This is a genomic window from Dietzia sp. CH92 (genome assembly GCF_032248695.1).
GTDB lineage: Bacteria > Actinomycetota > Actinomycetes > Mycobacteriales > Mycobacteriaceae > Dietzia.
This window is the reverse complement of the sequence record NZ_JAVHXC010000004.1, coordinates 287,296-402,000: the sequence shown is the minus strand read 5'-3', so window position 1 is coordinate 402,000 and position 114,705 is coordinate 287,296. Positions and strand designations below refer to the sequence as shown.

Genomic DNA, 114,705 nt, shown 5'->3' with positions numbered 1-114,705 from the left:
GCTTGAGCCTGTTCGCCAGAACTGAGCCCATGCCGGGGAGCACCTGAGTCGGCCGTGAGGACCGACTCGGGTGCCCGGCGAGGCCGGAAGGCCGTCCGGGGCGGGCGACGCAGGGCCGGAGCGGTTCCGATCCGCACATCGGATGGGGGCGGGCCCCCCTGGGTAGGGCCGCGAGTTGCTTGCAGGGTGGCGGGCACAGGACGCCACCGGAACTCGATCATTCCAGTTTGCTGCGCCCGATCGGGCGCACGTGTCGAAGGCGGAACCAGATGAGATCACAGTTAACCAAGCGACGTGTCGGCCGGGGTGCTGCCGCCGCGATCGCACTCACCGTCCTGGGCGGGTGCGCCATCTCCGCCGGGTCGAGTGGTACAGGAGGCGGCAGCCTGGATGACGTTGACCCCATCGTCCTCAAGGTGGCCCTCCCCTACCCGGAGACCGCTTCCGTCCCGGCAGGAGTGAGGGCATTCACCGAAGCTGCGCGAAACGCGTCGAAGGGGAAGCTCGACTTCGAGTACTACTACAACTCGACGTTGATCCCGTCGGCTGAGTTGCTACCAGGGCTCTCCAGCGGCATCGCCGATATCGGCGTTGCGGTGTCGAGTTACGCTCCCGACAAATTGCCTGATGCGGCATGGATCGATCAGTGGGTGCCGTCCCAGACGGACTGGGGATTTCCCCAGGTCACCATCTCCCAGACATTGAAGACCCGGTTCCTGATCGAGGACGAGATAGTCCGAGAGGACATGGAGAGTCAGAATGTCGTCCCCCTGTGGTCTCTTGACTTCGGGCCGTACCTCATGCTGTGTGTAGACGCCGTCAACAAGCCGGAGGATCTGGCGGGCCGGTCTGTCCGGGTAGGCGGTGAGCCGTTCACCACCGAGGTGAAGAACCTGGGAATGGTGCCGAGTTTCATACCGGCACCGGAAACGTATGAAGCTCTGCAGCGGGAGGTGATCGATTGCGCCTACCAGCCCGCCAGTTCGATACTGACGCAGGGGCTGCTCGAGGTTGCAAAGAATCTCCTCTTGACTGACGGCACCTCATCCTCGGGGTCGGCGATATCGATAAACAAGACAACGTGGGACGGGCTTACTGACGAGGCGAAGCAGATACTTCGAGAATCGACCGTCTCGGCTCTGACCACTTATGCAAAAGAGACCATGGACGCTCATGCGGATCTCATCGCGCAGGCCAAGTCGCAAAAGGTCGCAATCCATTCCGATGAGGAACTCGATAACACGCTCCGCGAAAATCGACAAGCCCAGGGTGAAGCGGCCATCGCTGCTTACCCGCCCAGTATCGAAGATCCGGACGCAGTGGTCGACCGGTTCCGGGATCTGGCCGCGGAATGGGACGATCTCTGGCGGGCCCGCGTCGGTTTGAAGCCCGCTAACAGCGCGAAAACCGAAGACATAGTAAAGGCTCTCGAGATGGGGTCGGAAGGCGTTGATTGGGGCGCCTTCGAACAAGCGGTCTCGGCGTTCGTCGAGCCGGTGCGACAGCAGTAGTTTTTCCATGGCTGAAGGGCGTCCAGCGCGTCAGCGATTGAAGGACCGCATTCGCCCATTCGTCACAACGGAAAGAGGCCTAATGGCACAGGAAAGTAAGACGGTCAGCGCAGGACCTGATAGGCCCGACCCTCTGTGGGTGCGGGGCATTGACCGGTTGAGTATGTCGGCAGCCGCGATCGGAGGTCTGACCGCCGTGGGCCTCATGCTCAATGTCGTCCTGGATGTTGCTCTCAGGTTTCTCGCGGGCACGCCCATCGAGGGGACGCTCGACCTCACCCAATATGCGTGGATGCCGGTGTTGGTCTCCCTCGGGCTGGGATATGCGCTCCACAGGGGCGAACACATTCGGGTCTCACTTCTGACTGTCTCGGCCGGCCTGCGGGCCCAACGAATCGTGGAAGTGTGCAGCCTGATCGTGACTGTTGTCGCGGTCGTCGTGCTGATCTGGTTCTCCGCCGAGCGGGCCAACGAATCTACACACCTGGGCGAGAGCGCAGTCGGTACCGCGTGGCTGAACATCTGGCCGGTCCGGTGGGTCTTGGTAGTCGGGCTGGTTGTTCTCCTTCTTCAGACCGTGGTTGAGATCTGGAGGGGCTGGACCATGACGGCCACTCCGCCGGAAAACTTCGAACTCGGACTCGAGATTTCCGGAGAACTCCCCCAGGTGAGCGGGCAATCCGCACATCCCCGAAATACGGCTCAGGACGGCTGAAAAAGGTGAATGCGATGACAACGCTCAATAGGGAACCCGGGACTGTCGGCCAGGACTCGTCGAAAGATGCGTCGGCCAGGCGAGAAGGTAGATTTTCCGTCGCGCTCCTGGTCGCGGCGATTGCCTCCGCGATCCTGACAGTGGCGCTGCTCTCGACCCCGATGGATCGACTGCTGGTCGGGGTGGTGGCCCTCGCGCTGATGATAGCGCTGATGATGCTCAAGGTGCCCATCGGAATCGTCATGCTAAGCGTGGGGTCGTTGGGGCTACTGGTGCTGTCGAGCCCGGGTGCAGTGGGCGGAATTCTCAGCGAAGTGGTCTACGACACTTTTGCGTCATGGTCCCTGAGCGTGGTGCCGATGTTTGTGCTCATGGGTGTTGCACTGGGGAAAAGCGGAATCATGGCCAACGCCTACGACAGCGCTCGGAAGCTGGTCGGATGGCTCCCCGGTGGTTTGGCAGTCTCGACCAACTTCGCCGGTGCGGGCATGGCCGCCACTAGTGGCAGCACGGTGGGGATCGTGTATGCAGTCGGCCGGTCGGCTATCCCGGAGATGATCCGATCCGGATACAAGCCGGGCCTGGTAATGGGTTCCACGGCGATGGTCGGCGCGCTCGGGCAGATCATCCCCCCCAGCCTCATGCTGGTCATCTATGCGGGCGTGGCTGAGACCCCGGTCGGTCCTCAATTGCTAGCCGGCATGGTTCCGGGTCTCCTGCTCACGCTCGTGTTTGCAGCCGTGATCATCGGCTGGGCGGTGCTGTGGCCCGAAAGCGCTCCTCGGGGCCGGTCCTACCCCTGGAAGGAACGCGTCGCGTCGCTCGCCCATCTCCTTCCTGTGCTGGTCATCATGATCGTCGTGCTCGGCGGTATCTACGCCGGCGTCTTCACGGCCACGGAAGCCGGGGCGTACGGAGCGTTCGTTGTTCTGCTGATGGGCCTGGCCACGGTAATTGGCCGGGCAAACCGAGACCGAAAGAACGACCCCGCCGCGCCTACTGCCGGACGGTCTGTAGCTACGTACTTGTCGAGCACCTTCATGGACACCGTGGCGGCGGTGTCGGCGGTGTTCATGCTCCTGGTCGGGGTGCACGTTCTCACGCGATTGATGACGCTGAGTGGCGTTGCGCAGTGGGTGGCCGACACGGTGGTGGATCTGGGTTTGTCGAAGGTGGGATTCCTCTTCGTCCTGATCGGGATCTATCTCTTTCTCGGCCTGTTCTTAGACACTCTGGCCATGATGTTGTTGACCATTCCGGTGTTCATGGCTCCTTTGGTGGCGCTGGACGTGGACCTGATCTGGTTTGGCGTATTCCTAGTGATTCTGGCTGAAATCGGGATGGTGACCCCGCCGCTCGGAATATTGACTTTCGTGGTCCACTCGGTAGCGGAGGCATCCACGAAGGGGATGGGGGTCAAAATGTCGCTCTCGGACGCCTTCAAGGGAGTCGTACCGTTCATCATCGGTTGCCTTTTGGTCCTGGTGCTCATGATCTTTGTGCCGGACTTGGCGCTATGGCTGCCCGGGGTATCGCAGGCGGGTTAAGTAGGTGGCCGCCCGTCTGGCCGGCGGGGATAGCGGGCTGGCGATTCGTCAGGTTCGACCCGTATTTCTTCGAGCTTCTCGAGCCACGGTCGGTGATCGGTGGGTAGCGAGCATCCGCGGGAGCTCAACCGGTGGCCGAGTAATCCGATATTTCGCTAGAAGGAGTTCAGATGACAGGTTTCGATCTCGGTAGACGTGAGATTTCGATCGAGGAAATTGAAGAGCTGGCTCGGAAATACCGCACCTGGGGCAAGTGGGGCGCCGACGATGAGCTGGGATCAGCGAATTTCGTCACCTCGAAGACGATCGCGGCGGCAGCGGGACTGATCCGCCGAGGAGACTCTTTTGCTCTGGCGCTGCCCCTCGGGGCGTCGGGCCCGCAGCAGGGTACGGGTCGGGTCAACCCGCAACGAGTGACGCTCGTCGGCGCATCTGACCCGGTACCGGGTTACCCGCGTCAGGGCTTTACTGATGATGCTGTCTATATGCCGTTGCAGTGTGCCACGCAGTGGGACGGACTCTGCCACGCATTTTTCGACGGGGAAACGCACAACGGCCGAGGCGTCGACTCTGTGACGAGCCGGGGAGGCGCTCAGTTCAATAGCATCACGAATTTTGTAGGACGGGCCACTGGCAGGGGCGTTCTGCTCGATATCCCTCGATTCCTCGGACGAGACTCGCTTGCGCCGGGGGAGTGCATCCAAGCAGATCTGTTGCAGGCCTGCGCGTCAGCGCAAGAGGTGGAGGTCGGCCGGGCTGACTTCGTTTTGGTTCGAACCGGACACCTTGCCGACGTCCGTCGTTCCGGTTCATGGGGTGACTATGCGGGTGGGTCGGCACCGGGACTGGGGGTAAGCGCGGCATCGTTCTTCTGCCCCCGGGAGGTGACTGCGGTGGCCACCGACACCTGGGGGGTGGAAGTGCGTCCGTACGAGACCAGCAAAATGATCGCCCCTCTTCACGTGGTGATGCTGATGAACGCCGGCATCTACTTCGGCGAGATGTGGGACATGGAGTCACTCGCCGAGGACTGCGCAAGGGACGGCGTCTACGAGTTCTTCTTGACGGCGCAACCTCTCTCCGTCACCGGTGCCGTCGGCTCTCCGGTGACACCGATAGCTATCAAGTAGACGCGATGCGAGAGCGGTGGCCAGCCGGCCCGAAGATGTATACAATCATGTATACACAATTGGATGACGCGGACGCGCGACTGGATTCGGGCGGCCGCCTCCCCGTCAGCCATGTCTCACATTCGGTCTGTCAGCAAGGTTTCGATCTGGCCGACCACGCCCAACGAGGAATCGAGCATCAGCGGTGAACCGATCGACCATAACTTTCCCAAGCCATGCCGAACAGCAAGATCTCCGGGACGCGGTGCGGTCACTGTGTTCCCAGTTTCCGCTGGAGTACTGGGACGATTGCGACAGCGAGAGCAGGTTCCCCGAGGAGTTCTACCAGGCGTTCGCGCAGGCCGGCTTCTTGTCGGTGCTCATCCCCGAGGAGTACGGGGGCTCTGGGGGGACCATGACGCAGATGGCCGCGATACTCGAGGAAGTCGCCGCCGGCGGCGGGGCGTTGAATGCCAATAGCAGTGTCCACATCCCCCTCCTGACGGTCCCGACCTTGCTCAAGTTCGGCACGGAGGAGCAGAAGAAAGATCTTCTTTCGAAGATTGCGAACGGCGAGCTTTACGTCACCTTCGGGGTCACAGAGCCGGACGCGGGGACGGACACGACCTCCATCTCGACGCGGGCGACGAAGGTTGACGGGGGTTGGAAGGTAAACGGTCAGAAAGTCTGGAACAGCGGGGCGCTGCGGGGAGACAAGGTCCTCACCTTGGTCCGTACCGGGACTCCTGAGCCCGGAGGGAAGAAGGGTGAAGGCCTGACCCTGTTGCTGATCGATCTCAAGCAGGATGACGTGGAGATCCGTCCGATCAGAAAAATCGGACGCCATGCGGTGGCGAGTTGCGAGGTGGTCTTCACGGACGTCTTCGTTCCGGATTCTGATGTCGTGGGTTCGGTCGGCCAGGGGTTTTACCACCTTCTCTACAGTCTGAACGGCGAACGGTTGCTGCTGTCAGCAGGAGCGATCGGGATCGGGCGATGGGCCGTTCAGGCGGCAGTCGAGTACGGCAAGGAGCGGGTGGTCTTCGGCCACCAGATCGGGCGCCACCAGTCGGTTCAGCATCCGTTGTCGAAGGCTTACCTCGAACTCTTGGCCGCGTCGGAGGTCCTTTCTCGAGCGTTGGCGGAATACGAGGAGAAGGGCGGTAGGGCTATCGGGACGCTCGCGAACGGGGTGAAGTACCTCGCAACGGAAGCCGAGTTCGCGGCCACTGACGCTGCGATGCAGACATTCGGTGGATACTCATTCGCTCGCGAGTACCACGTCGGTCGCCACTGGATCGAGTCACGTCTTCAGCGGATCGCGCCGATCAACAACCAGATGGTGCTGAACTCGATCGCCGAAACGGCCCTGGGCCTGCCGCGGAGTTACTGAGATCAGCCATGGATAAATTGACTCCCCTGGACTCCAAGTGCCTTCTCTCCGACGTCAAGGTCGTCGAGCTCTCCACGCGTGTATCCGGCGCCTACTGTTCGCGCCTGCTCATGCTCATGGGCGCGACCGTGGTGCGTATCGACACACCTCTTGCAGTGGACTGTCCGCCGGAACTTTCGGAAGAAGTGCTCTTCGCGCTCAACGCCGGGAAGGAAAGCGTCGATAAGAGCGCGTCGAACCTCGACGAGATTCTCGGTTCGGCTGACGTGCTCGTACTGGATTGCCTACACGACGACCCGTTCGACGGCACATGGACCGAGTTCGCAAAACTACTGCGCAACCGCGCTTCTGCTTCACTGCCAGTGATCGATCTCTCGACTTTCAGACCCTCGACCGAGACTGAGAGTGCGGCGTCCACGCCGCTCACCGCCAACGCGATGAGCGGAATGATGTGGGCCCAGGGGCACCCCGGGAAGGAGCCGCTTGCCGAGCCGTACGATCTCGCGGACTATTTCGCGGGGACGCAGGCAGCCGGATCGGCCGCGCTGTCGATCGTGATGCGAGACCACGGATACGGGGAGCCACTTCAGTGGGATATCTCGTCGGCCGACGCCATGGCATACCACACGGGCCAGATCACATCCAACTTCCTGAGGTATGAACGACCGTGGATGCGAGATGGCGCTCGGGCGACGGAGTCGGGAGGCTTCTACCCATCCGCCATGTTCCCCACGAGCGACGGGTTCATCACCCTCGTCTGCCGATCGCCCCATGAGTGGGACGCGTTGCGGCAGGCGATGGGTAACCCTCCGTGGTCACAGAGACCTGAGTTTCAGGATGCCCGCATCGTAGCTCGCGATCACGCGGACGAAGCCGATAGCTATGTCTCAGCTTGGACTTCCCGGCACACCTCGGCGGAGATCGCGGAGATCGCCGAGAAGGTGAAGCTCCCTCACGCCGTGGTCCTCAGGCCCGATCAGGCGTTGTCGTACCCCCAGTTCGTCGAGCACGGGCTTTTCGTCGAGGACCAGCATGGCCGGCGTTCCATCCCGGACAGGTCATGGCGAGTGTTCGAGTCGGTTAACTCAGGGGCGGCCGGCCGGGCGTGGAGCCTGTCGCCGAGCGCAGAGAAACCGCTGGCGGGGCTACGTATCCTAGACCTGACATGGGTCTGGGCGGGGCCTATGGTCACCGCGGCGCTGGCCGACCTCGGCGCCGAAGTGATCAAGGTTGAATCGACGTCGCGACCCGACTCCGCGCGGCTTCGGGGCGCAGCTCGCGAAAACGGGAAACCGCTGCCGGGGCCCGACCATGAATTGAGCCCTTACTTCAACCAGATGAACAGGGGTAAGCGGAGCGTCACCATCAATATCGCCAGTCCGGAGGGAGCGGACCTGGTGCGGAAGCTCGCGGTCGAGTGCGATGTGGTCATCGAGAACATGCGGCCGGGGGCGCTTGATCGACGCGGTCTCGGATACGACGAACTGTCGAGGGCCAACCCTTCGATCGTCATGGTCTCGATGTCGATGATGGGGCAGTTCGGGCCGATGAGCGGATTGGGCGGATACGCTCCGGTCATGTCCGGCTTGGCTGGCCTGGATGCGATTACCGGCTATTCGAACGACGACCCGATCGGAAACTTCAATCCGTCCCTCGGTGATCCGAATGGAGCAGACCACGCCTTGGCTCTCCTGCTCGCTGGCCTCCATTACCGGTCCCGGACAGGTCACGGTGCCTGGTTGGACCTCGCACAGACCGAAGCGCTGACTTCAGTGATGCGAGTACCGTTCGCGATTGCGGCGACCGGGCGTGAAGTCCCGGCGCCGGCGAACTCGCACTCCAGCTTTGAGCCACACGGAGTGTATCGCTGTAGAGGCGATGACGACTGGGTGGCGATCGCGGTGCGAACCAATTCCGAGCGCGCTCGTCTGGCGGCAATCGTTGGAGCAGAGGGAGCCCATGCCGGCGATCTCGAGTCTCGTCTGATCGAGTGGGTCCGGAGTAGCCCGAAGGACGAGGTCGAGACAACACTCAGGTCCCGGGGACTCGCTGCGTCGGCGGTACTGGGGGTGGAAGCGATGATTGAGAGTGAATGGGCGAGAGCGCGGGGACTCTGGCGTGAATACGATCACCCATTCCTCGGGAATCAAAAACTCTTCGTGCTTCCGTGGAAGATGAACGGCGCCTCGTTTGCGGCGCCGCGGCAGACACCGCTGTTAGGTGCCGACAACAAAGAAGTCTTGATCGATATGTTCAACCTGGTTGACGCGTCGCAGTTTCAAGAACTGCAAGCGGCCGGCGCTATCAGTTAGCCCTGACCGACAAACGGAGGATGACAGATGCTCAAAACAGACACGAGTACGTTGCGGGTTGGCCAATTTTCGGCATATTACGGCGACCGCGCCGAGACTTTTCGGGAGTTGCTCGACAGTGACGTCGATATTCTGACCGGCGATTACCTTGCGGAACTCACAATGCTGGTGCTCCATAAGAACAGGAGCCGCGGTGGTAACGGATATGCCGAGGGGTTCGTGCGCCAGATCCGTCCCTTCCTGGCTGAGATCGCAGAGAAGGGCGTGAAGGTCATCACCAACGCCGGGGGCCTGGATCCGGTCGGTTGCGCGGAGGCAATCCGCTCGGCTGCAGCCGAGTTCGGTGTGAAGCTCACGGTTGCTGCGATTGACGGCGATGACGTGATCGACAAGATTCCGGACCTTTTGGCGCACGGTGAAGAACTCCGCAACCTTGATACCGGCGAGGTTCCGGATCTGGATGCTCAGCCCATCCTGACCGCGAACGCCTACCTGGGGGCATGGCCGATCGTGGCAGCGCTGGAATCCGGAGCGGATATCGTCATCACCCCCCGTGTGACCGACGCGTCGTTGATCATGGCTCCCGCGGCCTGGCATTTCGGTTGGAATGCTAATGACTTCGATTACCTTGCCGGGGCGCTATGGGCGGGCCACGCAATCGAGTGTGGCGGACAGGTCACGGGTGGAAACTATTCGTTCTTCACGGAGCACGAGGACTTGGGGCTGCCGGGTATGCCCATCGCCGAGATCGCCGCAGACGGCTCGTGCGTCATCACCAAGGCGACGGGGACCGGAGGCGTCGTCACCGTAGACACCGTTCGCGCTCAGATGATGTACGAGGTCGGCGGGCCGGAGTACCACAACCCGGACGTCGTGGCCCGGCTCGACACTGTGCAGGTCGAGCAGGCCGGGCCGGATGCGGTGAGGATCTACGGTGCGACAGGGACGCAGCCATCCGATGCGACCAAGCTGTCACTCACCTACGAGGGCGGATGGAAGAACAGCGCGATCATCGGCATGACCGGGCGGCACATGCAGGAGAAGCTGGCGTGGCTCAAGCGGCAGATCCGGCGCGCGGTGGGGGACGAGAGCAGCTTCGACCGCTTCCGCTACACGGTGGTGGGTCCGGAGTCAGTGTCAGACGGCAACCTCGAGCAATCAACTGCGTTGGTATTTGTCAGCGTCCTCGATCGCGACCCGGCCAAGGTCGGCCGTCGCAACTTTGCCGACCCGATCGTTCAGCTGGGAACCAACAACGAGCCGGGGCTGTTCTTCGCGGTTCCCCCTCAGCGGGAGAAGCTGGCCGGTGTGCAGTGGCCATGTCTGGTTCCGAAGTCTGTGCTGCACCCGCGGGTGCTCATCTCGGGTCTGGACCCGATCGAAGTGGAGTGGACGGCCGCAACTGGCGGCGCGCGCGCCGATGGAGCCGCCCTCAGTTCCACGGACGCCGATATCGCGGACCGCGACTGGTCCCAGAAGACGGTCAACGTCGCATTCGGCGACGTCTACGGCACCCGCTCCGGCGACAAGGCCGGTCTGGCTAACCTCGGTGTGTGGGCGCGGACGACGGAGCAGTTCGAGTGGTTGGTCAACTACCTCACGGTGGACGAGCTGACGTCCCTGCTACAGGAGCTCGAAGGTCTACGGGTGGTGCGCCACGTATACCCGAACCTCCAGGCGATGAACTTCGTCGTGTACGGGTACCTCGAAGATGGTGTGGGCGCGTGTACCCGGCTAGACAACCAGGCAAAGGGCCTCGGCGAATACCTCGGATCCAGAATCGTCGAAATCCCATCGGAGATTGTAGGAGCTATCGAGAACGGGGGCGCGCGATGAGCGAGCCAGTCATCTATGAGGTCCGTGACCGGGTGGCTTGGATCACCATCAACCGGCCCGAGCAGCGTAACGCGATGAACCTCGCTGTTCGGTCGGGGTTGTTCGAATCGTTCAAGAAGGCCGAAGAGGACGAACGCGTCCGGGTCATCGTGTTGACCGGCGCCGGCGACCGAGCATTCTCAGCCGGCGGCGATCTCAAGGAGATGAGTGGAAACTCCCTCGGCGTCCCGGCCGCCGATTTTGCTCCACGGCTTCGCAGGAATATCCATGTGACCAAGCCGACTATTGCGGCGGTGAATGGATTCGCTTACGCCGGGGGCTTTCTACTCGCTCAGATGTGCGACCTTTGCGTAGCGTCCGAGTCAGCGTCTTTCGCGATCACGGAAGCGAAGTGGAGTCGAGGCGCTCCGTGGTCCATCCCTGCGTTCCGTCAGCTTCCCCAACGGATCATGCTCGAGCTCCTGTTAACCGCCCAGCCGATAGGGGCCGCGCGAATGCACGAACTCGGGTTCGTGAACCGTCTGGCACCAGCGGATCAGCTGGTCGAGGCGACTACCGAGCTGGCGGGAGTTCTCGTCGAGAACGCGCCACTGACTATCAAGGGTCATATCCAGATGGCGTATCTGGGTCAGGAAATGGGTGTCACGGCCGCAGAGGAAGCCGCGGACGCGATATTTGTTCCGATTTACTCCAGCGAAGATGCCAAGGAGGGGCCCCGGGCTTTTGCAGAGAAGCGGAAGCCCGAGTGGCGCGGCCGATAAGTGTACTACGCTAATCGGGACTGGGCAGTCCTAATCCTGGTCCGAGCAGAGAAGGAACGGCATGGCCTCGAAAACGTCCAGTAACCGTGATTCGATCGCTACCGAGCTCTACCGCCTCATCCGGGCCGGTGAATTGGTTCCGGGCGAGCGGTTGGACCAGGTGGATCTGTGTCGTCGATTCGGAGTGAGCCGCACGCCCCTGAGAGAGGCTCTCCACTCGCTCACCACCGAAGGGGTGTTGCGGCACACGCCGAATCAGGGGTGGTACATATCCAGGCTGGAGCGTTCCGAGTTAGAGGAGTTGTACGCGATCCGTACCTACCTCGACTCGATGCTGCTCAAAACCGTGGAGTGGCCAGATGAAGAAGAGTTCGGGCGTCTAGTCGAAGCTCATAGAAAGTCAGTGTGCGCATCAGAGAAGCACGACATAGAGGGAATGAACGAGGGGAACGAGGAGTTCAGATTCACCCTCTACTCGTGGTCGCCGTTAAAGGCCTTCTACCGCGAGGCTTCCCGGTTATGGCGGGTGTCGATGCCGTACCGCTCGGTGTTGTTGTCCAAGCCGGAATATGTGCGGGAGATAATTGAGAGCCATGCCGCTATGGTCGACTGTGTTCGAGCGCAGGACCGTGTCGGTCTTCTGACTATTACGGATGCCGCCCGTGTACGCACTCGAGATCTCCTGACGGCGGCGTTACGAGATGATCTCACCGAAGCTCACAGAAGTTTGCCGCAGCGGTTTACGGAGTTGTCGATGAATGAGTGGGCTGTTGCTACCGGTACGAAATCGGAGATCGAGATTTCGTGGCTACCATGAGAGCGTTCCAGCTCGGACCGGACGGGCAGGCGTCACTCCGCGAGGTCGCCGTTCCCTCCGCGCGGGGCAAGGCGGTCCTGCTTCGTGTTGAAGCAGCCGGGCTTTGTCACTCCGATATCCACCTGATCGAGACTGGGTTCAGCAGGCCGGATCATAGGCCTTTCACTCTGGGGCATGAGATCGCCGGGAGAGTCGAATCGTGCGGCGACGACGTGAAAGGACTAGCGGTGGGAGATCGGGTGGCGGTCTATGCCCCACTGGGGTGCGGTAAGTGTGCCACCTGTGATAGCGGCTCGGCCAACTATTGTCCGATGGTAGTAGCCGGTGACTCTCTTGCTCTGGGTATCGGAGCCGACGGCGGGATGGCGGAGTTTGTTCTGGTTCCGGATTTTCGCCACCTGGTTCCGATCGGTGACATGAGCGCGGTTGCTGCTGCACCTCTGACCGATGCTGGGCTGACTCCGTTCCATGCGATATCGCGGAGCTCTCGCCTCAAGGCCGGCGGGGCGGTGACGGTGGTGATCGGGGTGGGTGGTCTCGGACACCTGGCGGTACAGGTTTTGACTGCTACTTCAGACGCGAATGTCATTGCAGTGGATCTCAGGCAGGAGGCTCTGGATCTGGCCGTGAGGGGTGGAGCCAGTGAGGCTGTACCGGCTGGGCCCGGTTTGGAGAAGGAGTTGACGAGACTCCTCGGTCGTCGACGATGCGATGTGGTTCTCGACTTCGTCGGCGCTCCCGAAACTATGGCATTGGCGCTTGCCGTGCTCGCCCCCGGCGGTGAGCTCTCCGTGGTAGGTAGCGCAGGAGGAAGCCTGGTTATGGCAAAGTCGCCTGGGCAGACGAAGGGTGTCCAGGTGACGTTCCCCTTTTGGGGAACGCTGCCCGAGTTGAACTCCGTGGTGTCTCTCGCCAAATCGGGATCTCTTCATGTGGAAACAGAGGTTTTGCCTCTTGATGCTGTATCAGAGGCGGTCATGCGGTTGAAAGATGGCTCAGTGACGGGGCGGATCGTCCTAGTGCCATAACCAGGCAGTCGATCCGGGCGTGTCTCAGATGGTGGGGGCCAGTGTAGGCCCGGGTCAGATGACCTCGCCGAGGGACATCATCGCCACGGATTCGAGTGCAGGGCGGTTCACGAACAACGGAACCGGACATCGCCCAGCAGATGTGCGGGGGCAAGCGGTGTTGTGGAGATAGATTCGAGAGATGACAGCGTCCGTCTTTCACCAATTCCCGCCTCTGCCGGGATCAGGTGGCCCTTCCGGACTCGGAAGGACCGAGTTGGGAGCGCGGTAGCGCTGCGGAGGTTACCGAGCGCGAGTGGCTGATGGCGGCCGCGCATGAGCCCTCGGGCTGCAAGCGTCGTTCGAAGGGTGCTGTCCGCGCAGCTGAGGGGGTGCTGCGTGCGAGCCTGGGGTCGACTGGGTCGACTCCAGGCTCGCTTGCTGCGAGCGGCTCTTGCGGGGATGTCAAGCGCCCAAGCGCAGTCGCTTCACGGGAATCGTGGGAGTGTGTATGGCTTCTCAGCGTGCAACATAACCCCCGTCTACGGTTACTACCGTTCCGGTGACGAACGAGGCCGCCGGCGAGGCGAGGAAGCCGACCACGGCTGCAACCTCCTGGGCCGTTCCGAGTCGGCCGAGAGGGTGGGCATCCATGAGTCTTTGGCGCGTTTCAGAATCCGGATCCCGGAGTAGCGGAGTGTCGATGTAGCCCGGTGCGACGGCGTTCACCCGAATGCCGGCCGGAGCGTAATCCAGAGCTGCGGCTTTCGTCAGGCCGATCAAGCCATGCTTCGACGAGATGTAAGGGCTCGAGCCGGCCGTCGCCACCAATCCCATGATGGAGCCGATGTTGATGATGCTCCCTCCAGACTTCATGGCGCCGAGCTCGGCGCGCATGCAATAGAACGCGCCGTCAAGGTTGACCGCCATGATCCTGCGCCAGCCCTCAGGGTCGATCTCGGCGGTGGGGGCCTTGCTGGGCATTCCGATCCCTGCGCAGTTCACGGCGATGTCGAGGTGGCCGTGGGCGCTGACGATCTCGGAAACCAACTTGTCCGCCTGGGCGGGATCTGACACGTCTACTGTCAGCCGTAGGGCGTCGGTGGGAGCGTCGAGTTCGGAGTTGTGCCGGATGTCGGCTAGGAAGACGACGGCCCCCATCGACGCTAGTTCTTCTGCGCAGGCGGCACCGATACCCGACCCGCTACCGGTAACTAGCGCAACCTTCCCGCTGAGATCTATGTCCACTGTCTTTCCTCCGATCAGGGTGAGGCCGACCGGAGCGGCCAGCCCGGAACTTTTTCGTAGATCCACTATGAGACCGCCACACAGAGCCGCCCTTTATGCGCGGTGCGCTCAGTGGCGTGCTCAAGAGCGACCTCTTCGAGGGGGGCTAGGCGCCAAGTTGGAGCAGCATTGCCTCACGGTGGTGTGTGGGTGTTCCGAGTAAGAGTTCGGTACTCTTCGCGCGCCGGAAGTAGAGGTGGGCTGAATGCTCCCAGGTGAAGCCGATACCGCCGAAAATCTGTACGCTCTCGGCCGCGATGCGGAAGAACGCCTCGGAGCAGAACGCCTTGGCCAGGTGGGCCATCATCGGAAAGTCGGGCGAGTGCGAGGCGGCGAGCTCGACCAGTTTCGTCTCGGCAGATTTCATACGCTCGAGGTCGAACACAAGGTCTGCGAGCTTGTGCTTGATGGCCTGGAAGCTGCCGATCGAGCGACCGAACTGGTACCTGTACTTCGCGTACTCGAGCGTCGAGCTGAGGATGTACTCAGCCGCGCCGACCTGCTCTGCACTCTGGGCCAGAAGCGCAAGGCGTAGTGCTCGCTCGAGAGGCTTCTCCGCAGCGCCCTCGGCGCCGAGGATCTGGGCAGGAGCGGAGTCGAACTCGATGTGAGCCTGCGGCCGGGTCAGATCCAGGGTCCTGAGTTCTGTGCGAGTCACGGACGGATCGATGCCGGGTACGGAGAAGACGGCTAGTCCGGCTTCAGTCCGAGCGGGAACCAAGACGACGTCTGCAGTTGGCCCATCGATGACAAACGACCGCTTGCCGGTGATCCGCCACGCGCCGTCATCGTTGCTCGCGTCGGCGGGAACGTCAGAGAGGTCCCAGGCACCTTCACCACCGCAGTAGGCGACGGTGGCCGTGGTGTCTCCTGATGCGATGTGTCGCAGCAGGTCATCTCGCTCGGCGGACGGGGGTAGCTGGAGGAGTAGCGTTGAGGCCAGCCCAACCGTTCCGAAATACGGGGTGGGAGCGAGAGCGCGTCCGAGTTCTTCGAGGACCACGACAATCTCTTCGATCCCACCGCCGGAGCCGCCCAGCTCCTCGTCGATGCCGAGGCCTGCCAGGCCCAGCTCGCCGCCGAAGGCGGTCCACAGGGCTCTGTCGTAGGTGTGCCCGTCCTCCGGAGGCGGTCCGGAATCCACGGTGGGGAACTTCCTCGCCAGGAAATCGGCGACCAACTCGCGCAGCTGGCTCAGATCTTCGTTCGGTGTATCGGGGATAAACATGTGCTCAGTCCTCCTGCCGTGTCACTTGACCGGCGGCGTGGTCGGGGATTGCGGAAGGGGCTCCCTGGGAAGGCCGAGTAGCCGTTCGGCAATGGTGTTCTTCTGTATCTCGGTAGTTCCCCCAGCAATCCCGGCCGACGGGAAGTGGAGGAGGGTCCGCGCGAGCTCGGCGCTGGTCTCGTCATCAGCGGCCCAGGCTTGGGTGTCGTTCCCACCGATCGCGATTCCCGCTTCGGCAACGAGTCGGGCAGCCTTGGCGGCGCCGACCTTTCCGATCGAACCCACCGGCCCCATCGACAGTCCGAATTCCGACGCAGTGCGCATCCGAGAGCCGAGTAGGTCCAACAGCTTCTGTTGAATGAAGACCTCACTCAGAAGCCCGCGAACCTCCCCCGAGTTCACGTTGCCACGAGCCTTGGCCAGCTCGAGAAGTCGGGGGAACGCCTCGAGGTCCATGCGGCGGCCTGTGGTGCCGGCGCTCAGCGCAAGACGCTCATGAGTGAGCATGCGCAGAAGGATGGGCCAGCCTTCTCCGGGGCTTCCCAGGATGCTGTCGCCGGCGAGGGAGACGTCGTTGAGGAACACCTCGTTGAAGGCGGCACGACCAGTCATCTCCCGGAGGGGGCGAATCTCGACGCCGGGTGCGGAGAGGTCAACGATCATCATGCTCACGCCCCTGCGGGCAGGCGCCGTCGGATCGGTCCGGACCAGGGCCAGGGCGTAGTGCGATTCGACCGCACTGGACGTCCACACCTTCTGGCCATTGACGATCCACCGATCGCCTTCGCGAACCGCGCGGGTCGACACGCTGGCCAGGTCCGAGCCCGCACCGGGTTCGGAGAGGAGCTGTGTCCAGCGTTCGTCGCCGCGGAGCATCCGCGGCAAGTGCCTGAGCTTTTGTTCCTCGGTCCCGAAGTCGGAAAGCGTCGCGCCGCAGATGCCGATGGTGACTGTCGTAGCGAGCATGGCCCAGTCGTACTGGGCCACTGCTTCGTTGTAGACCGTCTGGAAATCGCCGGGAAGACCCCGTCCCCCGTACTGCTCAGGCCAGGTGAGTGCGGTGAGGCCTTCGTCGTACATCTGCTGGGCGATCTCACGCTTCTCGGCCTCGTCGAGGACCCGAGAAGTGCGGCCGGCGAGGTTGGCCTCTAGCCACCTGGTGAGCCGATCTCGGTACTCCGAGGGGGTCTCCACAATCTCTGAACGGGTCGACGTCACGGCTTGTCCTTCTCTGCGATGCGTACCGGGGGCGCGTCCTTCCACGGGGCGGAGGGGTCCATGAAGACCTCCCCGCCGGATACCAGCCCCCAATGAGCGTGGTTCAACTCATGGAGGGTGAATGCGGCATTGAGGGCGTTGAAGAACCCCTGGTTGTCCTGCGTCTGGTTGACGGCTTCCTTGATCATGAGGGCGGCAGCGCTGGGCCTCGCGGCGATGCGGCGTGCGAATTCGATGGTGTCCTCTTCGAGCCGGCCCTCGGGGAAGACCTTGCTGACCATGCCGATGCGGTGGGCCTCGTCGGCGTCGATGGCGTCCCCGGTCAGGAGTAGCTCCTTGGCGCGGCGCGGCCCTAGTTCCCACGGGTGGGCGAAGTACTCGACGCCGCACATACCGAGGCGGGCACCAACGACATCGGCGAAGGAGGCGGTCGTGTCAGAGACGATGAGATCGCAGGCCCACATGAGCATGAGTCCGGCGGAATAGACGGGCCCCTGCACCGACGCGATGGTGATCTTGCGTAGATCTCGCCACCGCCGTGTGTTCTGGAAGTAGTGGTGCCATTCCTGCCTCCAGAATTTTTCTGCTCCGAGCTTGGTGCCGCCGTTGTTCCGGAACGATTCGAGCTGGTCCGGGCCTTCGGTTCGCTCACGACGTGCATCAGCCGAGCCCAGGTCGTGGCCCGCGGAGAAGGAGGGGCCGTTCGCGCGGAGGATCACGACCCTGACGTCGTCGTCGAGCTCGGCGATCTCGAACGCTCGGCCCAGCTCTTCCAGGAGACCTCGGTTCTGTGCATTTCGCTGGCGGGGGCGGTTCAACGAGATGATCGCGATGCTGTTGTCGTCGATCGTTTCGTACTCGATGTACGAATAGGCGGGGGTGTTCACATTGTTCCTCTCGGCTGAGTGGCTCACGACGTGGCTCAACTGCGGGAGTCGGGATATCGGGGCCGGTAGGGCCCTTGATGACCGGCTGTCAGCCGGGTCGACCGGGGGCCGAGCCTCTCGACGTCATCCACGATAGCGCATATACGTACGGACGCGGTTCGAAATGGCTTCGGAGCTGTCCGCGTCCCGGCGCGGTGGCGTGCGATGCCCTCCGTGCCGGGTGGGGTCCCGGCGGAGTATCCGATAACAATTGCAGCTCAGGCGCGGTGCGATGCCGGTTGGTGGTGTGGGCTGCGCGGGGCTCCCAACGGGGCTGTACTAGTTGGTGCCCGAGGTGATAATCCGGAGGAGTCGGTCGACATGGGCCGGGAAATCGGCGTGAAGCCGGTCGCGATGTGCGTCGTTCGCATAGGTCCAGTGCGCAGCGATCGCGCCCAGTAGTAGCTCTACGGCCGCGTGTGCATCGCGTACGTCGCTGATGTCGCCGTTTGAGACCGCGCGATGAGCGAGGTCTCTCGCCGAGTCCTGCCGCGGGTGCAGGAACTGCCGATTGAACACCGCTGCGAGGTCGGGGTCCTTCCGGCGATCCAGCTCCAGTTGGCGGACCAGCAGGGCCTGGCCCGGCGAGGAGTAGTACTGGAGGAATTGCAGAGCGTAATCCCGGAGGTCGGCTTCGAATGAGCCGCATGCTCTCGCTCGGGGCGTTCTCAGGGTTTCGCATGCCGAGACCAGGAGGTGAGCGGGGCTTTCCCATCGTCGGTAGATCGCCGGTTTGCCAACCCCGGCCTCCCGGGCCACCGCGTCGAAGGTGAAGCCGCGCCATCCCTCCCGCGCGTACAGGTCGATTGCCGCCTGGATCACCTTCGGTTCGATGTCGGGGCTGCGGCGACGCCCCCTCGGTCGAGCAGGCGTTGTGGCGGGCGGTTGGATTGAGTGGTCCGATCGCGTTCCGTCGAGCTCGGCGTCGCTGTTCATGTCTCGCTTCTTGTCGCCTTCTTATCCGTGACTTGCAGCCGTGCGCGTCGACGGGCGGCTGGGCACCTCATTTGATACTGAAACTGTACGCAATACTGCGATCTGTGGCACAGTCTCGCAGAACTTCAACGAAAGGATAAGGCGTGACTGTCATTGCATATGTCGACCTCGTCGTCGGTGCCGAGGCTGCCGAGGCGGCGCCCACCGTTCTGGCCGACTTCCTTGAGGGGACTCGGAGCTTCGAGGGGTGCGAGTCTGTTCAGGTCCTGGTGGGCGCTGAGGATGGCAACCGCTACCGCGTAGTCGCGACGTGGCGAGACGAGGCCTCGGAGCAGGTCTATCGGGAGTGGCGCCGGGGCCCCGGTCGGTCGGAGGAGTTCGTCGCGCTGTTCGCGGAACCACCGGTTCTATCCCGGTTCCAGCCGACCGATATCTGATTGTGGGGTGGTGGCCCGCCCGTCGTGGGGTCACCTGTCGGTGACGCCGAGGGGTCCCGCGGCGCGCTTCGGGCTGGCCGGCCCGGCTGTCGGCGGGCCAATGAAGGTGCCCGGTCGTCCGTGGCGGTCCTGCAGGGTGGGGGCGGCGTCGAGCCTTCCGCCGGGGCCGGCGGGCCTAGACATGCGGCGGGATCTAGTGCAGAGTTGCATTACGGACGGATTTCGACCGTAATGGAGAGGGTCGTCCCCCTCCCTGCAGCTTCACGACGCTCCGTTGCGTCAGAATGGATTTCAACGCCGTGGGTTACATCGAAGACATTGCGAATAGCGGGCTGGCCGACCTGTGCGGTCAGACCCCTTTCCCGGATCGTTGCGAGGTTGGCGCGGTCGAAGCGGCGGGAACGCTTCGATGAGCGCCGATACAGTCCGTGCCCTGCTCAATCCGACGTCCATCGCATTGGTCGGAGCCAGCGAGGATTCGATGTGGGCCACATCGTTCTTCAGCAACTTGACCAAATGGAATTATCCTGGCCGGTTGCACATGGTGAACCCGCGTCGGGACCAGGTGTACGGGCAGAAGGCGTATGCGTCAGTCGAGGCCATCCCGGAGCCGGTGGATCACGCACTGATCGTTGTGAGAGCCGCGCTGGTGCCAGCTGTCCTGGAGGATTGCGGTCGGGCAGGGGTGCGCGGTGCCACCATCGTTGCGTCCGGTTTCAACGAGGAGGGCGCGGAGGGGAGCAAGCTAGCGGACCAGGTGCTCACCGTCGCTCGCAGGTATGGAATCGAGGCGACGGGTCCCAACTGCTACGGGTTTGTCAACTTTGAAGCGTCGATAGTGCTGTCCCGGAACTATCTGGAGAGTATGCCGACCAAGCCGGGGCGTATCAGTATGGTGTTCCAGTCTGGTCAGCTCAACCAGTCGGCCTGCAGTTCCGCTGAGCAGCGGGATATCGGGCTGCGTTATTCGGTGTCGTCGGGCAATGAGCTGGTCACCGATGCAAACGACTACTTCGAGTTCTTCCTCGAGGACGAGGGCACGTCGGTCATCGGCGGAGCGTTGGAGCAGATTCCCGACCCCCGACGCTTCGAGCGGGTCGCACACAGGGCCCTGGAACTCGGCAAGCCGATCGTGCTCCTCAAGCTGGGTACGTCCGAAGCCGCCAGCAAGGTCGCGGCATCGCACACCGGGGCGGTTACCGGAGATGCTGCAGTGGTCGAGGCGTACCTGCGCGAGCTCGGGGTGATCGTGGTCTCCGACATCGATCGTCTGGTGGAGACGGCGGGGCTGCTCGATCGTCAGGGGTGGCCGGAGGGCGGTCGAACTGTCTTCGCCGGAACCTCCGGAGGAGCCGGGGAGTACTTCGCGGATCTCGCGGACGGCACGTCCATCGAGTTCACGGACTATCGCCCGGAGACCCGTACCGAGCTGGCGGAGATCATCCGCACCACTGAGGACCGTGTCCTCAATCCCCTCGACATGACCGCGACTGGTGGCGGAGAGTTGGTCGCAGTCACCTCCGCACTGACCAAACGGGACGACTTCGATGTATTGATCCTCATGGCGGAAGAGTTGCGCTCGGTCGATGTTCAAGGTGAACGTGCGGTCAAGGTGATCACGCACTTCAACTCTGTAGCCGACGACCTGCGGAAGCGCGGCGTCTACGCTCTGCTGGCCAGCCCCATCGACCGGACGGTGACCCCGCTCGGTCGGGAGGTCAGGGCGAAGCACCCGGTGACCTATCTTCACGGATCGGTGGGGGTGGAGGCGCTCCATCACGCCATCTCGTACGGGACCGATCGGCAGCAGAAGCTGGAGCGGGTCGCGGCGATCATCGAGTCGCGAGGCGTGTCAGTGACTCAGACGTCCGCTCGTGGGGGAGCGTGGTCGGAGGTCGAGTCGAAGGCCTTCCTCCGTGCCAACGGTATCGCCGTGACGCGAGATATCCAGGCTTCGTCTGAGGATGAGGCCCTCGCGGCGGCGAATGAACTGGGGTACCCGGTAGTTCTCAAGCTGGAGTCCCCGCATGTGGCTCACAAGTCGGAAATCGGCGGCGTCGTCGTCGGGATTCGCACCGGTGCGGAGCTCATCGAAGCGCGCCGGGGGATCCTGGCACGGGCTGCTGAGGCGTACCCCGGCCAGTCGTTCGACTCGGTCCTGGTGTGTGAGCAGATCACGGGCGCGACCGAGCTGATCGTGGGCGCTATCGTCGATCCCGATCTGGGCCCGGTCATCATGGTCGGCGCAGGCGGCATCTACGTCGAGGTGATGAAGGACGCGGCGCTGTCCTTGCCCCCGGTCGACCCGGAGATTGCCGAGCGAATGGTCCGTTCACTCAAGACGTGGCCGATCCTCGCGGGTGCCCGCGGGAAGAAGCCGGCGGATCTCGAGGCGCTGAAGAAGTTGCTCGTGGCCACGAGCGACATGGTGGTATCTCTCGGAGACCAGCTGTCGGAGCTCGACATCAACCCGGTCTTCGTCTCCCCTGATCGCGTCGTGGCCGGCGATGCGCTCATCGTCACCAAGTAGGAGCGCACGACGTAGGTAGCATCTCACCACCTATAGACCGCCGCTCGAGCGCTGTGGGGCGGGACCTCGCTGAGGGTCGTTGGCGCCTGAGGCGCCAACAACTTTCAGCGGGGCCTACGCGTTCCGGCGTGGATGCGCCCGTTGCCCACCAGGCGAGGGGGCTGGAGTGGAGGTCCCCGCGCTCTCCCGCTTACCAGGCAGCCCGCAGTACGTCGAGGGCATCAGCCTGGGTAATCGTCCGAGGGCTCGACGTGACCGCGAAGTCTGTCATGGCATCCCGCGCTGCGTCCCCGAGCGCCGATTCGGGGAGATGCAGATCTCGCAGCCTTCTCGGGAGACCGAGGCGGCAGAAGAATGAGTCCAGGCGTTGGCGAATGTCTCCGGTGGGACAGTTCAGCGAGCGCGCCAGCACGTCCTTGCGATCGTCGCTGACCGGGTCCAGGTAGTCGAGGACGTGGGGGAGGATCAGCGAGTCGATCACGCCGTTGCTCGCGCGGATTCGGTGGGCGAGGGTGTGGGAGATGGCGGCGGAGAGACCCGCGCCCGAGGTTTCGGCGGCGTCGCCGACGCTGGTCGCAGCCAGGGCCAAGTGAAGCACCTGCTCGGGTGTGCCTCCGCTCGACGGCACGTCAGGGAGGATGTCCAGCAGCGTTCCCAGGGCGTGGCCGAGTTGACTGTCGGTGAAGAAGGTCGCAGAGCGGGAGAGGATGCCCTCGACCGCCATGGCGATCGCATTCAGACTGGAGGAGACGGTGACTGATGTCGGTGCCGTTATCAGCAACCTCGGCTCCAGAACGATAGCCTGAGCCCTGGCAGCGGGATCATAGATGGCCAGCCTGGCGCCGCCCTCATCGGTGGTCAGCGCACAGCCGGCTGTGCTCACCGCGGTCGTGGGACTGGTCGGCAGGGCTATGACCGGCGTCTTGGGTGCCCTCAGCCGCGGGCTGACGAAAGTACCTTCCGGGCTGCGTCGAGTGCACAGGTCCTCGAGATTAGCTGTTCCGGATGCTTGCTTCTCGCCGTGGAGGATCGAGGCGGCGCGGGTGGTGACGAGGGCTGAACCTCCGCCCAGGGCGATCAAGGCATCTGGAGAGAACTCCTCGATCGCATCCACCGTAGCCTCCACGGCGGTAACCGGGCTCTGGGGAGTTGCGCCCGGAAAGAACTCCGTGATTCGCGTGGAGTTAGCGGTCGTTCGCGTCGCCGAGTGCACCAGGGTTCGTACGTCCCGGTTCTCGCCCAGCGTGCGACCGGTGATGACCATGACACGAGCGGCCTCGAGCCGGTCCAATTCTCGGCCGAGTCGGCTCAGCGACCCTCTGCCCCAGAAGACTCGCTGAGTGCGACGCACGTACCTCATCGACACAGCACGGTCCTCTCGGAGACGGATGAAGTTATGGACGAGACTAGTACGGAATGGTAATCGGTCGCCGTACTGTGCTCGCGTCGAGCAGTATCCGATTCCGACACTTCGGGACTCCCGCCCCTCGCCCCGGCCGGAGGTCGGGGCGAGGGGCGGGTGACTGCGGGGTGGAGCGTCGACGATCTGGTTAGTTCCGGGGGGCACCACCGCCGTTCGTGGCGGCGACCGCACTGGTCGCGCCGGGGGCGGAATCCGCACCGGCGGACCCGTCGGCCTGGGTGATGATGGTTTCGGTAGCGGTCGCCTTGCCGTCGTCCCACACGGCCTCGCCGCGCGCCACCATGCCGGCCTCGTCGCTGAGCTCGACCTGGGGGAGGAAGAACGCGAAGAGCAGAGCGACGGCGAGGACCGGCACCACGTACCAGAGCGCGGGTGCGAGGGCGTTCGCGTAGGAGTCCACGATCCCCTGGTGCAGCGGCTCGGGCAGGTTCGCCACGAAGGCCGGCGTGACGGCGCTCGGGTTGAGCCCCGACGCCATGGCCTGCTCCGGGTTCGCCGCCACCGTCTCGGTGAGATTGGTGATCAGCCGGTCGGTGAACAGGGAGCCGAACCACGCCGTGCCGATCGCGGCACCGATCTCGCGGAAGTAGTTGTTCGAGCTGGTGGCCACGCCCACCTCGCGCGGATCGACAGCGTTCTGCACCGCGAGCACGATGACCTGCATGACCAGGCCCAGGCCGGCGCCGAAGAACAGCAGCATGCCCATGATCTGCCAGATGGGCGTCGAGCCGGTCATCTGCGTCATCACCATGACCGTGAGCACCGTGATCGCCATACCGACGATCGGGTAGACGCGGTAGCGACCGGTCTTGGCGATCGCCAGGCCCGAGCCGATCGAGGTGGCCATGAGGCCGACCATCATCGGGATCATGAGCAGCCCGGAGCCCGCCGGCGAGGTGCCCGTGGCCATCTGCAGGAACGTGGGGATGAAGCCGATCGCGGCGAACATCGCCACACCCAGCACGAACGCGATGATCGTGGCGATCACGAACACCCGGCCGGTGAACAGGTGCAGCGGCAGGATCGGCTCCTCGGCGCGACTCTCCACCACGATGAGCGCGATGATGCTCAGCACCGTGCCGACGATCATGGCGATCATGCCGGCCGAATCCCACGCGAGCTGGTCGCCCCCGAGGTCCGTGACCAGGACCAGGCCCGACGTGCCCAGGACCATGAACAGGATGCCCGCCCAGTCGACCTTCGCCGAACTCGTGCGGGGCGGCAGCTTCATGTACTTCCAGGCCAGGACGAAGGCGATGACACCGACCGGCACGTTGATCCAGAAGCACCACCGCCAGTGGGCGGAGTCGGTGAAGAAGCCGCCCAGCAGCGGACCGGCCACCGCCGAAATGCCGAAGACGGCGCCCATCGGGCCCATGTACTTGCCGCGCTCGGAGGCGGGCACGATGTCGGCGATGATCGCCTGCGACAGGATCATGAGCCCACCGCCGCCCAGGCCCTGGACCCCGCGCCACGCGACGAGCTCCCAGAAGCCCGCCTCGGTGGCGGGATCGGTGAAGAACCCGGCCGAGCCGGACCCGACCGAGCCCAGGGTGAAGATCGCGATGGCCAGCAGGAAGAGGTTGCGGCGGCCCACGAGATCGCCGAACTTGCCGTACAACGGCATCGTCACAGCCACGGCGAGGATGTAGATCGTGATGATCCACGCCTGGGACTCGACGCCGTTGAGCTCGCCGACGATGGTCGGCAGCGCGGGGCCGAGGATGGACTGGTCGAGCGAGGCGAGGAACATGCTCGCCATCAGGGCTCCGAAGATGATCCAGACCGTGCGCGGGGTCAGCGTGATCGGATCACTCTCGGACGACGCCGGTGGCGTCGACGAGGTACTGGTCATGCGGTGGGGCCTTCCTGGAGGGCGGATTCGAGGAGTTCGAAGTAGTGAGCGACGCTCTCGGCGAGCGGGGTGACCGGTGCCCCCGCGCAGGCCTCGACCATCGCGGTCTGGACGAGGCCGAGCGCCACGCTCAGGCCGACCTTCGCGAGGTCGCGGTCGCGGGTGGTGTCGTAGCGCGAGGCGATGGCGGCCTCGAACTCCGCGCCGACGACGGTCATCGAGGCATTGAGCGCCCCGAACAGGGTGGGGTCGCGCTCGAGCGCCGAACGCATCAGCTCGTCGTCCGTGGCGGAGTCGGGGTCGGTGTCCTCGAGGAAACGCAGCATGAGGTCGCGGATCTGCAGGACAGGGTTGGCGGCGGGCTCGACGCCGTCGCCGAAGAGCGTGCCCATGAGGCGGCGGAAGCGGTCCGTGCTCAGGTGCACGACCGCCTCGTCCTTGGAGTCGAAGTAGTTGAAGAAGGTGCGGGGCGAGACGTCGGCGCGCGCGGCGATGGCCTCGACCGTCGTCGCCTGCAGGCCGTCCTCGGCCACGAGGTGCAGGGCGGCGCGCGCGATCGCGGCGCGGGTGCGGGCCTTCTTGGCCTCGCGGAGGCCGGCGGGGGCGTCAGATGATCCGGCGGTGGTCACCGGACGATGATGCGCCCGTTCTGCAGTCTGTGCAAGTTTGCATGTACTGCAACGGGTGGGGTCGGGGGTCAGACCCGGGCCGAGCGCTCCCGGACCTTGAACCAGATCGAGAAGTCCTCCGCCGCCTGTCGCACCACGCCCTCGTCCTCGCCGGCGGTGAGATCGATGAAGCTGTCCCGGACCCCGTCGGTCCCCGTCGACCGGGTCGAGCGCGGCGTGCCGAAGCCCATCCGCCAGTCGGCGAAGCTGCGTTCGGTCGTGGTCTCCGTCAGCAGCACGCGGAGGCGTTCGTGTCGGTCATCGCCGGCGATGTCGTCCAGCAGTGCGTCGATCTCGGCCGGCGGGCCCTCGAGGAACTGGATGAAGCAGTCGTCCCGGAAGAGCAGGACGCCGGTGATCCCCACCCGGCGGTTCCGCTCGCGGGCCGTGCGGAGGATGGACTCGAAGTCCTCCGGCCGCATCTCCCGGGAGGCCGTACTGGTGTAGACGAGGTACTTGAGGGCGCCGTCGCGCGGCGCCCCGTTGCGCTCAGCGACCGACGACATCGGAGACCCCGTTCTCCCGGTCGGTGAAGTACAGGGCTGACAGGCTGGACATGGCCTCCTCGAGTGACCCGGCCGTCTCGAGCCGTCGCGACACGTGGTCGTGGGGCTCGAAGGTGGTCGGGGACGTCTGGTCGATGTAGCCGACGAAGTTCCCCCGGATGCTCCCCACGACGAACGTGTCCTCCACCCGGGACCAGCGGATCGCGCCTTCGGCCTCGTCCACCGGGTCCATACGTTCTCCTTCGGTCGCGCGTCGGCGCGCCCGCGTCGGAGCGAACCGGGGCCCACGCATCGGCCGACCCCACCGGAGACTGTACGGAGATCCCGCGCTCGGGCGGTGGGCGCCTCTACAGCGGGATCGCCTCCACCTCCGCCCCGGCCGCCAGGGAGGTGACGTCGGCCGGGATCTCGATCAGGACGTCCGCCCGGGCCATCGAGGCGACGAGGTGGGAGCCCGGACCGGAGACGGGGTCAACGGCGGGGAGGTCGGAGCCGGGGCCCGCGGCCCGCCCGTGGTCCAGGGCCGCCCGCAGGAACTGCACGCGCCCCTCGGGCGAGCGCACGTCGCGGGCCAGGCGCGCGCGGACCGGGCGGATCGGCGCCCGACCCACGGCCTCGAGGATCACCGGCCGCAGGAGCACGACGAACGACACCAGCGCGCTGACCGGGTTGCCCGGCAGACACACGACCGGGGTGCCGCGCCAGGTCGACAGACCCTGGGGGCCGCCGGGCTGCATGGCGATCGGCGCGAACCTCGCCCCGTCGCGGTCGGCGAGGACCTGACGCACCACCTCGGCGTCCCCCATCGACACCGCCCCGGCCGTCACCACGAGGTCCGCACCGCCCGCAGCCGCGTCCAGTGCGGACGTGAACTCGTGGCGGTCGTCGCCGGCAACGATCGTGGTGGTGACCTCGCATCCGCACGCCTTGAGCGCAGCCGTGAGGGTGATGGAGTTGGACTCCCAGATCTGCCCCGGTCCGAGCGGCCGGCCGGGCGCCACGAGCTCCGAGCCCGTGGCCACCACGCCGACGCGGGGCCGCGGCCGCACGTCGAGACCGGACATCCCGAGCGACGCGGCGGCCGCGAGGTGCCGCGCCTCGAGCCGCACCCCGGCCTCGATCACCACGTCGCCGGCGCGGACGTCGTCCCCCGGGCGACGGAGGAACTCGCCCGGCGACCGCGGCGCCGCCACCAGCACCACCGCGGGGTCGGAGTCGCTCACCCACGTGTCCTCGACCGGCACCACACAATCCGCCCCCTCGGGGACGGGCGCACCGGTCATCACCTTGCAGGCCTCGTCGTCGTCGACCCCCGGACCAGGGCCGTCACCGGCGTGCACGGCCCCCACCACCCGGAGCCGCGCCGGCGAGTCGGGCCCCGCCCCCGCCACGTCCGCCGACCGCACCGCGTAACCGTCCATCTGCGAGTTCACGAACAACGGCAGATCCACCGACGCCCGCAGGTCGCGCGAGAGCACCGACTCCGCGCACGCCGACAGCGGCAGGTGCGTACTGCGCGCGGCGCGCTCCAACACCGGCGTGAGGTGCGCGCGCAGGAGCTCGCGGTACTCGGCGGGGGAGGGGCGGGTCGACGCGTCGGGAAGGGGAGTCATGTCCCCACGGTAATCGCGTTGTACTGTGCCTACGGCCCGCTCGGGTGAGGCCGGACGGTAGCGAGAATGGGGAAGACGTGGCTCTCTGGTCGGTACACGGCGACGGCAGGAACATCAGGCCGGGCGAGGTGGTGGCCCCGATGGAGCGGCTGAGCTGGCCGCGGACCGTCGGGATCGGCGCGCAGCACGTCGTCTCCATGTTCGGTGCGACGTTCGTGTTCCCCCTCATCATGGGGCTCAACCCGCAGCTGGCGATCCTCTTCTCCGGCGTGTGCACCCTGCTCTTCCTCGCCGTGGTCAAGGGGCAGGTGCCCAGCTACCTCGGCACGTCCGTGGCGTTCGTCGGCGCGGTCGCCGCGATCCGCGCGCAGGGCGGCACGAGCGCCGAGGTCACCGGCGCGATGCTCGTCGCCGGCGCCACCCTGCTGGTCGTGGGCCTGATCGTGCACTTCGTGGGCGGCCGCGTGGTCACCGCGATCCTGCCGCCCGTGGTCACCGGCGCCGTGGTGATGCTGCTCGGCTTCAACCTCGCGCCCGTCGTGGCCGACACCTACTGGCCCCAGGACCAGTGGGTCGCGCTGGCGGTGATGGTGGTGCTCATCGGCATGACCGTCGGCCTCAAGGGCTTCGCCGGACGCATCGCGATCTTCCTCGCCCTGATCTTCGGCTACGTCCTGTCCTGGGTGCTCGACGTGCTCACCGGGCCCATCACCTCCTTCAGCGCCACCGCCGGCGAGGTCACCGAGCACCTGCGCGTCGACTGGTCCGGGGTGTGGGACGCGCCGTGGATCGGCCTGCCGCCGATGACCGACGAGGCCGCCGGCGTGGTGGGCATCCACGCCCCCGACTTCTCCCTGGCGTTCGTCCTGCTCGTGGTGCCCGGTGTGATCGCCCTGATCGCCGAGAACGCCGGGCACGTCAAGGCGATCGGCGAGATCACGCGGACCGAGACCGACGGCCTGATGGGCCGCGCGCTGGCCGCCGACGGCGCGGGGACCGTGCTGGCGACGAGCTTCGGTGGATCGGCGACGACGACGTACGCCGAGAACATCGGCGTGATGGCCGCGACCAAGGTGTACTCGACCGCCGCCTACGTGGTGGCCGCGGTGACCGCGATCGTGCTGGGATGTTCGCCCAAGCTGGGCGCGGTGATCTCCGCGACCCCGGGTGGTGTGCTCGGCGGCATCACCGTGGTGCTCTACGGCATGATCGGCCTGCTCGGCGCCAAGATCTGGAAGGAGAACCGGGTCGACTTCGGCAACCCCCTCAACCTGGTGCCCGTCGCGGCGGGCGTGGTGATCGCGATCGGCGACACCACCCTGACCATCACCGACGACTTCCAGCTCGGCGGCATCGCCCTGGGCACGCTCGTGGTGATCCTGGGCTACCACCTCGGCCGGGCCATCGCGCCGCACCTGCGCGCGCAGGCCGCCCGCGACGAGGCGCACGAACTCACCCTGCTCGGCCCCACCCCGGACATCACGGCCCTGGAGCGCCGACCCGACGACGAGTGAGCGGGGCGCGGCCCCGACCCCTACACTCGGGTCCACCGACACCGCGGAGGGGAGGTGGGCGACGTGACCGGCCCGGACGCACGCCCCGCGACGCCGTTGCTCGTGGACTCCTTCGGCCGGGTCGCCCGCGACCTGCGGGTCTCGCTCACCGAGAAGTGCTCCCTGCGCTGCACGTACTGCATGCCCGAGGAGGGCCTGCCGCCGATCCCCGACGCCGCGCGGATGACCGCCGACGAGGTGATCCGGCTGGTGGCGATTGCCCACCGGGAGCTCGGCGTGCACGAGGTCCGCTTCACCGGCGGCGAACCGCTCATGCGGGCCGACCTCGAACAGATCATCGCCGGAACGCGCGCCGCGTGCCCGGAGATGCCCATCGCGATGACCTCCAACGGCGTGGGGCTCGAGCACCGCGTGGGGCGGCTCGTCGAGGCCGGCCTCGACCGCATCAACATCTCCCTGGACACGGTCGACCGCGCTGAGTTCGCGCAGCTCACCCGCCGTGACCGGCTGCCCTCGGTGCTGCGCGGCGTGCGTGCCGCCGTCGAGGCCGGGTTGTCACCGGTGAAGGTCAACGCCGTGCCCCTGCGCGCGACGCTGCACGGGGCGCCCGACCTTCTGGAGTGGGCGCTGGCCGAGGGCGTGCAGTTGCGCTTCATCGAGGAGATGCCGCTCGACGCCGAGGCCACCTGGTCGCGCGACATCATGGTCACCGCCGCGGACGTCCTGGCCTCGCTACGGACCCGCTTCGAGCTGATCCCCGCGGGACGCGACGACCCGTCGGCGCCGGCCGAACTGTGGCGCGTCGCCGGACACTCCGTCGGGGGCGCACCCGCGACGGTCGGGGTGATCGCCACCGTGACCCGCAATTTCTGCGCGGCCTGCGACCGGACCCGCCTCACCGCCGAGGGGACGGTCCGGTCGTGTCTGTTCAGCGACGACGAGACCGACGTGCTGGGCGTGCTGCGCTCGGGCGCACCGGACCGGGAGGTCGCACGGGCGTGGCGAGACGCGATGTGGGGCAAGCAGGCCGGGCACGGGATCGGCGGCACGGCCTTCCACCGGCCCCGGCGATCGATGGGAGCCATTGGTGGTTGACGTGTCAGGGGCGGGGGATACAGTTGGCATCGTGAGCAGGACACCGAGAGTCATCACCGTGGGCTACTACGCCGCGGCCGAGGACGCCGCCGGCACCGCCCGCGAACGCCTGCACACCCACGCGACGACCGTCGGGGAGCTGGCGCGCGAGGTGTGCGAACGGCACGGTGAGCCCCTGGCCAGCATCGTCACGGTGTCCTCGTTCCTCGTGGGTGACGAGACGACCCGCGATCCAGAGGCCTCGATCGACGGCGTGGCGGCCGTCGACGTCCTGCCCCCGTTCGCCGGCGGCTGAGCGATGCGCCGGAGCCGGGCCCTCGGCGTGGTGTCGCTCGCCCTGGCGTGCACGGTCCTCGGCGCGTGCGCGGACCCGGAGACCGGGGATTCGACCCTGACCCTTGGCATCGCCGCCGCGCCGTCACTGGCCGGGGCGTTCACAGAGATGATCACCGTGTTCGAGGCCGAACACCCGGGGGTCCGCGTCAGCCTCGAGCTGGGCCGGTCGGACGCGATCGCCGACGGCCTGACCGAGCGGACCGACATCAACCTCTTCGCCTCCGCGAGCGAGGAGGCCATGCAGCGGCTCGTGGACGCCGGGGCGGCGGTCGATCCCCGCGTCTTCGCCCGCAACCACGTCGTGATGGCCGTCCCGTCGGGCAATCCGCGAGGGGTCACCGGCCTGCGCGACCTCGAGCGTCCGGACCTGCGGGTCGGGATCTGCGAGATGGACGTGCCCTGCGGTCTGGCCGCGGAGACGCTGCTGGCGGCGGCGGGCGTCGAACCCCCGGTGATCGAGCGGGAACCCGGGTCGCGGGCCCTCGCCGCGCGGCTGGCGGACAACGAGGTCGACGTGGGCATCGTCTACCGCACGGATGTCGCCGCCTCCCACGGCTGGGTCGCTCTGGTGGAGGTCGACCAGCGGGACCGCGAACTCGCGCAGGCCGCCGGGACCACGCGGTACACCGTGGCCCGGATCCCGGGGGGCGAGGACGGGGACGACGCCGAAGCCGAGCGGGCCGCGACGGGCGACTTCCTCGAGCTGATCACCTCCGACCGCGGCCGCCGCGCGCTCGAGGGTTCCGGCCTGGCGCCGTTGCCGCAGTAGGCCGATCCCGCGCCGCCCGCGTTGGCGCCCGGCTGCGCCCGCGTTCGCTCGGCCCGCGCTCCCGCTGGCCTCAACGCAGTGCGTGATACGTCACGGAATAGTCCGGAGGCTGCCCGGATTGCCTATAGTGACATATCAATTACGTCACTTCCCGGAGGAACCGTGCCCGTCTACGTCCAGAACCCCCACCCCCGCAGCCTCGTCCGTCGGCCCGCCGACGATCTGATCGCCGCCGACACCCGCATGGGTGCGGTCGAACTGCTGGTCCGTGACCTCGACGCGATGATCGGCTTCTACTCGCAGGGCATGACGCTCGACGTGCTCGAGCAGACCGGCGACACGGCGGTCCTCGGCCGGCCCGGCCTGCCGATCGTCCGGATGCGTCGGATGGCCGACCTGCCACCGCGCCGCCAGGGCGAGGCCGGCCTGTTCCACACCGCCGTGCTCTTCGAGGACAAGCCCTCGCTGGCCGCGGCGGTCGCGTCGGTCGCCCGGTATGCGCCCCGGTCGTTCACCGGCAGCTCGGATCACCTCTACAGCGAGGCGTTCTACTTCGACGACCCCGAGGGCAACGGCGTCGAGATGTACGTCGACCGTCCCCGGGAGACCTGGGCCACCGAGCCGCACGGGCTGCTCAAGGTGGCCACCAACCCGCTCGACCCCAACGAGTTCCTCCGCACGCACCTGCCGAACGCGCCCATCACGCCTGCGGCGGGCCCGGCCGCGACGCTCGGCCACGTGCACCTGCAGGTCGGCGACATCGGGGTGGCGCGTGACTTCTACGTCGACGCCCTCGGATTCGAGGTGATGAGCGATGTGGGCTCCGCGCTGTTCATCGCCGCCGGCGGGTACCACCACCACATCGCGGTCAACACGTGGGGCACCGCCGGGGCCGGCCCCCGCGCCGCGGCTCTCGGGCTCGGGCAGGTGAACATCGACCTGCCCACCGCCGACGACGTCGACGCGCTCCGGCAGCGCCTGGGTGATCACGGGTTCGCGACCCGCCACGACGGCGCCGTGCTCCGGGTGGACGACCCGTGGGGCACGCTCATCCAGGTCGGCGTGGAGGGCGCGGCTGACGGGCGCTGACGCGGGCGGGCCCCCGTGTACCCGGCGCGGACGGCTGACGATCCGCTCCCGCGCCTGCGTCGCCAAGGCTCGACATCCGCTCCCGCGTCTGGCGCCTCGCTCCCGGGCGTGCGTCGCCGAGCCCCGGTGTCCGCTCCCGCGCCTGGCTTCTCGCTCCCGGGCCTGACCGCTCGATCTACAGCCGCCCCTCGGCATGGCGTCTGGCCCGCCCCGCGGTGCGCGCGAGACGCCATGCCGAGGGGCGGCTGTGGGCGCTACCCCGCGGAGCCGACGGCCCGGCTCCCGCCGACGGAGTCTTCACGGGTCCGGCCCGGACCGAGCGGTCAGACCAGCCAGTCGTTGGGGGCGAACAGTTCGGCGTGAATCCGGTCCTCGGGAACCCCGGCGTCGAGGAACTGCGGGCGCATCGACTGGAGGAATCCGGTGGACCCGCAGAGGAAGACGTGGGCGTCCTCGGGGAGGGCGATCGACGACAGATCCATGTAACCGTGGTGGACCGAGCCCGGGCCGGTGACGGTCTCGGGGGCTTGCTCGTACCAGGTGTGGACGTCGACGTCGGCGAGCATGGCGGTCTCGCCGGCGACCTCGTCGGCGAGGACGTGGTCGGAGGGGCTGCGGTCGGCATGCAGGACGAGTACACGCCGCGGGTCGTCGGTCGCCGCCAGGTGGGCGATCATTCCCAGCATCGGGGTGATGCCGATCCCCGCCGAGCAGAGGACGACCGGTGCGGTCTGTCCTGCCGCCCCGGTGCCGGCGGCATCCAGGACGAGATCGCCGAACGGGAGGGTCACCTCGAGGGTGGTGCCGACGGTCGCGTGGGCGTGCAGCCAGCCGGAGACCTCGCCGGCGGGGCAGGCCCGGCCGTCGGCGGTGGCCGGCTCGACCCGGCGGACGCCGATCCGCCACGTGCCGTCGCCTGGCGCACTGGACAGGGAGTACTGGCGCAGCTGGCGGGCGCCGTCGGGCAGGACCACGCCGACGGAGGTGTACTGGCCGGGGCGGAAGTCGGGCAGCGGCCGGCCGTCGGGTCCGCGGAGCGTGAACACGGCGACGCTGTCCGTGACGTCCTCCCGTGCGGTTACGGTCGCGGTGCGGAACACGTCGCCGGGCTCGACCTCCGCGCGGTCGTAGAGGGCCTTCTCGAAGTCCACCAGGACGGCGGCCATGATCCAGTAGACCTCGTCCCACGCCGCGGCGACCTCCGGGGTGACCGCCTCTCCGAGAACCTCGACGATCGCGCCGAAGAGGTAGTCGTGGACCAGCTGGTACTGGTCGGGGGTGATGCCGAGGCTGGCGTGCTTGTGGCCGATCCGGGAGAGCATCTCGACCGGGCTGCGCCCGTCCACGAGCAGGGTGGCGAACGTGGCGATCGACGCGGCGAGTGCCCGCTGCTGCGCGCCGAGCTTCTGGTTGCCGCGGTTGAACGTGTCGCGGAGAAGGTCCGGGTTGTCGGCGAACATCGTCCGGTAGAACACCGGGGTGATCTCGTCGATGTGGGCGCCGATGACGGGCAGGGTCGCTCGGACCACGGCGGCGTGCTCGGCGGACAGCTCGCGGGGGTGCGCGAGGATCGACTCCAGGGTGGTGATCGAGGTGGTCACGGGTACTCCTTCGGGGCAGGCGCCGGGACAGCGGCACTCGTGTCAGGGCGCGACGGGGCGGTCCGAGCACCGGGTGGGTCGGACGTGAGTGGGTGGGGGACGAAAAGGGTGGCTAGGGGCCCGGGCCGGCCGTCGGCCGGGTGCCGAGGCTGAGCGGGACCCGGCGGGTGGGCGTGCGGACGATCGAGTCGACCGTCAGCGGGTCGAGGGTGGCGAAGAACGCCTCGCGGGCGTCGACGAGGGCCCGGCGCAGTCCGCAATTGCCCGCGAGCGGGCAGGGCGTGGGGCCCTCGCACTGGACGACCTCGCCCGGGCCCTCCAGTCGGCGCAGTAGGCGACCGACCGATTCGTGCCGGCCAGCCTCGGTGATGACCAGTCCGCCGCCGCGGCCGCGTCGCGATCGCACCAGGCCCATCTCGACCAGGCGGGAGACGATCTTGGCCACGTGGCTGACGGAGGCCTCGACCGATTCGGCGATCGCCGCGGCGGTCATCCGCTCCTCGCGCTCGTCGGCGACGGCGAGACGCATGAGGGCGCGGAGCGCGAGATCGGAGGACCGGGACAACTGCACGACGCCGAGCGTGCCATATTCCGAGACGGGTGGGGGCATTTGTTCCCGGTGATCTCAAATACCTATTGAGCTGGTCATTTACTGTGCCGTCTCACCTGCGGGAACGCTCCGGATGAGGCCGCCCACCGCCCGCCCCGCGGCGCGGGTGCCCGCCCCCGCCGCGGCTCCGCCCCGCGCATGCCGGCGCTCCCGCGTCCGCCGCCGCTGCACCCGCCTGCGCGCCCGGCATCCGCTCCCGCCCCTGGCGTCTCGCCCCTGCTCCTGTCCGCCAGATTCGCAGCCGCCCCTCGCGATGGCGTCTCGCGCGCACCGCGGGGCAGGCGAGACGCCATCGCCAGGAGCGGCTGTGCCGGTGTCCGCCGGGCCCGCGTCCGGAGGCCGGGACCGCTGTGCGGCGGTAGACTGGCGCGCCCCGCCGCCGGCGGGAAACGTCATGGAGGTGGACACGATGGGATTTCTTCGCAACGCGGTGAAGAGCGGGGTCGCGCTCAAGGCCGTCCAGGTGGTCAGGCGTGAGGCCGCGAAACCGGAGAACCAGCGCAAGGCGCGCGAGTTCGCCGAGAAGCTGCGCAACCGTCGCCGCTGAGCCTGGAGTCCGCCCGCCCGTCCCCGTGTGACGCGGCGGGCGGGGCGGGTCAGATCCAGTCGAGGAGCTCGACCCGGTCGCCCGGGGCCCCGGCATGGCTGCTGACCCCGGCACCGGCGCTGCCCTCGGCGCTGTCCCCGGCACCGGCGCTGCCCTCGGCACCGCCCTCGGCGCCGGCCCCCTCGGGCACGAGCGCGAGTGCGGGGGCGCCCGCGAGGTCCGCGAGGTGCGCGGTGCGGACGCGGCCGGCGAGCTGCCAGCCCCCGGCGCCGTCCGGGCGGGCGGGCAGGATCCGCGCGCGCTCCGGGTTGGCCAGCTGCGCGAGCCCCGGCACGAGCGCGGTGACGGGTGTGCGCTGACGGCCGGTGAGGGCGTCGACCAGCGCCCGGCCCGTCGTGGCGGCCGCGCACACCGCCGCCAGCGGGTTCCCCGGCAGGGCCAGCAGGACACGACCGTCGGGCAGCGCCGCGACGAGTTGGGAGCCGCCGGGGCGGACGCGGACCCCGTCGATCACGATGCGCGCACCGACCCGCTCGAGTGCGGGCCGGAGGTGGTCGGCGACGCCGCGCCCGGTGGCGCCCACCAGCACGAGGACATCGACCCCCGCTGGGCCCACGTCGCTCCCGGCGCCCCCGAGGTCCGGGTCCGCCCCCGCCAGCAGCGCGTCGACCGCCTCGGCCGTGTCCGGGAGGTGCCGCGGCGGACCCATCGCGCCGAAACCGGCGCGCGCCAGGACCCCGGCGGGACCGCCGAGCAGGGGGCCCACGGTGTCGCGGATCCGTCCCGGCGGCAGCGGCGGGGGAGTGTCGGCGGGCAGCACCTCGTCCCCCGTGGTCACCAGCTCCGCCCGCACCGGCCCGCGCACGAGGACCTCGACGACGCCGCCGGACAGGGCCGCCGAGGCGAGCGCCGCGTCGAGCACCGCGCCCTCGGGGGCGAGCTCGTGTCCGGTGGGCCAGTCCTCGCCGACCGGGCGCAGGTCGTCCACCCCGTCGGCGCCGGTCAGCGCGGCCAGGACCGTGCCGCCCACGCGGTCGGCGCCCACACTGCCGCCGCCCACACCGCCGCCCACGCGGCCGGCGCCCACACCGCCGCCCACACGGTCGTCGCCGGGGTCCGCGCCGGGATCACTGTGCGCCTCGACCAGCTCGTGACGCAGGACGCGGTCGGTGCCGGACGGGATGAGGGCGCCGGTCGCGATGGGCGCGGCCGTCCCCGGGTCCAACGACGCGGGCGAGTCGTCCCCCGCGCGGCGGGCGGCCCCCGTCAGCCGCCACGGCCCGGGCCCGGCCAGCGCGTAGCCGTCCATCGCCGAGACCGGCCCCCGGGGCATCGGGTCGGCCGCGGTCAGTGGAGCCGCGAGGACCGCCCCCACCGCGTCGAGGGGCGCGCGCCCGACCGCCGGCAGCGGTGCCAGCCCCGCCCGCAGGACCGCCCCCACGTGCGCGAGGCCCACCGGCCCGCGTCCGGCCAGGTCGGCCCACGTGTCGACGTCCCGGGCGGGGTCGCCGACGGGGACGCGGACGACCACCTCGTCGTCGTTCCCCCGGTCGTCGTACCCGTGGTCGTCGATCCCCCCGTCGTACAGGGACCGCACGGCCCGGCCGCCCACGCCGCCGGAGGCCTCCAGGGCGGCCAGGCGCGCGGCGAGGGCCCGGCGGTCCCACGCGGCGAGGAGGTACTGGTCGCGCCCCGCGTCGTCCACGGCGAGCGCGACGCGGGGCGCCGAACCCCGCGCGGGGCGGCGCAGCGCGGCGACGAGCGCGCGGAGGGTGGCGGCGTCGAGGTCGGGGAGGTCACAGGCGACGACGACGACGAGCTCCACCGCCCCCGGAAGGCCCGCCAGTCCCGCGGCGATCGCGGCGACGGGACCGGAGCGGGGCGGATCCTCGCGGGTGTCGCCCCCGGGGCCCACCGTGACGACGGGTCCCGCCACCGCCCGGGCGGCGCCGAGGACGGCGTCGATCATCGGCCGCCCCGCCACCCGGACGCGGGCCTTGTCCACGTCGCCGAGGCGGCTCGCGCGGCCGCCCGCGAGGACGATCGCGCCGACCGTGTCCGCGCCGCTCACCCGGCTCCCTCGGTGTTTTCCGCGTCCCCCGCGTTCTCCGCGTCCCCCGTGTTCCCGGGGCCCGCTGCGAGGCGCGCGCGGAGGAAGTCGTCGACCAGCTGCTCGACGTCGGCGGCGGTGAGCGGGCGCAGGCCGATCATGCGGGCGAGCACCACCGGCCCGGCGAGCTGCGCCACGGCCAGGTCGCGGTCACCCGGCACGAGCGTGCCGTCGGCCTCCGCGGCGGAGAGCACCGCGTGCAGGGGCGCGGCGTAGGAGTCGACGATCCCGCGACGCAGCTGTCCCACCTCGTCGTCGTCGGAGGCGCCGCGACCCATCGCCAGCCACCCGAGCATCGACTGCTGCAGGGGCGCGTCCTGGATGAGCCGGGTCATCTCCCCGCTCAGGTGCAGCAGCTGTTCCCGCAGCGGGGCGTCCGCCGGGGGAGACTCCGGCGCGGGCAGCAGGCGGCGGAACGCGGCCGCGATGAGCGAGTCCGTGGACGGGAAGTTGCGGTACAGCGTGGTCCGCGCGACCCCGGACAGGCGGGTCACCGCCTCGACCGTCACGGCCGCCGCCCCGCCCGAGACGAGCAGGTCCGCCGCGGCGTCGAGGAGTTTGCTGCGGGAACGGGCGCGGCGCGGATCGGTCGGCGTGGACATGACCACCATTGTGGCCCGCCGCCGCGGACCGGTCGTGGGTTACGGTGGCGGGGCTGAAGCGATACCATCGGTAGCGTTTCTCGTCCCGCCCACCCAGGAGGCCCCGTGCTGGAACTGTCCACCGGACGGCGACGCTGGCTGCTGTTCGTCAACGTCGTCGCGGTCTCGCTGGTCGTGGCCACCATGTCCGCGCTGTACACGTCGCTGCCCGACATCGCCGTGGCGATCGGCGCGACGCAGGCAGAACTCACCTGGATCGTCGACTCCTACACGCTCGCGCTGGCCGCGCTCGTGCTCACCGCAGGCGCCCTCGGTGACCGCTTCGGTCGCCGCGCCACCCTCATCGTGGGGCTGGCCCTGTTCACCGTGTCCTCGGCGCTGCCGCTGTGGCTCGACTCGCCGCTGTGGCTCATCATCCTGCGCGCGGTCGCCGGCGTCGGCGCGGCGTTCGTCATGCCCTCGACGCTGTCCCTGCTCACCGCGAGCTTCCCGCCCGAACGACGCGGCACGGCCGTCGGCACGTGGGCCGGGTTCGCCGGCATCGGCGGGATCGTCGGCCTCATCGGCTCCGGGCTCATGCTGCAGGTGTGGTCGTGGAAATCGATCTTCGCCGTCTACTCGGTCCTGGGCCTGGTGGTGCTGGTGGCGGCGTTCACGATCGGTGAATCCGTGGCCTCCCGGCGCGGTCGGCCGGACGTCGCCGGTGCCGTCTTCTCCGCCCTCGCGGTGGGAGGGGTGGTCTTCGGGCTCATCGAGGGCGCGCACACCAGTTTCGGCGCGGCCCCCGTCGTCGTCGCCCTCGTCACCTCCGCCGTGAGTCTGATCGCCTTCATCCTCGTCGAACTCCGGGCGGGGGACCCGATCCTCGACGTGCGCTACTTCACGCGCCGCGGCTTCTCGGCGGGGTCCGTGTCCGTGGGCATGCAGTTCCTCACGATCTTCGGGTTCTTCCTGCTCATCGTGCAGTACTTGCAGCTGGTCAAGGACTACGACGCGATCGGGGCGTCCCTGTCCCTGGCCCCCATGGTGGTGCCCGTCATGGTGTTCTCGCTGCTCTCACCCCGCCTCACCGCCGCCGTCGGCCTGCGGGCGGTGTCCGTGGTGGGCGTCGGCGCGATCGCCGCCGGGATGATCCTGCTCTCGCGGCTGGACGTGGACTCGAGCTACATCGACATCCTGTGGCCGATGGTCATCGCGAGCGTCGGCCTGGGACTGTCCACCGCGCCCGCGACCTCGGCGATCGTGTCCGACATCCCCGTCGACGAGCAGGGGGTGGCCGCCGCGGTCAACGACGCGATGCGCGAGGTGGGCGCCGCCATCGGCATCGCCATCTCCGGCAGCCTCCTCGCCGGCCGGTACGCCGCCGACATCGGAGCGGTCCTCCCGGGCGTCCCCGAGGCGGCACGGGACGCGGTCGCCGGATCGTTCGCCGGGGCCGTGGAGTTCGGCGCGGTCGCCGGGCCCGCCGCGCAGCCGATCGTCGACGCCGCCGCCGAGATCTTCACCGCCGGCATCTCCGACGCCCTCCTCGCCCTGGGGCTCGTCGCGGCGGGCGCCGCGCTGCTGCTGCTGTTCATCGCGCCCGGGCGGGGCTACGTGCCCCACGCCGAGCGCGACGACCGGCGCGAGGAGAGCGACGCGGTCGCCGTGGCTCAGCCGTAGTTCGGATTGTTGAACGTCGGGATCTCGATGGCGATCGGCATCCGCAGCTCGGCCATGTAGTACAGGACGAACTGACGCAGGAGCTCGTCGATCATCCAGTACGTCTCCCGCGGCACACCCGCGGTGAGCAGGCCCTCGCGGACCGCGACGAACGGTCCCCACGCCGTCTCGAGCAGCGGGCTCCACACCGGTTCACGCGGGATGTGGAGCCAGTCGGCGATCTGGTCGCCGAGGATGAAGCGGGTCAGCGCGCCCAGCACCGGCCGGGTCAGCAGCGTGAGGTCGATGTTGTAGCCCAGGTCGAGCAGCATGTCGGCGAGCTTCAGGCCCTCCGGCGTCGGCGCGAGGATCGGGTCGAGCACCTGTCGGGCCTGCAGGTCCGCCGTGTCCCACGTCGCCGGGATGTACTGGTCCTCGACCCCCAGCATGTACGCCGTCACCTGCCACGAGTGCAGGAACCCCTCCGACTCCGCCGGGTCCAGCGGGACGCCCCACGCCCGCAGGTTGCGCATGACGGTCGTGGGCAGGCTGTGCCACGTGACCATGATGTCGGCCTGGCTGATCGGCCGGGCCTCGTCCGCCGCGCGGTCCCAGTGTGGCGACCGCGGCAGGAGGTGCCGCACGGCCGCGTGGGACATCCGGGTCTTGACCGCCGTCACGGCCATCTCGCCGTCCGGTTGATAGGCGTTCCGCGCGCCCACGTCGTAACCCAGCTTGGCGGTCTTGCTGATGCGCGACTTCATGTCCGAGCCGCCCTTGGAGTAGTACACCGCGCGGGCCTCGCGGGGGATGACCGTGCTCATCATGCCGCTGGCGAACCCGTACAACACGCCCAGATAGGTGCCGCGCTTCTCGTTGAACCGCACCGCGTCGGCGAGCTTGCGGTGGTCCGTCCACTCGGGCAGACGCACGGCGCGCTCGAGGAAATCGCCCAGGCCACCGGGCAGACCGGCGGGCACGGGCTGGGCGTTGGTGGTCCAGCCCCGCAGCATGTCGTTGACCCGTGGGATCTCGCCCCGGTCGATCAGCCTGCCGATCAGCTCGTCGGCCTCCGGGTCGTACACCGCCCGCGGGTCCGCGCCGCTGCCCTCGCCCGGACGCGACCACGCCGGGGACCACGTCCACGGGACCGCCTGGGTGGCCGCCGCCAGGACGCCCGCCGCGCCCAGGGTCCCGCCGGCCCGCAGCAGCGACCGCCTGTTCAACTCGTGCATCGTGGCTCCTCGTCGTCCCGCGGCCGCTCGACACGCCGAGCGCCGGTCGATGGCTGGTGCGATGATCCGATGGTGCAATGAAACAATTTCTGTTTCGTAGTACCATTCCTAGCATCGTGTGGTCTGCATCACAAGGGGCGGGCGCGATGGCGGTAGAACTGACGGTGGACGACCGGTCCGGCGAGGGAGGAGTCACCATGACCCAGGCGCGGTCCGGCCCGCCCGTTCCCGGGGCGGCCACGGTCTCACGGGCCGCGACCGGGGATGCGACCCGCACGCGGATCCTCGACGCGGCCTACGAGCTGTTCAGCACGCGCGGCATCCGGCACTCGTCCATGGACGAGGTCGCCCGCCGCGCGGGCGCCGCCCGGATCACCGTGTACCGCAAGTTCGAGACCAAGGACGCGCTGGTCGATGAGGTGGTGCTGCGCGAGTTCGAGCGCTACTTCGCCCGGTTCTCCGCGGAGGTCGCGGCCCACCGCGGGGTCGCCGACAGGGTGGTGGCGGCGTTCGTGGGGTCCCTGCGCGCCTTCGGCACCAATCCACTGCTCACGCACCTGCTGGAGAACGAGCGCGATTCGGTGATCGGCTCGCTCATCGGCAAGGACGGGCAGATGATCGCCACGGTGCGCCGCTTCGTGGCGGGACGACTGGAGGCCGAACAGCGGGCCGGAGGCCTGGATCCCCGGCTCGAGGTGGACCTGGTCGCCGAGATGTTCGTCCGGATCTGCGCCTCCTACCTCACCATCCCCACCGACCTGGTCGACCTGGGCGACGACGCCGCGCTCGAGCTTCTCGCGCGCCGGTTCCTCGTCCCCATGCTCGAGTACCGCTCGTCCGCCGGCGACTGAGCGGGGGTCGGGCCGCGGGGCTCAGTCGCGGATGCGCTCCGGGTGGGTGTACACCGTCGCGCGGTCGCCGCGGCTGAACCCGATCAGCGTCACCCCGACGTCCTCCGCGAGGTCGACCGCCAGCGACGACGGCGCGCTCACCGCCGCCATCACCGGGATGCCCGCCATCGACGTCTTCTGCACGAGCTCGAACGACGCGCGGCCGGAGACCTGCAGGACGGTGTCACGCAACGGCAGCCGGCCGGCGCGCAGCGCCCAGCCCACGACCTTGTCCACGGCGTTGTGCCGGCCGACGTCCTCGCGCAGGCACAGCAGCTCGCCGGCCGGGGTGAACAGCCCCGCCGCGTGGACGCCACCCGTCCTGCCGAACACCTTCTGCTGCTCGCGCAGTCGCTCGGGCAGCGCGAGCAGGACGCCGGCGTCGATCAGGGGCTCGGCCGGCCCGGCCGGGAAATGCGTCGAGCGCCGCACCTCGTCGATCGAGTCGACTCCGCACACCCCGCAGGCACTGCTCATCGTGGAGGCCCGGGCGGACCGCGGGGTGGGGATGTCCGGCGACAGGGTCACGGTGAGCGTGTTGTAGTCCTGCTCGGCCCGGCCGCTGACGGTGGTGCAGTAGCAGATCTCGGGCAGGTGATCGCGGTGCCAGACCGCGCCCTCGGACACCAGGTGCCCGGCGGCCAGATCCATGTCGTCGCCCGGGGTGCGCATCGTGACGACGAACGGCTGGCCGGCGAGCCGGATCTCGAGCGGCTCCTCCACTGCCAGGGTCGTCACCTCGCCCCGTACGTCACCCCCGGCCAGAACCCGCTGCGCCCGGTGACGAGTCGTCCGTCGTCCCATACCCGCGCAGCCTAGTGCCGTCCCGGCGGGCGCGTCGGAGCAGGAGGGCCGCCAGCGCCACCGTGACCAGCCAGACCAGCGGGTAGACGTTGGTGATGAGCCCGAAGATCACGGGTGGGATGTCCCCGCCCAGCATGAACAACCCGATCGCGACCCAGCGGTCATCGGGGAAGTCCGGGTTGGGGAAACTCTGCACCCAGGCCGCGGTGGCCGACCACAGCAGCGGCGGGAGGAGCCAGAGGTACCAGCGCCGCCCGGCGATCGCGTGATGCACCGCCAGCACGAGCAGCGGCACGAACCAGACCCAGTGGTGGCCCCACGAGAACGGCGAGACCACCGACATCGTCATCCCGGACAGGGTCAGCGCGAGCAGCTGGTGACCGGCCCGGTGGAGGAGGGCCGCCATCGCCAACCCCACCACCGCGGCGAGCACCGCGAGGACGAACCAGGCGGCCGTCGGCGCGGCGTCGACGCCGAGGACCCGGGCGATCACCCCGCGCAGCGACTGGTTGGACACCACGGAGTCCTGGGCGATGCGGCCGGACTCGAGGACCGTGCCCGACCAGTATCGGACCGCGTCGGAGGGGATGACGGCGAAGCCGAGGGCCACGGTCGCGAGGAAGGTGACGCCGGAGACGACCGCGAGACGCCACCGGCCGGTGACGATCCAGTGCGCCCAGAAGAACGCCGGCGTGAGCTTGATCCCGGCGGCGAGGCCGCTGCCGACCCCGGCGAGGTGGCGCCACCGCGCGAAGCGGTGCCCGGGGCCGAGCCGGGACAGCAGGTGGTCGGCGAGGACGAGCGCGAGCAGGATGATGTTGATCTGGCCGAGCCAGACGGTCGTGCGCACCGGCTCGAGCGACAGGCAGATCAGGGCCAGGCACAGGGACACCTGCCGGGTGACGGTGGCGGGCGCGTAGTCGAGCGCGCGGAACGCCATCCGGACGACCAGGTAGAGCAGCCCCAGGGTGAGCGTCGCCCACCCGGCCATCATCAGCGGCTCGGAGAGGAGAGGTAGCGGCTGGAAGAGCAGCGCGGCGAACGGCGGGTAGGTGAAGGGCATCTCCGCGAAGAAGCGGGCGTTGGGCCCCCACAGCAGGCCCTCGTACAGGGGCACGCCCGCGCGGACGGCCTCCGCCCCCCACCGGTAGACGTGCACGTCCAGGAAGCTCTGGGTGATGCCCCACCACGGGGTCCGCTCGTCGGGCGCGCGGAGGACCATGACCACCGACGCGAGGGCGAGCACGGCCAGGGGCCCGCGCAGCCAGAGGGTGGTGGGAAGGGTTCGCACAGGGGCAGAGCCTAGCCCCCGACGGCGTGACGGGGAGTGCGGTCACTCCGCCTCCGCCCCGGGACGTGTGGGCCGACGCGTCCCGGGGCGGTCCGGCTAGATGTAGATGGCCGGGTCGATGTAGAACTGCGCCTCCCGCAGTTCCTCCTTGGTCGACTTGGCGGGACGGGCCTCACCGGGCACCCCCACCACGATCGAGTTGGCGGGGGCGTCCTTGACGACGACGGCGTTGGCGCCGACCGACGAGTCGTCCCCGATCGACACGGGACCCAGGATCTTGGCGCCGGCGCCCACGGTGACGCGGTCGCCGAGCGTGGGATGCCGCTTGACCTGCTTGAGCGAGACCCCGCCGAGGGTGACGCCGTGGTAGATCATGCAGTCGTCGCCGATCTCGGCCGTCTCGCCGATGACGACGCCCATCCCGTGGTCGATGAAGAACCGCCGGCCGATGGTCGCGCCGGGATGGATCTCGATCCCCGTGAGGAAGCGGGAGAACTGGGAGAGGACGCGCCCCGCGGTCCGGCCGACGCCGCCTGACTTCCACAGGCGGTGCGAGAGCCGGTGGAACCAGATGGCGTGCAGTCCGGAGTAGACGACGGCGTTCTCGATGTCGCCGCGGGCTGCCGGGTCGTGGGCGCGCGCCGCGGCGAGGTCCTCACGCAGTGTGCGCCAGAACCCCACCGGGCGATCGGACGTGGACGTCATCAGTCGCGGTAGTCCTCGAACAGCATCGTGGAGACGTAGCGCTCGCCGTAGTCGCACACGATGACGACGATGGTCTTGCCCGCGTTCTCGGGACGCTTGGCGATCTCGAGGGCGGCCCACACGTTGGCGCCCGAGGAGATGCCGGCGAGGATGCCCTCCTCGCTGCCGAGGCGCTTGGCGATCGCCAGCGAGTCCTCGAGGGTGACGTCGATGACCTCGTTGTAGATCTCCCGGTCGAGGATCTCGGGCACGAAGTTGGCGCCCAGGCCCTGGATCTTGTGCGGCCCGGCCTTGCCCTCGGTGAGCAGCGGGGAGTCCTTGGGCTCGACGGCCACGATCTCGATGTCCGACTTCTGCTCGCGCAGGTAGCCGCCGGCGCCCGAGATGGTGCCGCCGGTGCCGATGCCGGCCACGAAGATGTCGACGTCGCCCGCCGTGTCCTCCCAGATCTCCGGTCCGGTGGTGCGGCGGTGGACGTCCGGGTTGGCCGGGTTGGCGAACTGGCGGGCCAGGACGGCGTTCTCACGCGTCGCGGCGATCTCCTCGGCCTTGGCGACCGCGCCCTTCATGCCCTCGGAGCCCGGGGTGAGGATGAGCTCGGCACCGTACGCGCGCATGACGGCGCGGCGCTCGACCGACATGGTGTCGGGCATGACGATGACGGCCTTGAAGCCGCGGGCGGCGGCGACCATGGACAGCGCGATACCGGTGTTGCCCGAGGTGCCCTCGACGATCGTCCCGCCCGGCTTGAGGCCGCCCGACGCCACGGCGTCGTCGATGATGGCCGCGCCGATACGGTCCTTGACGCTCGCGGCCGGGTTGGCCGACTCGAGCTTGGCCAGGACGGTGGCCTGCAGCCCCTCGGTCAGGGAGTTGAGACGGACCAGCGGGGTCTTGCCGATGGTCTCGGAGATGTCGGAGTAGATCTGCGCCATGGTGTGTTCCGTTCTGAAGAATGAACAGGTCTGTCTATCGGCGAGTGTACGTGATGGTGGGCGGGGAAATGAGCGGAGCGCCCGGATCCCGCGGGATCCGGGCGCTGGCGCACCCGACGGTCAGGCGTCGGCGTAGAGGGACTCGATCTCGGCGCCGAACCGGTCGTGCACGACGTTGCGCTTGAGCTTGAGCGTCGGCGTGAGCTCACCGCTCTCGACCGAGAACTCCGCAGCCAGGATCTTGAACTTGCGGATGGACTCGGCGCGGGAGACCGACTTGTTGGCCCGGTCGACCGCGTCCTGCACGGCGCCCACCAGGTCGCCGTCCGTCAGCAGGTCCTCGACCTCCCCGGTCTTGCCGTGCCGGTCCCGCCACGCGGGGAAGGTCTCCGGGTCGATCGTCACCAGTGCGGCGATGTAGTTGCGGTTGTCGCCGACCACGACCGCCTGGCTGATCAGGGGATCGGAGGTGAGCAGGTCCTCGAGCTGCGACGGGGAGACGTTCTTGCCGCCCGCGGTGACGATGAGGTCCTTCTTGCGGCCCGTGATGGACAGGTAGCCGTCGGAGTCGAGCTCGCCGATGTCACCGGTGTGGTACCACTCCCCGGTCCACGACTCCTCGTTGGCCTTGGGGTTCCGCCAATAGCCCTTGAACAGAGTCTTGGCCTTGGCCATGACCTCCCCGTCCTCGGCGATTCGGAGCGTCACGCCCGGGATGGGCTTGCCGACCGTGCCGATCTTTGCCCGGCCGATCGGGTTGACGGTGAGCACGCCCGAGGACTCGGTGAGGCCGTATCCCTCGAGCAGGTCGAACCCGGCGCCGCGGAAGAAGTGCCCGAGTCGCGCGCCCAGGGGGCCGCCGCCGGAGATGATGCGGTCGCACTCCCCGCCGAGGGCGTCGTGCAGCTTCGAGTACACGAGCTTGGAGTACAGCTTCTGCTTGAGCTTGAGCGCGGTCGACGGCTGGCCGCCGCCCTCGAGGGCCTTGGAGTAGTCGATGGCGGTCTGGACGGCGGCCTTGAAGATCTTGGCCTTGGCGCCGCCGGCGTTCTCGGCCTTCGCCGCGGCGGAGTTGTAGACCTTCTCCAGCACGCGGGGCACGGAGACCAGGAACGTCGGGTGGATCTCGGCGAGTCGCTCGATGACCTTGGTGGTGTCGGGCTCGTGGGCCACGGCGACCCGCTTGTAGAAGCAGGCCACCTCGAGGATGCGGGCCAGGACGTGGGCCAGCGGCAGGAAGATGAGCGTGCGGCTGTTGGGCACGAACGCGTCCTGGAGCTGCTCCTCCACGGACACCACGACGCCGCCGAACCCGCCGTGCACGATCTCGCAGCCCTTGGGGTTACCGGTCGTGCCGGAGGTGTAGACGATTGCGCACGGGTCCTCGTGGCCCGCGGCCAGCGACGCCTTCTCCAGCTCCTCGTCGGAGATCGACGCGCCGGCCTCGGTCAACTGGGCGACGAGGTCGTTCTCGATCACCAGGACGTCGCCGGACCAGTCGGTGCCGCCGGTCATCACCTCGCGCAGCTCGAGGTTCTCGACGACCGCGACCGTCGCGCCCGAGTCGGTGAGGATCCAGTCGCACTGGGCGGGCGAGGACGTCTCGTAGATCGGCACGGTGACCGCGCCGGCCGCCCACGCGGCCCAGGCGATGAGCGACCACTCGTAGCGGGTGTGGCTCATGATGGCCAGGCGGTCGCCGGGCGTGACGCCGCGGGCGATGAGGCCCTTGGCCACCCCCTTGACCTCCTCGAGGTACTGGGCGCAGGTGACCTCCTTCCAGTCGCGGCCGACGAGACGCAGCACGGCGACGTCGTCGGGCGCCTCCTGTGCGTTCTTGAACACCAGTCTGGACAGGTTCTCGACGGGGAAGGGCTTGGCGGCTGGCGGGGTGGCGAACTCGGTCGTCATCGCGGTCCTTAGGTCATGTGTGGCCTGCATCACTGCCGAGTGTAGGTGCCGTGGGACGTCCTGTGTCGAGCACCGGTTATTCGAATCCGCTTATGAGGGCCACGTCATGTTTCTGTGAGTCCGGTTACACTGTGGCCATGTCGGCGGGGATGTCAGCCGCGGCCAACACACTCGTCGCGCAGTCATGGGAGCGCAGCAGGCGGCGGGGGATCGACCCGGACCGGGCGGATCCCCCCGTCGATCTGCAGGGCCCCGACCTGTCCGAGCACCTGGCCGCGCACCGGATGGCGGCGGTGCTGCCCGTGGTCGAGAAGATCCTCGTCTCCGGTGTGGTCGACAGCGGACACCTGGTGGCGGTGGCCGACGCGGACGGTCGGCTCCTCTGGTTGTACGGCGACCGCGGTGTGCGCAACCGCGCGGAACGGATGGCGTTCGTGCCCGGGGCGGTGTGGAGCGACGACGCGGTCGGGGCCAACGCGCCGGGCCTCGCGCTGCGGCACGACGTCCCGGTGCGCGTGCGGGGCCCGGAGCACTTCCTCGCCCCCGCCCACTCGTGGAGCTGCTCGGCGGCCCCGGTCCACGACCCGGTGACGGGGCGGGTGGTGGGCGGTATCGACGTGACCGGCCACGACACCGCGGCGTCCGACGAGATGCTCGCCCTGGTCCGGGCCACCGCGCTGCTCGCCGAGGCCGAGCTGCGGTCGACCCCGGCGGGCGTGCTCGTGCCCGGGCCGCGCCGGCTCGAGGTGCTCGGCACCGCCCGGCCGACACTGTCCGGGGCCGGTCCGCTCACCGGACGGCACGCCGAGATCCTCGTCCTGCTCGGCACCCACCCGGCCGGGCTGGCCGGCGGGGCGCTGGCCGAACTCCTCGCGGGTGGCCGCCTCGACGAGGTCAGCGTCCGCGCCGAGCTCTCGAGACTGCGCCGCGTCCTGGGGCCCGACGTCCTCCTCTCCCGGCCCTACCGCCTCGCGCCCGGCGCGGTCGAGACCGACGCCGACCGGGTGGCGGCGCTGCTCGAGGTGGACGTCGGGGCCGCGGTCGCCGCCTACCCCGGCCCACTGCTGCCGACCTCCGACGCCCCGGGCGTGGTCGACCTGCGCGAGGAGTTGCACGCGCGGGTCCGTGCCGCCGCGCTCACCGCGGGATCGGCGCGGGCCCTGCGGGCCTGGACCGCCGGCCCCGGACGCGAGGACCCCGAGGCGTGGCGCGCCCTGGGCGCACTGCCGGGCCTGTCCCCGGTGGCGCGGTCCTCCGCCCGTTCCGTGCACCGGGTGCTCGACGACCGCCTGGGGGCCTGAGGACCTCGTCGTCGTCCCCGATCCCTCCCGGGCGCCCGCGCACGACCCGTCACCTCGCGTGCAACGTCCGTGCAACCCCGGCGTGGATAGTGTCGCGCATCACAGTCGCCGGCCGTGGGGGCCGGCGCGCGCAGACGAGAGGTGTCACATGACCGTCTACTCCCAGCCCGGTTCCGCCGACGCGGTGATGTCCTACGAGAGCCGCTACGGCCACTACATCGGCGGCGAGTGGACGGCCCCGGTCAAGGGCGAGTACTTCGAGAACGTCACCCCCATCACCGGCCAGGTGTTCTGCGAGGTCGGCCGCGGCACCGCCGAGGACATCGAGGCCGCCCTCGACGCCGCCTGGGCCGCCGCCCCCGCCTGGAACGCCACCTCCGCCACCGAGCGCTCGCTGGTCCTGCTGCGGATCGCCGACCGCATGGAGGAGAACCTCGAGAAGCTCGCCGTGGCCGAGAGCTGGGAGAACGGCAAGGCCGTCCGCGAGACCCTCAACGCCGACATCCCCCTGGCGATCGACCACTTCCGCTACTTCGCCGGCGCCATCCGCGCCCAGGAGGGCGGCATCTCGCAGATCAACGAAGACACCGTCGCCTACCACTTCCACGAGCCGCTCGGCGTGGTCGGCCAGATCATCCCGTGGAACTTCCCCATCCTCATGGGCGTGTGGAAGCTCGCCCCCGCGCTGGCGGCCGGCAACTGCGTGGTCCTCAAGCCCGCCGAGCAGACCCCCGCCTCGATCCTCTACCTCATGTCCCTCATCGGCGACCTGCTCCCGCCGGGCGTGGTCAACGTCGTCAACGGCTTCGGCACGGAGGCCGGCAAGCCGCTCGCCTCCAACCCGCGCATCCGCAAGGTCGCGTTCACCGGCGAGACCACCACCGGCCGGCTGATCATGCAGTACGCCTCGGAGAACCTCATCCCCGTCACCCTCGAGCTGGGCGGCAAGAGCCCCAACATCTTCTTCTCCGACGTCATGGACGCCGACGACGACTTCCGCCAGTCCGCGCTCGAGGGCTTCGCGATGTTCGGCCTCAACCAGGGCGAGGTGTGCACGTGCCCGTCCCGCGCGCTCGTGCAGGAGTCGATCTTCGACGAGTTCACCGAGCTCGCGATCGAGCGCACCAACCGCATCAAGACCGGCAACCCCCTCGACACCGACACCATGATCGGCGCGCAGGCCTCCAGCGACCAGATGGAGAAGATCCTGTCCTACATCGACATCGGCAGGCAGGAGGGCGCCGAGGTCCTCACCGGCGGCGCCCGCGCCGAGCACGACGGTGACCTCGCCGGCGGCTACTACGTGCAGCCGACCGTGTTCAAGGGCTCCAACTCCATGCGCCTGTTCCAGGAGGAGATCTTCGGCCCCGTCCTGTCGCTGACCTCGTTCACCGACTTCGACGACGCCATGTCCATCGCCAACGACACCCTCTACGGGCTCGGCGCCGGCGTGTGGTCGCGCAACGGCACCACCGCCTACCGGGCCGGACGCACCATCCAGGCCGGCCGCGTGTGGACCAACACCTATCACCAGTACCCGGCGCACGCGGCGTTCGGCGGCTACAAGCAGTCGGGCATCGGCCGCGAGAACCACCTGATGATGCTCAGCCACTACCAGCAGACCAAGAACCTGCTGGTGAGCTACTCGGGCAAGCCGCAGGGCTTCTTCTGACGGGCATGAGCGCCATGGACGACGTGTGTGGGCTGCCCTCGGGCGGGAGCGTGCGGATCGCCGCGCGCGCCGCGACGCCCGGGGGCGCGCCCGACGACCTGCCGCCGCGCGTGGTGGCGACCGAGCCGGCCGTCGAACTCATCCGCGAGCTCGTCGGCCGGCACGGCCCGGTGATGTTCCACCAGTCCGGCGGGTGCTGCGACGGCTCGGCGCCCATGTGCTACCCCGACGGTGAGTTCCGTGTGGGACAGCGCGACGTGTTGGTGGGGGAGCTGGACCTGGGTGACGACGACGACGAGGCCCGCGCCCCCGGCGGGTCGTCCGGTCTCCGGGTCCGCGTGTGGATCTCGGGCTCGCAGTTCGCCACCTGGAAGCACACGCAGTTGGTCCTGGACGCCATCCCCGGCCGGGGCTCGGGGTTCAGTCTCGAGAACCCGACCGGGAAGCGGTTCCTGTCCCGGGCCCGCACGTTCGACGAGCGCGAGCTCGCCGCCCTCGAGGCGTTCCCGCCCGCCACGGGGGCCGACCTGGACGTGTGAGGGGCTGCGCCGATCCGGCCTGACGGGCGCGGGTGCGGCGGTAGAGTCCGGTCATGGACACGGACCGAGTGGCAGCAGTTGATCCCCTCGACGCCAAGGTCGAGTTCCTCACCCCTGAACTGCGCTCCGACCTGCTCGAACGCTGGAACGAGCCGCAGCGGCGCTACCACAACGAGGGGCACCTGCGGGCGGTGCTGCGGGCGGTGGACGCGCTCGAGGCCGACGGGGAGGCGTTCGACGGCACCGAGGTCCGGCTGGCCGCGTGGCTGCACGGCGCGGTGTTCGACCCCACCGGCTCGGAGAACGCCGAGAAGTCCGCGAGGCTGGCCGAGCGCGTGCTCGACCCGGCCGCACCCGCGGCGGAGGTGGCGCGCCTCGTGCGACTGATGGGCGGGCACCGGGTCGAGAACGGGGACCTCAACGGCTGCGTCCTGTCCGACGCCGACCTCGCGATGCTGGGCGCCGACCCCGAGACGTACGACACCTACGCCGCCGACGTCCGCCACGAGTACGCCCACGTGCCCGGCGAGCGGTTCGTGGCCGGGCGGATCGCCGCGCTGGAGGGCCTGCTGGAGCGCAAGTCGGTGTTCCGGACCCGGGCCGGGCGCGACAGGTGGGAGAAGCAGGCGCACGCGAACCTCAACCGCGAGCTGGGGCTGCTGCGCGCGGGCGTGGCCGCGCCCTGACCGGCGCCGGCTACCCGCGCGGGCGGATCCCGGGTGGGGTCACCGCGTCCGTGTACTCCGCCACGCCGGAGGCCACCATCAGCTCGGTGATGGCGCGGGCGTCGTCCCGCCCGGGCAGGCCCCAGCCGTCGCGGTAGTCGTAGATGTCGGCGAGCGTGTGCGAGTCCCGCGTCCCGCGGGCGAGTTCGACGTCGGTCGGGCCGATGAGCCCGGGGTGCGGGACCCCGACCGCGCCGGCGACCTTGACGAGCTCGCGGCGCAGGGACCGGATGTAGTTCGAGCAACGCACGGCCATCGCGGTGGGGTCCACCCCGCGCACGAGCCACGGGTTCTGGGTGGCGACGCCGGTCGGACACCCGCCGGTGTGACACTTCTGCGCCTGGATGCACCCCACCGACAGCATGGGTTCGCGGGCGACGTTGATCATGTCGACGCCCAACGCCAGCGCGACGACCGCGTTCTCGGGGATGCCGAGCTTGCCGGAGCCGATGAACATCACGTCGTCGGTCAGGCCGGCCTCGGCGAACACCGAGTAGACGCGCGGGAAGCCCAGCCGGAAGGGCAGGGACACGGCGTCGGTGAACACGAGCGGGCCCGCGCCGGTGCCGCCCTCGCCGCCGTCGATGGTGATGAAGTCGACGCCCCGGTCGCGGGGGACCATCGCGGCGGCCAGCTCCTCCCAGAAGCCCATGTCCCCGACCGCGGACTTGATCCCGACGGGCAGCCCGGTGCGGTCGGCGATCGACTCCACCAGGTCGAGCAGCGAGTCGACGTCGTGGAACGCGGTGTGGCGGGACGGGCTCGCGCAGTCCCGGCCCATCGGGACGCCCCGGATGGCGGCGACCTCCTCGGTGATCTTGGCCGCCGGCAGGAGCCCCCCGAGCCCGGGCTTGGCGCCCTGGCTGAGCTTGATCTCGATTGCCCGGATCGGGTGCTGCTCGGTGAGGGCCACCAGTTTGTCGAGGTCGAAGCGGCCCTCGTCGTCGCGGACGCCGAAGTAGGCGGTGCCGATCTGGAAGACCAGGTCGGCGCCGTTCTGGTGGTACGGGCTCAGGCCGCCCTCGCCGGTGTTGTGCAGGGCGCCCGCGAGGGCCGCACCGCGGTTGAGCGCCTCCACGGCCGGGGCGGAGAGCGCCCCGTAGCTCATCGCCGAGATGCTCACCAGGGAGTCGGGGCGGAAGGCGCGGGCGCGTCCGCGGGCGGCGCCGAGGACCTTGGCGGGCGGGAGGGGCAGTTGCTGCCCCGAGTGCGGGTGGGCGGAGAGCGTCACGTCGCTGAAGGTGCGCTGCTTGACGATCGGGTAGCCCTCGAGGAACTCCACGTCGTTGTCGGTGCCGAACCCGAACGTGGTCGCGCGGGACTCGGCGGATTCGTACACCCAGTCGCGTTGGTCGCGGGTGAACGGGCGTTCCTCGTTGTTCCCGGCGACGATGTACTGCCGCAGCTCGGGGCCGATGGCGGTCAGCGCCATCCGGGCGTGCCCGAGGACGGGGAAGGTCCGCAGGATCGGGTAGCGGGTCTGTCGCAGATCGGTGGCGGCGACGGCGGCGAGCGCCGCGAGGGGCGCGCCGAGGAGCCATGTGCGCATGTCGACCTCCATCGGGGGCGGGGACTGACCCCATCATGCCCACGCGGGGCCGCGCGCCGCTCGGATCGTGAGCGCCCGACTCGTCGCGGGGGGCGCGGCGGCGTGGTTCGATGACCTCACCCGAGTCGCCGCCGTCAGGAGAGATCATGGGCCGCTCAACCGAACGAACCGACCGGCTCTGGGCCGACATCCACTCCGAGCGGGCGGCACTGGCCGACGAGCTCGCGGGGCTGGACGAGGCCGGCTGGCGGACGGTCTCGCTGTGCACGCGGTGGAGTGTCGAGGAGGTGGTCGCACACCTCACGGCCGTCGCGCGGACCGGCCGGCTGCGGTGGATACGGAGCTTCGTCGGAGCCGGGTTCGACACCGACCGGCACAACCGGCGGCGGATGCAGGAACAGCTCGGCGCCGATCCGGGCGGGACGTTCGAGAACTTCGTCGACTCCCGGACCCTGCGCGTCGCACCGCTCGGTGACGCGGCGGCGTGGTTGGGCGAGACGATCGTGCACGCCGAGGACATCCGTCGGCCGCTGGGCCGCACCCGTCGCTACCCGATCGACGCGCTGACCGAGGTCGCCCGGTTCTACGCGTCGAAGGACTTCGCGGTGAACAGCGCGACGCTCGTCACGGGCCTGCACCTGCGCGCGACGGACGGGCCGTTCGAGGCCGGCGAGGGCCCCGAGGTCGCGGGGCCGACCCTGGCGTTGGTGATGGCGATGGCCGCCCGGCCCGCCTACCTCGCCGACCTGACGGGCGGGGGGACGGAGGAGCTGGCGCGGCGCGTCAGGGCAGGATCCGGGAGATGACGTCGGCGGCGACGTCCTCCAGGAGGGGGCCGGCGTTGGCGATGGCCCGCTCGAGGTCGGGCTCACGCTCGGTCAGCGCGGCGGCCGCGACGAACCCGGCCTCGGCGACCCGGTCGGCCTCGAGGTCCAGGCGGCCGCAGACGGCGACCACCGGCACGGCGTGCGATCGGCAGAGCGCGGCCACGCCCATGGGGGTCTTGCCGTGCATCGTCTGGTCGTCGAGGCGGCCCTCACCCGTGACGACCAGGTCGGCGGCGGAGAGGACGTCCTCGAGGCCGGTGAGGGTGCCGAGGACCTCGAAGCCGGGGTCGAGGGACGCGCCGAGCAGTTCACGCGCGGCGAACCCCACGCCACCGGCGGCCCCGGAACCCGGGGCGTCGGGGTCCACGTCGAGGCCCTGGGCGCGCAGGACGTCGACGAGCCGGGCCAGGCCGGCCTCGAGGGCGTCGAGCTGCTCGGGGGTGGCCCCCTTCTGGGGGCCGTAGACGCGGGCCGCGCCGAGGGGGCCGAGCAGCGGGTTGTCGACGTCGCAGGCGACGAGGATCCGGGCGGCGCGCACGGCCGGGTCGAGCCCGTCCAGGTCCACGCGGTCCAGGTGGATCAGTGCGCCGCCGCCGTCGGGCAGTTCGTTCCCGTCGGCGTCGAGGAAGCGCGCTCCGAGGGCGGAGAGCATGCCGGTGCCGCCGTCGGTGGACGCGCTGCCGCCGATCCCGAGGTGGATGTTGCCCCGGCCGGAACGCAGGGCGGCCAGGATGACCTCGCCGACGCCGCGGCTCGACGCCTCGAGGGGACGCGGCTCCCCGCCGGGGAGGCGGAGCAGTCCGCAGGCGTCGGCCATCTCGACGAACGCGGTGTCCGGGTCGATGGCGGCGAAGGAGGTCTCGACGGTGTCGCCGGTGGGTCCGGAGACGCTGACGGGCACGGTGCGGGCGCCGCCGGCGACCATCACCTCCAGGCTGCCGCCCCCGCCGTCGGCGACCGGGCGCTCGACCACGTCGGCGTCGGGGTGTGCGCGGCGCGCCCCCTGGGCCGCGTGATGGCACGCCTCGAGTGCGGTGAGTGAGCCCTTGAAGGCCCCGCAGGCCACGACGATCGTCACGCGTGCATCATCCCCCATGAGTGTCCGGGGACACACGACGGCCCGGGATCGCGACGGGGGAGGGTCGCGATCCCGGGCCCGGAAGGCGCATCCGCTGCGCCGGGTGTCAGCCGGGGGTGATCAGCCCAGCGAGCCGGCGGCGATGCCGGCGTCGACGTTCAGGCCGGCGCCGCCGGTGGTGGCGTCGTCGGTCTCGTCGGCGGGCGTGTCACCGGTGGTGTCGTCCTCGGCACCGGAGCTCAGGCCGGCGAGCGAGCCGCTCAGCGAGCCGGTCTCGCCCTCGTCGGCGGCGGGCGCCTCGGTCGTGGTGTCGTCCTCGGTGGCCTCGCCACCGGAGCCGAGCGAGCCGGCGGGGGCCTCACCGGTGGCCGCACCGGTCTCGGTCTCGTCCGTGGGCTCCTCGCTGCTGCCGAGCGAGCCGAGGTCCAGCGAGCCGGCGGGCGCCTCGCCCGTGGCCGCGCCGGTCTGGGTCTCGGCCTCGTCGGAGCCGAGCGAGCCGCCGGCCGGGCCGCCGCCGTCGATGATCTCGCTGCCGGTGTTCGGGGAGACCCCGAGGCTGCCGAGCTCGACCGAGCCCGGGGTGGGGGTCTCGGCGCCGAGGTTGAGGTTGAGGGTGAGGCTGCCGAGGTCGACGCCGAGGTCGGTGTTCAGGGCGCCCTCGAGGCTGCCGTCCTCACCGGCGATCTCGGCGAGGCTGGCCGTGGGGTCGGCGGGGGCGTCGGTGGGCTGCGCGGCGGCGAGGCCCGGGAGCGCGATGGCGGCACCGATACCGAACGCGCTGACGGCGGCGATCTTCGCGGTGGTGCGGTGGGTGGTCTTGCGGTGGGTGTTCGTCATGGAGAACTCTCCGATCTGCATCGACCCCGATGTCTTTCATCGCGGACACCCCGGTCGGAGCGAGGTGCGTCGGCGACACTACAAGCGGTGTACACATCCGCAAGGGGTCCGGACCCTGAGAGATCCGTGAGGTAACACTCCGGTCACCGCTGGTTCTCAGCTCGGGTTCCACCGGGTCCGGGTCCGGTGTGTCGCGCGTCATGCCTGCCTAGGCTGGGTCCATGGACCACCACGCCCCCGTCGGTGCGCCGCCGCCCGGTCCGCCGGTGGTGGTGGAGACGCACAGCGCGCTCATCTTCCTCTGGGGTGACGAGGCTCACAAGATCCGCAAACCGGTCGACCTCGGGTTCCTCGACAACACCTCCGTCGCGGCCAGGGGAGAACAGAGTCGCCGTGAGGTCGCGCTCAACAGCCGGCTCGCCCCGGACGTGTACACCGGCGTGTTGGAGGTGGTGGGGCCCGACGGCGAGGTGATCGAGCACGTCGTGCGGATGCGCCGGCTGCCCGCGCACCGGAGCCTCGCCTCCCTCGTCCGCACGCGGGAGCGCGGCGATCCCGGGGGCGGCGATACGGACATCGTGGCGGGCGTGGGCGAGGTGGCCCGGCAGATCGGCGCGTTGCACGCCGCCGGCGCCCGCTCGGCGGTGGTCGACGCGGCCGGGTCCCCGGCGGCCGTCGCCCGGCTGTGGGCGGAGTCGCTCGAGCATCTGCGCCGTCTCGGGGTGGGGCGGGACGCGCCGGAGATCGTCGACGACATCGAGGCGCTCGCCACGGCGTACCTGCGCGGACGCACCCGGCTGCTGGAGTCGCGGGTGGCGGACGGCCGCATCGTGGACGGGCACGGGGACCTGCTGGCCGCCGACGTCTACCTCACCGACGACGGGCCGCGGGTGATCGACTGCCTCGAGTTCGACGATCGGCTCAGGTACGGCGACGCGATGCTGGACATCGGGTTCCTGGCCATGGACCTCGACTCCCTGGGGGCGCGGGACCTCGCTGTCGTCCTCCTCGAGGCCTATCGCGAGATCTCGGGCGACGACGCCCCGGCGTCGTTGGTGCACCACTACATCGGGTACCGCGCGCTGGTCCGGTCCAAGGTCACGGCGATCCGCGCCGAGCAGGCGGCGGACGGCGACGGTGGGCGCGCCGATGCGCGCCGCGCCCTGGAGCTGGCGGACCTGGCGGTCGACTCGTTGCTGCGGGGGCGGGTGCGCCTGGTGCTGGTGGGCGGGGTGTCGGGGTCGGGGAAGTCGACGCTGGCGGCGCCGCTGGCCGAGGCGCTGGCGGCGCGGTTGTGGCGCTCGGACGTGGTGCGGGCGGAGGTGGGGGCGGCCGGCGTCGGCCCCGTCGGGCCGGACGGGGACCGGCGGGACAGGTATTCGGCGGGGTCGGTGCAGGCGGTGTACGACGAGATGCTCGCGCGGGCGTCGGCAGCGTTGGCGGCGGGGTGCAGCGTGGTGCTGGACGCGACGTGGCTCGAGCCGAGGCGCCGGGCGGAGGCGGAGACGGTGGCCGCCGACGCGCACGCCGAGTTGGTGGAGGTCTCGTGCACGGCGCCGGAGGGGGAGTTGGTCAGGCGGGTCGCCGAGCGGGCGCGCGCGGGTTCGGACCCGTCCGAGGCGACGGTGGAGGTGGTGCGCGCCCAGCTGGCGGGCCGGGCGGCGTGGCCGGACGCGGTCGAGGTCGACACGACCGGGCTCGACGTCCGGGACCGCGACGCCGTCCGGCGGTGGGCCGCGCGCGAGTTCGGTCCGTTGCCGTGGGCGTGAGCGGAAAGTCGTTGCCGGATCACAAATGTGGGGAACCGCACCCCACGCTCGGGATCGGGGGGCGTATGGTCGTGCGCGTGACCCACCCATTCGCACGGGCCGGGCGGGAGCTCAGCCCAGGCCACTGGTTCGGCCCCGCCGCCGTACTGGCGGTGGGCTGTGCGATCGCGTGGATGCTGGTCGGATTCGGGCACGGCGCGCTGCTCGCGCTCGTGGTGGTGGTCGGCTCGGTGATCGTGGCGCTGTGGAACTCCCCGCTGCGGGCGACCGGGCACGAGCCGCTGCAGGCCGTGCGCACCCTGGCCACCGCGCGCAACGCGGTGGTGGTGCTGTGGCGGCCGGGTTGTCCGTACTCCGCGGCCCTGCGCAGGCGCGCGAGCCGTGAGGGCTTGGAGGTCCACTGGGTCAACATCTGGCGGGACGAGGACGCGTTCGAGCTGTGTCGCAGCATCAACGGCGGGACCGAGGAGACACCCACCGCCATGCTCCTCGATCCGTCGCTGACGGTGCCGGTCGTGATCCCCGCGTCGGTGCCCGGAATCCGGGAGGCCACCTCGGCTCCCGTCACATCCCCCTCCTCGATCACCCCGATCGCCTCGTTCCGCGCGGTCCCCGCTCCGGCCACGACGCCGTCGATCGCACGTCCCCGCGCGCTTTAAGATCCCGCCGGTCGCGGCACCGCAGCGGCCGCGATGTCGCCCGGGGTGGCCAGGGGATCACCCTTCACCCGCGTAGCGCAGCGACCCGCGCACGTCACCGCACTCCTCACCCAGCGCCATGGGAGCGATGCGACCGGTCGCCCGCAACTCCCTCAGCCGCGGGGCCACGCGGTCCCGCAGGGCCCACGGGTCGATCGTGTTGACGTGGATCCCGGTGGCGCCCTCGAACCCGGCGGGGGTGGCGATGCGCCACTTGAGCACGATCCGCCACGGCATGGCGGCGCCCTCACGGCCGGGCCCCGGTGGGAGGGTGTGCCACTCCTCGTTGCACGGGACCAGCGGCCCGGTGGCGGCGTGGCAGGCGTGGAGCAGGTCGGAGACCCCGCGCAGTTCGTCGGCCGAGTGGTCCCAGGGGGCGCAGGCCGCCGACCGGGAGTAGACGACCATCGCGGGGTGGCGGTGCCCGACCCCGACCACGGCGACCGCGTGCCGGTTGGCGGCCAGGACGAGCCCCTCCTCCGCGGCGTGGTCCACGCCGAGTCGGGTGTAGAGGTGCGGGTCGAGCGCCAGGGCGGACAGCTCGCGCGCGGTCTTGGCGGGGACCTCGTCGATCGCCACGAGCTGCTTGTGCAGGTGCGCGAAGGACGCTCCTGCCGGGGCGAGCCAGTTCTGGAAGACCGATACGTACGCCGCGTGTGGGTTGTCGAGGTACAGGTTCCGCATGGCGCGCACGGTGAAGGCGGTGAACTGCTCGTGCTCGTCGGGCGTGAGGTCGCCGGCGGCGGCGTGACGGTCGCTGGTCGTGGCGCCGTCGACGAGGTGCCGGCGCGCGACGACCACGTCGTGGCAGCCGCCGAAGAAGCTCCGCGAACGCTCGGCCAGGGCGGTGGCGTCCGGAGCCTCGCCGGTCTTGGTGGTCGCGCTGGCGCCCCGGGCGGCGGCGCGGGTGTCCAGGAGGGCGCGGACGTGCGCCACCCCGGCCGGCGTGGACAGGTAGGACCGCTGGTGGGCGGCGGCCCGGGCGGGCATCCGGTAACCGTGCACGGACCTCCAGTAGTCGAGCGAGACGATCTCGAAGAGGTTGCCGAACAGCCGGAACTCGGGCGTCGTGGCGTCGAGCTCGTCGGCCGGGACCCGGTCGAGAACGGTCCACGCGTCGCCGTCGCGGACCAGCCGTGCCTTCTCCGGGGTGGTCTCGAGCAGGCGGGTCACGCAGAACGCGCAGTGCGCTTCCGGCTGGGTGGGGTCCACCGCGACGACCCTGCCGGGCGCGTGCTCGATCGGCCGGTGGGCGCGCCCGGGCACGGTCCACACCTGCGTGCCGGTGAACGGGTTGACCTGTTTGACGGTCCCGTCGGCCATGCGGCGCAGCGGCGGGTCCGGGTCGCCGCCGGAGGGCCGGGGTGGTGTGGTCACGCGGGTGAGCCTAGGGGGTCGGTACGACATCGGAGGTGACGACGACGAGGTGTGCCCACGCGCCGCCGGCGGCGGAGGCCGACAGTCGCCGGGGGTTGCGGAACCGGTTCTCGAATGGCCCTGGAACTGTGATCTGGATAACAGTAGGGTGAGAAGCGGGGCGGACCGCGCCTCCCCGGTGGTGCCCGCATCCACCCCGGGGGCTGTGAGCAGAATCGAGACGGCCATGACGATCCGCAGTTCTCTTCCCCGGCGACTCGCCGCGGCCGGCGGCATCGCGGTCCTGGGTGTCGCCTCGGTGTGGGCGCCCGCGGTGGCGCAGACCGGGTCCCTGGGCGTCGGAGCCGAGATGGCGTCCGGATGGGGGCTCCTCGTGGGGCCCGGGGTCGGCGCGCTGGACGAGGCCCTGCCGGACGTGGCCGGAGACCTGGAGGACGCGGGCTCGGTCATCGACCCCGCCGACGCCCCGGCGGCGGAGGGGCGCGCGGCCCCGGACCCGGGTGACCCGGCCCCGGGCGGGTCCGGGTCGGGCGAAGAGTCCTCTGCATCCGGAGCATCCGTGCCACCGGGGCTCCCCGGCCCGCGCGGGGACGGCCCGGACCCCGCCGACGGCGCCCCGGCGGCGGCGACGCTCAACGGGGTCATCGCGCTGACCGGGTCCGGAGGCGCGGGTGGGGACCCGCTGCGGCGGGGGATCCCGCTGCCCCCACTGCCGTCGAGTCGGTGAGGAGGCTGAGAGGCGCGGGGGGTGCGAGGGGTCCGCAGGCGCGGGACCGGCGTCGTCCCGCCTGGGAGAATGCTCGGGGCGCTGAGAGAAATCTCACAAGGTGGAATCCGCTTCCCACGTCACCGGCTGCGGTTTGACTTTTCCGAGTTGTGTGACCTGCCCCCCTTCCCCATATTATTTCCGGGCCGGAGGACCTCGGTCCTCTGAGTACGGGTGCTCCAGCCACCACGGAGTCCGCCCGTCGACAAGCGAAGGCGAACACATGATGACGACTCCCGGCCCCAAGAGCCTGTACCGCCCTGACTACGAACACGACTCGTGTGGTGTCGCGTTCGTCGTGGACATGTACGGACGTCAGTCCCGGGACATCGTCGAGAAGGCGATCGCCGCGTTGGTGAACCTCGAGCACCGCGGCGCCGTGGGCGCCGAGGCCAACACCGGCGACGGCACGGGCCTGTTGATCCAGGTACCGGATCTGTTCCTCCGCGAGGTGATGCGTGAGGAGCAGGACGTGGAACTCCCCGAGGCCGGTGCATATGCCACCGGCCTTTGTTTTCTCCCGCAGTCCCGCATGCTCGCGATGGACGCCATGCGGATGGTCGAGCGGATCGCCGCCGAGCAGGGCGTCAGCGTGATCGGCTGGCGCGAGGTGCCGGTCGACGACTCGACGGTCGGCGCGATCTCCCGCGACGCGCAGCCGACCATCAACCAGATCTTCGTCAAGGCCGCCGGCCCCGGCGGGGAGCTGCTCACGGGCCTCGCGCTCGAGCGCAAGTGCTTCGTCGTGCGCAAGCGCTGCGAGCACGAGCTCGGCTCCAAGGGCGCGGGCAAGGGCGATCTCGGCTCGGAGACGGTGTACTTCCCCTCGCTGAGCCCGCGCACCTTCGTCTACAAGGGCATGCTCACCGAGAAGCAACTGCCGGAGTTCTACCTGGACCTGCAGGACGAGCGTGTCGAGTCCGCCCTGGGCATCGTGCACTCCCGCTTCTCCACCAACACGTTCCCGGCGTGGCCGCTGGCGCACCCGTTCCGCTACGTCGCGCACAACGGTGAGATCAACACCGCGCGCGGCAACGAGAACTGGATGCGGGCCCGCGAGGCGCTGATGACCAGCGAGCACATCGCCGACCTGCCCGCGGCGCTGCCGATCTGCACCCCCGGCGGGTCCGACACCGCGCGCTTCGACGAGGCCCTGGAGCTGCTGACCCTCGCCGGCCGGACCCTGCCGCACGCCGTCCTCATGATGGTCCCCGAGGCGTGGGAGCGACACGAGACGATGGACCCCGCCAAGCGGGCGTTCTACGAGTACCACGCCTCTCTCATGGAGGCCTGGGACGGCCCCGCGTCCATCACGTTCACCGACGGCACCGTCATCGGCGCCGTCCTGGACCGCAACGGTCTGCGTCCCTCCCGGATCTGGGTCACCGACGACGGGCTCGTCGTGATGGCCTCCGAGGTCGGCGTCCTCGACATCCCGCAGGACAAGGTGGTCACCAAGACCCGCCTGCGCCCGGGTCGCATGTTCCTCGTCGACACCGCCCAGGGGCGGATCATCGACGACGAGGAGATCAAGTCCGAGCTCGCCGCCCAGCACCCCTACCGGCAGTGGCTGGACGAGGGACTGGTCCGGCTGCAGGACCTGCCGTGGGTCGAGTACCCCTACATGGCGCACGAGCGCGTGGTGCTCCGCCAGCGGGTCTTCGGCTACACCGAGGAGGAGCTCCGTCTCCTGGTCGCGCCCATGGCGGCCACCGGCGCCGAGGGCCTCGGGTCGATGGGGACGGACACGCCGCTGCCCGTGCTGTCCCAGCGCGCCCGGATGCTCTTCGACTACTTCGCCCAGCGCTTCGCGCAGGTGACCAACCCGCCCCTCGACGCCATCCGCGAGGAGCTCGTCACCAGCTACGGCGTGACGCTGGGGCCCGAGGGCGACCTCATCAACCCCGGCCCCGACTCGTGCCGTCAGGTCCGTCTGGACAACCCGATCCTCGGCAACGACGAGCTGGCCACCCTGATGGCGGCCGGCGAGACCCGTCCGGAGCTGCGGTCGGTGGTCGTGCGGGGGCTGTACAACGTCGCCCACGGCGGCCGCGGCCTGCGGATCGCGCTCGAGCGCATCCGCCGCGAGGTCTCCCACGCCATCGAGGAGGGCGCGACCATCATCGTGCTGTCCGACCGCGAGTCGGACGAGCGCAACGCGCCCATCCCGTCGCTGCTGCTGACCTCGGCGGTCCACCACCACCTCGTCCGCGAGAAGACCCGCACGCGGGTCAGCCTGGTCGTCGAGTCCGGTGACGCCCGCGAGGTGCACCACATGGCGGTGCTCTTCGGCTACGGCGCGGAGGCGATCAACCCGTACATGGCGTTCGAGTCGATCGACGAGCTGGTCAAGGCGGGCCACCTCACGGACGTGGACACCCCCACGGCGTGTGCGAACTACCGCAAGGCCGCCGCCAAGGGCGTGCTCAAGGTCATGTCCAAGATGGGCATCTCCACCCTCGCCTCGTACACCGGCGCGCAGCTGTTCGACGTCACCGGTCTGTCGCAGGAACTGTGCGACGAGTACTTCACCGGGTCGATCAGCCCGATCGACGGCATCGGCCTGGACGAGATCGCCGAGGACGTCGCCCGCCGGCACCGCTTCGCGTTCCTGCCGCGTCCCGAGGAGGCCGCGCACCGCGAGCTCGAGATCGGTGGCGAGTACCAGTGGCGTCGCGAGGGCGAGTACCACCTGTTCAACCCGGACACGGTGTTCAAGCTCCAGCACTCCACTCGGACCGGCCGCTACGAGATCTTCAAGGAGTACACCCGCCTCGTCGACGACCAGTCCGAGCGGCTCGCGACGCTGCGCGGGCTCTTCGAGCTGAAGGGCACCCGCCCGCCCGTGCCGATCGAGGAGGTCGAGCCGGTCTCGGAGATCGTCAAGCGGTTCTCCACCGGCGCGATGAGCTACGGCTCCATCTCCGCGGAGGCCCACGAGACCCTGGCCATCGCCATGAACCGGCTCCAGGCGCGCTCGAACTCCGGTGAGGGCGGCGAGTCCGTCGACCGCTTCACGCCCGACCCCAACGGGGACTGGCGTCGGTCGGCGATCAAGCAGGTGGCCTCGGGCCGCTTCGGCGTGACCAGCCACTACCTCACCAACTGCACCGACATCCAGATCAAGATGGCGCAGGGCGCCAAGCCGGGCGAGGGCGGGCAGCTCCCGCCGGGCAAGGTCTACCCGTGGGTGGCCGAGGTCCGCGGTTCCACGCCGGGCGTGGGACTCATCTCGCCCCCGCCGCACCACGACATCTACTCGATCGAGGACCTGGCGCAGCTCATCTACGACCTGAAGAACGCCAACCCCGAGGCGCGGATCCACGTCAAGCTCGTGGCCGAGCAGGGCGTGGGCACGGTCGCGACCGGCGTGTCCAAGACGCACGCCGACGTCGTGCTCATCTCGGGCCACGACGGCGGGACCGGCGCGTCGCCGCTGACCTCGCTCAAGCACGCGGGGGGACCGTGGGAGCTCGGCCTCGCCGAGACCCAGCAGACCCTGCTCGTCAACGGTCTGCGCGACCGCATCGTCGTGCAGGTCGACGGCCAGCTCAAGACCGGTCGGGACGTCATCGTCGCCGCGCTGCTCGGCGGTGAGGAGTTCGGCTTCGCCACCGCCCCGCTGGTGGTGGCCGGATGCGTGATGATGCGTGTGTGTCACCTCGACACCTGCCCCGTCGGCGTGGCCACCCAGAACCCGGTCCTGCGAGAGCGGTTCAACGGCAAGGCCGAGTACGTCGTGAACTTCATGGAGTTCATCGCCGAGGAGGTGCGCGAGTACCTCGCCGAGCTGGGCTTCCGCAGTCTCGACGAGGCGATCGGCCACACCGAGTGCCTGGACAAGTCGCGGGCCTTCGCCCACAACAAGCGGGTCGCCAAGCTCGACCTCGAGCCGATCTTCGCGCAGGCGGAGTCGCCCTTCATGCACCAGGACCTGCGGAACACCAAGTCGCAGGACCACAAGCTCGAGGGCGTCGTCGACCGCACGCTGATCGAGGACGCGCGCGCGGTGATCACCGATCCGGCGGTGGGCCCCTTCACGGGCCGCTACCCGATCTGCAACGTCAACCGCTCGGTCGGCACCATGCTCAGCCACGAGATCTCCAAGGCGCACGGTGCGGCCGGCCTGCCGGACGGCTCGATCGACCTGACCTTCACCGGGTCGGCCGGCAACTCGCTCGGGGCGTTCCTCGCGAGCGGCGTGACGGTGCGCGTGTTCGGTGACGCGAACGACTACGTCGGCAAGGGTCTGTCGGGCGGACGCATCGTGGTGCGGCCCGCCGAGGACGCGGCCCCCGACTTCGTCGCCGAGGACAACATCATCGCCGGCAACGTGATCTGCTACGGGGCCACCGCCGGAGAGGTGTTCCTGCGCGGGATGGTCGGCGAACGCTTCTGCGTGCGCAACTCCGGCGTCACCGCGGTGGTGGAGGGCGTGGGCGACCACGCCTGCGAGTACATGACCGGCGGCCGGGTGGTCGTGCTGGGCCCGACCGGCCGCAACGTCGCCGCAGGGATGTCCGGCGGGGTCGCCTACTTCTACGACCCCCGCGGCGTCCTGACCGAGAATCTCAACGTCGAGCTCGTCGACACGGAGGAACTCACCAGCGAGGACGTGGAGTTCCTGCACGGCATCGTGGAACGCCACGTCGAGGAGACCGACTCGGCCCGGGGTCGCGAGATCCTCGGTGGCTGGGCCCAGAACGTGAATCACTTCGCCAAGGTCATGCCGCGCGACTACAAGCGCGTGCTGCTGGCCATCGAGCAGGCGGAGAAGGACGGACGCAACGTGGACGAGGCGATCATGGAGGCCGCAAATGGCTGACCCGAAGGGCTTTCTCAAGCACACCGAGCGGGAGCTGCCCGAGCGCCGCCCCGTCGACCTGCGGATCATGGACTGGAAAGAGGTCTACGAGTCGACGGTCCTGCCCGAGAACTCGATCCGCACCCAGGCCTCGCGGTGCATGAGCTGCGGTGTCCCGTTCTGTCACCAGGGCTGCCCGCTGGGCAACATCATCCCCGAGTGGAACGACCTCGTGCACCGGGGCAAGTGGGACGACGCGGTCGACCGGCTGCACGCGACCAACAACTTCCCGGAGTTCACCGGTCGCCTGTGCCCGGCCCCCTGTGAGGGCTCCTGCGTCCTCGGCATCAACCAGCCGCCGGTGACGATCAAGCAGGTGGAGGTCGAGATCGCCGAGGCCGCGTGGGCCGACGGCGGCATGTCCCCGGTCATCCCGTCGTTCCGCACAGGGCAGACGGTCGCGGTCGTGGGATCGGGCCCCGCCGGTCTGGCCGCCGCCCAGCAGCTCACCCGCGCCGGCCACTCGGTCACCGTCTTCGAGCGGGACGACCGCATCGGCGGGCTCATGCGCTACGGCATCCCCGAGTTCAAGATGGAGAAGGCGGTCATCGATCGTCGCCTCGCGCAGATGGAGGCCGAGGGGACGATCTTCCGCCCCGGGGTGAACGTCGGCAAGGACATCACCGCCTCCCAGCTGCGGGCGCAGTTCGACGCCGTCGTGCTGTGCGGTGGCGCCACGATGCGTCGCGACCTGCCGGTGCCCGGCCGCGAGCTCGACGGCATCCACCAGGCCATGGAGTACCTGCCGCTGGCCAACAAGGCCGCCGTCGGTGATCCGGTCGTGGACGCCGACGGGCTGCCCGCCATCCACGCGCGCGACAAGCACGTCATCATCATCGGTGGCGGCGACACGGGCGCGGACTGCCTCGGGACCGCGACCCGCCAGGGTGCGAAGTCGGTCAAGAGCTTCGAGATCATGCCCAAACCGCCGGCCACCCGCGCCGCGTCGACCCCGTGGCCGATGTATCCGCTGATGTTCCGCACGGCCTCGGCGCACGAGGAGAACGGCGAGCGCGTCTACGGCGTCTCCACCGCGGAGTTCGTGGGCGAGAACGGCCACGTCACCGCGCTGAAGGGCTCCGAGGTGCGGATGGTCGACGGTCGCTTCGAGCCCGTGCCCGGCACGGACTTCGAGTACCCGGCCGACCTGGTCCTGCTCGCGATGGGCTTCACCGGTGCCCAGAAGTCCGGGCTCTGCTCGGATCTGGGGGTGGAGTTCACCGAGCGCGGGAACGTCGATCGCGACGACGCGTTCGCCACCAACGTCGAGGGCGTGTTCGTGGCCGGGGACATGGGTCGCGGGCAGTCCCTGATCGTGTGGGCGATCGCGGAGGGTCGTGCGGCCGCCGCCTCGGTGGACCGGTTCCTCATGGGGGAGACCGCGCTGCCGGTGCCGGTCCGGCCCACGGACGTGGCGCAGCGCTGACGATCACCCGGGGCGGAGGGCCGAGCGGCACCCGTGGCGCCTGACCTTAATGGAACCTAAGATCAGGACTACTATGTCTGTAGGCCGCCCGGCCTCCGTCTCGGAAGGCACCCATGGTCAGCCGTCGTCCCGCCAGTGTCATCGCCGCGCTCAGCGCGACGGTCGCGCTGCTCGGCGTGCCGGCGGCGTCGGCGCAGCCCCCGGGGCCCGCCGTCCGGGAGGTGGAAACCGAGCTCCCGGTGCTCAGCGAGCTGCCGCCGCTGCCGACCCGGGGCGGGCAGACGATCGTGGAGGAGCCGGAGGGCGACGCGACCTTCGGGATGTCCGGGGTGCAGACCGTCGCGCTGGTGTTGGCGGCGTCGGTGCTCGTGGCCGGCGGCACGGGCCTGGCGCTGGTGACCCGCCGTGCCCGCGGCGAGCTGCCCGCGGAGCAGCCGCCCGGGACGGGTCCCGTGGCGTGAGGTCGCGCCCGATAGGCTCGGCGGTATGAGTCGCCACATCGCAGGACGGGGACGGGTCGGCCGGGCGACCCCTCCTCCGGCCGGTCCGCCCGTCGAGGACGTCGACTGTGACCTGAGCAGCAAGCTCACGCTCGGGCAGTTCCTCAAGTTGGCCTCGCTGCTGGACTCCGGCGCGGAGGCCAAGGACGCGGTCGCCTCCGGTGCGGTCAGTGTCAACGGGGAGGTCGACACCCGCCGCGGCCGCGGGCTGGTCGACGGTGACGTGGTGGAGATCGGTGGACGGGCGGCGCGTGTCGTCGCCCGCGAGGGACGGGACGCGACCTGATGGCGGAGGACACACGCGGGGTGCAGGCGCCGGTGGTGCTGCACGACGACGATCCCGGTGCGAGGCGCTACGCGACGTGGCTGGCCGAGGAGTTCGACACCGGTGCCGCCCATCACGACGCCGCGGATCCGGCCGAGCTCGTCGTCGCGGGGACCGTCGTCCTGCTCACGGGGATGCGCGCCGGCGGCGGGCTGGGTGGCTCGGCGTTCATCCGCGACAACTGGGAGGCCCTCGTCGAGGCGGGGCGCCGCGTCGCGGTGGTCATGGTGGGGCCCACCCCGGTCACCGACGACGCCCGCATCGAGCTGATGTCGAGCGAGTTCTCCGCCGATCAGCTGCGCGAGCTCAAGCTCTTCCAGCTCCGCGGGGTGGTCACGCCGGACCAGCTCGGTTTCCGGCAGCGGCTCGGGATCAAGACCGCGCTGGCCGCGCTGCGCCGCAAGACCGACCGCACCCCGGAGGAGGAGGCCATGCTCGAGCTGGGCGGCCTCGACCTCACCGACCGGGTGTCCCTCGGGCCGCTGCTGCGCTGGATCCGCCGGGAGGCCTGACCGGCGACGGGCGGACACCCGACGGGCGGCGGCGCACCACCCACGGGCGGCGGCGCACCACCCACGGGCGGTACCGCCACCGATACCATCACCGGTGGACGTTCCCGCCGCGGGCGGGGCGATGACCCGGAGGATCCCCATGCGCGCCACCACATTCGCCGCCGCCGTCTCGGCGTTCGCCGCCGCTGCCCTGCTCACGGGAGCCGGGGCGGCCGCCGCGCAGCCGGGCGGCGAGGGGCCCGCGGTGGATCCGGACGTCCCCGCCGGCTGCGTCTACATCCCGACCACCGCCGGCCCTGTGCGGTGCATGAGCCTGGACCCGGTGCGCGGCGCGGTGGCGGGCAGCATCGGCTACGGCTCGCTGGGGACCGGGTCGCTCATGGACCTGCTCAGCGAGCTCATCAACACCGGGTCGGTGGTCCTGTCTGTGGACGTGCCCAACGGGACCGGCGTCTACGCGCCGGGGTCGCTCGGCAGCTACGGGCCCGAGGCCTCGCTGGGCGAGATCCTCCTGATCCCGATCGGCAGCCTCGCGGGAGCCTCCTGACCCGAGGGGTCAGCGCACCACGATCCCGTCGGTGTCGGCGTAGAGCATCTCGCCGGGGACGAAGTCGACGCCACCGAAGCTGACGGTCACGTCCCGCTCGCCCGCCCCGGTCTTGGTGGACTTGCGGGGGTTCGTGCCCAGGGCCTTGCAGCCGAAGTCCATCCCGGCGATCACCGCGGAGTCGCGGATGGCGCCGTTGACCACCACACCGGACCAGCCGTGGGACCGACCGAGCTCGGCGATGAGGTCGCCCACCAGCGCGGTGTGGACGCTCGCGCCGCCGTCGATCACCAGGACCCGGCCCTCGCCGGGCTCCCCGAGGACGCTCTTGAGCAGGGCGTTGTCCTGGAAGCAGCGCACGGTCGAGATCCGGCCGTGGAACTCCGTGCGGCCGCCGAGATCGCGGAATTGGGTGTCGCAGCTGCGGACGTCCTCGCCGATCTCGTCGACGAGGTCCGCGGTGGGGATGAATCCGGCGGGGGTGTCGGTCATGCGGGGCCTCCTGGGCAGTGGACTGTCGCGGACAACGCTATCCGGCCACGCCGCCGCCGGGGAGCGCACCGGTGGGGGACAATGGTCACATCGAGGGTGCCCGCCATCGCCTGAGAACCCGGAAAGGAGCCCGCCTGTGGCCCAGTACGAACTCCTGATCCACGCCCGACGCGCGGTCGTCGACGACCGGATCCAGCAGGCGGCGGTGACGGTGGACGGGGGAGTCATCTCGTCGGTGCGGACGGGGTCGGAGGCGCGGGACATCGGTCTGGCGGGGGCGCACACGATCAACCTGGGTGACGACGTGGTGCTCATGCCGGGTCTGGTCGACCCGCACGTGAGCACCGAGGACGTCGCGATCGGCACACGGTCGGCGGCGCAGGGCGGGATCACCACGGTGGTCGACTACGGCACCGACGGCGACCCGGTCGCGACGCGCCCGGAGGACGTGGACCGGTGGCGTGACGCGGTGACGGGCGAGTCGACCGTCGATGTGGGGCTGTGGGCCGCGGCCGTGCCGGGCAACGTGGGCCGGCTCGGCGAACTGCTGGACCGCGGCGTCTTCGGCGTCTCCGCGGTGGCCGCCGGGAAGGGCGTCGACGGGGCGCCGACCCTGGACCGCGCGCAGTTGGTCGCGGCGGCCGAGGAGGTCGCGGCGCACGGCGGGCTCTTCGCCGTGGACGCCGGGCTGGACGACCTGCCCGCGTTGGTGGAGGTCTGCCGGCGGACCGGCGGGCGGCTGCACGTCCGCGCGGTGGCGGACCACGAGGAGCTCGACCTGCTCCGCGAGGCCCGCGCGGAGGGTCTGCCCGTGACCGCCTCCACGAACCCGCACATGCTGGCGCTGGTCTCCGAGGTCACGCACGGGGGCGCGGAGGCCGCGCGGCTCGATCCACCGATCCGGGACGCCGCAAACCGCGAGCTCCTGTGGGGCGCGCTGCGCGACGGGACGATCGACGCGGTGGCCTCGGCGCGGCTGGGCCTGTCGGTGGTGTGGACCGAGGCGCGTCGCCGCGGGTTCGACCTGGCCGACGTGGCGCGCTGGATGGCCGGGAACACGGCCGGGGTGGTGGGCCTGCACGACCGCGGGGAGATCCGGGTCGGCCTCCGTGCCGACTTCGCGGCGGTCGCGGACGACGAGGCGTTCGTCGTGCTCCCGGGGGCGCGGGAGCTGGGCTCGGCCGACTCGGTGTACGCGCAGCGGGCGCTGGCGGGCGTGGTGCGCTGGACCATGCGGGGCGGCGCCGTGATCGACCCGCGTGCGCTGGCGCTCGGCACGGTCCTGACCCGCCCCACGGCGTGAACCCCGCCGTCGACCGCCTGGCGTTCCTCCCGTTCCCGGAGGGCGTCACCTCCGCGCTGCTCATCACCGAGTACGTCATCAAGGTCCTGGCGCTGGGGATGGTCCCGGAGAACCGGCAACCGTCGTCGTCGCAGGCGTGGCTGCTGGCGATCCTGTTCATCCCGGTGATCGGGGTGCCGCTGTTCCTGCTGCTGGGCAACCCGTACATCACCGGCCGACGCCACGTCATCCAGGCCGAGGCGAACCTGCTGTACGCGGACGCGCTGGCCCCGCGCCCCACGGTCCCCGAGGGGGTGGGGGTCGCGCAGGGCGTGCGCACGATCCTGGAGATGAACCGCACCCTCACCGCGATCCCCGCGATGTCCGGGGACTTCGTCGCGCTGCACTCGGACTACGGCCGGTCGTTGGCGGCCATGACGGAGGCGGTGCGCGCGGCCCGCGACCACGTGCACATCGAGTTCTACGCCCAGTCCTGGGACGGCGAGACGGACGAGTTCTTCACCGCGGCGGTGGAGGCGGCGGAGCGGGGCGTGGCGGTGCGCGTCCTGGTCGACCACCTGGGGTCGCTGCGCTACCGCGGCTTCGGGACGCTGCGGAAGAAGCTGCGCAAGACGCCCGTGGAGTTCCATCTCATGCTCCCGGTCAACCCGTTCCGGGGCCGCTTCCGCCGCCCGGACCTGCGCAATCACCGCAAGATGCTCATCGTGGACGGCGAGCACGGCTTCATCGGCTCGCAGAACCTCATCGAGCGCCACTACGGGAGCAGCCGCAACGCCCGGCTCGGTCGCGAGTGGGTCGACCTCATGATGGAGGTCCGCGGGGAGATCGTGCAGGCGATGGACGGCGTGTTCGCGGTGGACTGGTTCACCGAGTCGGGGGAGGTCATCGGGACGCTCGAGCAGTTGGCGCTCGGCGCCCCGCTGGCCCCGGGCCGTAAGGGCGGCGACCCGACGGCGGGGGACCCGGTCAGCGCGTTCCAGCTGGTGCCGTCGGGACCGGGGTACCGCACGCAGCCGGGACTGCGGATGTTCACCCAGCTCATCTCGCACGCGCAGGAGCGGATCCGGATCGTCAGCCCGTACTTCGTGCCGGACGAGGCGCTGCTGCACGTGCTCACGTCCGCGTCGTTCCGCGGGGTGTCGGTGGAGGTGTTCGTGCCGGAGCACGCCGACCAGTTCCTCGTGCACCACGCGCAGCGGTCGTACTTCCGGGCGTTGTTGGAGGCCGGGGTGGTGATCCATCGCTTCCGCTCGCCGGCCGTGCTGCACACCAAGACGGTGCTCATCGACGACTACGCGGGCGTCGTGGGCTCGAGCAACATGGACCAGCGGTCGTTCAACCTCAACTTCGAGGTGAGCATGCTGGTGCTCGGCGGGGAGGCGGTGTCGGAGCTCAACGACGTCGTGGACGACTACCTCCAGGAGTGCACGACCCTGGGGTTGGAGGCCTGGATGAGTCGGCCGTGGGCGGGTCGGTACGTGGACAACGTCGCCCGACTGACCTCGGCTCTGCAGTAGCACGATCCCGCAGTAGTACGCTCACCCGTGCGCGGGTCGACGGGCCCGCCGTGTGACGAGAGGCCTAGTCGTGATGTCCCAGCCCAGTGGTCCCGGAGCCCGGACCTGGCGCCTCGGCGCCGCCGTCACCGCCGCCGTGGTGGCGGCCGTCTCCGTGCCCGCCGTGGCACTGGCCCAGGAGGATCCCGCCCCGGGGGCGGGGTCGACGCTGCCCGAGACGGGCGTGTCGAGCGTGGACCAGCTGATCGGCCAGCTGCCGGACGAGATCGTCATCGGCGGCGGGGGCCTGGGCTCGGAGGCCCTGCGGGACACGGGCAGCGCCCCGGTGGTCGACGGCGCGCAGTCGGTCGGCGAGGTCGTGGGTTCGGTGGCGCCGCTCGAGGCCGTGGGCGTGGCGGGCGGGTCGGCGGCGGCGTCGGTCGCGTCGTCGGGCAGCCTGCCGGGATCGGTGTACGTCAACCCCACCGGGTCGGTCGGCTCGGGCACGATCGGGTTGGGGTCGATCGCGATCCCCGAGTACATCTTCCCCGTTCTGAGCCTGCAGTTCGCGGGCGGATACTTCGCCGCGCTGGACGAGCGTCAGGACGCGGGCGAGCTCTACCCGCACGAGTTGGACTTCTGGCACGGCCTGGTCGAGGGGTCGGCCGAGGGTGGTGCGCTGCTCACGGACGCGGCGGCCGCGGCGGGCACCGAGCTGCCCGGCGGGCTGGCGGGGAGCATCGAGGCGGTGCAGATCGCCGCGCTGCAGGACCCGTACGAGGACAACGAGCGGCGCCGCGCCGAGGCGCAGGCGGCCGCGGAGGCGGAGGCCGCCGGGGAGAGGCAGGAGGGCGAGGACGCGTCCGGTGCCGCGGACGGTGCTCCCGGGGGCGACGACGACGAGCTCCCCGCCACCCCGGCCGGCGCGAACGGGCCCGCGGCTGAGGCGGGGGTCGGAGCCGGTGCCGGGGGCCGCACCCTGGACGCCGCCGCCGCTCCGTCGCCCGCTCACGCCGCGGCGGGGGACACCACCTCCGGCCCGGCCGGGCAGTCGGCTCCCGCCGCGTTGGCGGTGACCGGCGTGCGGACGGCCACGGTGGCGGGTCTGGCGGCCGGGACCGTTCTGCTGGGCGTGCTGCTGCTGGCCGCGTCCCGCCGGCGGGCGTAGGGCGCACCTCGTCGTCGTCGCCCCCCGGTGGGCCTCCCCGCGCGGCGGCGGTCGACATCGCGGCGCCGGTGCGCGGCGGTGGGCATCTGGGCGCCGGCGCGCGCGGCGGTATCCGGCGGCGCGGCGGGACTCAGGCGGCGGTCATCTGCGCGCACCGCTCCCACAGCGCGGCGGCGACGCCCGTGTCGTGCGAGGCGCGCGTGGACCGCACGGTCGTCGGGTACCCGGTGAGCTCGCCGGGGCCGTCCGGGCCGATGTACGCGCCACCCGGCACCGACTCCACCGTCGCGGCGTAGAGCTGCGGCAACGCGCCCCGCTCGGCGGGCTGCACGAGGTACGGGATCTTCTCCACGCCCCTCATCACCACGTCCTGCACGCGGCTACCGCTGCGGTACTGCAGGTTGGTCGCCGAGTAGCCCGGGTGCGCGGCCACCGCCCGCAGCGACGACCCCGCCGCCTCCAGCCGACGCTGCTGCTCGTACGCCAACATCACGCAGGCCAGCTTGGAGGCGGCGTACGCGGTCATGGGGGAGTAGCGGCGGCGGGTCCAGTCCAGATCGTCCGGGTCGACCGAGCCGAAGCGGTGCATGATCGACCCCAGCCACACGACCCGGTCCGTCAACGCCGGCGCGAGCAGCTCCGTCAGCGCGAAGTGACCGAGCACGTTGACGCCGAACTGCATCTCGTGGCCCTGCGCGGTGTGCGAGCGCGGGATGTTCATGAGCCCCGCGTTGTTGAGCAGCACATCCGGCGCCCGGCCCCCCAGGACCTCGCCCGCCGCTCGCACCGAGGCGAGATCGGCCAGGTCCAGCTCGACGACCTCGGCCCGCTCCGGATGCGCGAGACCGGCGCGGGCGTCCTCCGCGCGCGAGGTGTCGCGGCAGGCCATGAGGACCCGCGCGCCGGCCTCGGTCAGCGCGCGGGTCGACTGCAGGCCCAGCCCGGAGTTCGCCCCGGTGATGACGAACGTCCGGCCGGTCTGGTCGGGGATGTCGGCGGCGGTCCATCGGCTCATGCGGGCCAGGGTACGGCCGCCGGGCGCCCGTCGGGGGCGGCAGCTCACTCCCACGTCGCGGTGTCGGGGTCCACGCCGCTCGCGCGCGCCACCGCCTCGACGGCCGCGACGAGCCAGTCCGTCAGCCCGGGCTCGAGGGCCTCGTACGTCGCCGCGAACCGCTCGTCCTGCCGGTACATGCGGGCCAGCAGCACCTGCATCGAGTGCGAGCAGTCGTAGAACCGCCCGATCGACGCCCGGTGACGCTCGACGAGCGCGGCCGCCTCCGCCGACGCCGGGTCCACCCCGGCCCTCGCCGCCGCGGCCAGGTCCGCGTTGAGCTCGTCCGTCTCCGCCTTGACCCGTCTCCACTCCTCCTTGCCCATGCGGGCCGTGCGTTGCTGCGACTGCTCCCACTGCGGGCTGTCGCCCCAGCGCTGCTCGGCCTCGTCCTGCCACTCCTCGTTCCAGTCGGTACCGAAGATCTCGGCCCGGTCTTCCGGGGTCAACGGTGCGTTCACCTCGATCGCCTCCTTCAGGCGGTCCACTGCGGAGACCATCTCCTGCAGGTGCGAGATGCGGCCGACCAGCAGCTCACGCTGGCGGGTCAGGTGGGCGGCCGCGTCGACATCGGGGTCGTCCAGCAGCTCACCGATCCGGGCGAGGGGGAAGCCCAGCTCGCGGTAGACCAGGACCCGGTGCAGGCGCGCGATGTCGTCGTCGTCATACACGCGGTATCCCGACCACGTCCGCCCGCTCGCCGGCGCCAGCCCGATCCGGTCCCAGTGGTGCAGGGTCCGGATGCTCACGCCGACCAGCTCGGCGGCCGCGCCCACGGTGAGGCCCCCGGTCGCCGCGCCGCTCGGTTCCTCCGTCGTCATCGCTCCAGCATCTCTCACATCCGCCAGCGTGGGGCCTGACGCCGCGTCAGGGTCAAGCCCGCGCGGACTCCCGGCACCCGCGCCCGTAAGCCCTGACGCGTCGCCTTACCCGCCGGTAACATCGCCGGCATGAGCCGACCCGCGCCCCACGTGTACGACCGCCTCCGCGACCTCGTCGCGATCCCCGAGTTCCGCGCCGACCCGTCGAGTCGCCCGTCGTCGACCATCCACGAGGTCTTCACCGGCGAACCGCTCGCCGAGATCCCCGCCGGCACCGCCGAGGACGTGGACGCCGCGATCAGCCGCGCCCGCGCCGCCCAGGCCGCCTGGGCCGAGCGCGACGTCGCCGACCGCGTCGCCGTGCTGGAGCGCTTCGCCGCCGAGGTCATGCGCAACCGGGCCCAGCTCATGGACATCGTCCAGGCCGAGACCGGCAAGAGCCGCGCCTCCGCGCAGGAGGAGGTGCTCGACTGCCTCATCACCGCCCGCCACTACGCCCGCACCGCCCCCGGCCTGCTCGCGCCGAAGCGAGTCCAGGGCATGCTGCCCGGGCTCACCAAGGCCGTCGTCCGTCGCCAGCCCAAGGGTGTTGTGGGCGTGATCGCCCCGTGGAACTACCCGCTCAACCTCGCCGCCACCGACGCCCTCGCCGCGCTGGCCGCCGGCAACGCCGTGGTGATCAAGCCCGCCTCGATCACCCCGTTCTGCGCGCTCGCCGCCGCCGACATGTTCTACCGCGCGGGCCTGCCGCGCGAGCTGTTCCAGGTGGTGCCCGGCTCGGGCGGGACCGTCGGCGGCGCGATCGTCGCAGGCGTCGACTACCTCATGTTCACCGGCTCCACCGCCACCGGCCGCGTCCTCGGCCGCCAGTGCGGCGAGCGGCTCATCGGGTTCTCCGCCGAACTCGGCGGCAAGAACGCCATGATCGTCACCGCCGGAGCCGACCTCGACCGCGTCGCCGAGGTCGCCACCCGCGCCTTCTTCTCCAACTCCGGCCAGCTCTGCATCTCGGTGGAGCGCGTCTACGTCGAACGGGCCGTCGCCGCGGAGCTGACCGAGAAGCTCACCGCGCGCGTCAAGGCCATGAGCGTCGGCCCGGGCTACGACTTCGAGGCCGAGATGGGCAGCCTCATCTCGCGCGACCAACTCGACACGGTGACCGCGCACGTCGACGACGCCGTGGCCAAGGGAGCGCGCGTCCTCGCCGGCGGCCGGCCCCGGCCCGACCTGGGCCCGCTGTTCTACGAGCCCACCCTGCTGGCCGACGTGCCCTCCGACGCGACCTGCTTCGGCGAGGAGACCTTCGGCCCCGTCGTGTCGATCTACCCGGTCGACTCCGTCGAGGAGGCGATCGCCGAGGCCAACAACACCGAGTACGGGCTCAACTCCTCGGTGTTCGCCGCCACGGATGCGGAGGGCGAGGCGATCGCGGCGCGTCTGCGCACCGGCACCGTCAACGTCGGGGAGGGCTACGTGGCGGGCTGGGGCTCGGTCGCCGGCCCGATGGGCGGTATGGGCGCGTCCGGCGTCGGCCGCCGCCACGGCGACGAGGGCCTGCTCAAGTACACCGAGGCGCAGACCATCGCCACGCAGCGGCTGGTGCACATGGGCGGGCCCTCGTTCCTGCCGCGTAAGCGCTGGCAGCAGCTGCTCGCGCCGGCGACCAACGCGATGCGCTTCCTGCCGGGGCGGTAGGCCGGGGCTCGCGGGGCGGTCGCGGGGGCTCGCCGGTCGCGGGGCTCGCCGGTCGCGGGGCTGCGGCTGCGGGGTGGCCGCGAGGCTGCGGCGCGGCGGCGAGGCTGCTGTCGGACTGCCGCGGGGCTGCGGCGCGGCGGCTGCGCGTGCATCCTGCCAGCGCACCCGGGCGGGGTCGTGCTGGCTTAGTGCGCGTTTCGGTCCTCGAGGCGGGTGAGCCGGGCCGAATGAGCATCCCGCCAGCGCATCTGGGCTGGGTCGTGCTGGCATGGTGCACGGTTCGGGTCTCGGGGTGGGTGTGCCGGGCCCCGAGTGTGCATCCCGCCAGCGTGACTGCCTCCAGTCACGCTGCCTCCTTGCCCTGCGCTGGGAGAATGCCCGTCTAGGCAGGGGTTGCGCTGGCTGGATGGACCAACTTGCCAGCGTAAGACGAAGGGGCAGCGTATCCCGGCCGGGTCACGCTGCCCCTGTGTACGCCTGCGGCCCGAAGCGGCGAACCCGCCTTGGGCCCGAAGCCGTGAACCCGCCTTGGGCCCGAGACGGCGAACCCGGCCTCTGGCCTGGGGCGGCCGACCCGCCCCGGGCCGATCGTCAGCTGCCGCCGCCGCGACGCAGCAGCACGAACGCCCCGCCGATGAGCAGAACGGCCAGGCCTCCGATCACCCAGATCACCGGGTTGATGCCGGAACTCTCGCCGGAGGTCTCGTCGGCGACGTCGGCCTCGGTGGCGTCCGCGGACTCGCTGCCCGCTTCGGCCCCGCCCACCTCGGCCCCGGGTGCCGCGGTTCCGGCAGGAGTGGTGCCCGCAGGAGCGGTACCGTCCTCGCCGCCGGCGGCGCCGCCCGCGTCACCGGCCACGGTGAACACAGACGACCCGCTCACCACGTGCCCGTCGGCGGAGGTCACGCGGTAGCCGACGGTGTAGGCGCCGGGCGCGAGATCATCGACGCGGGCCGTCACGGTGTCGCCCTCGACCACCGGCTCGCCGGTCACTCGGTTGGTCCGGTCGTCCCCGGCGGTGACGGCGACGGAGGCGAAGTTCTGGTTGACCTCCTCGTTGAAGGTCAGCACGATCTCCTCGGGTGACGCGTCGAGCTGCGAGCCGTCCTGCGGGTCCACGGAGAGCAGCACCGAGTGCGCCGCCGCGACGGGAGCGAGCAGCACGGCGGGTGCGGTCGCGCCGCCGAGCAGAGCCGCCGCGACCGCGACCGAGCCCAGGCGCCGCCGCAGCGGCGATCGCACGGACCCCGACTCCGCCGGACGCCCCGACCCCGCCGCCTGCCCGGGCCCCGCGGCGATGCTGTCGGACTGGGTCACGCCTTGACCCCCAGGCGGGCGAGGACGTCCTTGTTCACGCGGTCGAGCTCGCCGGAGATCGCCGAGTGGATCTCGCGCCGCTGCGCGGTGGGCGTGGTCTCCGCGGTCTCGACCGCCGTGCGCAGGTCGGTCAGGCGGGTTCGGGTGGAGGCGACGAAGTCCTTGATCTCCCGCTCGCCACCGCGGCTCGTCTCGAGCTGGCCGAGGGTCTGCTCGAGGCGGACGATGCGCACACCGAGGGCCGCGCCGGGGCCGGTGGCGTTGATGCCGGCGGCCTTGAGGTCGACCCCGCCGGCCTCCGCGGTCTTGTCACTGCCCTGCGCGTTGGACAGGACCTTGTAGACGAGCGGCAGGAGTACCGGGGTGGCGACCTTGGCCATGTTGAGCCAGCGCTGCACGTCGTCCTTGTTCAACTTGGTGCCCTTGAGCTTGTCGAGCTCCATCGCCGCGAGCTCGTACTCGTGCTTCCGGCCGGCGGAGTCGATCTTCTCGGCGAGCTTGCGGTCCTTGGCCACCATCTTGGCCTCGCGCTTGAGGGTCTTGCGCTCCTGCTTGGCGTGGACCTTCTCGGACTTGCGCTCCTGCTTGGCCGCCTTGCGGTCGAGCTTGTTCTGCTTCTCGGCGCGCTTCTCCTCGCGCCTGGCCCTGCGGTCGGCGTTCTTGCCCTCGAGCTTGGCGCGCTTCTTCGCCTCCGCCAGCTCCACGCGGTGGGCCTCCTTGGCCTGCTTGCGGGTCTCCTTGGCCGCGAGCTTGGCCTCGGTCATGGCGGTGGACTTGAGCGCCGCGGCATGGGCGCGGAGTTCGGCACGCTTGTCGCGGTAGGTCGTCAGCTTGCCCATGGGCGTCGATCCTTCTCTCGTCGCGATCATCAGATCCCCAGCCTAGGCGAATCGGCGCACACTGAGGACCGGACCGTCGCCCGGCGGGCGGCTGGGCCATGATGGACGGCGATGGAGGACGCCGAGCGCACCGCGGGTCGGGTCCCCGACGCGGCGCTCGTGGGGCCCGCGTCGGGGGCCAGATGTCTGCACCGTCTGGCCCGTGAGCGTGACGCCTCGCCGGGGTGGTGGCTGGCGGCCCCGCTCGACGAGGGCGTGCGGCTGCGGGCGATGGCGGCGGCCGATCGCCGGGCCGGTCTGCGCGAGCGTGCGTTGGCGGGTGCGCGCCCCGACGCCGCGGTGGTGGACGTGGTGGGGGACCACTGGACGGATCTGCCGGGGGACGTACCGGGGGACGACGACGAGAAGGCGACCCTTCGTGCCCTGGCCGACGGGGCGACTCTGGTGTGGGGCGCCGCTCTTCCCGCCGATCGGTCCAGTGGCCGGGCGGGCCTGCGCTGCACGGTGGCGGCCGTGCCGGGTGGTGGGTACGCCCCGGTCCTGGTGGTCAACCACAAGGTGGTCGACCCGCGGAGGGGCAAGGGCTCGTCGACGGCGACGGTGACGCGGTTGCTCGACTGGGCTCCGGCGCCGGATCCGACGTTGCGGGTGCGGCGGCATCCGGCAGACCTCGATCGTCTGGTCCACGCCTGGCGACTGCTCGAGGCCGTCGGCCACGCGGCGTCGTCGCCGGTCGGTGCGGTGCTGGGGCTCGGCTCGGCGCGGGCGGTGGTGCACGACCTCTCGGCCGTGCTCGAGTCGGCCGACCGTACCCACGCCACGCGGCTGGCGGTGGTGCGCGGCGAACTGGACACCGCCCCCAGCCGGATCGGCGAGTGCCGCACCTGTCCCTGGTGGGAGGGATGGGATGACCGGGGCGGCCCGGTCGAGGGCTGCCGGGAGCGGTTGGTCGTGGCCGATGACGTCAGTCTCGTGGTCGGCGGGGGACAGGTGGGGCCCCTGCGTGCGCGGGGCATCCGCACCGTCGCGGAGCTGGCGGATGCCGGGCCGGATCGGCCGACGGGGTGGAACGGGGAACCGTATTCCGACGCGGTCCTGCGCGCGCGGGCGCACCGGGACGGGGAGGTCGTCGTCCCCAAGGTGGCGCTCCCCTCGATCCCGCGGGCGGACGTCGAGGTCGACGTGGATCTCGAGAGCCACCTCGACGACGGCGCCTACCTCTGGGGCACGCTGCTGACCGTGCGCGACTCGCGGCCGCTCGGGACCGAGGGTTACCGCCCGTTCGTGACGTGGGCCCGGCTGCCCGACGTCGACGAGGGGCGGGCGTTCGCGGAATTCTGGCGCTGGCTCACCGGGATACGGGACCGGGCCGCGGGGCAGGGCCGGTCGTTCCGCGCCTACTGCTATTCACGGGCCGCGGAGAACGGTTGGCTCCTCTCGTCGGCGGCCCGGTTCGGTCCGGAGGGCACCCTCGCCGTCGTCAAGGGGGTCCCGACCGTCACCGAGGTGCGGCGCTTCATCTCCTCCCCGCTGTGGGTGGACGTGCACGAGGCGGTGGCCACCCAGTTCGTCTCCACGTCGGGGCTGGGTCTCAAGGTGGTGGCCCCGGTCGCGGGGTTCACCTGGCGCGACCCGGAGGCCGGCGGCGAGGCGTCGCTCGGGTGGTACCGCGACGCGCAGGCGGCCCGCGGTGTCGAGCGCGACGCCGGGCGGGCGCGGATCCTCGAGTACAACGAGGACGACGTCCGCGCCACTCGTGCTGTGCGCGAATGGATCACGCGGTTCTCCTGAGCGGGTCCGGGTGACCGTCGTGCTCGTTCCGGCCGGCCGGTCGCCCCTCGCGCGCGCGTCAGCATCTCATACGCGGACCTAACTAAGATTTAACTGAGTTGACGCCGTACATCGCCTGAGGGCGAGGATAGGGTGAGGCGAGGTCCGCACCTCAATCCTGTTGTCGTAACAGTGATCTGGACGGGCCTGCCAGCCCCGCCCTGGGTGGCCCGGCCACGAGCCTCCGCGCCTGGGAACCCGCTTCCACACGAGGAGACGAACAGATGACGTTCACCATCCGCAAGGCCACCGCCCTCGCCGCCGTGGCCGCCCTGGCCCTCTCGGGCGCCACGGGCGTCGCCAATGCGCAGGGTCTTCTCGACTCGGGCAGCCTCGGCCTGGTCTCCGACTCCCTCGAGGGCGGGTCGGTGCAGATCACCCCGCCTTCCAACGCCACGGGTGAGGGATCCCTCGACACCTCGGGCTCGACGCTGCTCGGCGAGCCGTCCACCGGCTCCCTGGCCCCGCTGGCGGGCTCGGTCGCGCCCCTCGTCACCGGTTCGGTCGACCTCGTCACCCCGGCCGAGGGCGCGGGCTCCGTGGACACCTCGGGTTCGGCCCTGCTCGGTGAGCCCACCACCGGCTCGCTCGCGCCGCTCTACGCCCCCGTCGCGGGCTCGCTCGGCATCGGCGAGGGCGCGACGACCATCATCCAGGACCCGGCCGGCCTCGGCTCCGTCGTCCTGGGCCTCGGTTCGGTCGCCGCGGTCAGCGCGGGCATCGCCTTCGCGCCGCAGATCCAGCAGGCGCTGCTCGACGCGGGCATCGTGCTCCCGCCGCTGCCGGGCCTGCCCGCGCCCGCCCCGGCGCCCGCTCCGGCTCCGGCCCCGGCCCCCGGCCCGGGGATCGACAACGGCCGCGGCTGACGCCGGCCACCCGCCCCCGGTCCGTCCCCGCCGCGACGGGTCCGCGCGAGCCCCGCATCACCCCGGTAGTCCCGGGTGGTGCGGGGCTCGTCGCGTCGTGGGAGAGCCTGCCGTCCCCCCGCGAGGTGAGTCCTAGCGCGGCGCCATGCGCAGCGCGCCGTCCATGCGGAAGCTCTCGCCGTTGAGGTAGTCCTGCTCGACGATCGCGTTGGCGAGCGCCGCGTAGTCCGACGGGCGGCCCAGGCGCGAGGGGAACGGGATCGCGGCCTCGAGGGACTTCTGGAACTCCTCGGTCAGGCCCTTGAGCATCGGGGTCTCGATGGTGCCCGGGGCGATCGTGTTGACCCGGATGCCGAACTGGGCGAGGTCGCGCGCGGCACAGATGCCCATCGAGTACACGCCACCCTTCGAGGCGGCGTAGGCGATCTGACCGACCTGGCCCTCGTAGGCGGCCACGGAGGCGGTGTTGATGATGACGCCACGCTGGCCGTCCTCGTCGACGGTGTCCTGGGTGGACATGGCCTCGGCGGCCAGGCGCAGCACGTTGAAGGTGCCCACGAGGTTCACGGAGATGCAGGTCTCGAACAGGTCGAGCGCGTGGACGCCCTTCTTGGAGACGATCCGGGCGGCCGGGGCGATGCCGGCGCAGTTGACCACGACGCGCAGCGGGGCGGCCTCGGTGGCGCGGGCGATGGCGGCCTTGACGTCCTCCTCGCTGGTGACGTCGGCGGCGATGAGGGTGATGCCCTCGTCGATGCCCTGCTCGACGGCCTTGTCGATCGACTGCTGGAGGTCGAGGCCGAACACGACCGCGCCCTTCTCGGCGAAGGAACGCGCGGTGGCGTTGCCCAGGCCGGAGGCGGCACCGGTGACGATGACGGAAGCACCCTTGATGTCCACGGGCGGTGTCCTTTCACTAGGAACTGCAACGAATGTCGGTTCCAGTGTCCCAGACCTTCCGTCAGTTCACGGTGAAGGCCCGACTCTCCCCCCGCACAGGGAACAGGCGGCCGTCGATGCCGCGCCCGGAGGCGGTGTACACGACCCGGTACTCGCCCGCCGGGGTTCCGGGCGGGATGTCCCACGTGACGACGGCGTTGGTGACCGTGAGCAGGCCTTCGAACACGATCATCGTGGACCAGTCGCCGTCGTCGTGGACCCGGACCCACCGCCCGCCGTCGCGGCGCTCGATCGCCAGATAGGTGTCGCCGCGGCGCAGGTCGGAGTTGGGGTGCGTGCCGCAGAACCGCACCAGGACGCGCTGGCCGGCCCGGTAGGCGGGCTGCGGCTGGTCCAGGACGTCGCCGAAGTTCCGCAGCGGCGCCGGGGTGTCGACGAGCGGGTTGCCCAGCGGGGAGACGGGGATCTGTCCGGTGAGGTCCCGCTCGGAGGTGCCGGGGTCGAGCGGGGTGCCGGCCCGCATCGACCGGGCGAGGTCGGCGGCGATCTGCTGGATCGCGGGCAGGGTCCACGGACCGAAGATCGTGGCGCCGCCCTCGTAGTTCTGGGCCGAGTACTCCTCGGGCGTGGTGACGTAGTGGCCGTACGCGTTCGAGTAGCCCTGGACGGTCACGTGGTCCTCGGGCACGCCCAGTTCGGCGGCGAGCGTGCGGCGCAGCCGCAGCCCGGAGACGACCGTCGGTTCGAATCCGAGGGCGAACAGGTAGTGCGTGCCGAGGCGGACCAGGTGGAACGGGTAGACGCGCTGGACGGCGTGGGGCACGAGGCCGACGGGCAGGAGGACGTCCTTCGGGGCGTGTGCCTCGCGCAGCCAGGCCGGGATCACCACGTCGGTGAGGGCCTTGACCGCCGGGTTGCCGCCGCGGTCGCCCTCGGCGAACGGCAGCTCGTCCCCGCCGCCGCCGTCCTCCTGGCTGCCCGAGGCGAACGAGGCGCCCAGGGCGGCGACGGCGGTGCGGTGGGTGCGTCCGTCGCCGGTGAACTCGGGGCGGACGTCGACCGCGGACATGTCGACCCAGACGTGGCGGACGTCGATCCCTCCGCCGAGGGGCCGGACGCCCCTGTCCACCTGCTCGCGGGCGGCGGCGAACTGGCGCTCGCCGTTGATGCGGGTGTTGAGCCACTCGTCGGGCGTCGGGCCGCGGCCGGGGGACAGGTCGAGGTTGGGGCTGACGTCTCCGGGGTTGGTCTGCGCGAACGCCGTGACGAGCCGCGGGGGCCCGCCGGCGAGGTAGTCCTGACCGGCGACCTCCCGCTCCCAGTGCCAGGCGGCGTAGCCCTTGTTGTCGGAGGAGGCGATGCGGTTGTGCGAGGTCATGGACGTGGCGTGGGTGGCGAACCAGTTGAGCACGCCCACCAGCTGGCCGCCGCGGGTGATCTGCAGCGACTGCGACCGCGGGTCGATGCCCTCGGGGAAGTGGGCGCGTTCCTCCGGGGCGTCGCGCTCGAACGAGCCGCGTGAGCGCTGGACGCCGGCGTCGTGGAGGACCCCGGTGGTCACGCCGACCTCCGAGGGGGCGAGGTCGTGGTGGGCCATGCGGACGGCGTCGACGATGCCGGCGACGTTGGCCTCGAAGGTCACCGGACGGAAGCCGAGCATCGACAGGTCGACCATCGGGTGGCCGGACGTGCCGCCGGGTGCGACGTGGGTGTGCGTGGCGGTGATGACGACGTTGCCCTCGTGGTAGGTGTCGCCGAACTCGGCCGCCAGGCGCCGGAGGACCTCCTGCTGGATCGACTGGAAGATCAGGCCGATCTCGGCGGTGACGTGGAGAAACCGGGGCGACGACGGCGAGTCGGCAAAGACGAAGGCGCGGGCCCTCTGCCGCAGGTGCAGCCCAACGGAGAGCTGCTCGGTGTCCGCGTACCCGTTCATGCCCGCGCCCAGCGGCTCTCCGGTCATGTCGCCGATGCCGCGGCCGACGTACAGGGCCGTGGACTGCGCGGTGGCCACCGCGGGCAGTGTCGACTGCAGGACCGCGATCCCGCCGAGGGCGGCGGCGCCGCCGAGGACGGCGCGGCGACTCACCGCGGTACGGCTGGGGGCGGGGCGGTCGTCGCACATGGGCGTCTCCGGGGTGGGGTGTGGGGTCGGATGCGGGTGGTGACAGGCATCACCGCCTGATCGGAACGGTACCAAGTGGACGCTCGTCCCGGCGGCGGGAACATGTCTTGACAAGAATAGTTGTCAAGAGGACGATCGGGGCATGCTCGAGGTGGACGTGATCGGGGACGCGGCGGCGGCGGAGGTGGCGCTGGACCCGCTGCGGCGACGGATCCTCGCGGCGCTGGCCGAGCCCGGGTCCGCGTCGAGCCTGGCCACCCGGCTCGAGTTGCCGCGGCAGAAGGTGAACTATCACCTCCGGATCCTGGAGCGCCACGGGCTGGTCGAGGAGGTCGAGCAGCGCCGCCGGGGCAATTTCACCGAGCGGATCCTGCAGGCACGCTCGGCCTCGTTCGTCATCTCGCCGGACGCGATGGGGCGGATGCAGCCGGACCCGGGTAGCGCGCCGGACCGGCTCTCGGCACGCTGGTTGCTCGCGCTCGCCTCCCGGCTGGTCCGGGACGTGGGCGTGTTGCTCACCGGGGCACGGCGGGCGGGGCGCCCGGTCGCCACCTTCGCGATGGACGGCCACATCCGGTTCGCCTCCGCCGCGGATCGTGCCGCCTTCGCCGAGGAGTTGTCCGAGGTCGTGGCGGACCTGGTGGCCAGACACCACACCGCCGCGCGGCCGGACACGGCGGGGACGGGCAAGCTCCACCGCCTCGTGATCGCCCTGCACCCCGCGGTGCCCGCCTCGGCTGACCCGCACCCCGACCACGCCCGCCCGGACGATCCGCGCCCGGTCCACGCCCACCCGGACGATCCGCGCCCGGGCCACGCCCACCCGGACGATCCGCGCCCGGGCCATTCCTGACCGGACCATCACTGGAGGAGCCCCGCCATGTCGAAGAACTTCGAGATCCGCAAGACCGTGGTGCTCGAGGCCACCCCGGAGCAGGTGTGGCGCGCTGTCGCCACCCCGGAGGGGCAGGCGGGCTGGTCTCCCGACCCCTACCAGCCCATGGAGGGGATGCACGTCGAGGCCACCGAGAACGAACGCCTGGCGGTGCGGACGCCGGAGGCCGCCAACGGCGCCTTCCACGCGTTCGAGTACCTGATCTCCGCCGGGGACCGCGGCACCACGGTCCTCACCTTCGTCCACAGCGGCTACCTCGGTGACGACTGGGACGCCGAGTTCGACTTCGGGGAGATGACGGGGCACGGCTGGGACATGTACCTGCACACCCTGGCCCAGTACCTCGAGCACTTCGCTGATCGGCCCGCCCACTTCGTCACCGCGCAGGGGCCGGCGAGCTCGGCCGGCCCGGGGGCCTGGGAGACCCTGGTGGGGGCGCTGGGGGTGACGGGCCCGCTCACGCTCGGCCAGCGCGTGCGCCTGACCCCGGAGGGGCTGCCGCCGCTCGACGGGGTGGTCGACTTCGCCTACCCCGAGTTCGTCAATTTCCTCGCGGTACGGACCGAGGACGGCCTCTACCGTTTCCACGACAATTCGCCGATGGGGATGCCCCAGGCGGTCGGCCACTACATCTTCACCGAGATCGACCGCGACGCGACGGAGCGGGCCTGGCAGGACTGGTTGGCCCGCGTCTTCGCCTGAGTCCCGCGCCGGTGGGGGATCGCCCCGCGACACGACGGCGCCCGGGGGCGACGGCCGCCGTACAGTGCGGCGGTATCGCTCCCGGGCGCAGGATCCGCTATCGGCTCAGCCGAGCCGCGGGGTCGCGGAGAGTCGTGCTCAGCCCTTGGCGGCGGCGTAGCGCTCGGCCACGTCCTTCCAGTTCACGACGTTCCAGAAGGCGTTGACGTAGTCGGCCTTGACGTTCTTGTACTGGAGGTAGAAGGCGTGCTCCCACATGTCCAGCATGAGCAGCGGGGTGATGTTCACCGAGATGTTGCCCTGCTGGTCGGTCAGCTGCTGGATGACCATGCGCTGGCCGATGTGGTCCCAGCCGAGGATGGACCAGCCCGAGCCCTGCAGGGTGAGGGCGACGGCGTTGAAGTGCGCCTGGAACTTGTCGAACGAGCCGAACTCGGCGTCGATCGCGGCGGCGAGCTCACCCTCGGGGCGGTCGCCACCCTCCGGCGAGAGGTTCTTCCAGAAGATGGAGTGGTTGGTGTGGCCACCGAGGTGGAAGGCCAGGTTCTTGCTCAGCAGCGGGGCCTTGCCGGAGATGCTGCCGTCCTCGCGGGCCGCGGCGAGCTGCTCGAGGGCGTCGTTCGCGCCCTTGACGTAGGTGGCGTGGTGCTTGGAGTGGTGGAGCTCCATGATCTCGCCGGAGATGTGCGGCTCGAGAGCGCCGTAGTCGTAGTCGAGATCGGGAAGAACGTACTCGGCCATAGTGGAGTGTCCTTTCAGTTGGGTGACGGGCAGCACGCGGGGCTGGCCCGTGGCGCCCGTCACGGCGTCCGCTTCCACCATAGTGATCTGCGGGCGGGCGCGCCGTGCGCCGCCTCGGTGGGCGCGCGAGTCCTCGGCCGGCCTGCCATGATCGGGACCGTGGATCACTCCGATACGGACCCCGGGCGCACCATCTCCGTCTCGGCGGTCGTCCTCAACCGCCCCGACGGCTCCGTGGTGACGGTCCGCAAGGCCGGAACGGACCGGTTCATGCTGCCGGGTGGCAAATGGGAGTCGGGGGAGTCGCCGTTGGAGTGCGCGGTGCGCGAGGTCGACGAGGAGCTCGGGGTGATCCTCGCGGCGGACGCGTTGGTCCCGCTCGGCCGGTTCGCCACCGCCACCGCCAACGAGCCGGGATTCGTGCTGGTCTCCGAGGTCTTCGCGGCCCGGGTGGACGGCGATCCGGTGCCCCGTGCCGAGATCGCCGAGGCGCGCTGGGTGACGGCCGACGACCTGAGTGCCATCGCGCGACTACCCGAGGACGACTGCGCGCCGTGGGCGCCACTCCTGGTGCGGGTCGCGCGCGAGTGCGTCGGGACCCCGTCCCCGGAGTGACTGGCGGGGCTCTGTCTGCCGGCGGGGACGAGCCCCCCGCCGGGGTAGATCAGAGGACGAGTAGCGCGATCAGCACCACCAGGAGGACCGCGGCGACCGCGACGGGTGCCGTGAGACTGCGGCGGCGGACGTGATCGCTGCAGCCGGTCCCCTCGAACGGCTGCGACGTCGTGGCGTCGGTGTCGAAGATGGCGCGGAGGCGTTGGGCTACGGGCTGTGTGGCGGTCACGTCGAGATCCCCCTCGGTCGAACTGGCGACCACTGTAACGCCGACTATGGGATCGGTCACATCACGACCGGGTCTCGATCGGCCGACGTGGTTACCCTGGGGTCATGGGCTGGCTACAGGACGCGATCAGACTCTCCGCGATGCGACGGGCGACCGAGGTCGTCGACGCCGACTCGGCGCTGCCGGGTCGGGAGGAACCGATGGCCGTGGCGCCGGCGAACATCGTCACGGGCAACCCCATGACGCCGCCGTTCCCGGAGGGGCACGAGTCGATCGTGCTGGGTCTGGGGTGCTTCTGGGGTGCGGAGAAGGTGCTCTGGCAGCTCGACGGCGTGTGGACCACGGCGGCCGTCTACGCGGGTGGTTGGACGCCCAATCCGACGTACGAGGAGACCTGCACGGGCGCCACCGGCCACACCGAGGCGGTACTGGTGGTCTTCGATCCCCGGGTGTTGTCCGTGGAGGTCCTGTTGAAGGAGTTCTTCGAGTGGCATGACCCGACGCAGGGGATGCGCCAGGGCAACGACATGGGCACTCAGTACCGCTCGGCGATCTACACGACCACCTCCGGGCAGCTGGAGGCGGCGCGCCGCATCGCGGAGGGCTACCAGGCGGAGCTCGACGCCGCGGGCCACGGGCCGGTGACCACCGAGATCGGGATGCTCGAGGAGGTCCGCTGCGGGACGTACTACTACGCTGAGGACTACCACCAGCAGTATCTGGTCAAGAACCCCGGCGGGTACGACTGCCACGTGCGCAGTGGGGTCGCCTGCCCCATCTGATCCCGGCCGCCGGCTGATCCCCGGCGATGGATGATCCCCGGCGATGGTTGATCCAGGACACCGGGCCCCGGGCACCGGGCGGAGCGGGTCGCGCGGGCCGGGTCCGCCCGCGGGATGTGAGAGGCCCCGCACACGCGGGAAGGCAGTGCGCACACGAGAGGGCCCCGCGGGAGAATTCTCCTGCGGGGCCCTCTACGTACAGTCTGCGGGCGTCAGATCACTCTGACGTCACACATCACAGCGGGGTGATGTTCTCCGCCTGCAGGCCCTTGGCGCCCTGCGCGACGTCGAAGGAGACCTGCTGGTTCTCCTCGAGCGAGCGGTAGCCCGAGCCCTGGATGGCGGAGAAGTGGGCGAAGACGTCGGCGGAGCCGTCGTCGGGGGCGATGAAGCCGAAGCCCTTGTCGGCGTTGAACCACTTCACGGTACCGGTAGCCATAGTGATGCCTTTCGAGAGTTGGTGCTCCGCTTGTCGGAGTACCAGGTGCTGCAGCAGAGAGCGTGCTGTGTGTTTCCCTGCGGTGCCGCACTTCCCTCTCGCAAGGGCCGTGGATCTACAGAAATACAACGAACGATTTCAACTACTGGGGACGACCATACACACGGCGGCGCGGTCCGTCACCCCTTCTGTGACGGCGGATACATCCGCCGCAGGTGGAACGCCGTCGGTCATCAGTCTCCGGCGGCCAGGAGGACGTCCGCCAACACCCTCGCGTGGTTGCGCTCGGTGTCGCGTGAGGCGTATGCGAGCACCACGTCCCCGTCCGCGGCCCGGGTGGCCAGACGCCGGACCGCCGCGACCGCGGGCGGGCGGGACAGCTCGGCCCGGTACCGCTCGACGAAAGCGTCGAATCCCACGTCGCCGCCGTGGAACTCCCGGCGTAACCCGTCCGACGGCGCCACGTCCCTGCACCATTCATCGTGACGGAACGCGTCCTTACGCACTCCCCGCGGCCACAGCCGGTCCACGAGGACCACGTAGGCGTCCCCCGGATCGGCACGGCCCGAGACGAGATCGTGGACGCGCAGGCAGCTCACGGACATGACCCCAGCCTGTGCCACACGGCGGGCCCGCGCCACCCCGGTTGTGCCAGCATGGTCGGCATGACCACACCGCGGCGGCAGGGGCAGTGGCGCTGGGTCGCGCACCCGCCGTGGCGACCCCCGCTGCCGACCCCGCGGCCGCCGCTGCCCAGGTACCGCACCGGGCCAGCGTGGGGACCGCGGACGCCCGCGTACCCGGCCACCCCGCGATGGGGCCTGCCCCCGGTCGTAATCCCGCACCCCGGCGGGCCGCACGCCGGGCACCCCGGGTCCGACGCCGGGTCGCGGCCCCGCCGCCTGGCGGCCGTCGCCCCCGGCATCCTGCGCTCGGCCGGCGCCTGGTTCGCCGCCACCGCCGTCGCCCACGCACTGCGCTACGCCACCCTGGCCTGGTACGCCGACCGGCTCACCCCGTGGTGGCTCGAAGCCGTCACGACCGCGTTCGTCTGGGTCACCGGGATCGTCGCCCTCGCCGTGGGGGCAGTCGCCGCGATCACCGCCACCGCCTGGCTCGTCGACACCCGGCGACGGGCCTTCGCACCGGTTCCGGACCCGCGGTCACGGGCGGGCCTGTGGGCGGGGGCGCTCGTCGTCGTCGTCAACTTCTTCCGCCTCCCCGTCTACCTGGAGGAACTGCGTCGGGCGTCGGACCGCGCCCCGTCCCGCTCCGACCTCCGACGCTGGTGGCTGGCGTGGGGCGTCAACGGCGCGGCCCTCGCCCTGGCCCTCTGGCGCCGCAGCGGCGACGGCGCGCAGGCCGCCGCCGACGCGGTCCTGCTCACCGCCCTGGCCGCCCTCGCCGCGTGGTGGGCAGCGCGCGAGACCCGGGCCGTCATGCGGAGTTTCACCGACCCTTCCCCGCGGTTCACCCGCCGGTTCCTCCCGGCGGGGATCGTGGAGGCGTCCGCGATCCGGAAGGAGTGAGACGTGACGGTCCCCGCGACCACCCACCTGCCCTCACCCGTCTCCACCCGCAGCGGCGTCGTCGCCCACCGGGGCGCCTCCGCCGACTACCCCGAACTCACCCACGTCGCCTACCAGCAGGCCCTCGACCAGGGCGCCGAGGCGCTCGAGGTGGACATCCGGCTCACCGCCGACGGCGTGCCCGTCCTGCTCCACGACCCGCGCACCACCCGCGTCGCCGACCGTGACCTGTGGGTCCACTCCAGCACCATCGACCAGCTCTCCCGCCTCGACGTGGGCTCCTGGCACCCGGTGCACCGCAGGCCCGAACCCGTCATGACCCTCCGCAGCTTCCTCGTCATGGCCGAGGCGTACCCGCACGTCAGGCTGTTCCTCGAGACCAAGCACCCCGTGCCGACCGGCGGCCGCGTCGAGACCGCCCTGCGTGACGAGCTGGCCTACTTCGGGCTGGACCGGGCCGCGTCGTTCGCCGAATCGCGCGCCGTGATGATGAGTTTCTCCGTCGCCGCCGTCCGCCGGTTCCGGCAGTTGGCTTCGGACGTGCCGACCGTGCAGCTGCGCGAGCGGCGCAACGTCTTCAAGTCCTGGCCCGCCGAGGGGTTCGGCGCCCAGCTGATGGGGCCGAGCATCAGCGCGTTGCGCGCCCGGCCGTGGCTGGTCGAGTACTGGCGGTCGCGCGGCATGGGCACGTACTGCTGGACCGTTGACGACCCCGCCGACCTGCTGCTGTGCCGCGATCTCGGCGTGGACTGGGTCGGCACCAACGTCCCGGCGCGGGCGCTCACGGTTCTCGACGGCTCCGCCCCGCCGACCGAGGGGCCCGCGGATGGTGGAGCGGTGGCTGGTTCGGGTGGGTCCGCTGGGGGTGCTCGGGCTGCTCGGGCCGGGGCCGGCGGCGCCGCGGCCGGTTCCGCCGAGGCCGGGTCGGGAGAGTCCTTTCGGCGCGTGCCGGGCGATCCGGCAGCGTAAGCGGCCCGACTCGCGCTGGCTGGGCGGCTTGGGCTGGCCGGATGGTCCTTTACGCCAGCGCAACCCTTTCGGAACCGTGCACGGAGCCAGCGCGGGTCAGAGAGGCAGCGCATCTGAGGGCGGTCGCGCTGGCGGGTTGTACGGCGGGTCCTCGGTCAGGGGCTCGGAGGGCGGTCAGCCAGCATGAGTGGCCGGACTCGCGCTGGCTCTCTGCTCGATTCGCCAGTGCTCACGGCCCGGTGGGCATCTCGGCAGCGCGAGTGGCGGTACATGCGCTGGCTGGGCGGCTTGGGCTGGCCGGATGGTCCTTTCCGCTAGCGCAACTCCCTCGGGACCGTGCACGGAGCCAGCGCGGGTCAGAGAGGCAGCGCATCTGAGGGCGGTCGCGCTGGCGGGTTGAACGGCGGCTCAACGCTCAGGCGCTCGGAGGGCGGTCAGCCAGCATGAGTGGCCGGACTCGCGCTGGCTCTCTGCTCGATTCGCCAGTGCTCACGGCCCGGTGGGCATCTCGGCAGCGCTAGGGGCGGGACATGCGCTGGCTGGGCGGCTTGGGCTGGCCGGATGGTCCTTTCCGCTAGCGCAACTCCCTCGGGACCGTGCACGGAGCCAGCGCGGGTCAGAGAGGCAGCGCATCCGAGGGCGGTCGCGCTGGCGCCATGCACGGCGTCGCTCTCCGAACTCGTGCCGGGGGTCGAGGGCCGGATGCCGGGGGCCGCTGCCGCCCGGGCCCGCCCGGCCTCGGCCTACCCATCCGCCCTACCCATCCGGCCAACCCGGCCCGGGCCAACCCGGCCCCGCCCAACCCGCCGCAGCCCGAGCCCCACCCAGCCCACCCAGCCCGACCCCCACCCGCCAGCGCGGCAGACCGACTCGCCGGTCCGGCGGGCACCTGACGAAGTCGCACCGTATCGTGGTGCCCGTGGGTAGACGGAATAGGCACAACGAGCCCAAGGCCGGCGGCAACCGCCAGGCCAAGATCGCCGCACGCGCGGCCGAGCGGGAGGAACTGAGCGTCGAGCCGCGGCCGTTCGCCGGGTTCGCCGGTGAGTGCGACATGGTGGCGATGCGCGAGTTCGTGCCGTCGGCCACCGCGAAGCTCACCACTGTCGCGGGCGACCGCGAGGTGACCCTGGCGACGGTCCTGCCGGGCGCGATCGCGGGCTTGGTCCGCGACCCCGAGCTCGGCGGCGAGGCGATGGTCGGCCTGCAGGTGCAGGTCCACGGCCCCGACCCGGCCGCTGATCTCGCGTTCGCGGTGGACTGGGCGGGACGCGCCGGCGGCGGGGAGACCCTGACGTCGTCGCACCCCACCGAGTCCACGCCGGCGCTGGAGGACGTCGTGGTCAAGGACGCCCCGCTCGAGATCGTCGTGCACGACGACTTCTCGTGGTGGGTGGCCGAGGGTGTGCAGGTCGCGCCCGAGATCGAGCAGGCCGTGCGCAACGCCAACGAGGTCATGATGCCCTCGGCGCGGGTCGAGGCGGACGGCATCGAGGCGGCGTGGTGGGTCGACGCCGGCGAGAAGGCGCACATCCGCTGGGTCCGCCCGGAGGACGAGGACGCGCTGTTCGAGGCGCTCGCCCGGGTCCACGCGTCCGGCGGGCTGCACCTCGGCGAGGGCTCGCGGTTCGCCGGGTCGTTCCGTACGCACGGGTTGCTCGTGCCGGTGTTCGACCTGGACCGCGAGATGCACCACCAGGAGTGGGCGCCGGGGCTGCAGGAGCTCGACGCGCGACTGCGTGAGGCGCTGGCGAACGACACGCCGCTCACCTCGGACGAGCGGTCGTCGCGCGACGGACTGCGTGCCCGGCAGGTGACCCTCCGCTAGACCCCGCGTGCCCGCGCCCTGACGCACGGACCCCCGGCGGGGCGCCGAGCGTTCTAGGATCCTCCCCGATGGCGACCGAGGTCGCCGGTGTCGCTGTGTCGACCCGGGATGATGCGAGGGGGTGTGGGCGCGTGGCGGACGGACCGACCAGGGGCGACGACGACGAGACGTCCCGTCTCCCCGAGGTGACGGTCCCGCCGTGGCTGCGGACCGGACCTGTCCCGGGCTCCCCGTCGCCGGGTGCGTCCGCGGTCGACCGGGCGGCGGATGTGGCGGGCGGTGCCGGCTCGTCGCGGGCCGACGCCCGGGCCGAGGAGCCACCGCGGGAGGCGCGGCCGACGCGGATCCGGCTCGATGCCGGTGCCGCCGCCGGTTCTGTCGCGGGCCCCGGTCCGGCGACCGCTCGAACCGATCCCGCGTCCGTCGGACGCACTTCGCCCGCGCCAACCGATCCCGCGTCCGTCGGACGCACATCGCCCCCGCTCACCGGCCCGTCGGAGCCCGCGGCCGGGGGCCGCCGTGGCGATGACGCCCCGGTCGACGACCTGTCGACGCTGCCGCTGGTCAGCGTCCCGACGCAGGCTCGTCGCCCGGTGGAGCAGCCGCCGCCCGCCCCCACGGTCCTCGACCGGCGTCCGGTGCGGATCGCGCTGCTCGCGGCCGCCGGGGTGGCGGTGTTGGGCGGGTCCGCGGTGCTCGGGTTCGTCGTGGCCCGCGGGGCGGTGGCCCCGGCGGAGGGGCTGGCGACCGGGTGCGAGGAGGTCTCCGAGCCCGGGCGGGTGGTCGGCGCCGGCCCCGGGTCGCTCGACACGCCGGCCGGGGCGGTGCTCGCGTTCGACCACGCGTACTACGTGGAGCGGTCGGCCCGGAAGGCGTTCGAGGCGGTGTCGCCGTCCAGTCGGATGACCGAGGAGCAGTTGCGCGTGGAGGGTGTCGAGCGGGTTCCCGAGGGCACCACACACTGTGTCGAGGCGCGGGAGTTGTCGCCGACGCTGCTGGAGGTGGACCTCACCGAGTACCCGCCGGACGCGGATCCCGTGCTGATCCGCCAGCGGGTGCGGCTCGCCCAGAACCCCGACGGCACGTGGGGGATCGTCTCCATCACGCCCGCGGGCTGAGCGGGTCGCGGCCACGGGCGCGTGGGTGAGCGCCCGAGGGCTGAGCGGGGCCCGCGCGCGCGGGCCCCGGCAGGTCAGGACCCGCCGTCGAGGTACTCCGGGCCGGGCGTCTGCCCGGCGGCGACCGCGTCGAAGAACCCGGTCGTCGTGGGCCCCCACGTCAGGTAGGAGCCCACCGAGCCGGAGGCCATGCCGTCGTGGGGCGCGGTGACGGTGAGCGGGTCGTCGCTGAGCCGCCACATGACCCTGGCGAGCGTCCAGATGTGGTCGCCGGTGTCCACGGTCACGGCCTCGGCGCCGGACTCCAGCAGGGGCACCGCGGTGAACGGGTTGAGCAGGTTCCCCGGCGAGAGGGTCTTGCTCATGAGCGCGCCGAGGAACTGTCGCTGGTTGCGCACGCGCTGCAGGTCCTGCTCGGCGAACCCGTAGCGGGTACGGACGAACCCGAGGGCCTGCGGCCCGGCGAGGGTCTGGCAGCCCGCCGCCAGGTCGAGGCCCGCGAGCGGGTCGATGATCGGCTCCTCGATGCAGATGTCCACCCCGCCGACCGCGTCGACGATCCCGGCGAAGCCGCCGAAACCGATCTCCGCGTAGTGGTCGATCCGGACCCCCGTCTGCTGCTCCAGGGTCTGCGTCAGCAGCGCGGGCCCGCCGAAGGTGTAGGCGGCGTTGAGCTTGTTCTGGCCGTACCCGGGGATGTCCACGAGCAGGTCGCGGGGAAGGGAGACGAGCATCGTCCGGTCGCCGCCGCGCGGCGTGTAGACGAGCATCATCGTGTCGGTGCGCTTGCCGCCCGCGTCGGATTCGGACCCGGTCGACAACTGCGCCTGCTGTTCGGGCGTCAGCCCCTCGCGGGAATCGGTCCCCACGAGCAGGGTCACGGTGCCGGGGGTGTTGCCGCCGCGCCCCGGGTAGTCCGTCAGCGCGTCGATCCGCTGCAGCTTGGAGTCCGCCCACAGGGCGGTCACCACGCCGAGCGTGAGCACGAGGACCAGCACCAGCCCGAGGATGCGCACCGGCCCGATCCGGCGCCACAGGGGCGCCCGGCCGGAGCGTCGGCCGCGCCGCGCGGCCGACGCGGCCCCCGCGGACCGGCGCGGGGGCCGCGTGCGGCGCCGGTCGGTGGCCTGACGGTAGGGGTCGCGGCCCGCCCGGGCCGAGCGCCGCGGGTCACGGGGGTCGCGCCCCGCACGGGGATCGCGGCCGTCGCGCGGATCGCGGGGATCCCGCCGGGCACGAGGGTCCTCGCGCAGGTAGCGGGCACGTTCCTCGGGCGTCAGCGGCTGGGGTTCCTGACGCGGCTGGTAGCCGGTGCGACCGGCGGGGCGTTCGCGTCCGGCGTCGGCGGCGCCGGGGGCGGGATCCCGCCGGGCGCGGGGATCGCGGGGCGCGGCCTGCTCGCCGCGGCCCGACGGGTCCCGACGGGCACCGCCGTCGCGACGGGCGGCCGGGTCACGACGCGCCGCCGGATCCCGCCGGGCCCCGGGATCGCGGCCGGCCGGGCCCGGGCGGGCCGCCGGGTCGCGCGGCGCGCCGGGGTCGGCGTAGCCGCGCCGCTCACGGGCGCGTCGCCGGAGCTCGGCGGCCTCCTCGGGCGTGAGGTGCCGGCGCCTGGGGTCGTCGGTCATGGGATCGGACTCTACTTGCCCGCCGGCGCGGTCGGCTGGTCCCGTCGGGCCGGCGGGACCGGAGTCACAGCCACGACACGTGTGGCGCCAACAGCGCGTACCCGAGGAACGCCACCACGTCGAGCAGCGTGTGCGCCAGTACCAGCGGCCACAGCCGGCGGGTCCGCATCCACCACAGCGCGAACACCACGCCCATCGCGAGATTGCCCACTCCGCCGCCGAACCCCTGGTAGAGGTGGTACGACCCGCGCAGCAGGGCGCTCGCGACCAGCGCGAGCCACGGCGGCACCCCGAGCTGCCGGAGGCGCACGAGCAGGTACCCCACCACGAGGATCTCCTCGGCCGCGCCGTTGCCGGCCGCGGAGAGCACCAGCACGAGCGGCCGCCACCACGTCTCGCCCAGCCCCGACGCGGCGACCTGCAGGTTCGCGCCGGCGGCGACCGCGCCGAGGTACAGCGCCAGGCCGGGCACGCCGATCACCGCGGTCAGTGCGAGCGCCCACGCCACCTGCCGCCCGGGCCGCTCACGCACGAGCCCGACCGCCCGCGCGGGGATCCCGGAATGGGCGAGCAGGACGAGCGGCAGCAGTGCCCACGCGAGCAGCCGCAGCACGCCCAGCGCCTGGTACGCCAGGTCGAGCCAGGAGTGCTCGGAGCGGGAGACGTTGAGCGCGGCCGTCTGGTCGGCGAGGTCGGCGGGGGCGAGCAGGGCGGAGACCAGGTCGAGGACCGCGTAGGCGCCGGACAGGCCGAAGGTGACGAGGAGGACGACGACGAGCTCGGCCACCAACAGCCGGCGGACGCGCGGATCGGTCACCGGGTCGAACCGGGCGGCGAACCGGGCCAACGCGACGCGGGGCGAGAGTGCGCTCCGGATGAGCCCGCCGGCGGGGGCGGGGAGCGGTGACCCGCTCATCCGGCCGGCCGGACGCCGTCGACGATGTCGTCCATCCACTTGACGCCGGGCGCGGACTGCTGCGAGGTGGTCACGTACGCCACCCACCAGCGGCGGCCCTCCTCACCGAACACCGCCGTGTAGACGAGTCCGCCGGAGTCGAGGTCGGCGAATTCGTCGGGTACCACCACGTAGGAGACGGCCGCGCCGGTCCCGAGGTCGTTGTCGACGCGGGTGACCCGCCGCTCGTCGCGGATCCCGGACACGCCCAGCACGTAGAGCTGGATGGTCTCGGCGAGGGCCGTCGCCGCCCCCTGGTCGTCGGAGATCGCGGCGGCCGCGATCCCCGGCTCGAGGGCGCCGGCGAGGATGCGCGTGTCCAGCGCCCGCCCGGTGCCGACCGGCACCAGCTGCACCGACCCGATCTCGGCGTCGCTGACCACGCGCCACCCCACGGGCACGGCCAGCTCCAGGCCCGACTCCTCGTCGACGTGGTGCTCACCGTGGAGCGTGGAGTCCCTGGGCAGGACCGACGCGGGTGTGGTGGCCACCGCGACGATCAGCAGCAACGCCAGCAGTCCGAGCGCCACGTGCACCGTGCGGGGGCCGCGCTTCTCCTCCGGGGTGAGGTGGGAGGCGTCCGGGGCGTCGTCCGGGGCGGGGGCGTAGTCGGCCGCGTACTCGGGCACGGGGGCGTCGTCGGTACCCATCGGTCGCCAGGGTAGCAACGCGCAGGGTGTACACCTGAGTGCATGACGGTGTCGCTCGAACTGCTGAGCCGCGGCCCCTCGCGGCCCGATCTCCTGGACGACCTCGTGGCCGACGACGCCACGGTCGCGGCCGCGCTCGCGCGCTGGTCGGCCCCCGCCCCGGTCCCGGTGGCGCCCGCCGGTGACGCCGGCCTGCCCGATCTCGAGGAGGTCGCCGGGGTGCTCGCGGCGGGCACCCCCGCGATCGTCGACGTGGCACCCGGCCTGACCGGCCCCGGCCCCGCCGCCGACCACCTCGCGGACCTGCTCGCCGTGGCCGCCCACTCCGGGGTCGGGTTCGGGTCCGGCCTGGTGCCCCGCTGCGCCGACGCCCACCAGGTCTGGTCGCTGCTCGCCGGCGCCGTGGCCGCGATGACCGGGGCCGACGTGCGCGCCGCGATCGCCGAACCGGACCCGGCCCGCATCCTGGGCCTGTCGCGATCGGCCCGGGAGGCCATCCGCGACGTCATCACCTGCACCATCGTCCCCGACGGGCGGGTCGACGCCGTCTCCGCGGACCTCGCGTCCGCGGATCCCGGCCGCCGCTGACTAGGCTCGTCGTCGTGGTCACCGTCGCCTACCTCGGCCCGCCCGGCACCTTCACCGATGCCGCCCTGCACCGACTCCGCGCCGACGCGCGGACCTCCGCCCTGCTCGCCGACCTCGAGGCCGTGCCCGCCGGCACCCCCGAGGACGCGCTGGCCATGGTCCGCACCGGCGCCGCCGACTACGCCTGCGTGCCGTTCGAGAACTCCGTCGACGGCACCGTCAACCCCACCAGCGACGCGCTCGCCGTGGGGGAGCGGCTCCAGATCTTCGCCGAGACCGAACTCGACGTGGTGTTCTCCATCCTCGTGCGGCCCGGCACCGACGCCGCCGACGTGCGCGTCCTGCGCACCCACCCCGTCGCCGCCGCGCAGGTCCGCCGCTGGGTCGGCGTCCACCTCCCGCAGGCTCACATCGAGACCACGTCCTCCACCGCCGCCGGCGCCGAGGAGGTCGCCGCCGGGGCCGCCGACGCCACCGCAGCCCCCGCCCGGGCCGGCGAGATCAACGGGCTCGTCCCGCTCGCCGAGAACGTCGCCGACGTGGGCGGTGCCCGCACCCGGTTCGTCCTCGTCGGCCGGCCCGCCCCGCCGCCGCCGCGCACCGGCAGCGACCGCACGTGCGTGGTGTTCGGCCTGCCGCACCAGCCCAACTCGCTGGTCCAGGCGCTGACCGAGCTGTCGATCCGCGACATCGACCTCACCCGCATCGGGTCCCGCCCGACCCGCGTCGAGCGGTTCACCTACCTGTTCCACGTCGACCTCGTCGGCCACATCGACGACCCCGCGGTCTCCGAGGCGCTCGTCGCGCTCCGCCACCGCACCGCCGACCTGCGGTTCCTCGGATCGTGGCCCGTCGCCGACGGGGGCGAGGCCGGCGCGCCCCCGCCCGACCGCGCCGAGGCGCTGCGCTGGATCGACGGACTGCGGCGCGGGGAGGGGGCCGGGTGAGCGCCCGCCTCCACCTCGTCCGGCACGGGCAGACCCCCTCCAACGTCGCCGGTGCCCTCGACACCGCCCTGCCCGGCGCCCCGCTCACCGACCTCGGCCGCGACCAGGCCCGGCTCGTCGGCGAGGAGCTCGCCGCCTCCGGCATCCGCCCGACGGTCGTCCTCAGCTCGGAGGCCGCCCGCGCCCGCGAGACCGCCGGACTCATCGCCCGAGAGATGGGCCTGCCCACCCAGGCCGTGCCCGGCGTCCACGAGGTCCAGGCCGGGGACTACGAGATGCGGACCGGGTCCGAGGCGCTCCTCGCCTACAACCGGGTGGTGCGCGACTGGCTCGAGAACGGTGACCTCGACTCCCGGCTCCCGGGCGGCGAGAGCGCCCACGACGTGCGCCGACGGGCCATGCCGATCATCTCCGACCTGCGCGAGTCCTACCTCGACAACGCTGTCGACGTGGTGCTCGTCGTGCACGGCACGCTCATGCGGATGATCGGCGTGTTCGCCGGGGCCGCGCCCTCGCAGTGGGCCCTGGACAACCGGATCCCCAACTGCGGCGTCATCGAACTGGTCCCTGACGGCGGCGGCTGGTCGTGCGAGCGGTGGGGCGATCACCTGGGGCGGCCGGAGTTCTGACGGCGGGGTCGCCGGTCGCGGCGGGTGCGCTGCCGGCTCGCCCGGCGGTTGCGGGCGGCGGCTGCTGGCGACGGATGCGCTGCCGGCTCGCCCGGCGGCGGCGGCCGGCGGATGCGCTTTTGAGAAAGCCAGCGGGCGAGCGGCCTGGCTCTCGGCGGCCCGGGGCTGCCGGGCGATTCGGCAGCGTAAGTGTGCTGACTCGCGCTGGCTCGGTGGCTTACGCGTCCGTGGTGGTCCATTTCGGCAGCGCAACCCTCGCGAAACCGTGCATACAGCCAGCGCGGGTCAGCGGGGCAGCGCATGTGCGGGCAGTAGCGCTGGGGCTGTGTACGCCCGCGCCGGTTTCGTACTCGGAGCCAGCGCATCTGGCGGCGGGCGTGCTGCGGCTGTGCCCGCTCGTGCCCGTTTCGTACCGGGAGCCAGCGCATCTGGGGGCAGTGGCGCTGGGGCTGTGTACGCCCGTGCCCGTTTCGTACCGGGAGCCAGCGCATCTGGGGGCGGTCGTGCTGGGGCCGTGTACGCCCGCGCCGCGCCGACCACGCCGCCGCGGCCGACCACGCGCGCGCCGCCGCCGACCACGCCCGGCGGCGGAGCCGCTCAGCCCCAGCCGAGCGCGTGCAGGGTCTCCTCGCCGATCCCGAAGTGGTGGGCGATCTCGTGGATCACCGTCACCGCCACCTCGTGGACCAATTCCTCCTCGGTCGAGCAGAAGTCGCACAACGCGCCGCGGTAGATCGTGATGGTGTCGGGCAGGAAGCCGGAGTAGGTGGTGTCGCGTTCGGTCAGCGCCACGCCTTCGTACAACCCCAGCAGATCGGGCTCGTCCGGGTTCCGGTCGGCGATGAGGACCACGACGTTGTCCATCGCCTCGAACAGGGTGTCGGGCACCGAGTCCAGTGCGTCGTCCACCAACTCCTCGAACCGCGCCTCGTCGACGCGGATGCTCACGGCGCCCCGCCGGGGACCGGCACCGCGACCGTGCCCTGGCCGGTGTCGGTGGTCGCGCCGGTGTCACCACCGGGCTGCTGGCCTGGCGGCGGGATCTCGGTGGTGGTGGGCGCGACCGGTGTGGCCCCGTCGATGAGCACGCCCTGGCGGGCCGAACCCCGCAGCACCGCGAACGGCCCCGGCTCGGCGGACTTCATGAGCCCGCAGTTGACGGTGCGGCTGCCCGTCCGCCACGAGACCTCGGAGATGGGGTTGACCAGCGTCGAGATGAGGGTGGTGCGACGCAGGGCCTCGGGGTCGCCGAGGTAGGCGATCCCCGCCTCGCGGCAGGCGTCCGCGGTGAGCTCGGACTGCTGGCGTGGTTCCGGGGGAACCGGTCCCTCGGGGAACGTGCCGGTCACGTCGACGTCCGCGACGATCTCGATCGAGTGGTCGTCCGAGCACGGCACCGGTGCCCCCGGCAACCCCTGGTCGGTGAACCCCAGGCAGGTGCCCGGGTCCCAGCGGCGGTGCTGGTCGGCCTCTGCGAAGGCGCCCGTGGACAGGGCGGAGCGGCCGTCGAGTTCGGCGGCCGCGACCCCGCACAGGACGCTGCGGTCGCCCTTGGCCCATCCCTCCTCGGACGGTGGCACCACCAGCCCGGTGAAGCGACCCTGCGGGTCGACCTCGCGGCCGTCCGCGTACCGGGTGACCAGCGGGAGGCACCGATCCGTGCCCACCGGTGCCAGGTCGGCGCTGTCCGGTAGCGGGGAGCCCTCTCCGAAACCGGGGACCTCGGCGAGGTCGATGCGCCCGGCCACCTCGAAGCGGTGGGGCTGGGCGCAGTCGACCGTGTCGAACGAGGCCACCCGGTCGGCGGCGTCGATGGACCAGGTCAGGCACGTTCCCGGAGCGGCGTTCGCGTACGCGGGCCCCGACAGGGTGCGCGGGTCGACCTGCGGGACGACCGCGGCGATACGGCCGGCGCTGGACGAGTTCGGATCATTGATCGCCGACGCCATGAGTGCGCCCGTCACCGCCCCGCCGGACAGGACGGCGAGGAGCGAGGCCATGACCGCGCCCCGCGTGCGGAGCAGGGACCGACCACGGCGTGACGATCGGGTGGGAGTGGTCATCGTCATCCATGATGCCGCAATCGCGCGGTCCCGATAGGATTCAGAGCATGAGCGGACAGAACCACGACGAGCGGCCCGGCGCGGACGGTGACGTGCGCTCGCCGCGGGAGGGTGTGGACCCGGAGGTCCTCGAGTTCGCACAGATGCTGTTCCAGCTGGCCCGGGACGGCGAGACGGAGCGGCTCGCGGCGTACGTCGACGCCGGGGTGAGCCCCGACCTGACGAACGAGCGGGGCGACGCACTGCTCATGCTGGCGGCCTACAACGGCCACCCGGACACAGTCCGCGCACTGCTCGAGCGCGGCGCGGAGGTCGACCGCGCGAACGACCGGGGGCAGACCCCGCTGGCGGGCGCGGTGTTCAAGGGCTACGGCGAGGTCGTGCGCGTCCTGTTCGAGGCGGGCGCGGACCCGTACGGTGGCACGCCGACCGCGGTCGACACCGCGCGCATGTTCGAGAAGGACGCCTTCCTGGAGCTGTTCGGGGTCTGAGTCGGCCGCAGCGCCCGGCCCCGACTGTCAACAGAGCCCCGCCGCGACTGGCCGACGGAGCGATTGGCGCGGGCCGCTAGGCTGAGGCGCGTGATCGATCTCAAGCTGCTCCGCGAGAACCCCGACCTCGTCCGCGCCTCCCAGCGCACCCGCGGCGAGGATCCGTCGCTGGTCGACCAGCTGCTGGCCGCCGACGAGACCCGACGTTCCTCCATCGCGGCGGCGGACTCCGCACGCGCCGACCAGAAGGCGCACGGCAAGAAGGTCGGCAAGGCGTCGCCCGAGGACCGGCCCGCGCTGCTCGAGGCCGCGGGTGCGCTCAAGCAGGCGGTCAAGGACGCCGAGGAGGCCGAAAAGGCCGCGGCGGCCGAGGTCGACCGCCTCCAGCGGCTGCTGTCCAACGTCGTCGAGGAGGGCACACCCGCCGGCGGCGAGGACGACTTCGTGGAACTCGAGCGGATCGGCGAGATCCCCACCTTCGACTTCGAGCCGAAGGACCACCTCGAACTGGGCGAGAGCCTCGGCCTGCTCGACATGGAGCGCGGGGCCAAGGTTTCCGGCGCCCGCTTCTACTTCCTCACCGGCTACGGCGCGCTGCTCCAGCTGGGCATGCTGCAGCTCGCCGCGCAGAAGGCCACCGCCAACGGCTTCACCATGATGATCCCGCCCGTGCTCGTGCGGCCCGAGATCATGCAGGGCACCGGCTTCCTCGGCGCCCACGCCGACGAGGTCTACCGACTCGAGGCCGACGACCTGTACCTGGTCGGCACCTCCGAGGTCGCCCTGGCCGGCTACCACCAGGGCGAGATCCTCGACCTGTCGCAGGGGCCGAAGCGGTACTGCGGCTGGTCCTCGTGCTTCCGCCGCGAGGCCGGCAGTCACGGCAAGGACACCCGCGGCATCATCCGGGTCCACCAGTTCGACAAGGTCGAGATGTTCTCCTGGTGCAAGCCCGAGGAGGCGCACGAGGAGCACAAGCGGCTGCTCGGCTTCGAGAAGGAGATGCTGCAGGCCATGGGGCTGCCGTTCCGCGTCATCGACATCGCCGGCGGCGACCTGGGGTCCTCCGCCGCCCGCAAGTACGACTGCGAGGCGTGGGTGCCCACCCAGGGCACGTACCGCGAGCTCACCTCGACGTCCAACTGCACGACGTTCCAGGCCCGCCGGCTCGGCGTGCGCTACCGCGACGACGAGGGCCGGACGCAGACCGCCGCCACCCTCAACGGCACCCTGGCCACCACGCGGTGGCTGGTGGCGATCCTCGAGAACCACCAGCAGGCCGACGGCTCCGTGGTGGTTCCGGAGGCGCTGCGCCCGTTCGTGGGGCGCGAGGTCCTCGAGCCGATCCGCTGACGTCCCGGCCGGGTGGCACGTGCCGCCCGGCCGCGCCCGGGCCTGCTGGGGTCCCGGCCGGGCGGGCGCGCTCAGATCCCGAACGCCGGCGCGTAGCGCACCAGGCCGGACGGGACGGGCGACGCCGGGTCGAGCCGCAGCACCATCAGCGCCTCGTCCGGGACCTCCACGGACAGGCGGATCCCGTGGGGTGACGCCCGTTCGAAGCCGAACCGCGGGTAGTAGGTGGGGTGTCCGAGGACGACGACGAGGTGTTCGGACGCCGCGCGGGCCGCGTCCAGGGCGGCGGCGGTGACGGCCGTTCCGACCCCCGTCCCCTGGAGCCCCGGCGGGACCGAACACGGCGCCAGGCACAGCGCGGGGGTCCGCCCGACGTGGCAGCGGGTGAGCAGGGCGTGCCCGACGATCGTGCCGGTCCCGGAGCGGCTGGCTTCGTCGTCGTCGTCGTTCTCGTCGTCGCGGACGGCGACCCAGCTCAGCCCGTCGATCCAGGCGCCCGGATCCGCCCGGAGCGCGTCGACCAGGACCGACTCCTCGGCGGTGGGGAACGCGGCGCGGACGACGGCGCGGATGCCGTCCGCATCGCCGGGGCGTTCGGGGCGGACGGTCACCGGGCCCGGCGTGGCCGCGCCGGTCATCACGCCGACCCGGGCCGGAACAGCATCATCACGCCGCTCGCGCTGGCACACGTGCGGCCGTCGGTGTCGAGGACCTTCGCCTGCACCACGCACGTCGACCGGCCGGCGTGTTCGACCTCCGCGTGGATCGTCGCGGGGGTCTTCTCCAGCCGGAGGGCGCGGATGTAGCGGACGGTGAGATCGAGCGTGCTGTAGCCCGTGCCCTCCTCGACGACCGTCGCGGTCGCGTACCCGAGCGCCGCATCCACCCAGCCGGAGACGATCCCGCCGTGGACGGTGCCGCCGTTGTTGAGCGCCCAGTCCGCCGGTTCGGCCGTCATCGTCACCGCGCCCGCCTCGGCGCCGGTCAGGCGGACGCCCAGGGAGTACGCGCCGGGGGAGAGGTGCCGCCGCCCGTCGATGATCTCCCGCAGGGCGTCGAGGCCGGCGTGCGGAGACCGCGCGGTGGCGTCCGGGAGCGCGGGCCAGGAGTAGTGACGACTGCGCGTCGCCGGATCGACCGAATCGAAGGGGGCGTCATGGTCCACCCCGCCGAACCTACCGGCGGTCCCGGACACCCGCCGCCGCGGGCCGCTACCCTGGGGCGCGTGGAGCTGCTCTATACAGGGATCATCGGGTTCGCCCGGACGATGTTCAAGGTCCAGGGACTGGACATCACCGTGCGCGGGGAACACCATTTCCCGGCGGTGGGCGGAGCGGTGGTGGTGGTCAACCACACCGGGTACTTCGACTTCGTCTACGCGGGCCTGCCCGCCCGTGTGCACAAGCGGTTCATCCGATACATGGCCAAGCACGAGGTGTTCGAGCACCCCGTCGCCGGGCCCATCATGCGCGAGCTCAAGCACATCCCCGTCGACCGCACGGCCGGCAAGGCGTCGTTCGACGAGGCCGTCGCCCGCCTCGAGGCCGGCGAGCTGGTGGGCGTGTTCCCCGAGGCGACCATCAGCCGCAGCTTCGAGATCAAGGAGTTCAAGTCCGGTGCCGTGCGGATGGCCCTCGCGGCCGACGTCCCGATCATCACCGTGACGGTGTGGGGATCCCAGCGCGTGTGGACCAAGGGGCTGCCCAAGAAGCTCCTGCGGCCGAAGATGCCCATCATGATGGAGGTCGGCGAGCCCATGAGGGCGTACGAGCCGATCGACGAGTGCACCCAGGAGGTCCGCTCCCGGATGCAGGCGGCCCTCGGGCGGCTCCAGGACGAGTACGCCGAGCGCTACGGCCCCTACCCGGCCGGCGCCAACTGGGTGCCGGCCCGCCTCGGCGGCTCGGCCCCCACGCTCGAGGAGGCGACCGCCCTCGACGAGGCCGAGCACGCCGAGCGACTGCGTCGCCGCGCCGAGAAGGCGGCCGCCGAGGGCACGTCGGTGGCCGATGTCGAGTCACCGAAGGGACCGGCGGGCCCGGACGCTCCGTGACCCGGTCGCGGCCGATCCTCGTCGCCACGGACGTCGACGGGACCCTGATCGGATCGGATGACCTCGTCCCCGCCGCCAACCGGGCCGTGGTCGAGGACCTGGTCGCCGACGGCGCGACCTTCGTCCTGGCCACCGGCCGGCCCCCGCGTTGGCTCGCGCAGGTGGTCGACCAGTTGCCCGTCGCGCCCCTGGCGGTGTGCGCGAACGGCGCCGTCATCATGGACACCGACAGCGGGGAGTTCCTCGAGACCACCCTGCTCGAGCCTGACGCCCTCGCGGCGATCGACGAGGTCCTGCGGGAGCGGTTGCCGGGCAGCGGGATCGCGGCCGAACGCCTCGGCACCGACGCCGCCGATGCCGACTTCGTGGCCAGCCCGGACTACGAACACGCCTGGATCCACCCCGCCCACCTCGAGGTGGGGCACGCCGAGGTGCTCTCGGAGCCCGTGCTCAAACTGCTCGCCCGCGTCCCCGGCATGCCCAGCGCCGACATGATGGCCGCGCTGCGTGGGGCGGTCGACCACCTGGCCGACGTCACCTACTCCACGACCGACGGGCTGATCGAGTTCGCGGCCCGCGGCGTGACCAAGGCGAGCGGCCTCGAGCGGATCGCGGCCTCCACCGCCGCCGCGGGGGCGACCCCGACCGCGGCCGTGCCCGTGACGGTGGCGTTCGGGGACATGCCCAATGACCTCGAGATGCTGCGCTGGGCCGATCTCGGCGTGGCGATGGGCAACGCCATCCCCGCGGTCCACGCCGCCGCCGACGAGGTCACCCTCACCAACGACGAGGCCGGCCTCGCGCACGTCCTGCGTCGGTGGTGGACCTGATCCGGGAGTCACCCGGGCGGTCCGACCCCGCGCGGAAATAGGTCGCGGACCGGTCCCCACCACTTCCCCGGTGTGTCCCCGCCCCGGTGGGGGAGGGGCACACCTGGTGGGAGCCGGTCCGCAAGTCTGGAGTGCCCGTGCGTGGGCCTCCCGCCGCGTGTGTGTGGCGGGAGGCCCACGGCCAGGTCAGGGGTTGGGCTCGACGCCGAGCTGCCCGGTCCGCGGGTCGTAGACGAGCGTCCCGCCGACGAACCGCTGGGCGATCGTGCCGTCCGCGCGCTCGGCCTCCGAGGAGACCGGCAGGCCCAGCGGGCCGTGCTCGAAGCCCTGCGCGGCCCACGCGTCACCGATCACGCCCCACACGGGGTGGGTGCCGGTCTCGGGGGAGGAGTACAGCGCGCCGTTCTCGTGCTTGACCAGGGAGACGTTCCCGAAGCGCTGGACCCCGGAGAGGGCCTTGCCGAGCTGGGCTCCGAGTTGCTGGCCCAGTCCCCGGAAGTCGCCGCCGGCCAGGTCCTCCACCGATCCGAGGTCCACGCCGACCGCGTCGCCCACCGAGCCGGCGTCGACCGGCAGGTCCGCGAGGGTCTTGCCGCCGAGCAGGGCGCGGGTCAGGGCCGCGGGGTCGAGGCGCCCGCCGCTGAGCACGGTGCGTAGCGCGGAGACGACGGCGTCCTGGATGCCGGACGGGCTGATCGCGGGCAGGCCCGCGCTGCCGGTACCGCCACCGCCACCGGTGCCGCCACCGCCGCCGGTGCCGCCACCGCCGCCGGTGCCGCCACCGCCGCCGGTGCCCGGGTTGGACGGGGCCGTGGTCCCGCCGCCGCCACCGCTCTTGGCGTAGGACGCGGCGATGTCGCGGATCTGGCCCATCTTGGCGTACCCGGCGTTGCCCGGGCAGCTGGTGAGACCGACGTCGCGGTGGGCGAAGATGTTGGGCAGGCGCACGGCGGTGCCGTACGAGTACTTGGTGTACGAGGTGCCCTCGGAGTAGTGGGTGTCGGAACCCTTGGGGTCGACGCCGGCCACGGACAGGCGCCAGCCGAGGATCTCGCCGACCTTGCGGATGGTCGCGTCGGACGGGGAGACGGTCGAGTAGTCGCCCATCATCGAGATGCCCCAGGTGTTGCCGTTGAAGCCACCGGCGTGGGCGCCCTGGACGTTGCGGTTCAGGCCGCCCGCGCGGCCCTCGAACGCCTGCCCGTACTTGTCGACCAGCACGTTGTAGCCCACGTCGCACCAGCCGAGCGTGCGGGCGTGGTACGTGTAGATGCCGCGCATGACGCCGGCCGAGCCCTCGCGGGTGTAGTTGTTGCTGCCGGCGGTGTGGTGGACGACCGCCGCGGCGAGCGACGGGTCGTAGGACGCGCTGCGGCAGCGGATCGACTCGTCGGCGCCCCAGCCGGCCCGCGTGATGATGGACGGCTGCTTGGCCGCGATGTCGCCGCTCGCGCCGGTGCCGCCGGAGGCGGTGACGTCGGCGAACGCCTCGGGGTCCGGGGTCGGCGTGGCGTCGGGGGTGAGCAGGACGGCCTTGACCGACGAGGGGTCGAGGTCGGTGGTCTCGGCGACGGGCTTGATGTCGGCGTAGCGGGTTGGCGCGGGCGGGGTGCCGTCCGACGCCGGCCGGGACGGCGCGGAGGTCGGGTCCGCGGGGGCGTCCGCGGTCGGCGCCGCGGACGGCGTGGGGGCCGGGTCGGCGGTGCGCGCGGCGGCCACGTCCTCGTCGGCGGGGGCCCCGGCCTCGTCGGCGGCGGTGACGGCATCATCGGCGCGCGGGGCGTCGGCGGGCCGGGTGTCGGTGGGCGCGGGCTCGTCCGGGGTCACCTCGGGCGCGCCGGCCAGGGAGGTGTCGTCGAGGTCGATGCCGGACAGCGAGATCTGGACGGCGGTGGTGTCGAGCCCCAGGTAGACGGGCTCGGTGCCGCCGGTGCCGGTGACGCTCTCGCCCTTGCCGTCGGTCGACTCGGCCTCGTACCACGGGCCCCACGAGCCGTCGGGGTTCTTGGCGCGGAGCTGCGCGACGGCGGCCGGGTTGTGGCCCTTCCAGGTGACGCCGACCATGGAGAACGGCGTGTCCGAGGTGACCTCGCGGACGGGCGCGGCGCCGGACGCGATGTCGGCGTCGACCCCGCTCGCGGCGGGCGCGTCGGCCAGGGGGACCTCGACCTCACCGGTCGGCAGGCCGCCACCGGCGGTGGCGGTGATGTCGTCGCCGGACTGGACGACCCGGTCCGCCCCGTACACGGCGAGGGGCGTGACGACGGACGCCGCGACCGCCACCGCCAGGGCGAGGGTCCGGCGTCGACCGCTGAAGTGCAGAGGGCGGCGTCGTGTTCTCAAGGGCTTCTCCAGATCAGATGTCTGTGTGTCACGCGGCTGCGCACGCTGCGGGGCACTACTGCCCGGAGGTCACGCCGAGGCGAGACCACTGGGACGTATGTGACGAACGGTGTCAATGTTAGCCAAGAAGCGCCTGAAACCAAGTGGTAAAAGTGTGAAAGTTGGGACTACAGGGATGTAGTTTCGAACCGACGTACGACGACGAGAACGCCCGACCTGCGCCGTGGGCCCCCGCGGGTCGCGCGCGAAGTCGTCCTCCTCGTCGTCGTCGGCGTGCCCTGAACCCACCCCCGACCCGCCGGATACCCTTGAACCCGGACCCGCGCCGACCGGCGCGCGGTCAGGTGGGCGGCCGCGGCGCACGAGACGGCGCCGCACCGCCCCCACGGACTACGGGAAGGCTCGAAGGTTATGGCAGGCGAACGACAGTGGGGCACCTATGACCTCATCGTGGTGGGGTCGGGTTTCTACGGTCTGACCGTCGCCGAGCGGGCGGCGAGCGAGCTCGGCAAGCGCGTGCTGGTGCTCGAGCGGCGCCACCACATCGGCGGCAACGCCTACTCCGAGCCCGAGCCCGAGACCGGCATCGAGATCCACAAGTACGGCGCCCACCTGTTCCACACCTCCAACGAGCGCGTGTGGGAGTACGTCAACCGGTTCACGTCCTTCACCGGCTACCAGCACCGCGTCTTCTGCATGCACAAGGGCACCGCCTACCAGTTCCCCATGGGCCTGGGCCTGATCTGCCAGTTCTTCGGCCGCTACTACTCGCCCGACGAGGCCCGCGCGCTCATCGCCGAGCAGGCCTCCGAGTTCTCGTCCGAGGAGGCGGCCAACTTCGAGGAGAAGGCGATCTCCCTCATCGGCCGGCCGCTGTACGAGGCGTTCATCAAGGACTACACCGCCAAGCAGTGGCAGACCGACCCCAAGAACCTGCCCGCCGGCAACATCACGCGCCTGCCCGTCCGGTACACGTTCGACAACCGCTACTTCAACGACACCTACGAGGGCCTGCCCGTCGACGGTTACACCGCGTGGCTGGAGAACATGGCCGCCGACGAGCGGATCGACGTCGTCCTGGACACCGACTGGTTCGACGTCCGCGAGGCCGTGCGCGCCGCGAGCCCCGACGCCCCGGTCGTCTACACCGGGCCGCTGGACCGCTACTTCGACTACGCGGACGGCGAGCTGGGCTGGCGCACCCTGGACTTCGAGACCGAGGTCCTGCCCACCGGCGACTTCCAGGGCACCCCGGTGATGAACTACAACGACGCGGAGTACGACTACACCCGCATCCACGAGTTCCGCCACTTCCACCCCGAGCGCAAGAACTACCCCACGGACAAGACCGTGATCATGCGCGAGTACAGCCGCTTCGCCGAGCGCGACGACGAGCCGTACTACCCGATCAACGAGTCGACGGACCGCGAGAAGCTGGCCGCCTACCGCGATCGCGCCAAGGCCGAGACCGCGGCCAACAAGGTGCTGTTCGGCGGCCGCCTGGGCACCTACCAGTACCTGGACATGCACATGGCCATCGCCTCCGCGCTGACGATGTTCGACAACACGCTGGCCCCGCACCTGCGCGACGGCGCCCCGCTCGCCGACGGCTGACCCACCACGCGGAATCCGCTACTCCCCGGCGGGATCCGCTACTCCCACCGGGGTAGCGGATCCGTCGTCGGGGTAGCGGATCCTGGCGCGTCGGTGCCCGACGGGGCGGCGGCGCCCGACGGTGCGGCGGCGCCCAGCCCGTGGACGACCGCGTCCCGCTGCGCGGCGTGCACGATCGTCGGCTTGGCCTCGCCCAGGTGCACCAGCACGGGCGTGACCGACGTCCAGAACCGGCTCAGCGAGCTCAGGCCCTCGTTCTCCGCCCGGGCCTGGGCCCGCTCGGCCCGCGTGTCCTCCTCACGCGTCGGGTGCAGGGCGGCGCGCTTGCCCTCGATCCGGTCGTCCTTGCGCTGCGAGATGACGTAACCCAGCGCGAACGCCACGCTCCGCGGCATCCGCCCGGACAGGAGCACGTGCGCCTCCGGGTAGTCGTCGAGCACCTGCTCCACCGCCCCGGACAGCTCCTCCACCAGCCGCGCGAACGCCCGCCGGTCCACCTGCCGGCCGCTCGCGCCCGGGTACCACCGCCCGGCGGGGAGCGTCCACGGCCGGAGGGTGGCGCCGCCCGCGGCGGCGGGCGAGGCATCCCCGTCGGTGCCGGTGGTGGGACCCACGACGACGACGAGGTCCGCCGCCTCCCGCAGTGGATGACCCGCGTCCACCTCGGCGACCGGACCGCCCCCCTCCAGCTGGAGCGACAACCAGACCCGCCGCACGGACGTCCGGTCCGCCGGCACCGCGGTCGCCGACCCGGCGGGCAGGGTCACCATCGCCAGTTCCGCCCCCGCCTGTCCGCGGCGGGACCGCCACCGGCGCTCGGCCCACTCGTCGTCGCCGTCGTCGAAGTACACCGTGCGCACGCCGGTGTCCCCGCCCGGCAGGCGCCGTTTCCGCGCCTCCACGGGCAGTTCGGCCAGGTGGGTGCGCTCGCGCAGGAGCGTGTCGTAGCCGACCGCGAGTGCCGCCGGGAACGCGAGGTTGGGCGCGAGGAGGAAGCCGGTCGCGTCATCGTCGTCGTTCATCGCCCGCTCGAGCTCGTCCGAGATGTGGTCGACCTCGCGGCGCAGGTCTACTACCGTGTTGGCGGTACCGAACCAGCCCGTCGCCGAGCGGAACCCCAGGCTGCGGGCGTTGGCCACGTCCACGGCGGCGCGCATCCGGTCCGCGCTCTCGGCCGGCAGCAGGCGCAGGTAATACAGGGTGCCGTTGTGGGCCATGAGCCATGCCCGCAGCGCCATCGCCGCCACCAGCACCACCAGGGTGCCGAGGAACCAGCCCAGCCGGGACGGCGAGGTGCAGTTCTCAGACCACAGGTCGGACACCGCGCCGACGGTGCACGACGCGTCGCGGGAGATGAGATCCTCCGCGACGAGGCCGCCGAACGCGGTGGTCAGTGCGACCGTGATGGCGATGAGCGTTTCCAGGGCGAACACGGGCATGAGCGTATCGGTCGCCTCGGACACCGGCCGCGAAGTGGCGACGGGGACTGCGGAGCGCGCCTACGCTTCTGACATGACCCGCACGATCCTCCGGACCCCTCCCCGCACGGTGCCCGCCTCCGCCATCGCCACCGTCGTGGGCTCCGCCGCCGGCCGGGCCGCGGTCCTGATCGGCGTCGTCGCCGCGCTGTCGCTGCTGCTCCTCGGGTCGGTTACGCCGGCCCGAGCCCAGGCGCCCGCTCCCGCGCCGGCCGCCCCCGCCGAGACACAGGCCCCGCCCGCGCCGCCCGCACCGGCCGAGGCGCCTTCGGTCGCCGAGGTCGCGGTGGGCGTCACCGACCGCGCCGGCGTGCTCTCGCCGGGCGACCAGGAGCTGCTCCGCACCGAGACCGCGCGCATCGCGTTCCCGCCGCAGGTCACGCGCGTCGAGTATCTCGTCTTTGACGACGACGGCGACAACCTCAACGACACGACCGAGCGCTTCGCGCAGGCCGAGCGACCCGACCTCGTCTCGGAGGACAGGGAGAAGTGGGCGCCGGGCACCCTCATCGTCGCCAATGACACCGAGGCGCGCGACGTGGGGATCTACTGCGGCGACGACGTGTGCGCGGCGCTCGACGTCTTCGAGGGACGCCACCTCGACGGCGCGCTGGAGGCGATGAAGGACCCGATGCGCCGCGAGAACCACGCGGTGGGGCTGCTCGCGGGGGCGCGGGCGGCCGCGGATCCCACCGTCCTGGCGCCGGAGTCGGAGGGCGTGCCGGGCTGGCTGCCGTGGGCTCTCGGTGGTGCGGGTGTCGTGGGCGCCGGTGCGATCGGGGCCGGGGTGGCGGCGACCCGCAAGAAGAAGGCGACGACGGCGAGGGAGCGCTACGACCGGGTCTCCCGCGAGTACGGACGGATCGCGCAGGAACTCACCGGGTTGGACATCCGCGCCCACTCTCTGCGATCCCCGTTGGCCGATGACGAGCTGCGGTCGCAATGGGCCGATGTCCGGGACCGGTTCCTCGCGCTGAACACCGTGATGGGCCGGATCGGCGACCTGCGGCCCGACTCGACCGACGCGGAGTTCCGGGCCAGGGCCGCCGACATCGAACTCGCGCACACGACCGTCGACCAGATGGAGACGGCGGAGAAGAACATCGAGCAGCTCTTCCGGATGGAACAGGGTGACGCCGACGTGCGCCGACGGCAGCTCGGCGAACTGCACGAGGACATGACCGCCGCCGCGCTGGGGACCGAGGACGATCGGCTGGCCGCGCAGGCCCGGGCCCTGGACGCGCGGGCCGACGAGTTGGCGCGGGATACCCAGGCGGCCGACTTCATGGACCGCTACGCCCGTCTGGTGGTGGACTACCGGATCGTCGTGGAGGCGATCCAAGCCCGCGAGATGTCGGACGTCGAGGCAGCCGAGGACGCGGGCGACCGCCATGCGCCCCGGCTCTACGAACGGGACTGGCGGGCCGGCTACGGCTACAACGGCTTCGTCCCGTATTACGTGGTGTCGAGCTGGCACGCGCACGACGTGCAGGCGGCCCAGTCGGCGAGCTCGACCACCACGAGCTACTCGAACGCGTCGTTCTCGGGCGGCGGCGGGTCGAGCGGGTACTGACCTCGGCGGGCGGCCGGGCGCGGCTGCCCGGGACCGCCCCCGCCGGGACTTCCCTTGCCGCCGCTGGGTGACCCCGGGCCCGGCCTCTGGCCCGCCGCTACGCCGCCTCCGCTCCGCCGCGGACGGGACTGGCAGGGAGGCAGCGCACCTGCCCCGACCTGTGCTGCCCCTACGGCTCGCGCTGGCAGATTGCCCGGTTACCGCCCGCTTACGCTGGCCGAGTGGACCACTTCGCCAGCGTGAGCCGGTGAGGCAGCGTATCCGGCGGGACTCACGCTGGCTGAGTGCACGCCGCCGCGGGCCGGCCGACGCTGCGGGCCGGCCACGGAGGGCCCGCCGCGGGCCGGCCGCCGACCCGCCGCCGCGGGACGGCCTGCCGACGCCGGGTGCCGCCACCGGCCGGGGTCAGCCCTCGACGATCTCCACCGACTCGATGGTGTGCGTGGTCTGCGGCCGGCCCTGCGAGCTGCCGTCGGCCTCGATCGCCGACACGGCCTCCATGCCCTCGGTGACGGTGCCGAAGAGGCTGTAGTCCGGCGGGAGCGAGACGCCGGCGTCGCCCGTGACGATGAAGAACTGCGACCCGTTGGTGTCCGGGCCGGCGTTGGCCATGGCCATCGAGCCGATCTCGTACTCGCCCTCGGCGGGCAGTTCGTCGGCGAACTCGTAACCCGGCCCGCCGCTGCCGGTTCCCTGCGGGTCGCCGCCCTGGATCATGAAACCGGGGATCACGCGGTGGAAGGAGATGCCGTCGTAGTAGTTGTGGCGCGCGAGGAACACGAAGTTGTTGACCGTCTCCGGCGCCTTCTCCTCGAGCAGATCCACGGTGACGGTGCCGGCGTCGGTGGTGATCACTGCCGAGTAGTCGACCCCGGGCGTCAGGCACATCGGCGGGGCCGAATCGAAGGAGGTCGTGCGCTCGTCCGTGCCCTCGGCGGGCGGGCACTCGACCTCGCCGCCGGATCCACGGCCCTCGGACTGCGCCGCGCTCGTGGTGCCGCCGGCCGCCTGCTCGTCGGTCGAGGCGCCGTCGGAACCACACCCGGCGAGCGCGAGGGGCGTGGCGAGGGCGAGCACTCCGAGGGCGGTGCGGACGGCCGGGCGGCGGCGTGGCGAAGCGGTGAG

General features: G+C 71.0%; 104 protein-coding genes (2 of these 104 cut by a window edge). 58 read left to right on the top strand and 46 right to left on the bottom strand.

All coding sequences use genetic code 11. From position 1 onward, the window contains the following. The 11 genes from dctP (RWK90_RS11155) to RWK90_RS11105 form a co-directional block, all read left to right on the top strand. Positions 1–25, top strand: the 3' portion of a protein-coding gene (gene dctP, locus RWK90_RS11155) for a TRAP transporter substrate-binding protein DctP (RefSeq protein ID WP_314037690.1). 1,064 nt of this gene lie to the left of the window's left edge; 25 of the gene's 1,089 nt are visible here — the last part of the coding sequence; its start codon lies beyond the left edge, outside the window; the stop codon is at positions 23–25. 244 nt (positions 26–269) lie between these two features. Next, positions 270–1,511: a TRAP transporter substrate-binding protein DctP gene (dctP, locus tag RWK90_RS11150; protein ID WP_314037689.1), complete on the top strand. Its 1,242-nt coding sequence runs from the start codon at positions 270–272 to the stop codon at positions 1,509–1,511. Positions 1,512–1,650: 139 nt separating this feature from the next. Then, positions 1,651–2,226, top strand: coding sequence for a TRAP transporter small permease (locus RWK90_RS11145; protein WP_314037688.1), 576 nt, complete (start codon positions 1,651–1,653; stop codon positions 2,224–2,226). Between the two features lie 14 nt (positions 2,227–2,240). Then, positions 2,241–3,773: a TRAP transporter large permease gene (locus RWK90_RS11140; protein WP_314037687.1), complete on the top strand. Its 1,533-nt coding sequence runs from the start codon at positions 2,241–2,243 to the stop codon at positions 3,771–3,773. A gap of 170 nt (positions 3,774–3,943) precedes the next feature. After that, positions 3,944–4,903: a cyclase family protein gene (locus tag RWK90_RS11135; protein ID WP_314037686.1), complete on the top strand. Its 960-nt coding sequence runs from the start codon at positions 3,944–3,946 to the stop codon at positions 4,901–4,903. A gap of 184 nt (positions 4,904–5,087) precedes the next feature. After that, positions 5,088–6,275 carry an acyl-CoA dehydrogenase family protein gene (locus RWK90_RS11130; RefSeq protein WP_314037685.1) on the top strand — a complete coding sequence of 396 codons (1,188 nt, stop codon included), beginning with the start codon at positions 5,088–5,090 and terminating at the stop codon, positions 6,273–6,275. A gap of 8 nt (positions 6,276–6,283) precedes the next feature. Continuing rightward, positions 6,284–8,587 (top strand): CoA transferase, encoded by a 2,304-nt coding sequence (locus RWK90_RS11125; protein ID WP_314037684.1) that lies wholly within the window; start codon positions 6,284–6,286, stop codon positions 8,585–8,587. A gap of 27 nt (positions 8,588–8,614) precedes the next feature. Beyond that, the gene (locus tag RWK90_RS11120) at positions 8,615–10,423 is read left to right on the top strand and encodes an acyclic terpene utilization AtuA family protein (protein ID WP_314037683.1); all 1,809 of its coding nucleotides are present in this window, start codon (positions 8,615–8,617) and stop codon (positions 10,421–10,423) included. After that, positions 10,420–11,184, top strand: a complete 765-nt coding sequence (locus RWK90_RS11115) for an enoyl-CoA hydratase-related protein (RefSeq protein ID WP_314037682.1) — start codon at positions 10,420–10,422, stop codon at positions 11,182–11,184. The genes RWK90_RS11120 and RWK90_RS11115 overlap by 4 nt, the downstream gene beginning before the upstream one ends. 61 nt (positions 11,185–11,245) lie before the next feature. After that, positions 11,246–12,001 carry a GntR family transcriptional regulator gene (locus tag RWK90_RS11110; protein ID WP_314037681.1) on the top strand — a complete coding sequence of 252 codons (756 nt, stop codon included), beginning with the start codon at positions 11,246–11,248 and terminating at the stop codon, positions 11,999–12,001. Further along, positions 11,998–13,029: an NAD(P)-dependent alcohol dehydrogenase gene (locus RWK90_RS11105; RefSeq protein WP_314037680.1), complete on the top strand. Its 1,032-nt coding sequence runs from the start codon at positions 11,998–12,000 to the stop codon at positions 13,027–13,029. The genes RWK90_RS11110 and RWK90_RS11105 overlap by 4 nt, the downstream gene beginning before the upstream one ends. 498 nt (positions 13,030–13,527) lie before the next feature. On the opposite strand, the gene RWK90_RS11100 is transcribed toward RWK90_RS11105, so the two are convergent. The 5 genes from RWK90_RS11100 to RWK90_RS11080 form a co-directional block, all read right to left on the bottom strand. Next, positions 13,528–14,256 (bottom strand): SDR family NAD(P)-dependent oxidoreductase, encoded by a 729-nt coding sequence (locus RWK90_RS11100; protein ID WP_314037679.1) that lies wholly within the window; start codon positions 14,254–14,256, stop codon positions 13,528–13,530. A 145-nt stretch (positions 14,257–14,401) separates the two neighbouring features. Continuing rightward, a complete protein-coding gene (locus tag RWK90_RS11095; RefSeq protein ID WP_314037678.1) occupies positions 14,402–15,523 on the bottom strand; it encodes an acyl-CoA dehydrogenase in 1,122 nt (373 codons plus the stop codon). A 21-nt stretch (positions 15,524–15,544) separates the two neighbouring features. Beyond that, complete coding sequence (locus tag RWK90_RS11090; protein ID WP_314037677.1) at positions 15,545–16,741, bottom strand: acyl-CoA dehydrogenase family protein; 1,197 nt, start codon at positions 16,739–16,741, stop codon at positions 15,545–15,547. Next, complete coding sequence (locus RWK90_RS11085; protein ID WP_314037676.1) at positions 16,738–17,628, bottom strand: enoyl-CoA hydratase; 891 nt, start codon at positions 17,626–17,628, stop codon at positions 16,738–16,740. Before RWK90_RS11085 ends, RWK90_RS11090 begins: the two co-directional genes overlap by 4 nt. A 318-nt stretch (positions 17,629–17,946) precedes the next feature. After that, on the bottom strand, positions 17,947–18,603 hold the full coding sequence (locus tag RWK90_RS11080) for a TetR/AcrR family transcriptional regulator (protein ID WP_314037675.1): 657 nt from the start codon (positions 18,601–18,603) through the stop codon (positions 17,947–17,949). Between the two features lie 143 nt (positions 18,604–18,746). Between RWK90_RS11080 and RWK90_RS11075 the strand changes: the two genes are divergently transcribed. Together RWK90_RS11075 and RWK90_RS11070 are read left to right on the top strand one after the other, a co-directional pair. After that, positions 18,747–19,040: an antibiotic biosynthesis monooxygenase family protein gene (locus RWK90_RS11075; protein WP_314037674.1), complete on the top strand. Its 294-nt coding sequence runs from the start codon at positions 18,747–18,749 to the stop codon at positions 19,038–19,040. A 409-nt stretch (positions 19,041–19,449) separates the two neighbouring features. After that, complete coding sequence (locus RWK90_RS11070; RefSeq protein ID WP_314037673.1) at positions 19,450–21,570, top strand: acetate--CoA ligase family protein; 2,121 nt, start codon at positions 19,450–19,452, stop codon at positions 21,568–21,570. Between the two features lie 190 nt (positions 21,571–21,760). Here the strand turns inward: RWK90_RS11070 and RWK90_RS11065 are convergent, their stop codons facing one another. The 6 genes from RWK90_RS11065 to glp form a co-directional block, all read right to left on the bottom strand. Further along, positions 21,761–22,930, bottom strand: coding sequence for an iron-containing alcohol dehydrogenase family protein (locus RWK90_RS11065; protein ID WP_314037672.1), 1,170 nt, complete (start codon positions 22,928–22,930; stop codon positions 21,761–21,763). A 190-nt stretch (positions 22,931–23,120) separates the two neighbouring features. Continuing rightward, positions 23,121–24,848, bottom strand: a complete 1,728-nt coding sequence (locus tag RWK90_RS11060; RefSeq protein WP_314037671.1) for an MDR family MFS transporter — start codon at positions 24,846–24,848, stop codon at positions 23,121–23,123. Continuing rightward, entirely contained in the window at positions 24,845–25,477 is a 633-nt protein-coding gene (locus RWK90_RS11055; RefSeq protein ID WP_314037670.1) for a TetR/AcrR family transcriptional regulator, read from the bottom strand. Before RWK90_RS11055 ends, RWK90_RS11060 begins: the two co-directional genes overlap by 4 nt. Positions 25,478–25,545: 68 nt before the next feature. Further along, entirely contained in the window at positions 25,546–26,022 is a 477-nt protein-coding gene (locus RWK90_RS11050) for a BLUF domain-containing protein (protein ID WP_314037669.1), read from the bottom strand. After that, positions 26,006–26,254: a hypothetical protein gene (locus tag RWK90_RS11045; RefSeq protein WP_314037668.1), complete on the bottom strand. Its 249-nt coding sequence runs from the start codon at positions 26,252–26,254 to the stop codon at positions 26,006–26,008. The genes RWK90_RS11050 and RWK90_RS11045 overlap by 17 nt, the downstream gene beginning before the upstream one ends. A 115-nt stretch (positions 26,255–26,369) precedes the next feature. Next, on the bottom strand, positions 26,370–27,635 hold the full coding sequence (glp, locus tag RWK90_RS11040; RefSeq protein WP_314037667.1) for a gephyrin-like molybdotransferase Glp: 1,266 nt from the start codon (positions 27,633–27,635) through the stop codon (positions 26,370–26,372). A 140-nt stretch (positions 27,636–27,775) separates the two neighbouring features. Here glp and RWK90_RS11035 point away from each other — a divergent pair, with 140 nt between their 5' ends. The 5 genes from RWK90_RS11035 (at position 27,776) to RWK90_RS11015 (ending at position 32,438) form a co-directional block, all read left to right on the top strand. Then, positions 27,776–29,149 carry a uracil-xanthine permease family protein gene (locus tag RWK90_RS11035; protein WP_396230323.1) on the top strand — a complete coding sequence of 458 codons (1,374 nt, stop codon included), beginning with the start codon at positions 27,776–27,778 and terminating at the stop codon, positions 29,147–29,149. A 54-nt stretch (positions 29,150–29,203) separates the two neighbouring features. After that, a complete protein-coding gene (moaA, locus tag RWK90_RS11030; RefSeq protein ID WP_396230318.1) occupies positions 29,204–30,244 on the top strand; it encodes a GTP 3',8-cyclase MoaA in 1,041 nt (346 codons plus the stop codon). Between the two features lie 31 nt (positions 30,245–30,275). Further along, positions 30,276–30,539, top strand: coding sequence for a hypothetical protein (locus RWK90_RS11025; RefSeq protein ID WP_314037664.1), 264 nt, complete (start codon positions 30,276–30,278; stop codon positions 30,537–30,539). A gap of 3 nt (positions 30,540–30,542) precedes the next feature. Next, positions 30,543–31,349: a substrate-binding domain-containing protein gene (locus RWK90_RS11020; protein ID WP_314037663.1), complete on the top strand. Its 807-nt coding sequence runs from the start codon at positions 30,543–30,545 to the stop codon at positions 31,347–31,349. A 162-nt stretch (positions 31,350–31,511) separates the two neighbouring features. Then, positions 31,512–32,438 (top strand): VOC family protein, encoded by a 927-nt coding sequence (locus RWK90_RS11015; RefSeq protein ID WP_314037662.1) that lies wholly within the window; start codon positions 31,512–31,514, stop codon positions 32,436–32,438. Between the two features lie 323 nt (positions 32,439–32,761). Here RWK90_RS11015 and RWK90_RS11010 read toward each other — a convergent pair whose 3' ends face one another. Further along, entirely contained in the window at positions 32,762–34,039 is a 1,278-nt protein-coding gene (locus RWK90_RS11010; protein WP_314037661.1) for a globin domain-containing protein, read from the bottom strand. A gap of 112 nt (positions 34,040–34,151) precedes the next feature. After that, positions 34,152–34,610: an Rrf2 family transcriptional regulator gene (locus tag RWK90_RS11005; protein WP_314037660.1), complete on the bottom strand. Its 459-nt coding sequence runs from the start codon at positions 34,608–34,610 to the stop codon at positions 34,152–34,154. 448 nt (positions 34,611–35,058) lie between these two features. Here RWK90_RS11005 and RWK90_RS11000 point away from each other — a divergent pair, with 448 nt between their 5' ends. Beyond that, positions 35,059–35,196: a hypothetical protein gene (locus RWK90_RS11000; protein ID WP_314037659.1), complete on the top strand. Its 138-nt coding sequence runs from the start codon at positions 35,059–35,061 to the stop codon at positions 35,194–35,196. Between the two features lie 49 nt (positions 35,197–35,245). On the opposite strand, the gene RWK90_RS10995 is transcribed toward RWK90_RS11000, so the two are convergent. After that, positions 35,246–37,267, bottom strand: coding sequence for an NTP transferase domain-containing protein (locus tag RWK90_RS10995; RefSeq protein ID WP_314037658.1), 2,022 nt, complete (start codon positions 37,265–37,267; stop codon positions 35,246–35,248). Next, entirely contained in the window at positions 37,264–37,908 is a 645-nt protein-coding gene (locus RWK90_RS10990; RefSeq protein ID WP_314037657.1) for a TetR/AcrR family transcriptional regulator, read from the bottom strand. Before RWK90_RS10990 ends, RWK90_RS10995 begins: the two co-directional genes overlap by 4 nt. Positions 37,909–38,013: 105 nt before the next feature. On the opposite strand from RWK90_RS10990, the gene RWK90_RS10985 reads away from it, so the two are divergent. Further along, positions 38,014–39,570, top strand: coding sequence for an MFS transporter (locus RWK90_RS10985; protein ID WP_314037656.1), 1,557 nt, complete (start codon positions 38,014–38,016; stop codon positions 39,568–39,570). Here the strand turns inward: RWK90_RS10985 and RWK90_RS10980 are convergent. Then, positions 39,561–40,784: an oxygenase MpaB family protein gene (locus tag RWK90_RS10980; RefSeq protein ID WP_314037655.1), complete on the bottom strand. Its 1,224-nt coding sequence runs from the start codon at positions 40,782–40,784 to the stop codon at positions 39,561–39,563. The two genes, RWK90_RS10985 and RWK90_RS10980, sit on opposite strands and share 10 nt — an antisense overlap. 197 nt (positions 40,785–40,981) lie before the next feature. On the opposite strand from RWK90_RS10980, the gene RWK90_RS10975 reads away from it, so the two are divergent. After that, positions 40,982–41,635 (top strand): TetR/AcrR family transcriptional regulator, encoded by a 654-nt coding sequence (locus RWK90_RS10975; protein ID WP_314037654.1) that lies wholly within the window; start codon positions 40,982–40,984, stop codon positions 41,633–41,635. Positions 41,636–41,656: 21 nt separating this feature from the next. Here the strand turns inward: RWK90_RS10975 and fdhD are convergent, their stop codons facing one another. The 5 genes from fdhD to RWK90_RS10950 form a co-directional block, all read right to left on the bottom strand. Continuing rightward, on the bottom strand, positions 41,657–42,478 hold the full coding sequence (fdhD, locus tag RWK90_RS10970) for a formate dehydrogenase accessory sulfurtransferase FdhD (RefSeq protein ID WP_314037653.1): 822 nt from the start codon (positions 42,476–42,478) through the stop codon (positions 41,657–41,659). Further along, entirely contained in the window at positions 42,426–43,769 is a 1,344-nt protein-coding gene (locus tag RWK90_RS10965; protein WP_314037652.1) for a glycosyltransferase 87 family protein, read from the bottom strand. The genes fdhD and RWK90_RS10965 overlap by 53 nt, the downstream gene beginning before the upstream one ends. A gap of 96 nt (positions 43,770–43,865) precedes the next feature. After that, entirely contained in the window at positions 43,866–44,474 is a 609-nt protein-coding gene (gene epsC, locus RWK90_RS10960) for a serine O-acetyltransferase EpsC (RefSeq protein WP_314037651.1), read from the bottom strand. Continuing rightward, positions 44,474–45,409: a cysteine synthase A gene (gene cysK / locus RWK90_RS10955; RefSeq protein WP_314037650.1), complete on the bottom strand. Its 936-nt coding sequence runs from the start codon at positions 45,407–45,409 to the stop codon at positions 44,474–44,476. Before cysK ends, epsC begins: the two co-directional genes overlap by 1 nt. A gap of 120 nt (positions 45,410–45,529) precedes the next feature. Further along, the gene (locus tag RWK90_RS10950) at positions 45,530–47,320 is read right to left on the bottom strand and encodes a long-chain fatty acid--CoA ligase (RefSeq protein WP_314037730.1); all 1,791 of its coding nucleotides are present in this window, start codon (positions 47,318–47,320) and stop codon (positions 45,530–45,532) included. 137 nt (positions 47,321–47,457) lie between these two features. Between RWK90_RS10950 and RWK90_RS10945 the strand changes: the two genes are divergently transcribed. The 4 genes from RWK90_RS10945 (at position 47,458) to RWK90_RS10930 (ending at position 51,518) form a co-directional block, all read left to right on the top strand. Continuing rightward, entirely contained in the window at positions 47,458–48,621 is a 1,164-nt protein-coding gene (locus RWK90_RS10945; protein ID WP_314037649.1) for a GAF domain-containing protein, read from the top strand. Positions 48,622–48,769: 148 nt separating this feature from the next. Further along, positions 48,770–50,293, top strand: a complete 1,524-nt coding sequence (locus tag RWK90_RS10940) for an aldehyde dehydrogenase family protein (RefSeq protein WP_314037648.1) — start codon at positions 48,770–48,772, stop codon at positions 50,291–50,293. Positions 50,294–50,307: 14 nt separating this feature from the next. Beyond that, positions 50,308–50,832 (top strand): DUF779 domain-containing protein, encoded by a 525-nt coding sequence (locus RWK90_RS10935; RefSeq protein WP_314037729.1) that lies wholly within the window; start codon positions 50,308–50,310, stop codon positions 50,830–50,832. Positions 50,833–50,885: 53 nt separating this feature from the next. Then, complete coding sequence (locus RWK90_RS10930) at positions 50,886–51,518, top strand: hypothetical protein (RefSeq protein WP_314037647.1); 633 nt, start codon at positions 50,886–50,888, stop codon at positions 51,516–51,518. A 10-nt stretch (positions 51,519–51,528) separates the two neighbouring features. Here the strand turns inward: RWK90_RS10930 and RWK90_RS10925 are convergent, their stop codons facing one another. Then, positions 51,529–53,106, bottom strand: coding sequence for an FMN-binding glutamate synthase family protein (locus tag RWK90_RS10925; protein WP_314037646.1), 1,578 nt, complete (start codon positions 53,104–53,106; stop codon positions 51,529–51,531). 146 nt (positions 53,107–53,252) lie between these two features. On the opposite strand from RWK90_RS10925, the gene RWK90_RS10920 reads away from it, so the two are divergent. Further along, positions 53,253–53,912, top strand: a complete 660-nt coding sequence (locus RWK90_RS10920) for a maleylpyruvate isomerase family mycothiol-dependent enzyme (RefSeq protein WP_314037645.1) — start codon at positions 53,253–53,255, stop codon at positions 53,910–53,912. Here RWK90_RS10920 and RWK90_RS10915 read toward each other — a convergent pair. Beyond that, the gene (locus RWK90_RS10915) at positions 53,890–55,011 is read right to left on the bottom strand and encodes a glycerate kinase (protein ID WP_314037644.1); all 1,122 of its coding nucleotides are present in this window, start codon (positions 55,009–55,011) and stop codon (positions 53,890–53,892) included. The two genes, RWK90_RS10920 and RWK90_RS10915, sit on opposite strands and share 23 nt — an antisense overlap. Before the next feature lie 120 nt (positions 55,012–55,131). Next, entirely contained in the window at positions 55,132–55,848 is a 717-nt protein-coding gene (locus RWK90_RS10910) for a hypothetical protein (protein WP_314037643.1), read from the bottom strand. A gap of 221 nt (positions 55,849–56,069) precedes the next feature. Here RWK90_RS10910 and RWK90_RS10905 point away from each other — a divergent pair, with 221 nt between their 5' ends. Both RWK90_RS10905 and RWK90_RS10900 read left to right on the top strand, forming a co-directional pair. Further along, positions 56,070–57,617 carry an AAA family ATPase gene (locus RWK90_RS10905; protein ID WP_314037642.1) on the top strand — a complete coding sequence of 516 codons (1,548 nt, stop codon included), beginning with the start codon at positions 56,070–56,072 and terminating at the stop codon, positions 57,615–57,617. A gap of 77 nt (positions 57,618–57,694) precedes the next feature. Beyond that, on the top strand, positions 57,695–58,276 hold the full coding sequence (locus RWK90_RS10900; protein WP_314037641.1) for a hypothetical protein: 582 nt from the start codon (positions 57,695–57,697) through the stop codon (positions 58,274–58,276). Between the two features lie 57 nt (positions 58,277–58,333). Here RWK90_RS10900 and RWK90_RS10895 read toward each other — a convergent pair whose 3' ends face one another. Then, a complete protein-coding gene (locus RWK90_RS10895) occupies positions 58,334–59,692 on the bottom strand; it encodes a DUF4921 family protein (RefSeq protein WP_314037640.1) in 1,359 nt (452 codons plus the stop codon). 205 nt (positions 59,693–59,897) lie between these two features. Here RWK90_RS10895 and RWK90_RS10890 point away from each other — a divergent pair, with 205 nt between their 5' ends. The 7 genes from RWK90_RS10890 to RWK90_RS10860 all read left to right on the top strand — a co-directional run bounded on the left by RWK90_RS10890 (position 59,898) and on the right by RWK90_RS10860 (position 68,632). Further along, on the top strand, positions 59,898–60,419 hold the full coding sequence (locus tag RWK90_RS10890; RefSeq protein ID WP_314037639.1) for a hypothetical protein: 522 nt from the start codon (positions 59,898–59,900) through the stop codon (positions 60,417–60,419). Positions 60,420–60,681: 262 nt separating this feature from the next. After that, positions 60,682–65,283 (top strand): glutamate synthase large subunit, encoded by a 4,602-nt coding sequence (gene gltB, locus RWK90_RS10885; RefSeq protein WP_314037638.1) that lies wholly within the window; start codon positions 60,682–60,684, stop codon positions 65,281–65,283. Then, positions 65,276–66,748 carry a glutamate synthase subunit beta gene (locus RWK90_RS10880; RefSeq protein ID WP_314037637.1) on the top strand — a complete coding sequence of 491 codons (1,473 nt, stop codon included), beginning with the start codon at positions 65,276–65,278 and terminating at the stop codon, positions 66,746–66,748. Before gltB ends, RWK90_RS10880 begins: the two co-directional genes overlap by 8 nt. A gap of 113 nt (positions 66,749–66,861) precedes the next feature. Then, on the top strand, positions 66,862–67,209 hold the full coding sequence (locus RWK90_RS10875; RefSeq protein ID WP_314037636.1) for a hypothetical protein: 348 nt from the start codon (positions 66,862–66,864) through the stop codon (positions 67,207–67,209). Positions 67,210–67,234: 25 nt separating this feature from the next. Beyond that, the gene (locus tag RWK90_RS10870) at positions 67,235–67,534 is read left to right on the top strand and encodes an RNA-binding S4 domain-containing protein (RefSeq protein WP_314037635.1); all 300 of its coding nucleotides are present in this window, start codon (positions 67,235–67,237) and stop codon (positions 67,532–67,534) included. Continuing rightward, positions 67,534–68,085: a hypothetical protein gene (locus RWK90_RS10865; protein WP_314037634.1), complete on the top strand. Its 552-nt coding sequence runs from the start codon at positions 67,534–67,536 to the stop codon at positions 68,083–68,085. The genes RWK90_RS10870 and RWK90_RS10865 overlap by 1 nt, the downstream gene beginning before the upstream one ends. Before the next feature lie 139 nt (positions 68,086–68,224). Beyond that, complete coding sequence (locus tag RWK90_RS10860) at positions 68,225–68,632, top strand: hypothetical protein (RefSeq protein WP_314037633.1); 408 nt, start codon at positions 68,225–68,227, stop codon at positions 68,630–68,632. A 9-nt stretch (positions 68,633–68,641) separates the two neighbouring features. Here RWK90_RS10860 and rraA read toward each other — a convergent pair whose 3' ends face one another. Continuing rightward, entirely contained in the window at positions 68,642–69,124 is a 483-nt protein-coding gene (rraA, locus tag RWK90_RS10855; RefSeq protein ID WP_314037632.1) for a ribonuclease E activity regulator RraA, read from the bottom strand. 136 nt (positions 69,125–69,260) lie between these two features. On the opposite strand from rraA, the gene RWK90_RS10850 reads away from it, so the two are divergent. From RWK90_RS10850 to RWK90_RS10840, 3 genes are all read left to right on the top strand, one after another. Next, complete coding sequence (locus RWK90_RS10850; protein WP_314037631.1) at positions 69,261–70,427, top strand: amidohydrolase family protein; 1,167 nt, start codon at positions 69,261–69,263, stop codon at positions 70,425–70,427. Continuing rightward, positions 70,424–71,944 carry a phospholipase D-like domain-containing protein gene (locus RWK90_RS10845; protein ID WP_314037630.1) on the top strand — a complete coding sequence of 507 codons (1,521 nt, stop codon included), beginning with the start codon at positions 70,424–70,426 and terminating at the stop codon, positions 71,942–71,944. The genes RWK90_RS10850 and RWK90_RS10845 overlap by 4 nt, the downstream gene beginning before the upstream one ends. A gap of 73 nt (positions 71,945–72,017) precedes the next feature. Beyond that, complete coding sequence (locus RWK90_RS10840) at positions 72,018–73,091, top strand: hypothetical protein (protein WP_314037629.1); 1,074 nt, start codon at positions 72,018–72,020, stop codon at positions 73,089–73,091. 130 nt (positions 73,092–73,221) lie between these two features. Here RWK90_RS10840 and RWK90_RS10835 read toward each other — a convergent pair whose 3' ends face one another. Then, positions 73,222–74,106 carry an oxidoreductase gene (locus RWK90_RS10835; protein ID WP_314037628.1) on the bottom strand — a complete coding sequence of 295 codons (885 nt, stop codon included), beginning with the start codon at positions 74,104–74,106 and terminating at the stop codon, positions 73,222–73,224. Between the two features lie 44 nt (positions 74,107–74,150). After that, the gene (locus RWK90_RS10830; protein WP_314037627.1) at positions 74,151–74,966 is read right to left on the bottom strand and encodes a MerR family transcriptional regulator; all 816 of its coding nucleotides are present in this window, start codon (positions 74,964–74,966) and stop codon (positions 74,151–74,153) included. Positions 74,967–75,095: 129 nt separating this feature from the next. Here RWK90_RS10830 and RWK90_RS10825 point away from each other — a divergent pair, with 129 nt between their 5' ends. Then, complete coding sequence (locus RWK90_RS10825; RefSeq protein ID WP_314037626.1) at positions 75,096–76,661, top strand: succinic semialdehyde dehydrogenase; 1,566 nt, start codon at positions 75,096–75,098, stop codon at positions 76,659–76,661. Between the two features lie 591 nt (positions 76,662–77,252). Here RWK90_RS10825 and RWK90_RS10820 read toward each other — a convergent pair. Then, entirely contained in the window at positions 77,253–77,978 is a 726-nt protein-coding gene (locus RWK90_RS10820; RefSeq protein WP_314037625.1) for a copper resistance protein CopC, read from the bottom strand. Then, the gene (locus tag RWK90_RS10815; RefSeq protein WP_314037624.1) at positions 77,975–78,817 is read right to left on the bottom strand and encodes a DUF6474 family protein; all 843 of its coding nucleotides are present in this window, start codon (positions 78,815–78,817) and stop codon (positions 77,975–77,977) included. The genes RWK90_RS10820 and RWK90_RS10815 overlap by 4 nt, the downstream gene beginning before the upstream one ends. A 111-nt stretch (positions 78,818–78,928) precedes the next feature. Here RWK90_RS10815 and RWK90_RS10810 point away from each other — a divergent pair, with 111 nt between their 5' ends. Next, on the top strand, positions 78,929–80,608 hold the full coding sequence (locus RWK90_RS10810) for a TM0106 family RecB-like putative nuclease (RefSeq protein WP_314037623.1): 1,680 nt from the start codon (positions 78,929–78,931) through the stop codon (positions 80,606–80,608). Positions 80,609–80,871: 263 nt separating this feature from the next. Further along, complete coding sequence (locus tag RWK90_RS10805; protein ID WP_314037622.1) at positions 80,872–81,513, top strand: hypothetical protein; 642 nt, start codon at positions 80,872–80,874, stop codon at positions 81,511–81,513. A gap of 132 nt (positions 81,514–81,645) precedes the next feature. Here the strand turns inward: RWK90_RS10805 and RWK90_RS10800 are convergent, their stop codons facing one another. Next, positions 81,646–82,413: an SDR family NAD(P)-dependent oxidoreductase gene (locus RWK90_RS10800; protein ID WP_314037621.1), complete on the bottom strand. Its 768-nt coding sequence runs from the start codon at positions 82,411–82,413 to the stop codon at positions 81,646–81,648. A 61-nt stretch (positions 82,414–82,474) separates the two neighbouring features. Next, positions 82,475–84,538, bottom strand: a complete 2,064-nt coding sequence (locus RWK90_RS10795) for a neutral/alkaline non-lysosomal ceramidase N-terminal domain-containing protein (protein WP_314037619.1) — start codon at positions 84,536–84,538, stop codon at positions 82,475–82,477. Positions 84,539–84,680: 142 nt separating this feature from the next. Between RWK90_RS10795 and RWK90_RS10790 the strand changes: the two genes are divergently transcribed. Together RWK90_RS10790 and RWK90_RS10785 are read left to right on the top strand one after the other, a co-directional pair. Next, positions 84,681–85,391, top strand: a complete 711-nt coding sequence (locus RWK90_RS10790) for a helix-turn-helix domain-containing protein (protein ID WP_314037617.1) — start codon at positions 84,681–84,683, stop codon at positions 85,389–85,391. A 27-nt stretch (positions 85,392–85,418) separates the two neighbouring features. Then, complete coding sequence (locus RWK90_RS10785) at positions 85,419–86,135, top strand: SRPBCC domain-containing protein (RefSeq protein ID WP_314037615.1); 717 nt, start codon at positions 85,419–85,421, stop codon at positions 86,133–86,135. Positions 86,136–86,273: 138 nt separating this feature from the next. Here RWK90_RS10785 and RWK90_RS10780 read toward each other — a convergent pair whose 3' ends face one another. Further along, positions 86,274–86,876, bottom strand: coding sequence for a superoxide dismutase (locus RWK90_RS10780; RefSeq protein ID WP_314037613.1), 603 nt, complete (start codon positions 86,874–86,876; stop codon positions 86,274–86,276). Positions 86,877–87,035: 159 nt separating this feature from the next. Between RWK90_RS10780 and RWK90_RS10775 the strand changes: the two genes are divergently transcribed. Then, positions 87,036–87,491: an NUDIX domain-containing protein gene (locus RWK90_RS10775; protein ID WP_314037611.1), complete on the top strand. Its 456-nt coding sequence runs from the start codon at positions 87,036–87,038 to the stop codon at positions 87,489–87,491. Positions 87,492–87,540: 49 nt separating this feature from the next. Here the strand turns inward: RWK90_RS10775 and RWK90_RS10770 are convergent, their stop codons facing one another. Beyond that, positions 87,541–87,720 carry a hypothetical protein gene (locus tag RWK90_RS10770; RefSeq protein WP_314037608.1) on the bottom strand — a complete coding sequence of 60 codons (180 nt, stop codon included), beginning with the start codon at positions 87,718–87,720 and terminating at the stop codon, positions 87,541–87,543. 104 nt (positions 87,721–87,824) lie between these two features. On the opposite strand from RWK90_RS10770, the gene msrA reads away from it, so the two are divergent. Continuing rightward, positions 87,825–88,502: a peptide-methionine (S)-S-oxide reductase MsrA gene (msrA, locus tag RWK90_RS10765; protein WP_396230317.1), complete on the top strand. Its 678-nt coding sequence runs from the start codon at positions 87,825–87,827 to the stop codon at positions 88,500–88,502. Between the two features lie 235 nt (positions 88,503–88,737). Here msrA and RWK90_RS10760 read toward each other — a convergent pair whose 3' ends face one another. Together RWK90_RS10760 and RWK90_RS10755 are read right to left on the bottom strand one after the other, a co-directional pair. Beyond that, complete coding sequence (locus RWK90_RS10760; RefSeq protein ID WP_314037606.1) at positions 88,738–88,941, bottom strand: cold-shock protein; 204 nt, start codon at positions 88,939–88,941, stop codon at positions 88,738–88,740. 233 nt (positions 88,942–89,174) lie between these two features. Then, a complete protein-coding gene (locus RWK90_RS10755; RefSeq protein ID WP_314037604.1) occupies positions 89,175–89,546 on the bottom strand; it encodes a DUF488 family protein in 372 nt (123 codons plus the stop codon). Positions 89,547–89,606: 60 nt separating this feature from the next. On the opposite strand from RWK90_RS10755, the gene RWK90_RS10750 reads away from it, so the two are divergent. From RWK90_RS10750 to RWK90_RS10735, 4 genes are all read left to right on the top strand, one after another. Continuing rightward, positions 89,607–90,470 (top strand): DUF4328 domain-containing protein, encoded by an 864-nt coding sequence (locus RWK90_RS10750; protein WP_314037603.1) that lies wholly within the window; start codon positions 89,607–89,609, stop codon positions 90,468–90,470. Positions 90,471–90,473: 3 nt separating this feature from the next. Continuing rightward, complete coding sequence (locus RWK90_RS10745; RefSeq protein WP_314037601.1) at positions 90,474–91,439, top strand: glycerophosphodiester phosphodiesterase family protein; 966 nt, start codon at positions 90,474–90,476, stop codon at positions 91,437–91,439. Positions 91,440–92,358: 919 nt separating this feature from the next. Then, on the top strand, positions 92,359–93,267 hold the full coding sequence (locus RWK90_RS10740; protein WP_314037598.1) for a DUF5926 family protein: 909 nt from the start codon (positions 92,359–92,361) through the stop codon (positions 93,265–93,267). A gap of 593 nt (positions 93,268–93,860) precedes the next feature. Beyond that, positions 93,861–94,385, top strand: coding sequence for a hypothetical protein (locus tag RWK90_RS10735; RefSeq protein WP_314037596.1), 525 nt, complete (start codon positions 93,861–93,863; stop codon positions 94,383–94,385). Between the two features lie 74 nt (positions 94,386–94,459). On the opposite strand, the gene RWK90_RS10730 is transcribed toward RWK90_RS10735, so the two are convergent. From RWK90_RS10730 to RWK90_RS10720, 3 genes are all read right to left on the bottom strand, one after another. Next, complete coding sequence (locus RWK90_RS10730; RefSeq protein ID WP_314037594.1) at positions 94,460–96,013, bottom strand: LCP family protein; 1,554 nt, start codon at positions 96,011–96,013, stop codon at positions 94,460–94,462. A 64-nt stretch (positions 96,014–96,077) separates the two neighbouring features. Next, entirely contained in the window at positions 96,078–96,929 is an 852-nt protein-coding gene (locus RWK90_RS10725) for a CPBP family intramembrane glutamic endopeptidase (RefSeq protein ID WP_314037592.1), read from the bottom strand. Next, on the bottom strand, positions 96,926–97,618 hold the full coding sequence (locus RWK90_RS10720; RefSeq protein WP_314037590.1) for a hypothetical protein: 693 nt from the start codon (positions 97,616–97,618) through the stop codon (positions 96,926–96,928). Before RWK90_RS10720 ends, RWK90_RS10725 begins: the two co-directional genes overlap by 4 nt. Positions 97,619–97,660: 42 nt before the next feature. Between RWK90_RS10720 and RWK90_RS10715 the strand changes: the two genes are divergently transcribed. Genes RWK90_RS10715 through RWK90_RS10705 form a run of 3 tightly spaced genes read left to right on the top strand, consistent with a single transcriptional unit; the run spans position 97,661 to position 99,782 of the window. Beyond that, on the top strand, positions 97,661–98,206 hold the full coding sequence (locus tag RWK90_RS10715) for a hypothetical protein (RefSeq protein ID WP_314037588.1): 546 nt from the start codon (positions 97,661–97,663) through the stop codon (positions 98,204–98,206). 14 nt (positions 98,207–98,220) lie between these two features. After that, positions 98,221–99,153, top strand: coding sequence for a prephenate dehydratase (pheA, locus tag RWK90_RS10710; protein ID WP_314037586.1), 933 nt, complete (start codon positions 98,221–98,223; stop codon positions 99,151–99,153). Further along, positions 99,150–99,782, top strand: coding sequence for a histidine phosphatase family protein (locus tag RWK90_RS10705; RefSeq protein WP_314037584.1), 633 nt, complete (start codon positions 99,150–99,152; stop codon positions 99,780–99,782). Before pheA ends, RWK90_RS10705 begins: the two co-directional genes overlap by 4 nt. 597 nt (positions 99,783–100,379) lie before the next feature. Here RWK90_RS10705 and RWK90_RS10700 read toward each other — a convergent pair. Next, positions 100,380–100,730: a metallopeptidase family protein gene (locus RWK90_RS10700; protein WP_314037582.1), complete on the bottom strand. Its 351-nt coding sequence runs from the start codon at positions 100,728–100,730 to the stop codon at positions 100,380–100,382. Next, a complete protein-coding gene (locus RWK90_RS10695) occupies positions 100,727–101,845 on the bottom strand; it encodes a septum formation family protein (protein ID WP_314037581.1) in 1,119 nt (372 codons plus the stop codon). The genes RWK90_RS10700 and RWK90_RS10695 overlap by 4 nt, the downstream gene beginning before the upstream one ends. A gap of 143 nt (positions 101,846–101,988) precedes the next feature. On the opposite strand from RWK90_RS10695, the gene RWK90_RS10690 reads away from it, so the two are divergent. Together RWK90_RS10690 and serS are read left to right on the top strand one after the other, a co-directional pair. After that, the gene (locus RWK90_RS10690; protein ID WP_223210230.1) at positions 101,989–102,336 is read left to right on the top strand and encodes an ankyrin repeat domain-containing protein; all 348 of its coding nucleotides are present in this window, start codon (positions 101,989–101,991) and stop codon (positions 102,334–102,336) included. 90 nt (positions 102,337–102,426) lie between these two features. Beyond that, the gene (serS, locus tag RWK90_RS10685) at positions 102,427–103,689 is read left to right on the top strand and encodes a serine--tRNA ligase (protein ID WP_314037579.1); all 1,263 of its coding nucleotides are present in this window, start codon (positions 102,427–102,429) and stop codon (positions 103,687–103,689) included. Positions 103,690–103,760: 71 nt separating this feature from the next. Here serS and RWK90_RS10680 read toward each other — a convergent pair whose 3' ends face one another. Both RWK90_RS10680 and RWK90_RS10675 read right to left on the bottom strand, forming a co-directional pair. Beyond that, the gene (locus tag RWK90_RS10680) at positions 103,761–104,327 is read right to left on the bottom strand and encodes an N-acetyltransferase (protein ID WP_314037577.1); all 567 of its coding nucleotides are present in this window, start codon (positions 104,325–104,327) and stop codon (positions 103,761–103,763) included. Continuing rightward, positions 104,327–104,854, bottom strand: coding sequence for a PaaI family thioesterase (locus RWK90_RS10675; RefSeq protein ID WP_314037575.1), 528 nt, complete (start codon positions 104,852–104,854; stop codon positions 104,327–104,329). Before RWK90_RS10675 ends, RWK90_RS10680 begins: the two co-directional genes overlap by 1 nt. A gap of 60 nt (positions 104,855–104,914) precedes the next feature. On the opposite strand from RWK90_RS10675, the gene RWK90_RS10670 reads away from it, so the two are divergent. Together RWK90_RS10670 and RWK90_RS10665 are read left to right on the top strand one after the other, a co-directional pair. Continuing rightward, entirely contained in the window at positions 104,915–105,742 is an 828-nt protein-coding gene (locus tag RWK90_RS10670) for a lysophospholipid acyltransferase family protein (RefSeq protein WP_314037573.1), read from the top strand. Continuing rightward, the gene (locus RWK90_RS10665) at positions 105,739–106,572 is read left to right on the top strand and encodes an HAD family hydrolase (protein WP_314037571.1); all 834 of its coding nucleotides are present in this window, start codon (positions 105,739–105,741) and stop codon (positions 106,570–106,572) included. The genes RWK90_RS10670 and RWK90_RS10665 overlap by 4 nt, the downstream gene beginning before the upstream one ends. A gap of 186 nt (positions 106,573–106,758) precedes the next feature. Here the strand turns inward: RWK90_RS10665 and RWK90_RS10660 are convergent, their stop codons facing one another. Then, positions 106,759–108,915, bottom strand: coding sequence for an N-acetylmuramoyl-L-alanine amidase (locus tag RWK90_RS10660; protein ID WP_314037569.1), 2,157 nt, complete (start codon positions 108,913–108,915; stop codon positions 106,759–106,761). 411 nt (positions 108,916–109,326) lie between these two features. Between RWK90_RS10660 and glf the strand changes: the two genes are divergently transcribed. Further along, positions 109,327–110,529, top strand: coding sequence for a UDP-galactopyranose mutase (gene glf / locus RWK90_RS10655; RefSeq protein WP_314037567.1), 1,203 nt, complete (start codon positions 109,327–109,329; stop codon positions 110,527–110,529). Positions 110,530–110,567: 38 nt separating this feature from the next. On the opposite strand, the gene RWK90_RS10650 is transcribed toward glf, so the two are convergent. Next, positions 110,568–111,968 carry a hypothetical protein gene (locus RWK90_RS10650; protein ID WP_314037565.1) on the bottom strand — a complete coding sequence of 467 codons (1,401 nt, stop codon included), beginning with the start codon at positions 111,966–111,968 and terminating at the stop codon, positions 110,568–110,570. A 73-nt stretch (positions 111,969–112,041) separates the two neighbouring features. Between RWK90_RS10650 and RWK90_RS10645 the strand changes: the two genes are divergently transcribed. Further along, entirely contained in the window at positions 112,042–113,580 is a 1,539-nt protein-coding gene (locus RWK90_RS10645; RefSeq protein ID WP_314037563.1) for a DUF5129 domain-containing protein, read from the top strand. 405 nt (positions 113,581–113,985) lie between these two features. Here the strand turns inward: RWK90_RS10645 and RWK90_RS10640 are convergent, their stop codons facing one another. Next, positions 113,986–114,705, bottom strand: partial view of a peptidylprolyl isomerase gene (locus tag RWK90_RS10640; protein WP_314037561.1) — the 3' portion only. Its footprint extends 6 nt past the window's final position; the window shows 720 of its 726 coding nt (coding positions 7–726); the start codon falls outside the window, past its right edge; its stop codon occupies positions 113,986–113,988.

Bases quoted from the DNA above. Each gene is read 5' to 3' on its own strand.
- dctP (WP_314037689.1), top strand. From the start codon at position 270: ATGAGATCACAGTTAACCAAGCGACGTGTCGGCCGGGGTGCTGCCGCC.
- RWK90_RS11140 (WP_314037687.1), top strand. From the start codon at position 2,241: ATGACAACGCTCAATAGGGAACCCGGGACTGTCGGCCAGGACTCGTCG.
- RWK90_RS11135 (WP_314037686.1), top strand. From the start codon at position 3,944: ATGACAGGTTTCGATCTCGGTAGACGTGAGATTTCGATCGAGGAAATT.
- RWK90_RS11125 (WP_314037684.1), top strand. From the start codon at position 6,284: ATGGATAAATTGACTCCCCTGGACTCCAAGTGCCTTCTCTCCGACGTC.
- RWK90_RS11120 (WP_314037683.1), top strand. From the start codon at position 8,615: ATGCTCAAAACAGACACGAGTACGTTGCGGGTTGGCCAATTTTCGGCA.
- RWK90_RS11115 (WP_314037682.1), top strand. From the start codon at position 10,420: ATGAGCGAGCCAGTCATCTATGAGGTCCGTGACCGGGTGGCTTGGATC.
- RWK90_RS11110 (WP_314037681.1), top strand. From the start codon at position 11,246: ATGGCCTCGAAAACGTCCAGTAACCGTGATTCGATCGCTACCGAGCTC.
- RWK90_RS11105 (WP_314037680.1), top strand. From the start codon at position 11,998: ATGAGAGCGTTCCAGCTCGGACCGGACGGGCAGGCGTCACTCCGCGAG.
- RWK90_RS11095 (WP_314037678.1), bottom strand. From the start codon at position 15,523: ATGTTTATCCCCGATACACCGAACGAAGATCTGAGCCAGCTGCGCGAG.
- RWK90_RS11080 (WP_314037675.1), bottom strand. From the start codon at position 18,603: ATGAACAGCGACGCCGAGCTCGACGGAACGCGATCGGACCACTCAATC.
- RWK90_RS11070 (WP_314037673.1), top strand. From the start codon at position 19,450: ATGAGCGCCGATACAGTCCGTGCCCTGCTCAATCCGACGTCCATCGCA.
- RWK90_RS11065 (WP_314037672.1), bottom strand. From the start codon at position 22,930: ATGAGGTACGTGCGTCGCACTCAGCGAGTCTTCTGGGGCAGAGGGTCG.
- RWK90_RS11060 (WP_314037671.1), bottom strand. From the start codon at position 24,848: ATGACCAGTACCTCGTCGACGCCACCGGCGTCGTCCGAGAGTGATCCG.
- RWK90_RS11050 (WP_314037669.1), bottom strand. From the start codon at position 26,022: ATGTCGTCGGTCGCTGAGCGCAACGGGGCGCCGCGCGACGGCGCCCTC.
- RWK90_RS11045 (WP_314037668.1), bottom strand. From the start codon at position 26,254: ATGGACCCGGTGGACGAGGCCGAAGGCGCGATCCGCTGGTCCCGGGTG.
- glp (WP_314037667.1), bottom strand. From the start codon at position 27,635: ATGACTCCCCTTCCCGACGCGTCGACCCGCCCCTCCCCCGCCGAGTAC.
- RWK90_RS11035 (WP_396230323.1), top strand. From the start codon at position 27,776: ATGGAGCGGCTGAGCTGGCCGCGGACCGTCGGGATCGGCGCGCAGCAC.
- RWK90_RS11020 (WP_314037663.1), top strand. From the start codon at position 30,543: ATGCGCCGGAGCCGGGCCCTCGGCGTGGTGTCGCTCGCCCTGGCGTGC.
- RWK90_RS11000 (WP_314037659.1), top strand. From the start codon at position 35,059: ATGGGATTTCTTCGCAACGCGGTGAAGAGCGGGGTCGCGCTCAAGGCC.
- RWK90_RS10990 (WP_314037657.1), bottom strand. From the start codon at position 37,908: ATGTCCACGCCGACCGATCCGCGCCGCGCCCGTTCCCGCAGCAAACTC.
- RWK90_RS10980 (WP_314037655.1), bottom strand. From the start codon at position 40,784: ATGCACGAGTTGAACAGGCGGTCGCTGCTGCGGGCCGGCGGGACCCTG.
- RWK90_RS10975 (WP_314037654.1), top strand. From the start codon at position 40,982: ATGACCCAGGCGCGGTCCGGCCCGCCCGTTCCCGGGGCGGCCACGGTC.
- fdhD (WP_314037653.1), bottom strand. From the start codon at position 42,478: ATGGGACGACGGACGACTCGTCACCGGGCGCAGCGGGTTCTGGCCGGG.
- epsC (WP_314037651.1), bottom strand. From the start codon at position 44,474: ATGACGTCCACGTCCGATCGCCCGGTGGGGTTCTGGCGCACACTGCGT.
- cysK (WP_314037650.1), bottom strand. From the start codon at position 45,409: ATGGCGCAGATCTACTCCGACATCTCCGAGACCATCGGCAAGACCCCG.
- RWK90_RS10950 (WP_314037730.1), bottom strand. From the start codon at position 47,320: ATGACGACCGAGTTCGCCACCCCGCCAGCCGCCAAGCCCTTCCCCGTC.
- RWK90_RS10945 (WP_314037649.1), top strand. From the start codon at position 47,458: ATGTCGGCGGGGATGTCAGCCGCGGCCAACACACTCGTCGCGCAGTCA.
- RWK90_RS10940 (WP_314037648.1), top strand. From the start codon at position 48,770: ATGACCGTCTACTCCCAGCCCGGTTCCGCCGACGCGGTGATGTCCTAC.
- RWK90_RS10935 (WP_314037729.1), top strand. From the start codon at position 50,308: ATGGACGACGTGTGTGGGCTGCCCTCGGGCGGGAGCGTGCGGATCGCC.
- RWK90_RS10930 (WP_314037647.1), top strand. From the start codon at position 50,886: ATGGACACGGACCGAGTGGCAGCAGTTGATCCCCTCGACGCCAAGGTC.
- RWK90_RS10925 (WP_314037646.1), bottom strand. From the start codon at position 53,106: ATGCGCACATGGCTCCTCGGCGCGCCCCTCGCGGCGCTCGCCGCCGTC.
- RWK90_RS10920 (WP_314037645.1), top strand. From the start codon at position 53,253: ATGGGCCGCTCAACCGAACGAACCGACCGGCTCTGGGCCGACATCCAC.
- RWK90_RS10910 (WP_314037643.1), bottom strand. From the start codon at position 55,848: ATGACGAACACCCACCGCAAGACCACCCACCGCACCACCGCGAAGATC.
- RWK90_RS10905 (WP_314037642.1), top strand. From the start codon at position 56,070: ATGGACCACCACGCCCCCGTCGGTGCGCCGCCGCCCGGTCCGCCGGTG.
- gltB (WP_314037638.1), top strand. From the start codon at position 60,682: ATGATGACGACTCCCGGCCCCAAGAGCCTGTACCGCCCTGACTACGAA.
- RWK90_RS10880 (WP_314037637.1), top strand. From the start codon at position 65,276: ATGGCTGACCCGAAGGGCTTTCTCAAGCACACCGAGCGGGAGCTGCCC.
- RWK90_RS10875 (WP_314037636.1), top strand. From the start codon at position 66,862: ATGGTCAGCCGTCGTCCCGCCAGTGTCATCGCCGCGCTCAGCGCGACG.
- RWK90_RS10870 (WP_314037635.1), top strand. From the start codon at position 67,235: ATGAGTCGCCACATCGCAGGACGGGGACGGGTCGGCCGGGCGACCCCT.
- RWK90_RS10865 (WP_314037634.1), top strand. From the start codon at position 67,534: ATGGCGGAGGACACACGCGGGGTGCAGGCGCCGGTGGTGCTGCACGAC.
- RWK90_RS10860 (WP_314037633.1), top strand. From the start codon at position 68,225: ATGCGCGCCACCACATTCGCCGCCGCCGTCTCGGCGTTCGCCGCCGCT.
- rraA (WP_314037632.1), bottom strand. From the start codon at position 69,124: ATGACCGACACCCCCGCCGGATTCATCCCCACCGCGGACCTCGTCGAC.
- RWK90_RS10840 (WP_314037629.1), top strand. From the start codon at position 72,018: ATGTCCCAGCCCAGTGGTCCCGGAGCCCGGACCTGGCGCCTCGGCGCC.
- RWK90_RS10835 (WP_314037628.1), bottom strand. From the start codon at position 74,106: ATGAGCCGATGGACCGCCGCCGACATCCCCGACCAGACCGGCCGGACG.
- RWK90_RS10830 (WP_314037627.1), bottom strand. From the start codon at position 74,966: ATGACGACGGAGGAACCGAGCGGCGCGGCGACCGGGGGCCTCACCGTG.
- RWK90_RS10825 (WP_314037626.1), top strand. From the start codon at position 75,096: ATGAGCCGACCCGCGCCCCACGTGTACGACCGCCTCCGCGACCTCGTC.
- RWK90_RS10815 (WP_314037624.1), bottom strand. From the start codon at position 78,817: ATGGGCAAGCTGACGACCTACCGCGACAAGCGTGCCGAACTCCGCGCC.
- RWK90_RS10810 (WP_314037623.1), top strand. From the start codon at position 78,929: ATGGAGGACGCCGAGCGCACCGCGGGTCGGGTCCCCGACGCGGCGCTC.
- RWK90_RS10805 (WP_314037622.1), top strand. From the start codon at position 80,872: ATGACGTTCACCATCCGCAAGGCCACCGCCCTCGCCGCCGTGGCCGCC.
- RWK90_RS10795 (WP_314037619.1), bottom strand. From the start codon at position 84,538: ATGTGCGACGACCGCCCCGCCCCCAGCCGTACCGCGGTGAGTCGCCGC.
- RWK90_RS10790 (WP_314037617.1), top strand. From the start codon at position 84,681: ATGCTCGAGGTGGACGTGATCGGGGACGCGGCGGCGGCGGAGGTGGCG.
- RWK90_RS10785 (WP_314037615.1), top strand. From the start codon at position 85,419: ATGTCGAAGAACTTCGAGATCCGCAAGACCGTGGTGCTCGAGGCCACC.
- RWK90_RS10780 (WP_314037613.1), bottom strand. From the start codon at position 86,876: ATGGCCGAGTACGTTCTTCCCGATCTCGACTACGACTACGGCGCTCTC.
- msrA (WP_396230317.1), top strand. From the start codon at position 87,825: ATGGGCTGGCTACAGGACGCGATCAGACTCTCCGCGATGCGACGGGCG.
- RWK90_RS10760 (WP_314037606.1), bottom strand. From the start codon at position 88,941: ATGGCTACCGGTACCGTGAAGTGGTTCAACGCCGACAAGGGCTTCGGC.
- RWK90_RS10755 (WP_314037604.1), bottom strand. From the start codon at position 89,546: ATGTCCGTGAGCTGCCTGCGCGTCCACGATCTCGTCTCGGGCCGTGCC.
- RWK90_RS10750 (WP_314037603.1), top strand. From the start codon at position 89,607: ATGACCACACCGCGGCGGCAGGGGCAGTGGCGCTGGGTCGCGCACCCG.
- RWK90_RS10730 (WP_314037594.1), bottom strand. From the start codon at position 96,013: ATGACCGACGACCCCAGGCGCCGGCACCTCACGCCCGAGGAGGCCGCC.
- RWK90_RS10725 (WP_314037592.1), bottom strand. From the start codon at position 96,929: ATGAGCGGGTCACCGCTCCCCGCCCCCGCCGGCGGGCTCATCCGGAGC.
- RWK90_RS10720 (WP_314037590.1), bottom strand. From the start codon at position 97,618: ATGGGTACCGACGACGCCCCCGTGCCCGAGTACGCGGCCGACTACGCC.
- RWK90_RS10715 (WP_314037588.1), top strand. From the start codon at position 97,661: ATGACGGTGTCGCTCGAACTGCTGAGCCGCGGCCCCTCGCGGCCCGAT.
- RWK90_RS10695 (WP_314037581.1), bottom strand. From the start codon at position 101,845: ATGACCACTCCCACCCGATCGTCACGCCGTGGTCGGTCCCTGCTCCGC.
- RWK90_RS10690 (WP_223210230.1), top strand. From the start codon at position 101,989: ATGCTGTTCCAGCTGGCCCGGGACGGCGAGACGGAGCGGCTCGCGGCG.
- RWK90_RS10680 (WP_314037577.1), bottom strand. From the start codon at position 104,327: ATGACCGGCGCGGCCACGCCGGGCCCGGTGACCGTCCGCCCCGAACGC.
- glf (WP_314037567.1), top strand. From the start codon at position 109,327: ATGGCAGGCGAACGACAGTGGGGCACCTATGACCTCATCGTGGTGGGG.
- RWK90_RS10650 (WP_314037565.1), bottom strand. From the start codon at position 111,968: ATGCCCGTGTTCGCCCTGGAAACGCTCATCGCCATCACGGTCGCACTG.
- RWK90_RS10645 (WP_314037563.1), top strand. From the start codon at position 112,042: ATGACCCGCACGATCCTCCGGACCCCTCCCCGCACGGTGCCCGCCTCC.